This window comes from Nocardia sp. NPDC047038 (genome assembly GCF_040644075.1).
Classification (GTDB): domain Bacteria; phylum Actinomycetota; class Actinomycetes; order Mycobacteriales; family Mycobacteriaceae; genus Nocardia; species Nocardia sichangensis.
The window spans coordinates 1-107787 of the sequence record NZ_JBEYVQ010000002.1; the positions used below are offsets into that span (position 1 = coordinate 1).

General features: G+C 68.5%; 123 protein-coding genes, 4 tRNA genes and 2 pseudogenes (1 of these 129 only partly in view). 50 read left to right on the forward strand and 79 right to left on the reverse strand.

What is annotated here, in order from left to right; translation table 11 throughout:
- From ABZ824_RS08010 to ABZ824_RS08075, 14 genes are all read right to left on the reverse strand, one after another.
- The coding region (locus ABZ824_RS08010) for an ATP-binding cassette domain-containing protein (RefSeq protein ID WP_356962512.1) at window positions 1-332 on the reverse strand (332 nt) is incomplete at its 3' end.
- Window positions 333-557: 225 nt separating this feature from the next.
- The gene (rplL, locus tag ABZ824_RS08015) at window positions 558-938 is read right to left on the reverse strand and encodes a 50S ribosomal protein L7/L12 (RefSeq protein WP_043698929.1); all 381 of its coding nucleotides are present in this window, start codon (window positions 936-938) and stop codon (window positions 558-560) included.
- Window positions 939-996: 58 nt separating this feature from the next.
- Window positions 997-1536 (reverse strand): 50S ribosomal protein L10, encoded by a 540-nt coding sequence (gene rplJ, locus ABZ824_RS08020; RefSeq protein WP_355072042.1) that lies wholly within the window; start codon window positions 1534-1536, stop codon window positions 997-999.
- A gap of 434 nt (window positions 1537-1970) precedes the next feature.
- Complete coding sequence (locus ABZ824_RS08025; protein ID WP_356962514.1) at window positions 1971-2510, reverse strand: NAD(P)H-dependent oxidoreductase; 540 nt, start codon at window positions 2508-2510, stop codon at window positions 1971-1973.
- 96 nt (window positions 2511-2606) lie between these two features.
- Window positions 2607-3320, reverse strand: a complete 714-nt coding sequence (gene rplA, locus ABZ824_RS08030) for a 50S ribosomal protein L1 (protein ID WP_067810457.1) — start codon at window positions 3318-3320, stop codon at window positions 2607-2609.
- A 79-nt stretch (window positions 3321-3399) separates the two neighbouring features.
- A complete protein-coding gene (gene rplK / locus ABZ824_RS08035) occupies window positions 3400-3834 on the reverse strand; it encodes a 50S ribosomal protein L11 (RefSeq protein WP_043733097.1) in 435 nt (144 codons plus the stop codon).
- Window positions 3835-3931: 97 nt separating this feature from the next.
- Complete coding sequence (gene nusG / locus ABZ824_RS08040; RefSeq protein ID WP_356963461.1) at window positions 3932-4720, reverse strand: transcription termination/antitermination protein NusG; 789 nt, start codon at window positions 4718-4720, stop codon at window positions 3932-3934.
- Window positions 4721-4837: 117 nt separating this feature from the next.
- Window positions 4838-5236, reverse strand: a complete 399-nt coding sequence (secE, locus tag ABZ824_RS08045; RefSeq protein WP_356962516.1) for a preprotein translocase subunit SecE — start codon at window positions 5234-5236, stop codon at window positions 4838-4840.
- A gap of 108 nt (window positions 5237-5344) precedes the next feature.
- Window positions 5345-5417 (reverse strand) — tRNA-Trp (locus tag ABZ824_RS08050).
- A 222-nt stretch (window positions 5418-5639) separates the two neighbouring features.
- The gene (locus tag ABZ824_RS08055; RefSeq protein WP_356963462.1) at window positions 5640-6704 is read right to left on the reverse strand and encodes a fused (3R)-hydroxyacyl-ACP dehydratase subunits HadA/HadB; all 1065 of its coding nucleotides are present in this window, start codon (window positions 6702-6704) and stop codon (window positions 5640-5642) included.
- 181 nt (window positions 6705-6885) lie between these two features.
- Entirely contained in the window at window positions 6886-7056 is a 171-nt protein-coding gene (gene rpmG / locus ABZ824_RS08060; RefSeq protein WP_011211653.1) for a 50S ribosomal protein L33, read from the reverse strand.
- Window positions 7057-7097: 41 nt separating this feature from the next.
- Window positions 7098-7173: transfer RNA gene (locus ABZ824_RS08065), tRNA-Met, on the reverse strand.
- 77 nt (window positions 7174-7250) lie between these two features.
- Window positions 7251-7323 (reverse strand) — tRNA-Thr (locus tag ABZ824_RS08070).
- Window positions 7324-7692: 369 nt separating this feature from the next.
- Window positions 7693-7775: transfer RNA gene (locus ABZ824_RS08075), tRNA-Tyr, on the reverse strand.
- 174 nt (window positions 7776-7949) lie between these two features.
- On the opposite strand from ABZ824_RS08075, the gene ABZ824_RS08080 reads away from it, so the two are divergent.
- Complete coding sequence (locus ABZ824_RS08080; protein ID WP_039802015.1) at window positions 7950-8441, forward strand: YajQ family cyclic di-GMP-binding protein; 492 nt, start codon at window positions 7950-7952, stop codon at window positions 8439-8441.
- A 69-nt stretch (window positions 8442-8510) separates the two neighbouring features.
- Window positions 8511-8975: a MarR family winged helix-turn-helix transcriptional regulator gene (locus tag ABZ824_RS08085; protein WP_356962518.1), complete on the forward strand. Its 465-nt coding sequence runs from the start codon at window positions 8511-8513 to the stop codon at window positions 8973-8975.
- Window positions 8976-8986: 11 nt separating this feature from the next.
- Here ABZ824_RS08085 and htpX read toward each other — a convergent pair whose 3' ends face one another.
- Window positions 8987-9868, reverse strand: a complete 882-nt coding sequence (htpX, locus tag ABZ824_RS08090; RefSeq protein ID WP_355072031.1) for a zinc metalloprotease HtpX — start codon at window positions 9866-9868, stop codon at window positions 8987-8989.
- Window positions 9869-10026: 158 nt separating this feature from the next.
- The gene (locus tag ABZ824_RS08095) at window positions 10027-11067 is read right to left on the reverse strand and encodes a polyprenyl synthetase family protein (RefSeq protein WP_355072144.1); all 1041 of its coding nucleotides are present in this window, start codon (window positions 11065-11067) and stop codon (window positions 10027-10029) included.
- 223 nt (window positions 11068-11290) lie between these two features.
- Here ABZ824_RS08095 and ABZ824_RS08100 point away from each other — a divergent pair, with 223 nt between their 5' ends.
- From ABZ824_RS08100 to ABZ824_RS08110, 3 genes are read left to right on the forward strand one after another with little or no spacing between them, the layout of a single operon-like run.
- Window positions 11291-12559: a geranylgeranyl reductase family protein gene (locus ABZ824_RS08100; RefSeq protein ID WP_356962520.1), complete on the forward strand. Its 1269-nt coding sequence runs from the start codon at window positions 11291-11293 to the stop codon at window positions 12557-12559.
- Window positions 12560-12575: 16 nt separating this feature from the next.
- On the forward strand, window positions 12576-13004 hold the full coding sequence (locus ABZ824_RS08105; RefSeq protein WP_355072027.1) for an AraC family transcriptional regulator: 429 nt from the start codon (window positions 12576-12578) through the stop codon (window positions 13002-13004).
- A 58-nt stretch (window positions 13005-13062) separates the two neighbouring features.
- Window positions 13063-13500 carry a VOC family protein gene (locus ABZ824_RS08110; protein WP_067810448.1) on the forward strand — a complete coding sequence of 146 codons (438 nt, stop codon included), beginning with the start codon at window positions 13063-13065 and terminating at the stop codon, window positions 13498-13500.
- A gap of 43 nt (window positions 13501-13543) precedes the next feature.
- On the opposite strand, the gene ABZ824_RS08115 is transcribed toward ABZ824_RS08110, so the two are convergent.
- The gene (locus tag ABZ824_RS08115; protein ID WP_355072025.1) at window positions 13544-14050 is read right to left on the reverse strand and encodes a DUF2505 domain-containing protein; all 507 of its coding nucleotides are present in this window, start codon (window positions 14048-14050) and stop codon (window positions 13544-13546) included.
- Window positions 14051-14089: 39 nt separating this feature from the next.
- Between ABZ824_RS08115 and ABZ824_RS08120 the strand changes: the two genes are divergently transcribed.
- From ABZ824_RS08120 to ABZ824_RS08140, 5 genes are all read left to right on the forward strand, one after another.
- On the forward strand, window positions 14090-14563 hold the full coding sequence (locus tag ABZ824_RS08120; RefSeq protein WP_356962523.1) for a DUF3592 domain-containing protein: 474 nt from the start codon (window positions 14090-14092) through the stop codon (window positions 14561-14563).
- A 109-nt stretch (window positions 14564-14672) separates the two neighbouring features.
- Window positions 14673-15815, forward strand: coding sequence for a glycosyltransferase family 1 protein (locus ABZ824_RS08125; RefSeq protein WP_356962525.1), 1143 nt, complete (start codon window positions 14673-14675; stop codon window positions 15813-15815).
- A 74-nt stretch (window positions 15816-15889) separates the two neighbouring features.
- Complete coding sequence (locus tag ABZ824_RS08130; protein WP_356962527.1) at window positions 15890-16594, forward strand: demethylmenaquinone methyltransferase; 705 nt, start codon at window positions 15890-15892, stop codon at window positions 16592-16594.
- Between the two features lie 114 nt (window positions 16595-16708).
- On the forward strand, window positions 16709-20878 hold the full coding sequence (locus ABZ824_RS08135) for a bifunctional nitrate reductase/sulfite reductase flavoprotein subunit alpha (RefSeq protein ID WP_356962529.1): 4170 nt from the start codon (window positions 16709-16711) through the stop codon (window positions 20876-20878).
- Between the two features lie 136 nt (window positions 20879-21014).
- The gene (locus tag ABZ824_RS08140) at window positions 21015-21365 is read left to right on the forward strand and encodes a hypothetical protein (protein ID WP_356962531.1); all 351 of its coding nucleotides are present in this window, start codon (window positions 21015-21017) and stop codon (window positions 21363-21365) included.
- A gap of 22 nt (window positions 21366-21387) precedes the next feature.
- Here the strand turns inward: ABZ824_RS08140 and ABZ824_RS08145 are convergent, their stop codons facing one another.
- Window positions 21388-22422 carry an aldo/keto reductase gene (locus tag ABZ824_RS08145; protein ID WP_356963463.1) on the reverse strand — a complete coding sequence of 345 codons (1035 nt, stop codon included), beginning with the start codon at window positions 22420-22422 and terminating at the stop codon, window positions 21388-21390.
- 113 nt (window positions 22423-22535) lie between these two features.
- On the opposite strand from ABZ824_RS08145, the gene ABZ824_RS08150 reads away from it, so the two are divergent.
- Window positions 22536-23156 (forward strand): TetR/AcrR family transcriptional regulator, encoded by a 621-nt coding sequence (locus tag ABZ824_RS08150; RefSeq protein ID WP_356962533.1) that lies wholly within the window; start codon window positions 22536-22538, stop codon window positions 23154-23156.
- On the opposite strand, the gene ABZ824_RS08155 is transcribed toward ABZ824_RS08150, so the two are convergent.
- A complete protein-coding gene (locus ABZ824_RS08155; protein WP_356962535.1) occupies window positions 23153-23755 on the reverse strand; it encodes a TIGR03086 family metal-binding protein in 603 nt (200 codons plus the stop codon). The two genes, ABZ824_RS08150 and ABZ824_RS08155, sit on opposite strands and share 4 nt — an antisense overlap.
- A gap of 125 nt (window positions 23756-23880) precedes the next feature.
- On the opposite strand from ABZ824_RS08155, the gene ABZ824_RS08160 reads away from it, so the two are divergent.
- A complete protein-coding gene (locus ABZ824_RS08160; protein ID WP_356962536.1) occupies window positions 23881-24129 on the forward strand; it encodes a hypothetical protein in 249 nt (82 codons plus the stop codon).
- A gap of 129 nt (window positions 24130-24258) precedes the next feature.
- Complete coding sequence (locus ABZ824_RS08165) at window positions 24259-24483, forward strand: hypothetical protein (RefSeq protein WP_355072009.1); 225 nt, start codon at window positions 24259-24261, stop codon at window positions 24481-24483.
- Between the two features lie 5 nt (window positions 24484-24488).
- Here the strand turns inward: ABZ824_RS08165 and menD are convergent, their stop codons facing one another.
- The 3 genes from menD to ABZ824_RS08180 form a co-directional block, all read right to left on the reverse strand.
- The gene (gene menD, locus ABZ824_RS08170; RefSeq protein WP_356962537.1) at window positions 24489-26132 is read right to left on the reverse strand and encodes a 2-succinyl-5-enolpyruvyl-6-hydroxy-3-cyclohexene-1-carboxylic-acid synthase; all 1644 of its coding nucleotides are present in this window, start codon (window positions 26130-26132) and stop codon (window positions 24489-24491) included.
- Window positions 26133-26294: 162 nt separating this feature from the next.
- On the reverse strand, window positions 26295-26741 hold the full coding sequence (locus tag ABZ824_RS08175) for a hypothetical protein (protein WP_355072006.1): 447 nt from the start codon (window positions 26739-26741) through the stop codon (window positions 26295-26297).
- 74 nt (window positions 26742-26815) lie between these two features.
- Window positions 26816-27472 carry a PaaI family thioesterase gene (locus tag ABZ824_RS08180; protein ID WP_355072005.1) on the reverse strand — a complete coding sequence of 219 codons (657 nt, stop codon included), beginning with the start codon at window positions 27470-27472 and terminating at the stop codon, window positions 26816-26818.
- A gap of 188 nt (window positions 27473-27660) precedes the next feature.
- Here ABZ824_RS08180 and ABZ824_RS08185 point away from each other — a divergent pair, with 188 nt between their 5' ends.
- From ABZ824_RS08185 to menE, 3 genes are all read left to right on the forward strand, one after another.
- Complete coding sequence (locus ABZ824_RS08185; RefSeq protein ID WP_159841692.1) at window positions 27661-28554, forward strand: 1,4-dihydroxy-2-naphthoyl-CoA synthase; 894 nt, start codon at window positions 27661-27663, stop codon at window positions 28552-28554.
- 1 nt (window position 28555) lies between these two features.
- The gene (locus ABZ824_RS08190) at window positions 28556-28948 is read left to right on the forward strand and encodes a VOC family protein (protein ID WP_355072004.1); all 393 of its coding nucleotides are present in this window, start codon (window positions 28556-28558) and stop codon (window positions 28946-28948) included.
- A 337-nt stretch (window positions 28949-29285) separates the two neighbouring features.
- On the forward strand, window positions 29286-30446 hold the full coding sequence (gene menE, locus ABZ824_RS08195; protein WP_356962540.1) for an o-succinylbenzoate--CoA ligase: 1161 nt from the start codon (window positions 29286-29288) through the stop codon (window positions 30444-30446).
- Here menE and ABZ824_RS08200 read toward each other — a convergent pair.
- A complete protein-coding gene (locus ABZ824_RS08200) occupies window positions 30443-30634 on the reverse strand; it encodes a nuclear transport factor 2 family protein (RefSeq protein WP_356962541.1) in 192 nt (63 codons plus the stop codon). The genes menE and ABZ824_RS08200 overlap by 4 nt on opposite strands.
- A gap of 77 nt (window positions 30635-30711) precedes the next feature.
- Here ABZ824_RS08200 and ABZ824_RS08205 point away from each other — a divergent pair, with 77 nt between their 5' ends.
- Both ABZ824_RS08205 and ABZ824_RS08210 read left to right on the forward strand, forming a co-directional pair.
- Complete coding sequence (locus tag ABZ824_RS08205; protein ID WP_356962543.1) at window positions 30712-31704, forward strand: ATP-binding cassette domain-containing protein; 993 nt, start codon at window positions 30712-30714, stop codon at window positions 31702-31704.
- 70 nt (window positions 31705-31774) lie between these two features.
- Window positions 31775-32608: an ABC transporter permease gene (locus ABZ824_RS08210; RefSeq protein ID WP_355071999.1), complete on the forward strand. Its 834-nt coding sequence runs from the start codon at window positions 31775-31777 to the stop codon at window positions 32606-32608.
- Between the two features lie 115 nt (window positions 32609-32723).
- Here the strand turns inward: ABZ824_RS08210 and ABZ824_RS08215 are convergent, their stop codons facing one another.
- Complete coding sequence (locus ABZ824_RS08215) at window positions 32724-36062, reverse strand: BTAD domain-containing putative transcriptional regulator (protein ID WP_356962545.1); 3339 nt, start codon at window positions 36060-36062, stop codon at window positions 32724-32726.
- A gap of 132 nt (window positions 36063-36194) precedes the next feature.
- Between ABZ824_RS08215 and ABZ824_RS08220 the strand changes: the two genes are divergently transcribed.
- Both ABZ824_RS08220 and ABZ824_RS08225 read left to right on the forward strand, forming a co-directional pair.
- Window positions 36195-36659, forward strand: coding sequence for an SRPBCC family protein (locus ABZ824_RS08220; RefSeq protein ID WP_355071996.1), 465 nt, complete (start codon window positions 36195-36197; stop codon window positions 36657-36659).
- A 125-nt stretch (window positions 36660-36784) separates the two neighbouring features.
- Complete coding sequence (locus tag ABZ824_RS08225; protein ID WP_356962547.1) at window positions 36785-37654, forward strand: 1,4-dihydroxy-2-naphthoate polyprenyltransferase; 870 nt, start codon at window positions 36785-36787, stop codon at window positions 37652-37654.
- 89 nt (window positions 37655-37743) lie between these two features.
- Here the strand turns inward: ABZ824_RS08225 and ABZ824_RS08230 are convergent, their stop codons facing one another.
- The 5 genes from ABZ824_RS08230 to ABZ824_RS08250 all read right to left on the reverse strand — a co-directional run bounded on the left by ABZ824_RS08230 (window position 37744) and on the right by ABZ824_RS08250 (window position 40502).
- Window positions 37744-38127: a phage holin family protein gene (locus tag ABZ824_RS08230; protein ID WP_356962549.1), complete on the reverse strand. Its 384-nt coding sequence runs from the start codon at window positions 38125-38127 to the stop codon at window positions 37744-37746.
- A 74-nt stretch (window positions 38128-38201) separates the two neighbouring features.
- Window positions 38202-38783 (reverse strand): Clp protease N-terminal domain-containing protein, encoded by a 582-nt coding sequence (locus ABZ824_RS08235; protein WP_356962551.1) that lies wholly within the window; start codon window positions 38781-38783, stop codon window positions 38202-38204.
- The gene (locus ABZ824_RS08240; RefSeq protein ID WP_039802098.1) at window positions 38783-39004 is read right to left on the reverse strand and encodes a helix-turn-helix domain-containing protein; all 222 of its coding nucleotides are present in this window, start codon (window positions 39002-39004) and stop codon (window positions 38783-38785) included. The genes ABZ824_RS08235 and ABZ824_RS08240 overlap by 1 nt, the downstream gene beginning before the upstream one ends.
- Window positions 39005-39120: 116 nt before the next feature.
- Complete coding sequence (locus tag ABZ824_RS08245; RefSeq protein ID WP_356962554.1) at window positions 39121-40206, reverse strand: PLP-dependent cysteine synthase family protein; 1086 nt, start codon at window positions 40204-40206, stop codon at window positions 39121-39123.
- The gene (locus ABZ824_RS08250) at window positions 40203-40502 is read right to left on the reverse strand and encodes a DUF4229 domain-containing protein (RefSeq protein WP_356963464.1); all 300 of its coding nucleotides are present in this window, start codon (window positions 40500-40502) and stop codon (window positions 40203-40205) included. The genes ABZ824_RS08245 and ABZ824_RS08250 overlap by 4 nt, the downstream gene beginning before the upstream one ends.
- A 248-nt stretch (window positions 40503-40750) precedes the next feature.
- Between ABZ824_RS08250 and ABZ824_RS08255 the strand changes: the two genes are divergently transcribed.
- The gene (locus ABZ824_RS08255) at window positions 40751-40963 is read left to right on the forward strand and encodes a BldC family transcriptional regulator (RefSeq protein WP_039802103.1); all 213 of its coding nucleotides are present in this window, start codon (window positions 40751-40753) and stop codon (window positions 40961-40963) included.
- 117 nt (window positions 40964-41080) lie between these two features.
- Entirely contained in the window at window positions 41081-41287 is a 207-nt protein-coding gene (locus tag ABZ824_RS08260; RefSeq protein WP_355071985.1) for a hypothetical protein, read from the forward strand.
- A gap of 192 nt (window positions 41288-41479) precedes the next feature.
- Here ABZ824_RS08260 and ABZ824_RS08265 read toward each other — a convergent pair whose 3' ends face one another.
- Complete coding sequence (locus ABZ824_RS08265) at window positions 41480-42088, reverse strand: hypothetical protein (RefSeq protein WP_356962556.1); 609 nt, start codon at window positions 42086-42088, stop codon at window positions 41480-41482.
- 309 nt (window positions 42089-42397) lie between these two features.
- On the opposite strand from ABZ824_RS08265, the gene ABZ824_RS08270 reads away from it, so the two are divergent.
- Window positions 42398-43048: a hypothetical protein gene (locus ABZ824_RS08270; RefSeq protein WP_355071981.1), complete on the forward strand. Its 651-nt coding sequence runs from the start codon at window positions 42398-42400 to the stop codon at window positions 43046-43048.
- Between the two features lie 291 nt (window positions 43049-43339).
- On the opposite strand, the gene ABZ824_RS08275 is transcribed toward ABZ824_RS08270, so the two are convergent.
- Window positions 43340-44410, reverse strand: coding sequence for a GNAT family N-acetyltransferase (locus ABZ824_RS08275; RefSeq protein ID WP_356963465.1), 1071 nt, complete (start codon window positions 44408-44410; stop codon window positions 43340-43342).
- Window positions 44411-44538: 128 nt separating this feature from the next.
- Here ABZ824_RS08275 and ABZ824_RS08280 point away from each other — a divergent pair.
- From ABZ824_RS08280 to ABZ824_RS08315, 8 genes and pseudogenes are all read left to right on the forward strand, one after another.
- A pseudogene (locus ABZ824_RS08280) lies at window positions 44539-44730 on the forward strand (helix-turn-helix transcriptional regulator); the annotation flags it as partial.
- A gap of 117 nt (window positions 44731-44847) precedes the next feature.
- Entirely contained in the window at window positions 44848-45699 is an 852-nt protein-coding gene (locus tag ABZ824_RS08285) for a hypothetical protein (RefSeq protein ID WP_356963515.1), read from the forward strand.
- 214 nt (window positions 45700-45913) lie between these two features.
- Complete coding sequence (locus ABZ824_RS08290) at window positions 45914-46375, forward strand: hypothetical protein (protein WP_356962558.1); 462 nt, start codon at window positions 45914-45916, stop codon at window positions 46373-46375.
- Window positions 46372-46860 carry a DNA-directed RNA polymerase subunit beta gene (locus ABZ824_RS08295; protein ID WP_356962560.1) on the forward strand — a complete coding sequence of 163 codons (489 nt, stop codon included), beginning with the start codon at window positions 46372-46374 and terminating at the stop codon, window positions 46858-46860. Before ABZ824_RS08290 ends, ABZ824_RS08295 begins: the two co-directional genes overlap by 4 nt.
- A complete protein-coding gene (locus ABZ824_RS08300; RefSeq protein ID WP_356962562.1) occupies window positions 46857-47123 on the forward strand; it encodes a hypothetical protein in 267 nt (88 codons plus the stop codon). Before ABZ824_RS08295 ends, ABZ824_RS08300 begins: the two co-directional genes overlap by 4 nt.
- Window positions 47124-47234: 111 nt before the next feature.
- Entirely contained in the window at window positions 47235-47840 is a 606-nt protein-coding gene (locus tag ABZ824_RS08305; RefSeq protein WP_356962563.1) for a hypothetical protein, read from the forward strand.
- On the forward strand, window positions 47827-48180 hold the full coding sequence (locus ABZ824_RS08310) for a hypothetical protein (protein ID WP_356962565.1): 354 nt from the start codon (window positions 47827-47829) through the stop codon (window positions 48178-48180). The genes ABZ824_RS08305 and ABZ824_RS08310 overlap by 14 nt, the downstream gene beginning before the upstream one ends.
- A gap of 141 nt (window positions 48181-48321) precedes the next feature.
- Entirely contained in the window at window positions 48322-48942 is a 621-nt protein-coding gene (locus ABZ824_RS08315) for a hypothetical protein (RefSeq protein ID WP_356962567.1), read from the forward strand.
- A gap of 133 nt (window positions 48943-49075) precedes the next feature.
- Here the strand turns inward: ABZ824_RS08315 and ABZ824_RS08320 are convergent, their stop codons facing one another.
- The 8 genes from ABZ824_RS08320 to hemL all read right to left on the reverse strand — a co-directional run bounded on the left by ABZ824_RS08320 (window position 49076) and on the right by hemL (window position 56595).
- Window positions 49076-49750 carry a Uma2 family endonuclease gene (locus tag ABZ824_RS08320; RefSeq protein ID WP_356962569.1) on the reverse strand — a complete coding sequence of 225 codons (675 nt, stop codon included), beginning with the start codon at window positions 49748-49750 and terminating at the stop codon, window positions 49076-49078.
- Window positions 49751-49879: 129 nt separating this feature from the next.
- Entirely contained in the window at window positions 49880-50845 is a 966-nt protein-coding gene (gene ccsB / locus ABZ824_RS08325; RefSeq protein ID WP_356962571.1) for a c-type cytochrome biogenesis protein CcsB, read from the reverse strand.
- A 2-nt stretch (window positions 50846-50847) separates the two neighbouring features.
- Complete coding sequence (locus tag ABZ824_RS08330) at window positions 50848-52488, reverse strand: cytochrome c biogenesis protein ResB (RefSeq protein ID WP_356963466.1); 1641 nt, start codon at window positions 52486-52488, stop codon at window positions 50848-50850.
- Between the two features lie 2 nt (window positions 52489-52490).
- Window positions 52491-53318 (reverse strand): cytochrome c biogenesis CcdA family protein, encoded by an 828-nt coding sequence (locus ABZ824_RS08335; protein ID WP_355071962.1) that lies wholly within the window; start codon window positions 53316-53318, stop codon window positions 52491-52493.
- Window positions 53319-53358: 40 nt separating this feature from the next.
- Window positions 53359-53613, reverse strand: a complete 255-nt coding sequence (locus tag ABZ824_RS08340) for a hypothetical protein (protein WP_356962573.1) — start codon at window positions 53611-53613, stop codon at window positions 53359-53361.
- Entirely contained in the window at window positions 53610-54251 is a 642-nt protein-coding gene (locus ABZ824_RS08345) for a TlpA disulfide reductase family protein (RefSeq protein WP_356962575.1), read from the reverse strand. Before ABZ824_RS08345 ends, ABZ824_RS08340 begins: the two co-directional genes overlap by 4 nt.
- Window positions 54248-54898, reverse strand: a complete 651-nt coding sequence (locus tag ABZ824_RS08350; RefSeq protein ID WP_356963467.1) for a histidine phosphatase family protein — start codon at window positions 54896-54898, stop codon at window positions 54248-54250. The genes ABZ824_RS08345 and ABZ824_RS08350 overlap by 4 nt, the downstream gene beginning before the upstream one ends.
- Before the next feature lie 359 nt (window positions 54899-55257).
- Window positions 55258-56595 carry a glutamate-1-semialdehyde 2,1-aminomutase gene (gene hemL / locus ABZ824_RS08355; RefSeq protein ID WP_355071957.1) on the reverse strand — a complete coding sequence of 446 codons (1338 nt, stop codon included), beginning with the start codon at window positions 56593-56595 and terminating at the stop codon, window positions 55258-55260.
- 174 nt (window positions 56596-56769) lie between these two features.
- Here hemL and ABZ824_RS08360 point away from each other — a divergent pair, with 174 nt between their 5' ends.
- Window positions 56770-57156 (forward strand): hypothetical protein, encoded by a 387-nt coding sequence (locus ABZ824_RS08360; protein WP_356962576.1) that lies wholly within the window; start codon window positions 56770-56772, stop codon window positions 57154-57156.
- Window positions 57157-57177: 21 nt separating this feature from the next.
- On the opposite strand, the gene ABZ824_RS08365 is transcribed toward ABZ824_RS08360, so the two are convergent.
- From ABZ824_RS08365 to hemB, 6 genes are all read right to left on the reverse strand, one after another.
- Window positions 57178-57399 (reverse strand): hypothetical protein, encoded by a 222-nt coding sequence (locus ABZ824_RS08365; protein WP_039802132.1) that lies wholly within the window; start codon window positions 57397-57399, stop codon window positions 57178-57180.
- A 169-nt stretch (window positions 57400-57568) separates the two neighbouring features.
- Window positions 57569-57799 (reverse strand): hypothetical protein, encoded by a 231-nt coding sequence (locus ABZ824_RS08370; protein WP_356962577.1) that lies wholly within the window; start codon window positions 57797-57799, stop codon window positions 57569-57571.
- Between the two features lie 57 nt (window positions 57800-57856).
- A complete protein-coding gene (locus ABZ824_RS08375; protein WP_356962579.1) occupies window positions 57857-58117 on the reverse strand; it encodes a hypothetical protein in 261 nt (86 codons plus the stop codon).
- Window positions 58114-58596 carry a hypothetical protein gene (locus tag ABZ824_RS08380; protein WP_356962580.1) on the reverse strand — a complete coding sequence of 161 codons (483 nt, stop codon included), beginning with the start codon at window positions 58594-58596 and terminating at the stop codon, window positions 58114-58116. Before ABZ824_RS08380 ends, ABZ824_RS08375 begins: the two co-directional genes overlap by 4 nt.
- Before the next feature lie 321 nt (window positions 58597-58917).
- A complete protein-coding gene (locus tag ABZ824_RS08385; protein WP_355071947.1) occupies window positions 58918-59433 on the reverse strand; it encodes a hypothetical protein in 516 nt (171 codons plus the stop codon).
- A gap of 5 nt (window positions 59434-59438) precedes the next feature.
- Complete coding sequence (gene hemB / locus ABZ824_RS08390; protein WP_356962582.1) at window positions 59439-60416, reverse strand: porphobilinogen synthase; 978 nt, start codon at window positions 60414-60416, stop codon at window positions 59439-59441.
- 206 nt (window positions 60417-60622) lie between these two features.
- Here hemB and ABZ824_RS08395 point away from each other — a divergent pair, with 206 nt between their 5' ends.
- The 3 genes from ABZ824_RS08395 to ABZ824_RS08405 all read left to right on the forward strand — a co-directional run bounded on the left by ABZ824_RS08395 (window position 60623) and on the right by ABZ824_RS08405 (window position 62643).
- Window positions 60623-61408, forward strand: coding sequence for a hypothetical protein (locus tag ABZ824_RS08395; protein WP_356962583.1), 786 nt, complete (start codon window positions 60623-60625; stop codon window positions 61406-61408).
- A gap of 36 nt (window positions 61409-61444) precedes the next feature.
- Window positions 61445-62254 (forward strand): tetratricopeptide repeat protein, encoded by an 810-nt coding sequence (locus ABZ824_RS08400; protein WP_356962585.1) that lies wholly within the window; start codon window positions 61445-61447, stop codon window positions 62252-62254.
- Window positions 62255-62370: 116 nt separating this feature from the next.
- Window positions 62371-62643, forward strand: coding sequence for a hypothetical protein (locus ABZ824_RS08405; protein WP_355071939.1), 273 nt, complete (start codon window positions 62371-62373; stop codon window positions 62641-62643).
- Between the two features lie 262 nt (window positions 62644-62905).
- Here the strand turns inward: ABZ824_RS08405 and ABZ824_RS08410 are convergent, their stop codons facing one another.
- The 5 genes from ABZ824_RS08410 to ABZ824_RS08430 form a co-directional block, all read right to left on the reverse strand.
- Complete coding sequence (locus ABZ824_RS08410; RefSeq protein WP_355071937.1) at window positions 62906-64468, reverse strand: bifunctional uroporphyrinogen-III C-methyltransferase/uroporphyrinogen-III synthase; 1563 nt, start codon at window positions 64466-64468, stop codon at window positions 62906-62908.
- Window positions 64469-64529: 61 nt separating this feature from the next.
- Window positions 64530-65585 (reverse strand): hydroxymethylbilane synthase, encoded by a 1056-nt coding sequence (hemC, locus tag ABZ824_RS08415; RefSeq protein WP_356962587.1) that lies wholly within the window; start codon window positions 65583-65585, stop codon window positions 64530-64532.
- Entirely contained in the window at window positions 65582-67024 is a 1443-nt protein-coding gene (locus ABZ824_RS08420; protein ID WP_355071933.1) for a glutamyl-tRNA reductase, read from the reverse strand. The genes hemC and ABZ824_RS08420 overlap by 4 nt, the downstream gene beginning before the upstream one ends.
- Window positions 67025-67094: 70 nt before the next feature.
- Window positions 67095-67922: a redox-sensing transcriptional repressor Rex gene (locus ABZ824_RS08425; protein WP_355071931.1), complete on the reverse strand. Its 828-nt coding sequence runs from the start codon at window positions 67920-67922 to the stop codon at window positions 67095-67097.
- A 240-nt stretch (window positions 67923-68162) separates the two neighbouring features.
- The gene (locus ABZ824_RS08430) at window positions 68163-68423 is read right to left on the reverse strand and encodes a glutaredoxin family protein (protein WP_355071929.1); all 261 of its coding nucleotides are present in this window, start codon (window positions 68421-68423) and stop codon (window positions 68163-68165) included.
- Between the two features lie 222 nt (window positions 68424-68645).
- Between ABZ824_RS08430 and ABZ824_RS08435 the strand changes: the two genes are divergently transcribed.
- Window positions 68646-69593, forward strand: coding sequence for an HAD-IB family hydrolase (locus tag ABZ824_RS08435; protein WP_356963468.1), 948 nt, complete (start codon window positions 68646-68648; stop codon window positions 69591-69593).
- Between the two features lie 8 nt (window positions 69594-69601).
- Here ABZ824_RS08435 and ABZ824_RS08440 read toward each other — a convergent pair whose 3' ends face one another.
- The 9 genes from ABZ824_RS08440 to ABZ824_RS08480 all read right to left on the reverse strand — a co-directional run bounded on the left by ABZ824_RS08440 (window position 69602) and on the right by ABZ824_RS08480 (window position 78164).
- Window positions 69602-70609: a lysophospholipid acyltransferase family protein gene (locus ABZ824_RS08440; RefSeq protein WP_355071927.1), complete on the reverse strand. Its 1008-nt coding sequence runs from the start codon at window positions 70607-70609 to the stop codon at window positions 69602-69604.
- Window positions 70606-71679, reverse strand: a complete 1074-nt coding sequence (locus tag ABZ824_RS08445; protein ID WP_355071925.1) for an NAD-dependent epimerase/dehydratase family protein — start codon at window positions 71677-71679, stop codon at window positions 70606-70608. Before ABZ824_RS08445 ends, ABZ824_RS08440 begins: the two co-directional genes overlap by 4 nt.
- A 209-nt stretch (window positions 71680-71888) precedes the next feature.
- Entirely contained in the window at window positions 71889-71990 is a 102-nt protein-coding gene (locus ABZ824_RS08450; RefSeq protein WP_003402602.1) for an AURKAIP1/COX24 domain-containing protein, read from the reverse strand.
- Between the two features lie 226 nt (window positions 71991-72216).
- Window positions 72217-72501: a helix-turn-helix domain-containing protein gene (locus ABZ824_RS08455; protein WP_356962590.1), complete on the reverse strand. Its 285-nt coding sequence runs from the start codon at window positions 72499-72501 to the stop codon at window positions 72217-72219.
- 163 nt (window positions 72502-72664) lie between these two features.
- The gene (gene proC, locus ABZ824_RS08460) at window positions 72665-73483 is read right to left on the reverse strand and encodes a pyrroline-5-carboxylate reductase (protein WP_355071923.1); all 819 of its coding nucleotides are present in this window, start codon (window positions 73481-73483) and stop codon (window positions 72665-72667) included.
- A gap of 32 nt (window positions 73484-73515) precedes the next feature.
- Window positions 73516-74403 carry a thioesterase family protein gene (locus tag ABZ824_RS08465; protein ID WP_356962591.1) on the reverse strand — a complete coding sequence of 296 codons (888 nt, stop codon included), beginning with the start codon at window positions 74401-74403 and terminating at the stop codon, window positions 73516-73518.
- Between the two features lie 139 nt (window positions 74404-74542).
- Window positions 74543-75421: a sugar phosphate isomerase/epimerase gene (locus tag ABZ824_RS08470; protein WP_355071920.1), complete on the reverse strand. Its 879-nt coding sequence runs from the start codon at window positions 75419-75421 to the stop codon at window positions 74543-74545.
- Between the two features lie 110 nt (window positions 75422-75531).
- Entirely contained in the window at window positions 75532-77136 is a 1605-nt protein-coding gene (locus tag ABZ824_RS08475) for a hypothetical protein (protein ID WP_356962592.1), read from the reverse strand.
- Window positions 77133-78164: a Ppx/GppA phosphatase family protein gene (locus ABZ824_RS08480; RefSeq protein ID WP_355071917.1), complete on the reverse strand. Its 1032-nt coding sequence runs from the start codon at window positions 78162-78164 to the stop codon at window positions 77133-77135. Before ABZ824_RS08480 ends, ABZ824_RS08475 begins: the two co-directional genes overlap by 4 nt.
- A gap of 65 nt (window positions 78165-78229) precedes the next feature.
- Between ABZ824_RS08480 and ABZ824_RS08485 the strand changes: the two genes are divergently transcribed.
- Both ABZ824_RS08485 and ABZ824_RS08490 read left to right on the forward strand, forming a co-directional pair.
- A complete protein-coding gene (locus ABZ824_RS08485) occupies window positions 78230-79102 on the forward strand; it encodes a hypothetical protein (protein ID WP_356962593.1) in 873 nt (290 codons plus the stop codon).
- Between the two features lie 109 nt (window positions 79103-79211).
- Window positions 79212-79541: a hypothetical protein gene (locus ABZ824_RS08490; RefSeq protein WP_355071913.1), complete on the forward strand. Its 330-nt coding sequence runs from the start codon at window positions 79212-79214 to the stop codon at window positions 79539-79541.
- 73 nt (window positions 79542-79614) lie between these two features.
- Here ABZ824_RS08490 and ABZ824_RS08495 read toward each other — a convergent pair whose 3' ends face one another.
- The 3 genes from ABZ824_RS08495 to ABZ824_RS08505 all read right to left on the reverse strand — a co-directional run bounded on the left by ABZ824_RS08495 (window position 79615) and on the right by ABZ824_RS08505 (window position 82085).
- Complete coding sequence (locus ABZ824_RS08495; RefSeq protein ID WP_355071912.1) at window positions 79615-80304, reverse strand: response regulator transcription factor; 690 nt, start codon at window positions 80302-80304, stop codon at window positions 79615-79617.
- A complete protein-coding gene (locus ABZ824_RS08500) occupies window positions 80301-81485 on the reverse strand; it encodes an ATP-binding protein (RefSeq protein WP_356963469.1) in 1185 nt (394 codons plus the stop codon). Before ABZ824_RS08500 ends, ABZ824_RS08495 begins: the two co-directional genes overlap by 4 nt.
- 162 nt (window positions 81486-81647) lie before the next feature.
- The gene (locus tag ABZ824_RS08505) at window positions 81648-82085 is read right to left on the reverse strand and encodes a helix-turn-helix domain-containing protein (RefSeq protein ID WP_356962595.1); all 438 of its coding nucleotides are present in this window, start codon (window positions 82083-82085) and stop codon (window positions 81648-81650) included.
- 91 nt (window positions 82086-82176) lie between these two features.
- Between ABZ824_RS08505 and ABZ824_RS08510 the strand changes: the two genes are divergently transcribed.
- The gene (locus ABZ824_RS08510; protein ID WP_356962596.1) at window positions 82177-82836 is read left to right on the forward strand and encodes an NAD(P)-binding domain-containing protein; all 660 of its coding nucleotides are present in this window, start codon (window positions 82177-82179) and stop codon (window positions 82834-82836) included.
- Window positions 82837-82923: 87 nt separating this feature from the next.
- Here ABZ824_RS08510 and ABZ824_RS08515 read toward each other — a convergent pair whose 3' ends face one another.
- The 6 genes and pseudogenes from ABZ824_RS08515 to ABZ824_RS08540 form a co-directional block, all read right to left on the reverse strand.
- Complete coding sequence (locus ABZ824_RS08515; protein WP_356962598.1) at window positions 82924-84981, reverse strand: CocE/NonD family hydrolase; 2058 nt, start codon at window positions 84979-84981, stop codon at window positions 82924-82926.
- Between the two features lie 207 nt (window positions 84982-85188).
- Window positions 85189-85926 (reverse strand): phosphoglyceromutase, encoded by a 738-nt coding sequence (locus ABZ824_RS08520; RefSeq protein WP_355071904.1) that lies wholly within the window; start codon window positions 85924-85926, stop codon window positions 85189-85191.
- An 82-nt stretch (window positions 85927-86008) separates the two neighbouring features.
- Window positions 86009-86911 carry an ROK family protein gene (locus ABZ824_RS08525; RefSeq protein WP_356962600.1) on the reverse strand — a complete coding sequence of 301 codons (903 nt, stop codon included), beginning with the start codon at window positions 86909-86911 and terminating at the stop codon, window positions 86009-86011.
- A gap of 67 nt (window positions 86912-86978) precedes the next feature.
- Window positions 86979-87482: a YbjN domain-containing protein gene (locus ABZ824_RS08530; protein WP_355071902.1), complete on the reverse strand. Its 504-nt coding sequence runs from the start codon at window positions 87480-87482 to the stop codon at window positions 86979-86981.
- Between the two features lie 203 nt (window positions 87483-87685).
- Window positions 87686-88924 (reverse strand): annotated as a pseudogene (gene mshA / locus ABZ824_RS08535) (D-inositol-3-phosphate glycosyltransferase); the annotation flags it as partial.
- 77 nt (window positions 88925-89001) lie between these two features.
- Complete coding sequence (locus tag ABZ824_RS08540) at window positions 89002-89823, reverse strand: alpha/beta hydrolase (RefSeq protein WP_356962602.1); 822 nt, start codon at window positions 89821-89823, stop codon at window positions 89002-89004.
- A gap of 70 nt (window positions 89824-89893) precedes the next feature.
- Here ABZ824_RS08540 and ABZ824_RS08545 point away from each other — a divergent pair, with 70 nt between their 5' ends.
- Window positions 89894-90631 carry an SDR family NAD(P)-dependent oxidoreductase gene (locus ABZ824_RS08545; protein WP_356962604.1) on the forward strand — a complete coding sequence of 246 codons (738 nt, stop codon included), beginning with the start codon at window positions 89894-89896 and terminating at the stop codon, window positions 90629-90631.
- 110 nt (window positions 90632-90741) lie between these two features.
- Window positions 90742-91230 carry a large conductance mechanosensitive channel protein MscL gene (gene mscL, locus ABZ824_RS08550; RefSeq protein ID WP_356962605.1) on the forward strand — a complete coding sequence of 163 codons (489 nt, stop codon included), beginning with the start codon at window positions 90742-90744 and terminating at the stop codon, window positions 91228-91230.
- 6 nt (window positions 91231-91236) lie between these two features.
- Here the strand turns inward: mscL and ABZ824_RS08555 are convergent, their stop codons facing one another.
- Together ABZ824_RS08555 and ABZ824_RS08560 are read right to left on the reverse strand one after the other, a co-directional pair.
- The gene (locus ABZ824_RS08555) at window positions 91237-92460 is read right to left on the reverse strand and encodes an Ig-like domain-containing protein (protein WP_356963470.1); all 1224 of its coding nucleotides are present in this window, start codon (window positions 92458-92460) and stop codon (window positions 91237-91239) included.
- 83 nt (window positions 92461-92543) lie between these two features.
- Window positions 92544-93641, reverse strand: a complete 1098-nt coding sequence (locus ABZ824_RS08560) for a UDP-N-acetylmuramate dehydrogenase (RefSeq protein WP_356963471.1) — start codon at window positions 93639-93641, stop codon at window positions 92544-92546.
- Window positions 93642-93838: 197 nt separating this feature from the next.
- Here ABZ824_RS08560 and ABZ824_RS08565 point away from each other — a divergent pair, with 197 nt between their 5' ends.
- From ABZ824_RS08565 to ABZ824_RS08575, 3 genes are all read left to right on the forward strand, one after another.
- On the forward strand, window positions 93839-94324 hold the full coding sequence (locus ABZ824_RS08565; RefSeq protein ID WP_356962606.1) for a DUF2505 domain-containing protein: 486 nt from the start codon (window positions 93839-93841) through the stop codon (window positions 94322-94324).
- Between the two features lie 121 nt (window positions 94325-94445).
- Complete coding sequence (locus ABZ824_RS08570; RefSeq protein ID WP_355071895.1) at window positions 94446-94967, forward strand: DUF2505 domain-containing protein; 522 nt, start codon at window positions 94446-94448, stop codon at window positions 94965-94967.
- Window positions 94937-95743, forward strand: a complete 807-nt coding sequence (locus ABZ824_RS08575) for a class I SAM-dependent methyltransferase (protein WP_356962608.1) — start codon at window positions 94937-94939, stop codon at window positions 95741-95743. The genes ABZ824_RS08570 and ABZ824_RS08575 overlap by 31 nt, the downstream gene beginning before the upstream one ends.
- A 10-nt stretch (window positions 95744-95753) precedes the next feature.
- Here ABZ824_RS08575 and ABZ824_RS08580 read toward each other — a convergent pair whose 3' ends face one another.
- The gene (locus ABZ824_RS08580) at window positions 95754-96362 is read right to left on the reverse strand and encodes a hypothetical protein (RefSeq protein ID WP_355071891.1); all 609 of its coding nucleotides are present in this window, start codon (window positions 96360-96362) and stop codon (window positions 95754-95756) included.
- Between the two features lie 99 nt (window positions 96363-96461).
- On the opposite strand from ABZ824_RS08580, the gene ABZ824_RS08585 reads away from it, so the two are divergent.
- On the forward strand, window positions 96462-97184 hold the full coding sequence (locus ABZ824_RS08585) for a DUF2993 domain-containing protein (RefSeq protein ID WP_356962609.1): 723 nt from the start codon (window positions 96462-96464) through the stop codon (window positions 97182-97184).
- Between the two features lie 42 nt (window positions 97185-97226).
- Here the strand turns inward: ABZ824_RS08585 and deoC are convergent, their stop codons facing one another.
- Window positions 97227-97895, reverse strand: a complete 669-nt coding sequence (gene deoC, locus ABZ824_RS08590; protein WP_356962610.1) for a deoxyribose-phosphate aldolase — start codon at window positions 97893-97895, stop codon at window positions 97227-97229.
- A gap of 154 nt (window positions 97896-98049) precedes the next feature.
- Here deoC and ABZ824_RS08595 point away from each other — a divergent pair, with 154 nt between their 5' ends.
- Complete coding sequence (locus ABZ824_RS08595; protein ID WP_356962611.1) at window positions 98050-98592, forward strand: N-acetyltransferase; 543 nt, start codon at window positions 98050-98052, stop codon at window positions 98590-98592.
- A 92-nt stretch (window positions 98593-98684) separates the two neighbouring features.
- On the opposite strand, the gene ABZ824_RS08600 is transcribed toward ABZ824_RS08595, so the two are convergent.
- Together ABZ824_RS08600 and ABZ824_RS08605 are read right to left on the reverse strand one after the other, a co-directional pair.
- Window positions 98685-99101, reverse strand: a complete 417-nt coding sequence (locus ABZ824_RS08600; RefSeq protein ID WP_356962613.1) for a type II toxin-antitoxin system VapC family toxin — start codon at window positions 99099-99101, stop codon at window positions 98685-98687.
- On the reverse strand, window positions 99098-99349 hold the full coding sequence (locus ABZ824_RS08605) for an Arc family DNA-binding protein (protein WP_356962615.1): 252 nt from the start codon (window positions 99347-99349) through the stop codon (window positions 99098-99100). Before ABZ824_RS08605 ends, ABZ824_RS08600 begins: the two co-directional genes overlap by 4 nt.
- Window positions 99350-99498: 149 nt before the next feature.
- On the opposite strand from ABZ824_RS08605, the gene purU reads away from it, so the two are divergent.
- The gene (gene purU, locus ABZ824_RS08610) at window positions 99499-100389 is read left to right on the forward strand and encodes a formyltetrahydrofolate deformylase (protein WP_355071886.1); all 891 of its coding nucleotides are present in this window, start codon (window positions 99499-99501) and stop codon (window positions 100387-100389) included.
- A gap of 22 nt (window positions 100390-100411) precedes the next feature.
- Here the strand turns inward: purU and ABZ824_RS08615 are convergent, their stop codons facing one another.
- The 5 genes from ABZ824_RS08615 to ABZ824_RS08635 form a co-directional block, all read right to left on the reverse strand.
- Window positions 100412-101455: an alpha/beta hydrolase gene (locus ABZ824_RS08615; RefSeq protein WP_356962616.1), complete on the reverse strand. Its 1044-nt coding sequence runs from the start codon at window positions 101453-101455 to the stop codon at window positions 100412-100414.
- A 92-nt stretch (window positions 101456-101547) separates the two neighbouring features.
- On the reverse strand, window positions 101548-101853 hold the full coding sequence (locus ABZ824_RS08620) for a DUF2516 family protein (protein ID WP_039802199.1): 306 nt from the start codon (window positions 101851-101853) through the stop codon (window positions 101548-101550).
- 67 nt (window positions 101854-101920) lie between these two features.
- On the reverse strand, window positions 101921-102595 hold the full coding sequence (locus tag ABZ824_RS08625; protein ID WP_355071883.1) for a heparin-binding hemagglutinin: 675 nt from the start codon (window positions 102593-102595) through the stop codon (window positions 101921-101923).
- Entirely contained in the window at window positions 102592-103098 is a 507-nt protein-coding gene (locus tag ABZ824_RS08630; RefSeq protein WP_355071881.1) for a helix-turn-helix transcriptional regulator, read from the reverse strand. Before ABZ824_RS08630 ends, ABZ824_RS08625 begins: the two co-directional genes overlap by 4 nt.
- A gap of 104 nt (window positions 103099-103202) precedes the next feature.
- Entirely contained in the window at window positions 103203-104546 is a 1344-nt protein-coding gene (locus ABZ824_RS08635; protein ID WP_355071879.1) for a DUF445 family protein, read from the reverse strand.
- Window positions 104547-104795: 249 nt separating this feature from the next.
- Between ABZ824_RS08635 and ABZ824_RS08640 the strand changes: the two genes are divergently transcribed.
- The 3 genes from ABZ824_RS08640 to ABZ824_RS08650 all read left to right on the forward strand — a co-directional run.
- Window positions 104796-105464 (forward strand): TetR/AcrR family transcriptional regulator, encoded by a 669-nt coding sequence (locus ABZ824_RS08640; protein WP_355071877.1) that lies wholly within the window; start codon window positions 104796-104798, stop codon window positions 105462-105464.
- 213 nt (window positions 105465-105677) lie between these two features.
- Window positions 105678-107090 carry an AarF/ABC1/UbiB kinase family protein gene (locus ABZ824_RS08645; protein WP_355071875.1) on the forward strand — a complete coding sequence of 471 codons (1413 nt, stop codon included), beginning with the start codon at window positions 105678-105680 and terminating at the stop codon, window positions 107088-107090.
- Between the two features lie 36 nt (window positions 107091-107126).
- Window positions 107127-107787: the 5' portion of a saccharopine dehydrogenase NADP-binding domain-containing protein gene (locus ABZ824_RS08650; protein ID WP_356962619.1), read on the forward strand. It continues 590 nt past the right edge of the window; only the first 661 of its 1251 coding nucleotides appear in the window; it begins with the start codon at window positions 107127-107129; its stop codon lies off the right edge, out of view.

The window sequence follows — 107787 nt, forward strand, 5'->3', positions numbered from 1 at the left end:
CGCAACGGGAACGCCACGTTGTCGAACAGGTTCATCGACCCGAACAACGCACCGTCCTGGAACAACACGCCGAACAACTTCCGGATCTCGTACAGCTCCTTGTTCGAACACGTCGTGATATCCGTGCCATCGATGAAGATCGAACCACGTTCCGGGCGCAGCAGACCGATCAGCGACTTCAAGAACACCGACTTACCGGTACCCGACGGCCCCAGCAACGCACTGACCTCACCCGAAGGCAACGTCAACGACACGTCCTGCCAAATGCGCTGGGAACCGAAAGACTTGGTCACACTCTCGGTCCTGACCTCGACGCCCACGCCAACCTCCACAAATTCTCAGCGAGCTGCCCACCGGCGAACCGCGCGCTCGGTCATCGCGGTCCGTCACGTGTGGGTTCGGTCACTGTAACTCATGGGACAGATCGGGCACACCCCAACCTGACTGCGTAGTAACTCCGCAATCCTTTCGGTATCGGCGATAGCGGCGGGATTGCCGAACACGCCGAACGGGCGATCCCCAAAGGGGACCGCCCGTTCGGCGTGTTCGGTCGTGAATTACTTGACCGAGACCTTGGCGCCGGCCTCTTCCAGCTTCGCCTTGGCGGCCTCGGCGGCATCCTTGGCGACCTTCTCCAGGATCGGCTTCGGGGCGCTCTCGACCAGGTCCTTGGCTTCCTTCAGGCCCAGGCCGGAGACGATCTCGCGGACCACCTTGATGACCTGGATCTTCTTGTCGCCCGCACCCTCGAGGACGACGTCGAACTCGTCCTGCTCCTCAGCGGCCTCGGCCGGAGCGGCGGCACCGCCGACGGCGGCGACGGCGACCGGAGCAGCCGCGGTGACCTCGAACTTCTCCTCGAACTTCTTCACGAAGTCCGACAGCTCGAGCAGGGTCATGTTGCCGAAGGTCTCGAGCAGTTCGTCAACGTTGGCCATTGTTGTGTTCCTTTCGGTAGTTGATGTCTATATGCGGGCGAGTCGTGCCGCACGGGTCTTACTCGGCGGCCGGTGCGCCTTCTTCGGCCTGCTTCTTCTCCTGCAGCGCGGCGGCCAGGCGGGCCACCTGCGAGGCGGGAGCGTTGAACAGACCGGCGGCCTTGGTGAGGTTGCCCTTGAGCGCGCCCGCCAGCTTGGCCAGCAGCACCTCGCGGGTTTCCAGGTCGGCGATCCGCTCGACCTCGGACACGGACAGCGGAGCGCCGTCCATGTAGCCGCCCTTGATGATGAGCGCCTTGTTGTCCTTCGCGAAGGTCTTCAGGGCCTTGGCCGCGTTGACCGGCTCACCCGTGATGAAGGTGATCGCGGTCGGCCCGACGAACAGTTCGTCGAGACCTTCCACGCCCGCCTCAGCGGCGGCACGCTTGACCAGGGTGTTCTTGGCGACGGAGTACGTGGCGTCGGCGCCGAGCGCGCGCCGCAGCTCGGTGAGCTTGCCGACCGACAGGCCACGGTATTCCGTGACGACGGTGGCCGTCGAGCTCTTGAACTGCTCCGCGATCTCCTCGACCGCGGTGACCTTCTCGGGTTTTGCCATACTTCGCCTCCTCTCTGATTGGTCGGTTCGTATACGCGAACTACCGATCAGGGGCCGGCGACAAAACAAACGCCCCGAACGCAGAGCGTTCCGGGGCGCAACAGAAAACCGATCCGGTGCGTATCCGGATCAATTCCCAGCCTCGGCTCTCCCTGCGTGGGCCGCCGGCAATGTCGCCGGACCTTCGACCGAACCCATACGGGATCGGCGACCAACGGTCTTCGGTAGAACGGATTGGGTAGCGATCGAACTCGTCGATAACTGACTTCCAATGTACCTGCATGGGTTCCCATCTGCCAAAACGGGCCCCGGCATACGTCTGATCGCAACCACTCGGCCGTCGAATCGTTGTGCCGCGACTCACTTTTCCGCGGTGCACACCCGTGCACCACCTGGAATGCGATGCCGCGGTCCGCGTCGGCGAGTGGTGTTTCTCACGAAGTCGCGGTCGCGGCATGCCGCGCGAGACCGCGCAACACGGCCGTGGCGCCGGACCGGAATTCAGGGTCGGCGACCAGTCCGTCCGGGCCGACGCCCTCGCGCGGCACAGGGAGTCGTCGGCAGGCATCCGGATCGATGTCGGCTCCGACGTAACCCAGCACGCTGCGCAGTGTGGCGGTCGCGCCGTCACCGCGACCCTCCGGCGCGACCGTGATCCAAGCGACCGGCTTGCCGTAGAGATCACCGGCGCCAACCGTCCAGTCCAGCAGGTTCTTCAAACTGCCCGGCAAAGTGCCCGCGTATTCGGGCGTGGAGAACAGCACGGCGTCGGCGCGCGAAAGTTGTTCGCGGAGCGCGACTACCGCGGGATGAGCGGTGCCGTCGTCGTCCGGAGCGAAAGCGGGCAGATCCGCGAGCCCGTCGTACCAGACGGTTTCGACACCGTCCGGGGCGATCGCCGAGGCGGTTCGTAGTGCGGCGGAATTGGTGGAGGCGGCGCGAGTACTACCGGAGATCAACAGAACGACGGTCACATCCACCCCAACCACGCCGCCGAGCGGATTAGTCCTCGAACGCGCAACGGCGGGAACGCACAATGCGTTCCCGCCGTTGCCGCGGCTAGCTGCTGCTTACGCGTCCTCTTCCAAGAGGTTGCGGGTGCGGTTCGGGTCCACCGGGATGCCCGGTCCGGTGTTCGTCGAGACCGTCACCTTCTTGACGTAGCGGCCCTTGGCGGTCGACGGCTTGGCCCGCAGGATCTCGTCCAGCGCGGCGCCGTAGTTCTCCACCAGCTTGCTGTCGTCGAAGGACGCCTTGCCGATGACGAAGTGCAGGTTGGCCTGCTTGTCGACACGGAAGTTGATCTTGCCGCCCTTGATGTCGTTGACGGCCTTGGTCACATCGGTGGTGACCGTGCCCGTCTTCGGGTTCGGCATCAGGCCACGCGGGCCGAGGACACGCGCGATCCGGCCGACCTTGGCCATCTGGTCCGGGGTGGCGATCGCGGCGTCGAAGTCCAGCCAGCCGCCCTGGATCCGCTCGATCAGGTCCTCGGCGCCGACGGCATCGGCGCCCGCGGCCTCGGCCTCGGCGGCCTTCTCGCCCGCGGCGAACACGATGACGCGGGCGGTCTTACCGGTGCCGTGCGGCAGGTTGACCGTGCCGCGGACCATCTGGTCCGCCTTGCGGGGATCCACACCGAGACGCACGGCGACCTCGACGGTCGCGTCGGTCTTGGTGGTGGCGGTCTCCTTCGCCAGGCGCGCGGCGGCCAGCGGGGAGTAGAGCTTGGTGCGATCGACCTTCTCGGCCGCGGCGAGGTACGCCTTGCTTCGTTTTGCCATGATTCTCTGTCCTGTTCGATCGGTAGTTCAGACGTGGTTATCGGGCCTGGCCGGCCCTCCCACCGGGGAGCGGTTCCGCTCAGCCCTCGACGGTGATGCCCATCGAACGGGCGGTACCCGCGATGATCTTGGCCGCCTGCTCGAGGTCGTTGGCGTTCAGATCTTCCTGCTTCGTCTTGGCGATCTCGCGCACCTGGTCCATGGTCACCTTGGCGACCTTGTTGCGGTGCGGCTCCGCCGAGCCCTTCTGCACGCCGGCGGCCTTGAGCAGCAGCTTGGCGGCGGGAGGGGTCTTCAGCTTGAAGTCGAACGACCGGTCCTCGTACACCGAGATCTCGACCGGGATGACGTTGCCACGCTGCGACTCGGTCGCGGCGTTGTACGCCTTGCAGAACTCCATGATGTTGACGCCGTGCTGACCGAGCGCGGGGCCGACCGGAGGGGCCGGGTTCGCCTGGCCGGCCTGGATCTGAAGCTTGATGATCCCGGCGAGCTTCTTCTTCTTGGGGGGCATCTTTCTTTCCTAGGTGTTGGTGTCCCTTGCTCTTTGCAAGTCTGGTGTTGCGATCCTCGCCCGGGGCCGGATTCACCCGGCCGCCGACAGAGCTGGTCTAGATCTTCGCGACCTGGGTGAACGCCAGCTCGACCGGGGTCTCGCGGCCGAAGATCGACACGAGCACCTTCAGCTTCTGCTGCTCGGCGTTCACCTCGGAGATGCTGGCGGGCAGCGTCGCGAACGGGCCGTCCATGACGGTCACCGACTCGCCGACCTCGAAGTCGACCTCGATGACCGGCTTCGGCGCGATCTCGCCGCCCGCGGTCTCGGGAGTCGCCGCAGCGGCTGCCGCGGCGGGCTTCTTCTGCTGCTGTGCGGCCGGAACGAGGAACTTCACCACGTCATCGATGGACAGCGGCGACGGGCGCGAAGTGGCGCCGACGAAACCCGTGACGCCGGGGGTGTTGCGCACCGCGCCCCACGACTCGTCGTTCAGCTCCATCCGGACCAGGATGTAACCGGGCAGCACCTTGCGGTTGACGTGCTTGCGCTGCCCGTTCTTGATCTCGGTGACCTCTTCGGTGGGCACCTCCACCTGGAAGATGTAGTCCTCCAGGTCCAGGTTCTGCACGCGGGTCTCGAGGTTGGCCTTCACCTTGTTCTCGTAACCGGCGTAGGAGTGGATGACGTACCACTCGCCGGGAGCGCGCCGCAGCGCCGCCTTCATCTCGGCGACCGGGTCGGCGGGCTCGGCATCGACGGCGGCGGCAGGGGCGGACTCAGCGGGCTCCGATTCCTCGACCGCGGGCTCGTCGGTCGCGAACTCCTCGACGGAGTCGGTGGACTCGGCCACCGTGTCGTCGGCCGGGAACTTGTCGTGTATGTCGTTCTCCGGGGTGCTCACTGGGGCACTCGCTTCCTGTGTCGTCACGTACATCCTCTGCGTGCCGGGCCGGGCGCGCGGCGAAATCACTCCACCCGTCTCCGCCCGGGATCGGCTACCGGCGTCGGCGTCGTTCAGCTAGCCGAACAGCCAGTTGACACCCTTGATGAACGCCAGATCCAACCCGCTGATGAACGCGACCATGAAAATCACGAACACCAGAACAACGCTCGTATAGGTGACCATCTGCTTCCGGTTGGGCCAGATCACCTTGCGCAGTTCCGCGATGACCTCACGCAGGAACTTGAGCAAACGCTTGAACGGATTACCCGACTTCTTGCGTTCGGCCCGATCGGTCGCCTTGGCTGCCTTCCGCGACGGACGGTCGAGCGTGGCGATAGCGCCCGTGTCGACCTCCGAAGACCCGGCACGGGTCCGCCGCGCGGACCGCTTTCCGCTCGGCCGTGTCGCTGCGGCGGTGTCGTCGCCTTCGTCGGCGGCATGTGCGCCGCGGCGAGTGTCCCGCTCGTCGCTCACGCCTTCTCCTCGCTGAGCTCGGTGCCGTCGTGCGCGATGCGCGCTGTGCCAATGGCTCGCTCGCTACGCTCGCTCACGTCGATCCTCTCTCGTCGCTGGCATCCAGGGCAGGGGCGACAGGACTTGAACCTGCAACCTGCGGTTTTGGAGACCGCTGCTCTGCCAGTTGAGCTACGCCCCTTTGGTCGGACGATGTTTACTGTCCAACCACTGTTCGATATTCAGTTGTGCCCTGGTGTCACACAACACGCGCGCCGCTCCGGCAGTTGCCGGCCCCGTCGGCGAATCCTCGCGGATCGCCTGGAACCAGCCCCTCAGAGCAGCGCGCAGCGGCTGGCGACCCCAGAAACCTGAGTGTACGTTACCGTCCGCGCCATTAGCCAATCCGGGTCGCTGTCCCTGGTCAGGCCAGCTGCACCGTCGCGGTCGCGCGGCCGAAGATCTTCTTCCCCGCCGCCTTCGCGACGATGGCCACGACCGCGGTCTTGGTCTCCGGATCGACCGACTTCACCTTACCGGTGTACTCGACTTCGGCGGCCTCGTCGGACCCGACGTAGACCGGGCTGGTGAAGCGGACGTTGTACTCCTTGATCGCGCCCGGGTCGCCCAGCCACGAGGTGACGAAACCGCCACCGAGGCCCATGGTCAGCATGCCGTGCGCGACCACGTTCTCCAGGCCGACCAGCTTCACGACCTCGTCGCTCCAGTGGATCGGGTTGGCGTCACCGGAGACGCCCGCGTAGTTCACCAGATCGCCGCGGGTGAGCCGGACGACGCGGGTGGGCAGCTCGTCACCCACCGAGACGTCCTCGAACCCGATGGCGTGCTTGGTGCGCACACCGTCCACGGGCGGCACGACCGGCGCGGGCGCCTGGGTCACCGCGAGCGAGCGCGGACGATGCCCCGGCGCGTCCTCGCCGATGCCGTGCATGAGCACGTTCCGGACGGCGGCGTTGAGGTTCGGGTCGATATCGCCGCCGCTGCGGCCGACGAGGGTGGTGTAAGTGGTGAGCACCAGTTCGTCGTTCTGCGCGGTGACGATGTTTTTGGTCACGATGATGTCGCCGCCGAATGCCTGCCGGAACGAGTGCAGGTGGACATCGCAGGTGAGCTGGTCGCCGACCTTGATCGGGCGATGGAACTCGAGGATCTGGTCGGTCTGCATGATCTGGCTGAGGTCGTAGCCGGTGACGACCTCTTCGAACAGTTTGCGCTGGGCGAGAATTCCGACCAGGGAGATGAAGGTAACCGGCGCGAGCAGGTTGTCGTACCCGTACTCCTGCGCCGCGTCCTCGTCCCAGTGCACCGGGTGGTAGTCCTGCACGGCGCGGGCGTATTCACGCACCTTCTCGCGGCCGACCTCGTAGTAGTCGTCGACGCGGTAGTGGTGACCGACCATCGCCGCGGCGTTCGCCGCGGGGTCGAGCGCCTCGCTCGTCTGGACCGCTTCGTCTGTACCGGTGTTGATTGTCACGGGAGGACTGTACCTATCTGACCCCGTCACCCGGAGTCTGTGGAGCGCTCACCACCGCACCCACACCGTGAAATGCGTCAGGGCCGGACAATTGTCCGGCCCTCGCGGTGCCACGGCCCGAGATACCGGGAGCGACTCCCGGCGCTACACCACGCGGTAGTTCACGCGTGGATGACTAGCGGGATTCGCGGTGCGCCCGGTGCGTGCCGCAGTTCGGGCAGAACTTCTTCAGCTCCAGGCGGTCCGGATCGTTGCGCCGGTTCTTCTTGGTGATGTAGTTGCGGTGCTTGCACTGCTCGCAGGCCAAGGTGATCTTTGGCCGGACATCGGTGGACTTCGCGGCCACGATATGCCTTCTTTCCGGTACCTGATGGGCTTGATCGGTTGTGGTAGCGATGGCCGGACTTGAACCGGCGACACAACGATTATGAGTCGTTTGCTCTACCGACTGAGCTACACCGCCACGGCGTCGCATTGCCATGGTGCCGAGCCCGCACTATCGGGAGCGATGCCGAGTCGGTCACCACCGGCAATCCGGCGAGCCCCCTAACGGAATCGAACCGTTGACCTTTTCCTTACCATGGAAACGCTCTGCCGACTGAGCTAAGGGGGCATGACTACTTCCGCACCGAGCCCCAAATACTCGACCTCAGCGCGGTGAAGTCTTGAACGAGGTTACACACTCACCGCTCCCACCACCAAACCGTGTGGTCAGAGACGTATTTTTCGCCCGCGCGGATACGGGATTCCACGCGTCGCCGGGGCTCGCACACACGCCGACACCGCTCGCGACCGCATCGAGCGCGCAAACCGACCTCGCAGGGCTGTCGGGTTCAGAATCAAACGAAACGCATGTGACCAACGCAACCGCTGGAAGGTGGGTCCGGGGGGCGAAGCCCCGCCGGGCGGGACGTGGGTCGCACCCCACAAGACATACAAGTGAGCCCTGTACGCGCTTTTTGCGTACAGGGCTCACTCGCGGTGGCAGGTGTAGGATTCGAACCTACGTAGGCTTTCACCGACAGATTTACAGTCTGCTCCCATTGGCCGCTCGGGCAACCTGCCTTTCGCGCATTGTTTCGCGCGCTGAGCAGAATACATCGAACCCGCACCCTGAATGCAAACCGGCTGGCTATCGGCCGTGCGACGCGACTACCCTCGGGTCTCCGGGTAGAACTGACGGGGGCTGGAAGCGTCCGGTTCAACTCGCCCGTCGGACCATCAGAACAGGAGCGCAGCGTGGCTGATTCGTCTTTCGATGTTGTGAGCAAGGTCGACCGGCAGGAGGTCGACAACGCCCTGCATCAGGCGGAGAAGGAGCTCAACACCCGCTACGACTTCCGCGGCACCGGCGCGTCGATCGAATGGTCCGGCGAGGACAAGATCGTCCTCACCGCGGAGGCGGAGGAGCGCGTCAAGGCCGCGCTGGAGGTGTTCAAGGAGAAGCTGATCCGCCGCGACATCTCGCTGAAGGCGTTCGACGCGGGTGAGCCGGTCTCCTCCGGCAAGGTCTACAAGATCACCGGTTCGCTGGTGCAGGGCATCGACTCCGAGCACGCGAAGAAGATCTCCAAGAAGATCAGGGACGAGGGCCCCAAGGGCGTGAAGGCGCAGATCCAGGGCGACGAGCTGCGCGTGAGCAGCAAGAAGCGCGACGATCTGCAGGCCGTCATCGCCCTGCTGAAGGGCGAGGATTTCGGGATCGCGCTGCAGTTCGTCAACTACCGCTGAGCGCCGGGTCCGCAGCGCGGCCGGGTCGGTCGCGTTCAGCGTGTCCACGAGGGTGCTAGAGGGGACTGCATGTCGACCGAGGAGCGGGCCGGACTCGGCGTGGACGAGGGCATCCGCACGTTGTTGCTGCTCATGCCGCGCGTGGTCGGACGGGCCAAGAAGTTGGGCGTTCCCCCGGAGCTGGAATCCTTCTCGCTGGCGCCGCGGCACCTGTCGTTGCTGGCCAACCTGGTGTTCGACGGCCCGACCACGGTGACGGACCTGGCCGCCCGGCTGGAGGTGGCGCCGACGACGGTGAGTCTCATGGTCGGCGAACTCAGCAAGCAGGGTGTGCTCGAACGCGGCACCGACCCGGACGACCGCAGACGCACCATCGTCGCCATCGCATCGGCGCACGAGCGATCCGTGCACAAATGGCTGGGACGCAGCGCTCGCGCCTGGCGTACGGTGCTCGAGCCGCTCACGGCGGAGCAGCGGAAGTTGTTCGTCGATACGTTCCGCGCTTACGAAGACCAACTGGCCTCGGACGACTGAGGCCGCCGGGCTCAGTACCGGCGGGGACCGCCCGCCATCTCCTCCAGCCGGGCGATGCGCTCGTTCATCGGCGGGTGCGTGGTGAACCAGCGGGCGACCCGCTCACCCGGACGGAACGGGTTGGCGATCATCAGATGCGACTGCGACGCCAGCCGCGGTTCGGGCGGAAGTGGGGCGGTGTGGACGCCGCGTTCGATCTTCCGCAGTGCGGAGGCGAGGGCCAGCGGGTCGCCGGTCAGTTCGGCGCCGGATTGGTCGGCCTGGAATTCGCGCGAGCGAGAGACGGCCAGCTTGATCAGCGTGGCCGCGATCGGGCCGAGCAACGACACCAGCAGCACGGCCAGCACGTTCGGTCCCTCGCCGTTGCGGTTGCCGCCGAACATGGACGCGTAGACGGCCAGGTTGGCCAGGCCGGAGATGACGGCGGCGAGCGCACCCGCGATCGAGGAGATGAGGATGTCGCGGTTGTAGACGTGCGACAGTTCGTGGCCGAGCACGGCCCGCAATTCCCGCTCGTCGAGAAGTTGCAGGATGCCGCTGGTGCAACACACCGCGGCATGGCGCGGATTGCGTCCGGTGGCGAAGGCGTTGGGCGCGTTCGTGGGGCTGATGTACAGCCGCGGCATCGGCTGGCGCGCGATGGTGGCCAGCTCGCGCACGATCCGGTACATGACCGGCGCCTCCAGCTCGCTGACCGGCTGCGCGTGCATGGCCCGCAACGCGATCTTGTCGCTGTTGAAGTACGCGTAGGCGTTCATGCCCACCGCGAGCAGGATCGCGACGACGAGGATCGTCGGGTTGCGGAACAGCGCGCCGATGAACACGATCAGGGCCGACAGGCCCACCATCAGCCCGAAGGTCTTCAGCCCGTTCGCAAACCCGTGCCCGTGCATACGTCTCCCTTGCCGCTCCCCCGTTCACCGAGTCGCCTTACAGCAGATAAACGATAGAAGCTCCAGGCAAAGTTCCGATGAATCCGCGCCCAGCCGAAATCAGCCGGCGGAAATCAATCCTCGCCGACATGCGCCCCTGCTCATGAGCGGCGGACCACTCAACCCACGCGTTCGATGGTGTAGCGGACCAGCCGCTCCAGCGCGTCGTTCGCGGGGCCGCCGGGCAGGGCGGACAGCTCGGCGTAGGCGAGGTCGGCGTAGCCCTGGAGCTTCTCCTTGGCCAGCGCCATGCCGCGGGAGTCGGCGAGCAGGTCGAGCGCCTCTTTCACCTCGTCGTCGGTCTCCAGCGGACGCGCGAGCAGCTTGCGCAGCCGGTCGCCGTCGACGCCCTCCTCGCGCAGCGCGTACAGCACCGGCAGCGTGTGCACACCTTCACGCAGGTCGGTGCCAGGGGTCTTGCCGGACTGCTCGGAGGCGGAGGAGATGTCGATGATGTCGTCGGAGATCTGGAAGGCGGTGCCGACCGCGTCGCCGAGGCGGGCCAGTCGCTCGACGTGCTCGGCATCCGCACCCGAGAAGGTGCCGCCGAAGCGGCCTGCGGCGGCGATGAGCGAACCGGTCTTCTCCCACACCACGCGGAGATAGTGCTCGACGGGGTCCTGGGATTCGCGGGCGCCCATGGTCTCGCGCATCTGACCGGTGACGAGTTCGGCGAAGGTCTCGGCGATGATGCGCACCGCGTCGGGACCGAGGGTGGAGGTGAGCCGGGACGCGTGCGCGAACAAGTAGTCGCCCGCGAGGATCGCGATGTTGTTCCCCCACCGCGAGTTGACGCTCGGCGCGCCGCGGCGCATCGGGGCCTCGTCCATCACGTCGTCGTGGTACAGCGTCGCCAGGTGCACGAGTTCGACGACGGTGCCCGCGGTGACCAGAGCGGGATCGGCGGGGCGCGGGCCGAGCTGTCCGGTGAGGATGGTGAAGAGCGGACGGAATCGCTTGCCGCCGGCCTTGGCCAGGTGCAGCGCCGCCTCCTGGAGGAATTCCGCGCCGTCGGACAGCTCGTCGACGAGGAGTCTCTCCACGTCCGCCAAGCCGTTGCGCACGGTATCGGCCAGCCCGACGTCACCGAGATCGACCCCGGCCACGACCGTGCCCGCGTCGCTCCCGGCTTCGCTGTGCCCGCCGTGCGCCGTGTCCATGATTCGCTCGCTGCGCTCGCTCATGGCCGATGTGCTCATTCCTTCTCCCAGCGATGCGTCCGACCCCACGGTAGAGAACCTAGCGTGTCCCCGCCGGATGGCCCATGAACACCGTCACTCTGTGGCGGATCGTCCACTGCCGCACCGCCTCGATGGTGACCGTCCACGACGCGAGCGCGACCGCCGTCGACATCGGCGAGACGGCCCTGCGAGTATGGACCGCATGGGTTCACCGGAAGCGAGTCCCGCGCCCGACGAGGACGCGTTGCCCAGCCGGGCCGAGGTGCTGGTCGTCGGCGCGGGCCCGGCCGGATCGGCGTCGGCGGCCTGGGCGGCGCGGGCCGGACGCGACGTAGTGCTCGTCGATTCCGCCGTTTTTCCCAGGGACAAGACCTGCGGTGACGGGCTCACCCCGCGTGCGACCGCCGAATTGGAGCAGCTGGGGCTCGGCGAGTGGGTGCGCGCGCACGTCGTCAACCACGGCCTCCGGATGACCGGCTTCGGCCGCGAAGCGCTGCTGAACTGGCCGGGCGGTTCCTTCCCCACGTACGGAAGCGCGGTTCCCCGAACCGAACTCGACGACAAGTTGCGCGAGACGGCGGTGAAGTCGGGCGCGCGCATGGTGGACGGGACGAAGGTAATGGATGTCACCCGGGAGGGTGACCGGGTCACGGGTGTGACGGTGCGTACGGCGGGCGGCACGCGCACCATCGCCTGCCGGACGCTGGTGGTCGCCGACGGGGTGCGTTCGCCGATCGGGCGGCTGCTCGGCCGCGTCTGGCATCGGCAGTACGCCTACGGCACCGCCGCGCGGGCCTACATCAAGTCCGGCCGCAGCGACGACCAGTGGATCACCTCGCATCTGGAGTTGCGCGACGCCTCCGGCGAACTGGTTCCCGGCTACGGCTGGGTGTTCCCGCTCGGCAATGGCGAGGTCAACATCGGTGTGGGGTCGCTGGCCACGGAACGTCGCCCCTCGCACATCGCGTTGAAGCCGCTCTTGGCGCACTACACCGCGCTGCGCACCGAGGAATGGCAATTCGAGGGCTCGCTGCGCGCGGTCGCCTCGGCCCTGCTGCCGATGGGCGGGGCGGTCTCGAACGTCGCGGGGCGCAACTGGGTGCTGATCGGCGACGCGGCGGGATGTGTGAACCCGCTGAACGGCGAAGGCATCGATTACGGCTTGGAGGGCGGCCACATGCTGGCCGGCCTGCTGGACGAGCCCGACTTCACCGCGATCTGGCCGCAGACCCTGCGCGCCCGCTACGGACGCACGTTCTCGGTCGCCCGGCGGATCGCGGGCCTGGCCACACACCCGCGCATGGTGCCGCTGGGCGGTCCTCCGGTGATGCGGTCGAAGTACTTGCAGCGCACCGCGGTCCGGGTGATGGGCAATCTGGTGACCGACGAGGACGTCGACCTGACCGCGCGGGCGTGGCGGATGGCGGGCCGGGCATCGCTGCGCTTCGACGAGCGTCCGCCGTTCGCTTAGGGACGAGGGCGGCGCGATGGGCGGACAACGAGCGCGCGGCTTGCCCGCGCTGTATCTGCTCCCGCATCTGCGCCGGGCCAGGGACCTCGCGGACCGCCATTACGCCGACCCGCTGCATCTGGAGGAACTGGCGGCGGCCGCCGGGGTGTCGAAATACCACTTCCTGCGCGCGTTCGCCGCGGTCTACGGCCGCACCCCCGCCGTGTACCTGGCCGAGCGGCGCATCGAACGCGCCCAGGACCTGCTGCGCTCGACCAATCTGACGGTCACCGAGGTGTGCATGCTGGTCGGCTACAGCAGCCTCGGCTCGTTCAGCAGCAAGTTCCGGCAGTTGGTCGGGGTCACGCCGTCGGAATACCAGGCGAAGTTCGCCGACGGCGCTCCGCGTATCCCCGGCTGTTTCGTGTTCATGCACGGGCTCTCCGACCGCAAGCCGCCAGGCTGACCGAACGGCGCAATTTCGGAGAAGCCGGTGGCCTCGTGCCCGCCATAGCGTGGACCGCATGACGACGATTACGAACGTTTCCCTGGTGACGGTGTACGTGACGGACCAAACCGCCGCGAAAGAGTGGTACGTCGACAAGCTCGGCTTCGTCGAGACCAGCGATGTCACGATGGGCGACAACGGTTTCCGCTGGGTCACCGTCGCGCATCCCGCGCACCCCGAGCTGGAGATCACGCTGATGCTTCCCGGCCCGCCGCTGGACGAGAACTACGCCGACGCCGTCCGGCGGGCGCTGGCCAACGGCACGCACGGCTCGCTCGGCCTGCGGACCGAGAACTGCCAGAAGACCTTCGAGGAACTCACCGCCAAAGGGGTGGAGTTCGTGCAGCCGCCCGCCGAACGGCCCTACGGGACCGAGGCGATCATCCGGGACAATTCGGGAAACTGGCTGGTCCTGGTGGAGCCGAAGGAGTTCTCGCCGCAGGACTTCGCCTAGGCCGCGACGGCGTTGCCCCGGCGCGCTGGGGCAACGCGCGCGCTCACGCGGTCGACTCGGCGGACAGCCAGTCCTCGATGCTTTTGCGCTCGCCCTTCAGCACTCGGTGGAGCAACTGCTCGGCGAGTGGCTCGATCGCGCCGCCGACCACGAGAACCTTCACCCGCACGGTGCCGACGACCTCGATCTCGGAACCTTCCGCGGTGGAACGGATCTCGTAGGACCCCGACATCGCGGTGTTGATGCCGCCGGTGGAGACCTCGAAGGTGCCTTTGGCGACCTCGCCGACCAGCGGCTGCCAGTTGTCGGTGCGGGAGAAGGTGAGTTCGCTCCTGAGCACCTTGCGGACCAGCGCTGGCACCTTGTCCTCGGGAGCCTTCTCGGTCATATGGATGCGAATGGTGCCCGCGCCGTCGGGATGCGACAGGTCGACTGTCGCCGTCTCCGCCTCGGCGAAGCGGGACCGCCAGACGTCGTCGGTGATGAGTGCCCGGTGGAGATCTTCGACCGGGACTGTGTACGGCACGGTGAAGCTGAATTTTCGGGACATGGCCGCCACCGTAGCCGAGCCGATCGGTAGCCTGTGGCGGTGTCGGAAACCAGCCAGTTCACCAGGCGGCCGATCCGCCTGCGACGGGCCAGGATCGGCGTGTTGATCGCCGCGACGGCGGTGAGCGTGCTCGTCGGGCTGCTGGTGCTGGCCGCGTGGCGCAACGATTATCTGATCAGCTCGGACAAGGGCAGCACCACGGCCGAGGTGCTCTCGGCGGGACGGCTGCGCTCGGCGGTCATGTACGTCACACCGGACGGCGAGACGCACAATCCGAAGGTCGGCGTGCTCTATCCGACCAACTTGACCGCGGGCGAGCGGATTCGTGTGGAGTACCGCCGCAGCGACCCGGACCTGGTGCGGGTGGAGGGCCGTGACGTGCGCGTCGCCATTCCGCCCGCGTTGTCGGTGATCGTCGTGGTGTGGCTGCTCGCGCTGCCCGCGCTGTGGTTGCTTTTCCGCGCGGGTAGGCGCGGTCCCGCGCCGGTGGTCAGGCCCGCCCCGCAGGCCTGAGATCCGCGTCACCGGGAAAGCGGTCGGGGTTCCGATAGTTCGCCGGATCTTTCCGTGCGCTTCACTTCGGCGTGGCGGCGTGGCGCGGTGTAGCGGTCACGCTGGGAGCGTGCGTGTAGCGATCGTCGCGGAGTCGTTCCTGCCGAACATGAACGGTGTCGTCAACTCGGTGCTGCGGGTGCTCGACCACCTGGACCGGAACGGGCACGAAGCGCTGATCATCGCGCCGGACACCCCCCGCGGACAGCCCGCCGCACCGCGCCACTACGAGCGTTTCCCGGTCCACCGGGTACCCGCGGTCATGGTCCCGAAGGTCAGTTCGCTGCCGGTCGGGCTGCCCCAGCCGGGCATCGTCTCGGCCATCGAGGACTTCGACGCCGAGGTGGTTCACCTGGCCTCTCCGTTCCTGCTCGGCGCCGGCGGCCTCGGCGCGGCATTGCGGCTGGATCTGCCCACTGTCGCGGTGTATCAGACCGACGTGGCCGGCTTCGCCAAGAGTTACGGGCTCGGGCTGGCGAGCCGTGCCGCCTGGGGCTGGACCCGGCGCATCCACGAGGGCGCCACCCGCACGCTCGCCCCGTCCCGGGCCGCCGCGGAGGACCTGGCCAGGCACGGCATCCCGCGCGTGCACCGGTGGGGGCGCGGCGTCGACATCGCGCGGTTCACGCCGAGCGCCCGCTCCGCCGAACTACGGGACGCCTGGCTCGCGGGCCGGGACCGCCTGCTGGTGGGCTTCGTGGGGCGACTCGCGCCGGAGAAGCACGTCGAGCGGCTCGCGGTGCTGGCCGCCGACCCGGACATCCAGCTGGTGATCGTCGGCGACGGGCCGGAGCGTCAGCGGCTGGCCCGGCTGATGCCGACCGCGGTGTTCACCGGCGAACTCGGCGGCGGCGAGCTGACGCGGGCGTACGCCAGTCTGGACGTCATGGTGCACGCGGGCGAACACGAGACGTTCTGCCAGGGCGTGCAGGAGGCGCTGGCCTCCGGTGTCCCCGTGATCGGTCCCGACGCGGGCGGTCCCCGCGACCTGATCGCCCACTGCCGCAACGGCTATCTGCTTCCGGTGGACCGGTTCGGCGAGTTGCTGCCCAGCGCTGTCGGGGCGCTGCACGATCCGGAGCTGCGGACCCGGTTCGCCGGGGCGGCGCGGAAGTCGGTGCTGTCGCGGACTTGGCCCGCCATCTGCACCGAGTTGATGGGCCACTACACGGAAGTGACCGGCGCGCGGATTCGGTTGCCGCATACGGCATGAACCCGGCCGAAGCGTGACGGAGGTATCCACGCGCCGCGCTCGGTTCGTAACAGACCGCGAGTTAGGGTCTTCCCGTGCCGAAAACGCAATCGAACCGGGCCTCGTTGGACAAGCAGCCGCGCGAAGTCGCGGCGATGTTCGATGGCGTCGCCCGGCGCTACGACCTGACCAACACGGTGATCTCCGCCGGCCAGGATCGCTATTGGCGCTGGGCGACCCGCAAGGCGCTGGCGGCACGGCCGGGCGAGCGGCTGCTCGATCTCGCGGCGGGCACCGGTGTATCCACCCTGCAATTGCAGAAATCCGGCGCGTGGTGCCTCGCAGCCGACTTCTCCAAGGGCATGCTCAGCGCGGGCCGGTTCCGCGACGTGCCGATGGTGGCGGCCGACGCGATGGCGCTGCCGTTCGCCGACGACTCCTTCGACGCGGTGACCATCTCCTTCGGGCTGCGCAACGTGGCCGACACCGACCTCGCCCTGCGCGAGATGCTGCGGGTCACCAAGCCCGGCGGCAGGCTGGTGGTGTGCGAGTTCTCCGCGCCGGTGCTGCCGGTGTTCCGCACGGTGTACCTGGAGTACCTGATGAAAGCGCTGCCCAAGGTGGCGCGCGTGGTCAGCAGTAATCCCGAAGCCTACGTCTACCTGGCCGAATCGATCACGGAGTGGCCCAATCAGCGCAGGCTGGCGATGCGGATCGCGGCGAACGGGTGGTCGTCGGTGAAGTGGCGCAACCTCACCGGGGGCGTGGTTGCCCTGCACCGCGCCTACAAGCTGGACTGAGCCGGAGATCTGGATCACACCTCACCGACCGATCCGGGAGCGGTGAGGAGGAATGTCACCTGGCGATAACGCGAGGTAAATCCGGCGCAATCGGCGGTCCGCATGATCGGAGACATGACCGATCCAGTGACCGGCCGCGGCGACGGCACCGCCCGAACGGCGTGCTCGTACTGCGGCGTCGGCTGCGGGATAACGGTGTCGACCGCCGCCGACGGCGCGGGCAAGCCGGTGATCGCCAAGGTCAGCGGTGACAAACTGCATCCGGCGAACGCCGGCAGGCTGTGCACCAAAGGGGCGACCCACGCGGAGTTGATGCGCACTCCCGGACGGATGGAGACCGCCTACCGGCGCTTCGAGCGCGGCCAGGTTCCGGTGCCGTTCCCCGTCGACGAGGCCGTCCACGAGGCGGCCGTTCGGTTGCGCGCGATTCTCGACGAACACGGTCCGGACGCGATCGCGCTGTATGTCTCCGGGCAGATGTCGCTGGAGGCGCAGTACCTCGCGACCAAACTCGCCAAGGGTTATCTGCGCACGGTGCACATCGAGGCGAACTCGCGGCTGTGCATGGCCAGCGCGGGCACCGGGTACAAGCAGTCGCTCGGCGCGGACGGGCCGCCCGGCTCCTACGACGACTTCGAGCACGCGGACCTGTTCTTCGTCATCGGGGCGAACATGGCCGACTGCCACCCCATCCTTTTTCTGCGGATGGCCGATCGCCTGAAGACGGGCGCGAAGCTCATCGTGGTCGACCCGCGCCGCACCGAGACCGCCGCGCGCGCCGACCTGTTCCTGCAGATCGCGCCCGGCACGGATCTCGCGCTGCTCAACGGGTTGCTGCACCTGCTGGTCGCAGGCGGCCACATCGACGCGGAGTTCATCGCCGAGCACACCGAGGGCTGGGACGCGATGCCGGAGTTCCTGGCCGACTATCCGCCGGAGCGCGTGGCGGAGATCACCGGACTGGCCGAGGCCGACATCCGGACCGCGGCCGAATGGATCGGCGCGGCGGGCGAGTGGATGTCGCTGTGGACGATGGGACTCAACCAGTCCACACACGGCACCTGGAACACCAACGCGCTGTGCAACCTGCACCTGGCCACCGGCGCGATCTGCCGTCCCGGCAGCGGGCCGTTCTCGCTCACCGGGCAGCCGAACGCGATGGGCGGGCGCGAGATGGGGTACATGGGCCCCGGCCTGCCCGGCCAGCGCAGCCTGCTCTCCGCCGAGGACCGCGCGTTCGTGGAGACCGCGTGGGAACTGGCGCCCGGCACCCTGCGCACCGAAGCCGGGCCCGGCACGGTGGAGATGTTCCGTGAACTGGCCGAAGGAACGATCAAAGCGGCCTGGATCATCTGCACCAATCCCGTCGCCACGGTGTCGAACCGGAAGACCGTGATCGCGGGGCTGGAGGCGGCCGAACTGGTGATCGCCCAGGACGCCTACACCGAGACCGCGACCAACGCCTACGCCGACCTGCTGCTCCCCGCCACGCTGTGGGCGGAAGCCGACGCGGTGATGGTGAATTCCGAACGCAACCTCACCCTGCTGCAGCAGTCGGTCCCGCCCATCGGCGACGCGCGGCCGGACTGGCGGATCATCGCCGACGTCGCCACCGCCATGGGATTCCCCGGCTTCGACTTCGCCTCCAGCGCCGAGGTGTTCGACGAGATCAAGCGGTTCGCGAATCCCGCTACCGGCTACGACCTGCGCGGCGTGAGCTATGCGGCGCTGCGCGAAGGGCCGATGCAGTGGCCGTGCGCGGAGCCGGACCGCAGGCGCAACCCGATCCGTTACGTCAACGACGGCGTCAGCCAGACGCTGTTCGTCGACGAGAACGGCCACCGGCCCCGGCTGGCCTTCGCCACGCCGAGCCGCCGCGCGGTGTTCTGGCCCCGGCCGCACCTGCTGCCGGAGGAGATGCCCGACGACGACTACCCGTTCCTGCTGAACACCGGTCGCCTGCAACATCAGTGGCACACGATGACCAAGACCGGCAAGATCGACAAACTGACCAAGCTGAACGGCACGCCGTTCGTCGAGGTGCATCCGGCCGACGCCGAGCGGCTCGGTCTGCGCACGGGCGACCAGCTCGAGATCGCCTCCCGCCGTGGCCGTGCGGTGCTGCCGGTGCAGGTCAGCGACCGGGTGCGGCAGGGCGACTGCTTCGTGCCGTTCCATTGGAACGACGAGCAAGGCGAATACCTGACCATCAACGCGGTCACCAACGACGCGGTCGATCCGGCCTCGCTGCAACCGGAGTTCAAGGCCTGCGCGGTGGCGCTACGCCGGGTGGCTTCCGTGCCGCGGCCGCAGGCTCCCGCCGCGCTGCCCGCGGCTCAGGCGGCGCACCCGCTGGCCGCCGTGCTCGGCCTCGACAGCGGCACCGCCCCCACGCTCAGCGAGACCGAGCGGATCTACCTCAGCGGCTATCTGGCGGCGCTGCAAGCGCTTCCGGTGACCGGTCAGCCGGTGCTTCCGGAGACGGCGCCGATGTCCGCGCACACCAGGCTGTGGGTCGACGGGCTGCTGGCCGGGATGTATTCGCGTAGTGCGGCGCCCACGACGGACACGGGCGCCGCCGCCCGCACGGTCACCGTGCTGTGGGCCTCGCAGACCGGCAACGCCGAAGAGTTCGCCGCCGCCGTCGCGGCACATCTCGCCGAGCACGAATTCACACCGCGCCTATCGGACCTGGACTCCTGCGATCCAGGTGCGCTCCAGGGCGACGTGCTGGTGGTCAGCAGCACGTTCGGCGACGGAGGGCCGCCGGACAACGGAGCCGATTTCTGGGATCGGCTGGCCGACAGCGTCGTGCGGCTGACCGGTGTGCGTTACGCCGTGTTCGCACTCGGCGACTCCTCCTATGACGACTTCTGCGGTTACGGTCGCAAACTCGACCAGAAATTCGCCGAACTGGGCGCGACCCGATTGCTCCCGCGCGTCGACAGTGAACCCGACTACCACGACGCGGCACAGCGCTGGCTCGATGACGTGCTCGCCGCCTTGGGCGACGGCCCGGCCGAGGACCCCGCCGATTCGCCGGTGACCGGTGCGGCCGCGCCGAGCCGACCCACGCCCCGTGGCGGCGGGGTGGCCACGGTGGAGTCGCCGAGCATGGCCCCGGCACTCGGTCGCACCCGCACCGCACCGTTCACCCGGGCCGCGCCGCTGCGTGCCGCACTGGTGCGCAACGAGTTGCTCTCCGCCGCGGGATCACCGAAGGAGGTGCGCCGCTTCGCGTTCGATCTGCGCGGCTTGGACGCCGCGTACGAAGTGGGCGATTCGCTGGGCGTCTGGCCGGTCAACGGCACCGCTCTGGTCAGCGAATGGCTATCCGCCACCGGGCTGGACGGTCGCCGCGTCGTGGAAGTCGACGAGCGCGAAGTTCCCCTGGCCGATGCGCTGCGCACGCACTTCGACATCACCAAGGTCGGTCAGGATCTGCTCGGCTTTCTCGCCGAGCGCAACGCCAGCGGCAAACTCGCCAAACTGCTGCGCCGAGACAATCGCAACGAGCTGGCGAACTACCTGTGGGATCGGCAGGCCGTCGACGTGCTGCGGGATTTCCCTGTGCGGGCCGATCTGGTGGAGTGGCTCGGCACTCTGAAAAAGCTGCAGCCGCGCCAGTATTCGATCTCGTCGAGTCCGCGGGTCAGCCCGGATGAAGTGGAGCTGACCGTCGGCATCGTGCGCTACGGCGACCCGGCGGCCACCGGCTCGGCGGCGCGGCGCGGCGGCGTTTGCTCGACCTTCCTCGCCGATCGCGCCGACCTCACCGACACGGCGGTGCCGATCTTCCTGCAGCGCGCACCGCATTTCCGTCCTCCGGCCGACCCGACCGCGCCGATGATCATGGTGGGCCCCGGCACCGGCATCGCCCCCTTCCGCGGATTTCTTCAGGAGCGCAGGGCCCTCGGCTGCACCGGACGCAACTGGCTGTTCTTCGGCGATCAGCACGCGGCGCACAATTTCTACTACCGCACCGAGCTGGAGGACATGTTCCGTTCCGGCTTCCTGACCCGGCTCGACCTGGCCTTCTCCCGAGACCAGCGCGAACGGATCTACGTGCAGCACCGCATGATCGAGCACGGCGCCGAGCTGTGGTCCTGGCTGCGCGACGGCGCCCACTTCTACGTCTGCGGCGACGCCAGCCGCATGGCCAAGGACGTCGACGAGGCGCTCCTGCGAATCGCCCGCATCCACGGCAAACTCGACGAGGACGGCGCACTGGCCTTCAAGAAGCAACTCATCGCCGAGAAGCGCTACATCCGCGACGTGTACTGACCGACCGTATCGCCGGGCCCACAGCGCCCGATTCAGTGATCGACATCACACCATGGAACGCGGTCGCACTCCGCTCCGTCAAGAAACACGACGGGTTCGAAGCGACCGTCACCGACCGCCGGGGGACGAGGCTGCCATGGAAGATCCGACACACGACGAACTGACGGACTCCATCGTTCGAGCCGGGACGTGGGAAGGCTTGAAAATCCAGGTATTGCATGGCGTCCCACACATTGTCGAACGCAACGAGGCGGCGCTGACTCCGCCGATCGCCATGCGGTTCTCGCCCGGCACGCTGCTCGCGTACTACCGGCGTATCGCGCAGGACGGTTCACGAGGCAGCGCCACAACTTCGTGGGACTGGTGGATGGTCCTGATGTCCACCCACCTCGGCGAGGCGATATACGACCTGGACCGCATCGACGGTCCGGCCGTGATCACGATCGGCGAGTTCGGCTTCACCGCGACGCCGATCAGAGGGGGCTGACCGCCCGCCGTCGAATACTTGCTCACACCGCGGGCGGGTTGAGCCGGGTGAAGTCCGGGAGGCGGTAGTACGGGTAGTAGGGGTAGGGCGGGGTGGTGGCGCTGGCTTTGTCCAGGCGGGCGATCTGGTCGGCGTCGAGTTCCCAGCCGATCGCGCCGAGGTTCTGGCGCAGTTGCTCCTCGTTGCGGGCGCCGACGATGACCGTCGCGACGGTGGGGCGGCGCAGCAGCCAATTGAGCGCGATCTGCGGGACCGTCTTGCCGGTCTCGGCGGCCAGCTCGTCGAGGACGTCGACCACGTCGTAGAGCTTCTCGTCGTCCACCGGAGGGCCTGCCTCGGCGGTCCGGTGCAGGCGGCTATCTTTCGGAAGCGGTTGTCCGCGGCGGATCTTGCCGGTGAGCCTGCCCCAGCCGAGCGGACTCCAGACCACCGCGCCTACGCCCTGGTCGCGGCCGAGCGGCATGAGCTCCCATTCGTAGTCCCGCCCGACCAGCGAGTAGTAGACCTGGTGCGCGACGTACCTGGTCAGCCCGTTGCGATCCGCCGCGGCAAGGGATTTCATCAACTGCCACCCCGCGAAGTTGGACGCGCCGACATAGCGGATCTTGCCCGCGCGCACCAGATCGTCCAGCGCGGCGACGACTTCCTCGACCGGCGTGCCCGCGTCGAAGGCGTGCAGCTGGAACAGATCGATGTAGTCGGTCCCCAGCCTGCGCAGCGATCCCTCCACCGCACCGATCAACCTGGCCCGGCCGGAACCGGCGTCCCGCGGCCCCGGTCCGGTCGGCAGCGTCGCCTTGGTGGACAGCAGCACCCGATCGCGTCTGCCCTTCACGGCGGCGCCGAGCACTTCTTCGGAGGCACCGTCGGAATAGACATCGGCGGTGTCGAACATGGTCACGCCTGCGTCCAAACTGATGTCGACCAGCCGTCGCGCCTGTTGGGCATCGGTATCGCCCCATGCTCCGAACAGCTCGCCGCGACCGCCGAAGGTGCCCGCGCCGAAGCTCAATGCCGGGACGTGCAGACCCGACGCGCCGAGCCGCCGGTACTCCATTTGCGTCTCAACCGTCCGAACGTTCACTGGACCACCCTCCTAAAGGGTCTGTAGTTCCATTAACACTTCGGACGGTACACCCCTTCGCGTGTAAATGAAACTGGAGTACCGTTATGGTCATGGATGACGCGACCCCCGGCTCCGTCCGGCCCGGCGGACGGACCGCCCGGGTCCGCGCGGCCGTACTGCGAGCCGCGGGCGACCTGCTGACCGAACGCGGCTTCGCCAACTTGGACCTCGCCGAAGTCGCCACGCGCGCCGAAGTCGGCAAGACCACCGTCTACCGCCGCTGGCGCACACCCACCGGCCTGATCGCGGACCTGTTGGTCGACATGGCCGAGCAGTCGCTGCCGCACGCCGACACCGGCTCGCTCCTCGGCGATCTCACCGCCAATGCCCGCCTGGTCGCGAAAACCCTGTCCGATCCCCGCCAAGGCAGGCTCTTCCGCGCCGTGATCGCGGCCGCCACCTGCGACGAGTCCACCGCAGCCGCCCTGCGCCGCTTCTACGACGTGCGTCTCACCGAATGGTCGGTCTGCGTGGCGGCCGCCATCGCGCGCGGCGAAGCGCCCGAGCGCACCGACGCACGCGCGGTGCTGTCCTCAGTGTCGGCACCGCTGTACTACCGGCTGCTCGCCAGCGGGGATCCGATCGATGACATCGTGGCGGACCGAGCCGCCCGCGCCGCCGTCGATGCCGTACGGGCGGGCACGTTCGTGTCCGCCGCCGACTAGCCCAGCACCGCTCCCCGGTCACCCGCGGTCCAGTCGGCGCGGCGACCGGTGAAAGCGAGGACTCGCTCCAATGCGGTGGCATCGGGCGCGACCGGCACCACCGGCCCGAACAGACCCGGCACCCCTTCGGCGGGTGTGCCGCGCAGCATGTCCAGCAAGGTCGCCAGATCTTCGGCGGCACACGAAAACGGCTGACCGGTGGCCTTCGCGAGATCCCAGCCGTGCACGACGACCTCGTCCAGCGCGATCCTGGCCATCACCGGGGCGGGCTCGTTCACCCCGCCCGCCTCCGTGTTGCCGTCCCAGGCCGCCGGCTCCCGCCACGCCGCCACCAAGGCATCGAGCTGAGCCGGAATGCGCTCGCGCCAGTCCTCCGCCAAGGCGCGCTCGGCAGGGGCGCCGGGCGCGACGGATCCGCCGACGGCCTCCTTGGTCGCCGACTGACGGAATGCCTCGGTCAGATCGACTACGTGGGCGAGCAGATCGCGGACCGTGGTGTCGGCGCACGGTGTCGGCGCCGTGAGCTGGTCGTCGGCGATGCCGCCGACGACGGTCGCCAGAGTGGCGGCCGCGGGCTCGAAATCGAACTCGGGATTCATCGGGCCTCCTCAGGTGTGGGACGTCTCCGAAATAGAGACGGAGCGAGACGCCGAAATTGAGCGGCGAGTCGTTCCGCAATCAACCCGTAGCGGCGAAAAGCCCTGGAAAAGCGGATAATTGAAAGATGAAGGGTGATCGGGTGGAGATCGTCGTCGACGTCGGCGACGGGTCCCGCAGTTACGAGATCGCGGCTACCCGAGCTGGTAGGCGGGTCGAGGTGAGGATCGCGCGAGGCGTGGTCGAAGTCAGCGAAGTGACGCGATCGGGGACGGCCGTGCGGACCGCGCGGTTCATGGCCGGGCGCATGCTCGCGCTGGTCGAACACCCCGCGGACGCGACGGCGGCGCGGGTGGGCGAAGCGCGACAACACTGAGCGCCGGGTGCTTGCCGTACGCCCGGACCGCGGGCATCCTCGATGCAGTCCGAGTTGATCGTCCGCCTCGATTGCGGCGTGCCACGACGGGTATGCCGATGGAGAGGCCTACGCGGAGAGGAGCGCACGATGTCAGATCCCCTTGCCGACGCGATCCCGGAGGCCGATCTCGCCGAGCAGTCCGTTCCGGCGTATCCGGAGGAGCCAGTGCTCGCCGACGAGCCCGAGCAGGACGAAGCCGTCGGACGGGCGACTCCGGAGCGCGACACCTTCGAGGCGAACCCGGCGGACGTGATCGAACAGTCCATCGCGGTCCCGATCGATGACGAACCCGAGGACGAATCCGGCTACTGACCCCGTCAGGGCTGGATCTTGGCCCGCACCGTCGCGTGCAGTTCCCGCAGGCTGGACCGCTCGGTGGCCACCTCGAGCACCCGTATGCCATGGGCGTGCCCGGTCAGCTCGACGGCCAGCTGCTGCGGATCGACCTGCCGGTGCGGAATGCGATAGGCGGCGCACAAGGCGGCGAGATCCATGCCGTGCGGGGTGCCGAAGACCCGCTCGAACACGCCCGCGTATTGCGGATCGCCCTGCTCGAGCAGTTCGAAGATGCCGCCGCCGTCGTCGTTGGCGACGACGATGGTCAGATCGGCGGGCCGCGGTTCGCCCGGCCCGATCAGCAGGCCGGACGCGTCGTGCAGGAAGGTCAGGTCACCGATCAGGGCGATGGTGCGCCCGTCGTGGTGCAGAGCGGCGCCGACCGCGGTGGACACCGTGCCGTCGATACCCGCTACGCCGCGATTCGACAGCACCCTGATCCCCGGACGCGGATGCGACACCAGCGCCGCGTCTCGCACCGGGTTCGAGGCGCCGAGCAGGAGTTGGTCACCGTCGCGCAGCGCGTCCATCACGACCGCGGCGACGTGCAGCCCCGTCGGCTTGGGGTGCCGCGCGAGTGCGCCACGCACCACTTGGTCGGCTTTCGCGTTCAGTTCGCGGCAGTGCTCGAGCCATTGCGCGCTGGGTGCGCCGACGGTGACGGCGCGGGTACCGGTGCCGACCACGTTGCCGGACACGTCGGGCCAACGCGGACCGGTGGTCAGCGCGTAGACCCGGACGTCCGGGTCGGCGAGCACCTTCGATACCTGCCGGTGCAGGGTCGGGCGGCCGGTGATGATCGCCTGCGTCGGCCGCAACAGCGGCAGCACGAGGGGATGCAGCGCGGGACCGTGCATGGGGGCGGTGGGTTCGGCGACGGTGGGCAGATTCGCCAGCTCCGGCCGCAAGCCTGCGCCGTGTCCGGAGATCACGACCGTGTCGGGCGTGAGGTCGAGATCGAGCGGCACGTCCAAGGTGGCGTATTGGGTGTCGGTCCAGGCGCACTCCCCCGCGCGGCCCGCCGGAGCCGTCTCACCCGGTTTCAAGTCGGGGACCAAGGGCTCGCGCAGCGGGACATCGAAGTGCACCGGGCCCGCGTTGCCGGAGCGGGTACCGCGCGCCGCCGCAAGCACTCGGCAGACCGCCGAGCGCCACTGGCTGTTCTGCCGGCCGTAGGGCGGATGCTCGGCGTCGCCCGGCTCCTCCTCCGCGAGACCGAGCGAGATGGTGGCGCGAACCTGGCTGCCGAACAGGCCGAACTGTTCGACGGTCTGGTTGGCGCCGGAGCCGAGCAGCTCGTATGGCCGGTTCGCGCTGAGCACCACCAGCGGGACCCGAGCGTAGTTCGCCTCCAGCACGGCAGGCCCGAGATTGGCCACCGCGGTACCCGAGGTCATCACGACCGGGACCGGGAGCCGGCTCGCGATCGCGAGCCCGACGGCGAGGAAGCCCGCCGTTCGCTCGTCGATCCGCATGTGCAGGCGCAGTCGCCCGGCCGAATCGGCGGCTTGCAGGGCGAATGCCAGCGGAGCGTTCCGGGAGCCGGGGCACAGGACGACATCCCGCACGCCCCCGCGCACGAGTTCGTCGACGACGACCTGCGCTTGTGCTGTAGACGGGTTCACGCCTCCAGACTGGCAGACAGTCAACTAGAAGTCCGCGCCGGGAGGTTCGCAATCACACTGTGTCGTCGCACACGGGCCCATTCGCGGCCCGGCTCGCGTCCGAGTGCCGCCGCGTACGCGACGAAGTCGCCGGCGGCGGTCGCTCGGACGCGAGTCACAAAATCATCCAGCGTGCTTCTGGATCAGGTCGCCGACCCGCGGCAGCGCCTCGATGACGTTCTTCTTCGCCGAGGAACGCATCGAGGAGTAGACCTTCTGCAGGGCGGGGCGGCTGGAGGACTCGGCCCGGGCGTCGGTGACGGCGAGCAACGCCTCGGCGACCTCATCGGACTTGGCGACGAGCAGATCGGCGAACTTGCCGGAGCCCGACGCCGTGTACTCCTGCCAGAACGGCTCCAGCTGCGCGACCAGTTTGGGCGCCAACGACTCCAGCGCATCGGGCACGATGGACGGGCTGATCTTCTTGACCGCCGCGTAGCCACCCTTCACAGCCAGGCCGGACGCACCACCCTTGTCCGACACCTCGGCGTCGAGAACCTCGACGGCATCGGCAAGGAAAGCCGGGCGCTTCGCGTCGTCGAGCAGGGATTCAGACAGTGCTGCAACCACTTTCAGGTTCCTCCGGATCGGTATCGATGAACGAGCGAGGGCAACTATACGTGCCCGCGCCAGCATTCACCCGGCTACGGCTGCCACGGTAGCAACTCGACCATCAGACCTTCGCAGTCCGCGAGGAGATCGCCCTGCTCATCGAGCAATTCGGCGGTGATAAAAGTTTTTCGCCCTTCGATCCGATCGACCCGTCCGCGAACCGTCAGTTCCGTCTCGAGCGGAGTGATCTTGCGGTAGTTGACGTGAAGATACGCGGTGCGGCTGATCGGCCGTCCGGCGTAATGCACGATCATGCCGAGCAGATCGTCGAACAGCAGCGGCAGCACACCGCCGTGCGCGGCGCCGTTGCCGCCGAGATGGAAGCGGCGGAACACACCCGTCATCTCGATGCCGTCCGGCCCCGCCTCGACCACCCGCCACGGCAACAGCAGAAGGCTTCCCCGCCCGGGCAATTCGACCGCGCGGCCCGCCGGCCCATGCAACTCGGGGGCGCGGTAGGGCTCGAGCAGGTCGATCAGCTCGCGGGCTTTGGCCTGCGCGGCCCCGAAGACATCGTCCGGCGCGTTCGCGCTCACCGCGAGATCCTGCAACGTCCGCATGGCTTCGATGAACCCGCCGAAGTTCGGCCCGACCTTCGCGGGTGTGACCTTCGGAAACCCGCCGTGCTTCTCGTACCGGGATCCGTCCACCGCGCTCCGGTCTATAACCGGTTTCACTCGCTCGCTCATACTTGCACGGTAACGCGTAGTTTTACACCGTCAAATCGAAGTCCGGCCAACCCCGCGCGAATGCCCGGGTTCGCAGGGCCTCGACCGCACCGCTCGCCTCCGCCGCCGCCGGCTCGCAAGTCCCGGGTCGTCGCCGCTTCCCGGGCCCGACCACGACTTTCAGGCGAAGCGAGACCTAGCATTGCCCGGTGACGTTCAATCCGAAGCTGTGGCGCCCCGTTCCGGGATTCGAGAACCTGACCGACATCACCTATCACCGGCACATCGAGCAGGGCACCGTGCGTGTCGCGTTCGACCGGCCGGAGGTGCGCAACGCGTTCCGCCCGCACACGGTCGACGAACTCTACCGGGCACTCGACCACGCGCGGATGACTCCGGACGTCGGCGCGGTGCTGCTCACCGGCAACGGGCCCAGCCCCAAGGACGGCGGTTGGGCCTTCTGCTCCGGGGGTGACCAGCGCATCCGCGGTCGCAGCGGATACCAGTACGCCAGCGGCGAGACGGCCGACACGGTCGACCAGGCCCGCGCGGGCCGCCTGCACATCCTGGAGGTGCAGCGGTTGATCCGTTTCATGCCGAAGGTGGTGATCGCGCTGGTGAACGGCTGGGCCGCGGGCGGAGGTCACAGCCTGCACGTGGTCTGCGATCTGACCTTGGCCAGTCGCGAGCACGCCCGGTTCAAGCAGACCGACGCCGACGTGGGCAGCTTCGACGGCGGCTACGGCAGCGCGTACCTGGCCAAGATGGTCGGCCAGAAGTTCGCCCGCGAGATCTTCTTCCTGGGCCGCCCCTACACCGCCGAGGAAATGCACCAGATGGGCGCGGTGAACAAGGTCGTCGACCACGCGGAGCTGGAGGACGTCGCGCTGGAGTGGACCGCCGACATCAACGGCAAGTCCCCGCAGGCGCAGCGCATGCTGAAGTACGCGTTCAATTTGCTGGACGACGGACTGGTGGGCCAGCAACTTTTCGCGGGCGAGGCGACCAGGATGGCCTACATGACCGACGAAGCCGTCGAGGGCCGCGACGCGTTCCTGCAGAAACGCAAGCCGGACTGGACCCCCTACCCCTGGTACTTCTGACATGGACATCCTCAGCAGCCGGATCATCCTGCGGCCCGCCGACTACCAGGCCACGCTCGCGTTCTACCGGGACGGGCTGGAACTGGCCATCGCGCGGGAGTATCCGGGCGGCACGGTCTTCTTCGCGGGACAGTCGCTGATCGAGGTGGCCGCGCACGGCGGGTCCGGAGAATCGTCGTCGTTCGAGGGCGCGATCTGGCTCCAGGTGCGCGACGTCTCCGCCGCCGCCGTGGAACTGGCGCTGAAGGGCATCGCGATCGATCGCGCCCCCGTCGAGGAACCGTGGGGTCTGCACGAGATGTGGATACGCGATCCGGACGGTGTGCCGATCGTTCTGGTGGAGGTTCCGCCTGCCCATCCGATCCGGCGGGATTCCCGCTGGCAGGCGTCGTAGCAACGGTTCCATTCGGTAGTTCGGCGGGCCGCACCGAGTTGCCAACGCGTCGACCGGCGAGGACGATAACGCTCGGATGGCCACCCGACCGCCGACGTCCGGGCCGGCTGTGTCCGTGTCCCGTCCGACGAGTGAATCGCAGTCTCGATGCCTGTCCCACTTGAGTCCCGATCCGACCGGATGGCCGCGCTACGGGCGCGCCACTCCGGCATACCGACCCGTTCCGCACGCGGCGGCGCGGGCATGACACGATCCCTACCGTGAGGGAGTGCAGCAAGCGAGCCATGGGCACAGCGGCTCTGGGCACCACCGAGCCGGGCGAGCGGCGAGGCATGGCATGACCAAGAAACTGCGTACCTTGCCGATGCCGACCGGGTCCGGTCTCGGCGACGTCATGCCCCACCTACGGGAGGCGCTGGAAGGTAACGGGGCCGCCTGGCTCCCCATTCCCACCAGCGATCGGCGCGAGGCGAGGCGCCTGAGCGACGCTTTGTCGCCGGGCGAGCCGATCGACGAGGACATCGCTCTGGTGGTGACCACCTCGGGCACCACGGGCATACCGAAGGGCGCGATGCTCAGCTCGTCGGCCCTGCGCGCAAGCGGCACCGCTACCCACGAGCGGCTCGGCGGCCCCGGCAACTGGTTGCTGGCCCTGCCGACCCATCACATCGCCGGTATCCAGGTGCTGTTGCGCAGCATCCTGGCGGGGACCGAACCCACCGTGCTCGACGTGTCCGGCGGATTCCTGCCCGAGGCCTTGGCGGGCGCCATCTCGGGTATGCGCGGGGAGCGGCGCTACACGGCCCTGGTGCCGACCCAGCTGATCAAAGCGTTGGAGTCGCCGGTCGCCGCCACCGCGCTGGCCGAGCTCGACGGTGTGCTGGTGGGCGGCGCGGCCACTCCGCTGCCGGTCTACGAGCGCGCGCGAGCCGCGGGCATCACCGTGGTGCGCACCTACGGCATGAGCGAGACCTGCGGCGGCTGCGTGTACGACGGCGTGCCGCTGGAGGGCACGAAGGTCCGCATCGAAGAGGGCCGGGTGGTGCTGGGCGGCGCGATGATCGCCTCCGGCTACCGCAATCAGCCCGACCATCCCGCCTTCGCCGAGCCGGGCTGGTTCCGCACCGAGGACGCGGGCACCTTCGACAACGGCGTCTTGAGCATCACCGGGCGGCTGGACGAGGCGATCACGACCGGCGGCCTGCTGGTGATCCCACAGGTGGTCGAGGCCGTGCTGATCAACCACCCGGCCATCAGCGAGGTGGTCGTCCTCGGCTTGCCCGACGAACGGCTCGGCCAGCGCGTCGCGGTCGCGGTGATCCCCGCCCCAGGCGCCACCCCCAGCCTCCCCGAGCTGCGCGAATACGTCTCCGCCGAACTGGACTCCATCGCGGCCCCCCGCGAACTGGCCGTCCTCGACGAATTCCCGCTCCGCGGCCCCGGCAAGCCCGACCGCGCCAAACTGCGCGAATACCTCTTGGCCGAGTCGACCCGCTAGCGGATCGCCGGGCAGCGCACGCGTCCGATTTTCTCGACGCCTTCCCGGCCCCTGATCGTCGTACCGCTGCCGACGAAGACGCCGTCGGCGAACAGCGCGCCGACACCGGCGAAATCCCCGGCGTCGACCAGTTCCGCGTACTTCATGATCAGGTTCGTCACGGCAGTCGTATCACCGGCTGTGCTCACATTCGTGAGGGTAGCGCCGGAAATCAAGCCAGCGCCGTGCAAGAGCCGTGCAAGTCGAGGCATCCACAGTTGTCCACATGACTTCTTTCGCACCAACTTCAGCGCTCGCCGTCGAGGCGGACGGCCTGGTCAAGGTGTTCGGGGAACAGCGGGCCGTCGACGGCGTGAGCCTGGCGGTGCCGCAGGGCTCGGTGTACGGCGTGCTCGGACCGAACGGCGCAGGCAAGACCACGACCATCCGGATGCTCGCGACCCTGTTGCGACCGGACGGCGGCAGCGGACGCATCTTCGGCCACGACGTGGTCGCCGAGCCGACGGCCGTCCGCTCGCTCATCGGCGTCACGGGACAGTACGCCTCGGTCGACGAGGACCTGAGCGCCACCGAGAACCTGATCGTCTTCTCCCGACTGCTCGGCCTGAGTCGCGTCGACGCCCGGCGCAAGGCGGCCGAGCTGCTGGAGGAATTCGACCTCACCGAGGCGGCGAACAAGCCGCTGCGGCACTTCTCCGGCGGTATGCGACGCCGCCTCGACCTGGCGGCCAGTCTCATCGCGACGCCGCCGCTGCTGTTCCTCGACGAACCGACCACCGGGCTCGACCCGCGCACCCGCGCCCAGATGTGGGAGACCATCCGCCGCCTCGTCCGCGAAGGCGCGACGGTGCTGCTCACCACCCAATACCTGGACGAGGCCGACCAACTGGCCGATCGCATCGCGGTGATCGACCGCGGCAAGGTGATCGCCGACGGCACGGCCGACGAACTGAAGGCCTCCGTGGGCGGTTCGTCGCTGCATCTGACGCTGGTCGATCGCGGCCAGCTCGACGAGGCGCGCCGCATCATCGGCGATTTCCTCGGCGTCGAAGCGCAGATCACCCCAGAGGCCGGGCGGCTCACCGCGCCGTTGACCGACGCCGGAGTCACCGCCGATCTGCTGATCCGCCTGCGCGAGTGGGAGATCGGCATCGATGAGATCACCGTGACCAAGCCGAGCCTGGACGAGGTCTTCCTCACCATCACCGGCCACCCGGCCGAGGACACCACCGACGATTCCGCGAAAAGCGCGGCATGAGCGTCCGGACCGCGGGCAGCAGCCTGCGTGACCACGCCGGATCCCGCGCACGCAGAGAAGGAGCACGACCATGACCACCATCACCGCGACCGAGACGCGCCGAACGGCGCCGACGAAGATCCCCGAAGTGAGCAACCACGTTCCGCTCGTCCAAGCGGCGGCGAACTCGTTCACCATGGCCTACCGCGGCCTGCTGAAGATCAAGCACAAGCCCGAGCAGCTGTTCGACGTGACGATCCAGCCGATCCTGTTCACCGCCCTGTTCGCCTACATCTTCGGCGGCGCCATCGGCGGCAGCGTGCAGGACTACCTGCCGGTCCTGATTCCCGGCATCCTGGTGCAGACCGTGGTGCTCACCTCGGTCGTCACCGGCACCCAGTTGCGCGAGGACATGGACAAGGGCGTCTTCGACCGGTTCAAATCCCTCCCGATCGCCCGCGTCTCGGCGCTGGCCGGCGCTCTGCTGGCGGATATGGTGCGCTACGCCCTCGCCACCGTGCTCACCATCGTCGTCGGCGTCGCCATCGGTTATCGCCCGGAGGGCGGTGTGCTCGGGGTCGTCGCGGCGGGTCTGGTCATCGTCTTCTGCTCGTTCGCGATCAGCTGGATCTGGGCGCTGGTCGGGGTCACCGGCAAGAGCGCGGCGGGCGTGCAGGGCATCTCGATGATGATCATGTTCCCGCTTACCTTCATGTCCGGCGCCTTCGCGCTGGTGAGCACGATGCCGGGCTGGATGCAGGGCCTCAATCACGTGAACCCGGTGTATTACATGGTGAACACGTGCCGCGGGTTGATGAACGGCGCCGCCTTCGGCAGCGATCTGGCTTGGTCGCTGATCGGCTCGCTGGTCGTCATCGCGATCTTCGCCCCGCTCACGGTCAAGGCGTACATGCGCCGGGCGTGACCGATCACCGCGCCACAGCGGGCCGGGTGACCATCGTCACCCGGCCCGCTTTCGCTGTGCTGCCGCGCACGACGGTTCGATTCCTCGCGCAAACCAGATCACCGCCGTCGACTGATCAACGAGCGTCGACCAGTCCTTGCAGCAATTCCATGATGCGATCCGCGGACCTGTTCCGGCGCAGGTGGCCGAGGCGGCTGCGGGCTTCGGCGACCGGGCCGGGACCGAGCTTCGCGGTCGCCGCGTCCAAGTGCCGTTGCCACCGCATCGAGGGAAAGTCCTGTCGGCAGACGACGTTCGGGGCCAGGATGAGCAAGTCGAGCCCCACCGTGACCTCGCGGTCGACGGCGATGAGATACGAGCCGATCGCGCAGGCGACGCCGCCGATCTGCGGCAGGTCGCGGTACTGGGTCATCGTCGGCACAGCCGTCTCGGCAAGCTGCGTGGGCAGAGTCGCGTCCGGGTCGGCAGCGCCGTTTATCACCTGCGCGGCGAGCGCCGCCGCGGCCAGCATCAGGGCGCCGGGCCCGGGGCCGAGCGCGTTGTCCGGCCAGCCGAACAGTTCCAGCGCGCGTTCGTAGCGAGTGAACCCGCCCGCGGTGTCACCTTCCGCGAACGCCAACTCCGCCGAACTCTGCATCACGGTGGACAGCAGCCGGTTCTGTCCGAGGGACGAGTTGTCCAAGTCCGGCGTGCCGAACGCGAGATCGAGTTCCCGCCGCGCCTGCTCCAGCTCGCCGATTCCGACCAGTGAAGCCACCAGCAGGCTGCGGATCTCCACCGTGTCCTCGTAGGCGCCGAGCCGCTGCAACACCTCGAGCGCGCGGCGGTAATAGGTCACCGACTGGTCGTAGCGGGCGATCTGTCCACAGACCTGTCCGAGGTGCCTGCTCACCATCGCCACGCTCCAGACGTTCTCGCGCCCGAGCACCTCCAGCGCCTTGATCGCATCGATGGTGGAGCCGCGCACATCGCCGAGGTTCTCCCGGATGTTGGCTCGCAACAACAGCGCCGAACCCCTGGTCTCCGGATCTGCCGAACGCGCCGCCTCGGCGAGGAGCCTGCTGAAGCCGCGTCCGTCGGCCCTGGTGAGCACGACCCGGGCGATGAATCGGCTGTTCTCGGTGAGTTCGACGGGAAGATGAAGCAATCGGCGCACGCGCCTGCGGAGCACGGCGATCTCCCTGGCGCTGCCGTTGGTGTAAGCGAGATGCAGGAACGTCATCTGGTAGGTGACGAGCACCAGATCCGGACGCGGACCTTCCGGCCCGAAGTCGGCCGGCTCCAATTCGATGACCCGCTGAGCCCAGGCGATCACTTCCAAGTGCGATCCCCGGATGATCCACAGCGTGGCGACGACCGGGAACACCGTGTAGGCCGTCGCGGCATCCCGCCTTTCGATCGCGCAACGCAGCGCGGCGAGCAAGTTGTCCACCTCCGCCGCCACAGAGAGCGCGAGGTGGAACTGATCGCCGGTCATATACCGGCTCGCCACGTCATCGGCGTAGTCCTTGGCCCACCGCATCATCCGGGTATCGACCGATTCCGGCTCTCCCGACGCGGCGGCCAGCTGCTCTTCACCGTATTCCCGCACCGTCTCCAACATCCGGTAGCGGGTGCCGAGCACTTCGTCGTCCAGCACGGTGAGCAGCGATTGGTTGACCAGGCCGTCGACGGCCGCGGCGACATCGACCACGTCGGCTCCGCCCGCGACCGCCTCGGCCGCCGACAGCGTGAAACCGGCGGGAAATCGGCACAACCGGCGCAACGTGGCTTGCTGTTCGGTGTCGAGCAGGTTCCAGCTCCAGTCGATCACCGCGTGCAGCGTGCGATGCCGTGCGGGCGAACTGCGATCGCCGTGGCGCAGCAGCGCGAACCGGTCGGCCAGCCGCTCGTTGATCTCCTCGACGCTCATCACGCGCACGCGGGCCGCCGCCAGTTCGATGGCCAGCGGCAGCCCGTCGAGGGTGTGGCACAGCTGGGCGACCACGTCCGGATCCAGCCGGACGCCGGGCCGCACCGCCCTGGCGCGCGCGGCGAACAGCTCGGTGGCGGGCGAGCCCGCCGGATCGATGGTCAGCGGCGGCAAAGGATACACCGTCTCGGCGGTGATGGTCAGCGGCGAACGGCTCGTGGTGAGCACGGTCAGCCGCGGTGCGACGCCGATCAGATCGGCGACCACCACGGCGACGGCGTCGATCAGATGCTCGCAGTTGTCCAGGATCAGCAGCATCGAGCGCGCCGACACCGCGTCGTGCAGCCGCCCGCGCAGATCGACGATCTGCCCGGAACGCAGCGTGGCCGCGTCGAAGGTGACCTCGCTGAGCCCGAGTACCGCGGCGATCGCCGCCTCGATCTCGACCCTGGCTTCGTCGCCTTCGGCGCGCACCGAGGCCAGCTCGACCAGCGCCACCGGACAGGTGGCGGCCGCCTGCCAACCGATCTCGTTGGCGACCCTGGTCTTGCCCGCACCGCCGGGGCCGAGCACGGTCACCACCCGGGCATCGCGGAGCAGCTCGATCAGCTCGGTGATGTCGGCGGCCCGGCCGAGCAGTGCGTTGGGCGCGGCACGCAGGCCGATCGCGGCGAGGTGCGGTGTCGGTACGTCAGCGGCCGAGGGCGTCGCCTCGGCCGCGAGCCCGCTTCGGGAACCGCCGTCTTCGCTCGCCGCGCTGCCCGAGCGCGGCGGCGCGACGCGGCCTATCCGCTCCCCACGCAGGATCGCCGTATGCATCTCGGTGAGCGCGGGCCCCGGGTCCGTGCCGAGTTCCTCGGCCAGCCGGGAGCGGAAAGCGGCGAACGATTCCACCGCCTCGTTGGGCCGCCCCGCCGCCGCCAACAGGCGCATCAGGGTCTGCTGCGCGGGCTCGTCCAGCGGTTCCGCGGCGGCGCGCAGCCGAGCGAGACGCAAGGCTCCATCGACGTCGCCGCCGTCCTCGCGTGCGGCGAGTTCGAGTTCGTCCAGTTCGGCCAGACGCCGCCCGGCCGCTGCGCGAAGCTCGTCGGCGAGGTCGCCCGGCGGCAGATCCGCACCGGGATCCCCGCGCCACAGCCCCCGCGCCCGGGTGATTTCCGCCAGGCACCCCGGAAGGTCTCCCGCCGCGCGCAGCCCGTACGCCCGCGCCACGCGCTCGCCCACCGAGGACAAGTCGACCTGATCGGCGCCGAGGGTCAACCGATAGCCCGCAGGGCCGATTTCCAGCGCGCCCTCCGGCAGCGCCGACCGCAACCGGGAAACCTGGGTGTGTAGCGCGTTCATCGGCGAGCGCGGCGGCTGCTCGCCCCAGACCTCCTCGATCAGGGCCTGCGCGCCGCGGCTGCGACCCGGCCGCAGGGCCAGGGCGGTGAGCAGCAGCCGGGAGCGTGCACCGGGCAGCGGCGTCAGCGTGCCGTCGCGGCGCAGCGCGACCTCGCCCAGCAAGGCCACCACGACCGATTCGCCTGCGGGCGTCGTCACTGCTCGACTGTGGCCGTGCGGGCCGCTGTGCTCCGGAAACATCCCGCGGTCATCGTAGGCGAGCAGACCCGAGAAGCTCGACACGAATTCTTTGCCGCGACTGCGAGCGGTCGGTCGCATAGTGTGACCCCCATGGCTGAGTTCGAGGTGGTCCGATCGGCCGTGATCACGGCCGACCCCGCGCGCGTGCACGGGCTGATCAACGATTTCCACAAGTGGGTCGAGTGGTCGCCGTGGGAGGACCTCGACCCGCAGCTCCAGCGCAGTTACTCCGGCGCGGAATCCGGTGTCGGCGCGCGCTACGCCTGGAGCGGCAACCGCAAGGCGGGAGCGGGCAGCATGGAGATCGTCGGCAGCGCCGAGCGCGAGATCGGCGTGCGCCTGGAGTTCATGAAGCCCATGAAGGCCACCAACATGGTGACCTTCATCCTGGACCCGGTCGAGACCGGCACCGAAGTGACCTGGCGGATGACCGGCCGTCAGACCGGGCTGATGGCCGTCATCGGCAAGCTCATCCCGATGGACAAGTTCGTCGGCCGGGATTTCGAGAAGGGACTCGCGCGGATGCAGGAGGCGGTGACGGCCGAAACGGCCTGATCGCCGCGCGCGGGCCGAGGACGGACCACGTCCGACTCTGCCGATTATGCGTACCTCCGCCTTCGCTCCGGCCATGCGCGAGCTGAGGACGGACTCCGTCCGACTCTGCCCATTATGCTGCGAACATGGCTACTGCAGCGCAATGGATCGAGGGCGCGCGACCCCGTACCCTGCCGAACGCGATCGCCCCGGTGCTCGCCGGGACCGGCGCCGCCGCGTCGATCGATGGTGCGGTGTGGTGGAAAGCGATTCTCGCGCTGTTCGTTTCGCTGGCGCTGATCATCGGCGTGAACTTCGCCAACGACTACTCCGACGGCATCCGCGGCACCGATGACGTCCGGGTCGGCCCGCTGCGCCTGGTCGGGCAGAAATTGGCCTCGCCCACCGCGGTGAAGACCGCCGCGATCGTCAGCTTGGTCGTCGGGGCCGTCTTCGGCCTGGTGCTGGTGCTCACCAGCGCCTGGTGGCTGCTGCTCGTCGGCGCGGCCTGCCTGGCCGGCGCCTGGTACTACACCGGCGGCAGCAAGCCCTACGGCTACAGCGGATTCGGTGAAGTGGCGGTGTTCGTCTTCTTCGGCCTGATCGCCGTGCTCGGCACCCAGTTCGTGCAGGCGGGCCGGATCGACTGGGTCGGTGCGCTGCTCGCGATCGCGGTGGGCGCGTTCTCCAGCGCCGTGCTCGTCGCGAACAACCTGCGTGACATCCCCACCGACACCGGGTCCGGAAAGGTCACACTCGCGGTCAAACTCGGCGATCCGCGCACCCGCACGCTGCACCTGGCCCTGCTCACCGTCCCGTTCCTCGTGACGTTGGCGCTGGTGGCCCGCACGCCATGGGCACTGGCCGGGTTGCTCGCGATACCGCTCGCCGTCCGCGCCAACGCGCCGGTGCGCGGCGGCAAGGGCGGGCTGGAACTGATTCCCGCGCTGCGGGATTCCGGCCTGGCGCTGCTGGTCTGGTCGGCGGTCACCGCGCTGGCGGTCGGGCTGGGTTAGCGCGGCCCTCGCGGTCGCGGATCGCGCCGACCAGGTGGACTCGATGGCGCGATGCGCGATCGAGCGTCGTCCGTTCGCGGCGGCGCGGACTAATCCTCGTCCGGAACCAGGATGCCGAGCACCCAGTTCACCAGCGAGACGATGACGCCGCCGAACACCGCGGCCCAGAAGCCCTCGACGCGCAGGCCGTAATGGCTGAATGCTCCGGTGATCTCGGCGGTCAGCCACAGCATGAGCGCGTTGATCAGAAGCAGGAACAGGCCGAGCGTCACGATCACCAACGGTAGCGACAGCAGTTTCACTATCGGCTTGACCAGGGCGTTCACCGCCGTGAACACCGCGGCCACCGCGAGGACCACACCGATCTTGGCGCCGTTGCCGCCTTCCGGAGCGAGAATGTCGATCTTGTCGACCCAGACGGCGGCCAGCCAGATGGCCACCGCGTTGATGATCAACCGAATCACGAGCTGCATGGCCCAATGCTAGGCGTCGGAGGCGGACACACGCCGCTGGAAAACACGAACTCCCGCAGCGCATGTCCGCCTGCTCAAGCCGCACGGTCGAGCAGGGCATGCACCTTGGGCCGCAATTCACCGATCGCGTCGGAGCCGCCGAACAGGCGCACCGTCGTCTGGTTCGGGGCGCGCAGGATGCCGAGCAGCATGTGCCCCGACTCGATGGTCTTGTCCTTGCGACCGAGCGCCTCACGCAGGGAGAGCTCGAGCACCTTCTTCGCTTCCTTCGTGAACGGAATGTGCCCGTAGTACCCACCGCGGCTCCACGGGAACGGCCCACGGCGCGGGTCCGGCGCGGCGCGGTCGAGCGCGTCCTCGCCGAAATGCGTGTCCAGCGACTCCCGGACGGCGTCCAGATCAATGCCGATGGAGCGCAAGGCCTCGGCGTCCTCGGGGCCGAGCGGTATCCCGTTGCCCTGCTCGGCCAGCGCGCTGCGCACGCCGTCGCGAGTGAGTCCCGCGTCCGCGAGCAACGCCGCCAATTCCGGCTCGGCATGCGCGAGCACACCGAGCAATACGTGCTCCACCTCGATATTCGACGCGTGGAGTTCGCGCGCGTCCTCCTGGGCGACGATGATCGCCGTGCGCGCAGACCTGCTGAACCGCTCGAACATCAGCGGATCCTGCCTTTCCGGTTGTACTTCTGGTGGACTGCTTGCCTGCTGACCTCGAGCGCCTCCGCGATCGCCTGCCACGACCAGCCCTGAGCACGGGCGTTGGCCACCTGGATCGCCTCGAGACGTTCGAGCAGCCTGCGTAGCGCGAGCACCGCGCGCAGCCCGACCTTCGGATCGGGGCTGCCCGCGGCCGCCGCGAGTGTGGTTGCTTCCGTCATGATGTCAATTTTGATTGACACATGCTCGCGATGTCAACAAAAATTGACAACCGAGGGCGCGATTCAACCCCGTTCCGCCTCAGGCGAACAAAACCCCTGGCCGGGGCACGAACCGATCAGGCGTCCCAGATTCCGGTCGCCACGAACTTCTCCAGGACAGCGGTGGGCTCCGCGAGCTCCAGCCCCTGGGACGCCACCCACGCGTCGTCGAAATACGTTCCGGCATAGCGATCCCCGCCGTCACACAGCAGGGTGACGACACTGCCGCCGCGCCCTTCGGAGAGCATCTCGGCGATCAAGGCGAAAACGCCCCACAGGTTGGTGCCGGTGGAGCCGCCGACCCGGCGGCCGAGCCGCACACTCGCGAACCGGGCCGCGGCGATGGATGCCGCGTCGGGCACCTCGAACATGCGGTCCACCACTTGGCCGACGAACGAGGGTTCCACACGGGGGCGGCCGATGCCTTCGATCCGGGAGGGCATTCCGGTCTGGTAACCCGCATCGCCCGTCTCGTAGCCGCCGTAGAAGGCGGAGTTCTCCGGATCGACCACGGCCAGCTTGGTCGCATGCCTGCGATACCGGATGTAGCGGCCGATCGTGGCGCTGGTGCCGCCCGTGCCCGCGCCGACCACGATCCACTCCGGCACCGGATTGGTCTCCAACGCCATCTGCTGGAAGATCGACTCGGCGATGTTGTTGTTGCCGCGCCAGTCGGTGGCGCGCTCGGCGTGGGTGAACTGGTCCATGTAGTGACCGCCGCACTCGGCCGCCAGCCGCGCCGCCTCGGTGTACATGTCCGGCGGGCGTTGCACGAAATGACAGCGGCCGCCCTGCGCCTCGATGAGCGCGATCTTCTGCGGAGAGGTGCTCGCGGGCATCACCGCGACGAAGTCCAAGCCGAGCAGTTTCGCGAAATAGGCCTCGCTGACCGCCGTCGAACCCGAGGACGCCTCCACCACGGTCGTCCCCTCGCCGACCCAGCCGTTGCAGATCGCGTACAGGAACAGCGAGCGAGCCAGGCGGTGCTTGAGGCTGCCGGTGATGTGGGTGGACTCGTCCTTGAGATAGAGCTGGATGTTCCACTCGGCGGGCAGCGGGTAGCGCAGCAAGTGGGTGTCCGCGCTGCGCTGGGTGTCGGCGTCGATCAACCGCACCGCGTTGTCGACCCAGTCGCGCGGAGCGGTGTGATCGCAGGACTTCACGAAGAAGTCCCCGACTCCGGCGGAGCGGGCGGCTCGTCGCCGCGCAACCGCGCCCGTAGCTCGGCCTTGTCGCGGCGCCTGCGCTCGTCGACCAGGGCGATGTCCTCGTTCACCTTGGCCCGCAGCCGCTTGAACAGCACCAGCGACAGCGGCATCGCGATGATGAGCGCGAACAAGGCTGCGACCACGATGGGGATGTCCACCGACACCAGTCGCGCGGCCAGCACGATCAGCGCGGCGAGCACTACCACGAGACCCAACCTGGCGACGGTGTAAAGGGTCAGATTGCGGGCCAGACGACGACCAGCGCCAGCCGTTTGCTGTCCGGAAGCACCTTTTGGTGGATTCGCGTCACGCACATCCCTCAGCCTATGCGAAGCTGTTGCCCGCCCCCGGTGCACGCCCAACAGCCGGGGGTGGGGCGCGCATCCGTTTTGTCTATTACCTCCCCTTTACCAACTGTAGGTGGTTCGAGTACCTAGGGGTTTCAGTGCGACGATGGCGCCATCTGATGAGGGAACTGTCGAGAACGGAGAGGTTTGCTATGACTGCGATCACCGTCGGCGGCCAGGACACCCTGCTGACTCCGGGCCAGGTTGCTGCCCTGTTCCACGTCGACCCCAAGACCGTGACGCGCTGGGCTCACGCCGGGCGCCTCGGGTCGCTTCGCACACCGGGCGGACATCGCCGGTTCCGCGAATCGGAAGTACTCCAGCTGCTCAAGTCGCTGACCACCGAAGCGACCGCAGCACGCTGATCGCAGGGCGCGCGGACCTGTCGTGCTCGGGTCCGCGCTCGCCCGCAGACCATTTTCGCGTCTGCGGTGTGCTGGAGCCACGTCCGCGGCTACCCTCGTAACCAGGAGGTGAGCGACGTGACGTACCTGTTGGCACTCATCGCGGTGGTGGCAATAGCGGTGTTGTGCTGGAAGGCGTTCGGCCCCGAGCGGACTGGACCCACTGCCCCGCAATCGCGTTCACCACGGCGCAAGCGCGTCATCGGACCCGACGACGACCCGGAGTTCCTCTGGCGACTATCTCGCCAGCACCGTGACGGCGAGTCCGGTTCCGCCGAGCGTTGATCTTCGCAGTACTCGCGCGATAGCACGCGTCCAGCGGTATCCGGCGTTCGCGCGATTTCATCGCTCTGCCGTGGCGCCGTCCCGGCGGGGGCCGAACCTCCACCCTCGACGAACGCCACGACGATCGACAACCCGGTCCGGGTGCGGCAGGCGCGCTGCGGTGCGCCTGCCGCATCCGATCCGCGCCATCGATCAGGGTTCGCCGTTGACGACCGCCATCAGCGCGTCGGTGAACGGCTGTCCACCCTGAATGGCTCCGCCCGCGATCGCGCCGACGACCAGGCCGATCGGGCCGGTGATGATGCTGAAGAAGCCCAGGCCGATCAGGGCCCCGAGCAGTCCGCCGAGCAGCGCGCCGCCGACCACGCCGACCACGTTCTGGTTCAACTCGGCGATGAGACGGTTCATCGAGCTGATCGGCTGCATCTCGCCGATCTCCTTGGCGCCTGCCACCGGGGTGAGCGCGAGACGCCGTCCGCTGTCGCTGATTTCGTGCGCGACCGAGAGCTTGCTGCCGGAAACCTGGAAGGTGAGCGGCACTTCGGCCACCACGGCCCCGGTATCGGAGGTCAGCTTGATCTTGGTGCCGTCGTCGGCCACCGCGAAGGTGCCGTGCTCGACGGCGGTCGAGATGGCTCCGGTCTCGCGCGAGACCGTGGTGTGGTAGTCGACCCCCTGCTCTACCCCGGTTGTCGTGATCTCACGCTCCGGTTCTACGGGTTTCGCGTTCGCGGCCCCCGCTGTGATGCCCACTGCGGCAACCGCGCCGAGCGTAATGGCGGCAATAGTGCCGAACTTCATTCTGGAATTCCTTCTCACCGAGACACCGGCTCCGGAGGCCGGATGGCGTGTGACTGTACAGCGCCCGTGACTAGTTTCCAGACTTGGCGACCGGCACACCTGATCGCGAAGTTCGTTATCCGATCGTGATCACACCTGGCCCGGATACCGACACGTACGTGAATTCCCAGCGCGGATCGCTACGCCTGGGAAGGAAAACTCGACGCGGACGTGCCGCGTAGTGTAAGCATGGCGTGGTCTTCAATCCGCAAGATTCACAACTTCGGGTCGCTAGGTGGGTCGAAGGGTTCACAGCTCTGGAGGACGTACGTGTCGCGCCAACGTGTCCGCGCCGGTATCACCCTGGCCGCCTTCATGGTCGGGACCGGACTGGCGGCCACCATCGTGGTCGTCGCCGCGCTATCGATGTCCGGCCCCGCCGATGAGCCGGCCAAGGCCGCCGCTCAGAACGCCGCCGCGGCAACAACCTCGGCTCCCCCGCCCACCACCGAGGAGCCGCTGCCGACCACCACGGAAGCGCTGCCGACCACGTCGGCGATGCGCGGCGCGTCCAACAAGAGCGCCACCAGCATGCAGGTGAACATCGGCGACTGCGTACAACTCGGCGGAGCAGGCGCGATCGACAAAACCGCTTGTGGCAGCCAGAACTCCGTCTACAAAGTCGTCGATAAGGCACCGGCGAACGCCACCTGCCCCACCGACGCCGACCACACCTACAACGAAACTTTGCACGGGGCGACACAGGCCGCGCTGTGCCTGGACATCGACTGGGTCGTCGGCGGCTGCATGGAACTGACACCCGGCAGCCCCAAGCGTCTCGACTGCGCCGCCCACACCCCTGGCGCGGTCCGGGTCATCGACATCAAGCAGAACACCGTCGACGTCAACGCGTGCGGGTCGGCCGACAGCGGAATCGTCTACCAGCAAAGGCATTTCGTGGTTTGCGTGGCGCGGCTGTAGGTGCCGTTACACCTCCGCGAACGGTCTTTCCGCCCACGAGGGAGCCGCGACTTTGCGGCCGATTAACAGACATGCGAAGTCTTATGTCCCTTAAGGCGAGGCTCGGAACGTTATTTGTTCTGCCGGTCGGGAATTCGCGTGCTGCCACTCGCGCGTTACACGCGTCGTAAACCAGCGGCGATCTCACACAATTCGGGCCACACAGTCTGAAACGTGCGCATTCAAATATTTTCACGCAATCGCACCAATAAAAACCCTAGTCTTCCGCGAAATACTCCAGGCGTGCGCTCGTCAGCCCACACCGTCGAGTGACAGGCCCATGAGTACCGCGTCCCACAGCTCGCCGCTGCGACGTCGGTAATGCCCGCGCAAGACGCCCTCGACCTCGAAACCGGCTCGGTCGTAGAGCGTCATCGCGCGCTGATTGTGCGGCCATACTTGCAGACTCACCTTGTGGGCGCCTCGATCCCGCGACCAACTGATGACTCGCTCGAGCAGCGCCGACCCGATGCCACCTCCCCGCCGGTCCGCCGCGACCATCATGCCGAAGGCCGTGACGCCAGGTGTGCCGAAGTAGACCGTCGCCGTGCCCACGACGCATCCGTCGATCTCCGTCACGAAGACACCGCGCTTCTCGTCGCCGAGATTCGCTCGGATCTGCCGTGCGGCGTCTTCCTCGTCCAACGGCGCTTCGGCCCCGATCCATTTGCCCTCCGCTGCCACCGCGACGCGCAGTTGGACGATCCCGTCGACATCGGCTTCCTCGGCGACACGAGCCGTGGGGCCGGTCAACGACCGCGGTCTCGCCGACGGGCGGCTCGGGGCGAGCCGCGCGTACACGAACATGTCGCGACGACTTTCGCCGACTTGCCGCCACCCGCGCAGCAGCCCCTCACGCCGGAATCCCGCCCGCTCGGCAGTCCGGATGGAGGCGGTATTCCACGGTTCCACGTAGAGCTGCAGCCGGGCAACGGCCAGTTGCTCGAACGCCCAGTCCGCGACCGCCCGCAGCGCGTGGGCGGCCACCCCCTGCCCACGAGCGGACCGCACCAGCCAATACCCGACCGATGCCCGGCCCTCTCCGAGATCCTTGGTCCAGATTCCGATACTGCCGAGCGGCTTACCGTCCGTCGCTCGCGCGATCACGAAGGGGTACCCGCTTCCGCTCCCGGGTCGTTTCCACTGCCGCTCGACGAACTCCTTCGCCGCTTCCTCGGTGTACCTCGATGGCACAGTGGTGATCAACGGGATCGTGTCGTCGTCCGACGCTTCCCGAACCAGGTCGAGATCCGCAGACGACATCGACCAAGGTCGAAGAACCAATTCACCTGCCACTGCGATCAATTCCGGCACGCGGCGCATCCGGGCCGTTTCCGAGTTCTTCCCCACCAGACGATGATCACCGTCCGCGGCCCCGGGCGCTAGCGGGTTCGACCGTGCTGGTTCGAGATGAGCCTGACGAGAATCCCAAGGTCCCGTAGCCTCGGGCCATGAGCACAGATCTCGGGGAACGCTTGCGATCTGTTCGCAAGCGGAGCGGTCTGACGCAACGTGAACTCGCACAGAGTTCAGGAGTATCGCTATCTCTGATTCGCAAGATCGAACAGGGCGAGCGCGATGACACTCGCATACAGACACTTCGACGGCTGGCCGTGGCGATGAGCTGCCCGCTCTCGACTCTTCTCGGGCCCACCCCCCGCCGACCCGAGACCGAAAGCGGCGAACTCTGGCTTCCAACTCGGCGGGCTCTCGTGTCGAGCGCAGACGGACACACGGTCGAAATGCCTACTGAGCGGAGCATGAACGAGTCGCTTGTCGAAGCGGTGAAGCTCTACCACCACAACGAGTACGACGAATTGAGTCGGCAACTTCCCCGCTTGATACTCGATGGACGCGCCGCGTCGCCGCTCATGCGGTCCCGGATCCTGCAACTGGTCGGGTCGGTGCTGGTCCAGACTCGGCAACTCCAGCCAGCGAGAACCGCCCTCGAGCAGTCACTCCGGGATGCCGAATCGACCGGAAACCTGCTCGATTCCGCGTCGGCAGTGATCACTTTGTGTTGGCTGCTCCTTGTAGAACGGCAGTTCGAGCAGGTCCGCACCTTGGCCGTGTCGTGGGCTGACCGTGTCGAGCCGCGTCTGTCGGTCGCCACCACACGGGAACTGTCGACCTGGGGGTGGTTGCTGTTGCGTGGCTCGGCCGCAGCGATACGCGACAACCGGCCAGACGAGGCGGACGAAATGATGCGCCTCGCGAACGCGGCAGCGGCAGCGGTCAAACGGGATTCGGGTAATTATCACCAGTACTGGACGACGTTCGGACCTGCCACGGTCGCCATGAAGCGGGTCGAGAATGCCATCGTGGACGACCGTCCCGACCTCGCGTTACGCCTGGCCCGCGACGTGCCATCAGGGTTGCGCCCGACCTCCGACAACCGGAACAGGCATCTGCTCGATGTCGCCGCAGCACACAGCGAACTTCGAAGCTATGACACCGCGTTCGATGTTCTGGTTCAGCTGTCCCGCGAGGCCCGCCCGTGGCTGATCGAACAACGGTCCGCCAAGGATTTGCTCGGCCGGATCATCACCAGACGGCGCACTCTGACACCTGAGATGCGAGATCTCGCTGATCTTCTGCGACTGGAGTACTGAAGTTTCAGCTCTCGATGGCACTTTCGCCGGTCGGTCTGCCGAGAGTGCCATTGTTGACAACGTTCTCGGCCTGTGACGCTTTCTCCGGCCCCGACGCCGGGGTGAGCCGGCCGCTTCGAAATCCCGGCCGCACCAGTACAGCTATCACCGCTGCCCTGGTGCTGTGCCCTCGGCGTCGGGTGCTTTCCAATCGGATTGCAGGGAGGCGCAGGGGATGGATGCGAGCAGTCGGCAGGGGTTGTATCGGGCGGGCGTGCCTGAGCTGGAGCGGATCGCGGCGTATCTGAAAGACGAGTCGACGCCGTTGCGTGGCTCGCTGACAGATACGCACGGCGCACTGGCCATCGGGATGCGGTGCGCGGCGGTCGCGGGGGCAGACGCCGTGAACGATCGAGCGACGATCGAGGCGCTCGCACGGCGGCACGGTTACACACTGGCCGCGATCTATGTGGTTGCGCCGCAGACGGTATCGCCGGTGGTGGCGGCGCGTGTGTTGGAAATGGTGCACGTCGCCCGCGCGAGTGCGGTGATAGTTCCGGGGATGACGCATCTGGGCGGCTCGGTTCCGGCCGACTTCACGCGAGTGTGCAGCGTGATCATGCCGGGACACGTGATGCTCGGCCGCGCCCTGTACCCGACTCCGGCGCCGTCGGGGGACGCGGAGGCTCAGGCATGAGCGCGCCGGGCATCGAAGGCTTCGATCTGGCAACCCCATCCGGGCGGTGCGCGTACTACAAGATGATCTGTCAACTGCCTGCCGAGGTAGAACCCGAAGCACTCGGCCGAATCGTGGTGCGAGCAGGTTCGCTGGTGTGGGGCGTCTCGGTGCCCGAGCCGTTGGGGCGGGCAGTGACGGACCGGTTGCGCAGCGGCGGATACGGTCTCGGTCCGATCATCACGCACCCGCATTCCCTGACCTGGACATTTCTGGTGCGGCCTGATCTGGCCGACGAACCTCGAATCTTCCCGGGCCTGTTCCGGGATCGCGTGAAGGTGATCCGCGACGGCGGATTGATCGCCCTCCCTTCCCCGGCCGACAGCAGCACCGCATACCGCGCATGGCTCGAGGTTCCCTGCGACACCTACCGGCCCTCAGGACGGCTGGTGGTGGAAGCAGTGCAAGCATCCCTGCTCACACGCGCGGTCAGGACAGGCCGATGAACTCGCACGGCGAATCGATCGCGCCCCCGATTCGCAGTCTCATGACCGACCGCGCCCAGTCCCCGCACCCAGAGGAACCCGACGTACACCTTTCGGTCTACCTGCACGACCAACGAATGGACTTCGCCGCATGCCTGACCGCCGCATTGGTATTCGTCCAGGACTGGAACGCCCGCCACCGCCCCGGCGCGGTAACCGTCCTCCCCGGCGACCCCACCGGCCTCCCCCGTCTCCCGAACGAGCGGCTCTACCTCGAATGCTGACCAAGCCAGCCGGTGCCCGCCGACTGGGCCAGGGAACCGGCCGAGTCACTCGAGGGAACCGACCGAGGGAACCGAAACCGTGGCTGGTGCGTCAAAGGATGTTGAACAGCAATGAAGTTGGCCGTCAGGACGTTGCGCTACCTCCGCCCGCTGGAGCGCTGGAGCCGCATCGGGGCTGACGCGCCAGCACCGAGGAAGCAACGAGATCTCGGACTGGCACCGATCCGGTGCGACTACGCGGGGGTTGAGATGAAGATACGTGCATTGATAGTCGCCGCAGCAGCGGTGTTCAGCCTGATCGTCGGGGTGGTCCAAAGCCCGCTGTCCCATGCGTCATTCCCTTGGGGGGCGTGCGGAAACAGCTCGCCTGCGGACAAGGTCGTCACAACCTTCGGCGACTGGAAACTGCTGTGTGGAGACGAGGAATCAGGTTATCGGCACATCCAGCAGAGGCACATGAGCGAGTGGGAAGGCCTTGCGGGAATCGAAGGCCGCAATTGGAGGGACATCGCCGACATGGCGATCGCCAAAGCTCACGACGCACCCGACTGGCACGGCTCGGTCGGGAGCGGCAAGTACTGTTACACGGGGCAGATCTATCTCGTCAACCGCACCACGGGAGCTATAGCCAAGACGGTTCAGCCCACCGTGATCGTGAACGAAAAAGGCAAGATCATCACCGCCTACCCGGGAGGAGCCTGTGGTGGAAAAGTCTGATCCCGGTCTGGATGAACTCACCGCTTCGGTGATCCGCGCCGGTAACGAGTGGGGATACCAGATCGACCGCGACAGCGCAGGTCGGCTGCTACTCACGGCTGTAGGCGAATCGCCGGTGGCTCCCCCCGTCGAGTTCCGGTTCAACGACCAGGAACTCCGCGACTACTACGCGCGCCTCGCAGCGAAAGCTGGAACACCGACCGGCGAGAGCACGCCGTGGAAGACGTGGATGGTTCTGATGTCGACCCACCTCAGCGAGGCCGTTTACAAGGCGGGGGTGCTCAACCAGCCATGCGTCATCGTGATCGATAGCGCTGGATTCTGGGCCGAACCGGTGTAGCCAGCGGCCGAGGTTCCTCAGAGGAATGCTTGCGGCAAGCCCATACCCTGCGACAACCCGAGAATCGCCGCGACAGCAGGCTCTATTCGAGCGCACGAATATGTTCCAGGATGGGCATCCGCTGACCAAGGAGGTAACTCGGTGCCCGACGCAGACGCGGATGGCCGGTTCGATCTGCTGCTGTGCCGCGCGATTCCGCTGGTCCTCGCTCCGGCGGGTACTGCAGTCGCTCCGCGGGTGTGGGGAGTCGTACGCGCGGACTCCGGACATGCCCGCATCGTGCTATCGCCGGACGCGGCGATGGTCTCGGGAATTGCGGTGGACTACGAATTGGCCTCCGGCACACTGTTCGATGTCACCGGCGCTATCGACCACGCGCGGTTCACCATCGCGCCCGCTGTCACACAGCTATTGGTTGACCACGAGGACCAACCGCGTGACAGCCACGGCAACACCGTCCTCGCCGCGGCCGATACCGGGTTCGACTACACCGCCGGAGCCGATTCGGGTGACCAACGCCTGTTCAGTCTGTTCAGCCTCTTGGTCGGCGGCGGCCTGCCCTGGTTCGCGGACGACTACACCTTCGCGGGCTTCCTGTACACCGACGCCGACACCTGCCGCATCTACATCCATGTCACCCGCACGGACCGCACCTACGGCATCGACCTGGCCGTCAGCGGCGACGACGGCCGCCCGACCGGCTATGCCTACCTCGCCCAAGAGTTGGCACCGCTGGCCCGTACCGGCGACCTCGCTCGATAGCCGGTCCTCGACGACACTGACGACTACTGCGACAGCGTCGTGGATCTGCGCGCCTGGATGGGACCGGCGGGGTCCGGAGCCTCCAGCACTGTCTGACCACCGGGTCTGAGCAGCCGCTACTGTTCCACTTGACTCACCGAGTCTCACCGAATGAGTCGAGTTGGAGTTCGGTCCACGGGATGGCGATCGCGAACGGGCGGCTGAATTCGAGACCGTCCGAGTTCTCGTGGGTCCACTCTGCCGCGACGATGTAGTTGGCGGAATGGAGCGGCTGTGCGCCGTTCGGGAGTTGCGCATGGCCGATGTCGAGGCCGTAGACACGGACGACAGCGATCGCGCTGACCTCACGGTCCAGCGTCACCTCCCAGAGCCAGGGGATGCCAGCGCTGGCGTAGCGAATCTTCTTGGCTTCGATGTCCGTCTGTGTGATGGCCGGGGACAAGAGCTCACCGGCCAAGAGAACATCACTTCCCCGTACGTCCTGAGAGGGCGATTCGAGACAGCGGTGGACGAGGAAGTCCGGCTTCAGGAAGTCGGATTTTCCCGTGCGGCCGAGGAACACATTGGTTTCGGAGTTGACGCGCCAGCCACGTTCCGACTCGTCCGACATCGACATTCGTGCACAGCGCTCAAGGGAGTTGGCGAACCGGCCTGCGAAGACCCGCCAGTCGCCGGGCTCGCGCCCGACCCAAACCACGCGACCGTTCCACAACTCGATTTGCTGCGCAAGCTCGTCGGGTAGCCGCTGCAATTCCTCCCACGTCATCGATTCGGGAAGGTCCGACCGTTCGATGCGTGGGAGCAGCATGCAGCGATCGTATTGAGCGATGCTGCCCGACGCACTCTCGTTCTTCCGGACGGATGCGAGTGGAGCTGTCTGCTGCGGTCCGACGATCTGTGGAACCTGAACGAGCGCGAGCACTCGGACCAGCGCGAGTCAGTTCAGGCCCGCATACGAATGCAACCCGCTGATCACCATGTTGATGATGAACAGGTTGAACAGCATCGCCACGAAGGCCGCGATGTTGATCCAGGCGGCCTTGGTGTCGCGCCAGCCGGAGGTGGCGCGGGCGTGGAGGTAGGCGGCGTAGAGGACCCAGGCGATGAAGGAGCAGGTTTCCTTCGGGTCCCAGCCCCAGAAGCGGCCCCAGGCGGCTTCGGCCCAGATGGCGCCGAGGATGACGCCCGCGCCGAACAGCGGGAAGCCGATGATGGTGGCCTTGTAGGCGAGCCGGTCGAGGGTGCGGGCGTCGGGCAGGCGGCGGGCGATGGCGCCCAGCACATTGGCCGACTCCTGGCCGTCCGGCTGACGCAGGCGGTAGAGGAAGAGCATGCTCGCCACGCCCGCGAACAGGAAGACGCCGCTGCCCACGCTGACGATGGTGACGTGCACCGGCAGCCAGAACGACTTCAACGCGGGCACCACGGGTGCGGCGTCGGCGTAGAGCACCGTGCCTGCGAGGAACAGCAGGATCAGCACCGGCACCAGCAGGAACACCCACATGGCGCGGTAGCGCTGCTCGCGCAGGAGCGCGATCCCGACCAGCACGGCGGCCGCCGTCGCCATGGTGACGAACTCGTACATGTTGCCCAGCGGGAAACGGTGCGTCGCGAAGCCGCGCAGCACGATCGCGCCCACGTGCAGCGCGATGGCCACCATGAGCACCGAGAACGCCATGTTGCCCAGCCGCTCCGACAGCGGCCGCCCCGCGGGCTCGCTGACACGGCCGGGTCCCTGCGGTGTCGACCCGCCGCCCACCGTCACCAGTTCCCGCTCGGAGACCTGGCGGCTGCGCGCCGTCGCGTACTGCCAGATCAGCAGCACCAGCACCAGCGCGTACACCACGATCGCCGTCTTGAAGGCGAAATCGCTGTACCTGGCGATGGTCTCGTCGATCGGCATCGTCACTCTCCCGTGGTCTCGGCGTGCTCATCGAGCAGGCGCGCGCGCAGCCGGTCGAACTCGCCGCCCCAGCCCGCCTGGTCGGTCCTGGCGAGCCCGCCCATCTCTACTACAGTGCGTCGTTGGTCCACGGTACCGGCTGTGTCCTCGGCCGGGTAGACCCGCACCCAGATCCGCCTGCGCTTGATCAGCAGCGAGACCAGCAGGCCCGCCATCATCAGCAGCGCGCTCACCAGCACCCACTGCTGGGCCGGGTCGTGCGAGACCTGAAGATTCACGAACTCCTGCGCGCCGTCGAAGGTGACCTTGGTGCCGTTCGGCAGCGTGGTCGACTCGCCGGGACGGAGATTGACCCTGGCCTCCTTGGCGAGCCTGCCCTGCTTGACCTGCTCAGGATCGAGGGCGAACAACGATTGCGGCTTACCGGTGTCCAAGCCGGTGTCGCCGCGATAGATGTCGACCGCGACGGCGGGATCGTTCATCGCGGGGTACGCGGAGGACAGCAACGATCCGTGGAACATCGCCGTGGGCGCGAACAAGCCCTCGATCGCGATCTGGTTCTTGCGGCGCTCCTCGTCGGTGGCGTACATGCCACCGGGCGGGTCGATCCGCAGCACGCCGCTGGACAGGAACGTCGAGGCGTCGTCGGGCCGCCACTGAATGGACTCGGTGCGGGTCTGGCCGTTGGGGAAGGTCACCGTGAAGGTGGGCGCGTAGCCGTGTCCTTGCAGGTAGAGCCGGTCACCCGCGACGCGGAGCGGATGGTTGACCTGCACCCTGGTGTCGCGCCAGGTATTCGTCCGCAGATCGTCGCCCGCCTGGTAGGAGAGGTTCGCGGTGAACATCTCCGCTTGCCCGTTGGTCAGGTAGTCGGCCTGGAAATCCTTCACCCGCACACACACCGGGGTCATGCCGGTGCCGTCGTTGACGTTGCCCGCCTTGAACGAGTCGAACACCGCGGGCGAGGTGGTGCAGAAGCCGGGGCCGTTGTTCGCCAGCACGATGACGCTGCCCTCGTAGCCGAACAGCTTGCCCATCGCGATGGCGACCAGCAGCCCGACGAGCGCGAGGTGGAACACCAGATTGCCGAGTTCGCGGGTGTAGCCCTTCTCCGCGGACAGCGCCAGTTCACCCTCGCGGGGGCCGGGGCGGACCTCGGTGCGCCAGCCGCGCAGCTGGGCGCGGGCGTGGTCGATCAGCTCCTGCGGCGACCGCTCGACCCGGCCCGCGTAGTGGTGCGGAAGCCTCGTCAGATTGCGCGGCGCGCGCACCGGCGGTGTGCGCAGAGCGCGGTAGTGGTCGAGCGTGCGCGGCAGGATGCAACCGACCAGTGAGATGAACAGCAGCACGTAGACGGCCGTGAACCAGAAACTGGAGAACACGTCGAACAGCTCGAAGCGGTCCATCCACGGGCCGAGCGTTGGCCGGCTCGCGATGTACTGCTCGACCTTCTGCTCGTTGAGGTTCCGCTGTGGCAGCAGCGCGCCGGGAATCGCGGCCAGGGCGAGCAGGAACAGCAGCACCAGGGCGGTGCGCATGCTGGTGAGCCCGCGCCAGGTGTTGCGCAGGAACGCCCAGGCCCGCCCGATCAGCGATTGACGCGGCGGACGCTCGGGACTTTCGATCGTGAGGTGGTCGGTCACGGTCATATCGGCAGGGTCACCTCGGAGACGAACGCGTCGCGCACCCAGGCGACGAACTGGTCCCACGCCCCGGTGACCAGCGCGGCGCCGACCGCGACGAGCAACATACCCCCGATGATCTGAATGGTGCGGGAATTGCGGCGCAGCCACCCGACCCCACGCAGCGCGCTCGCCGACCCGAACGCCAGCACCACGAACGGCAGACCGAGGCCGAGACAGTAAGCGACGATCAGCGCGACCCCGCGCACCGCCGTGGTCCCGTCGGTGCCCGCGGCCACGGCCATGACACCCGACAACGTAGGGCCGAGGCACGGCGTCCATCCCAGCGCGAACACCCCGCCCAGCAGCGGAGCGCCCATGAGGCTGGTGAGCCTGCGCGGTTCCATCCGGGTGTCGCGCTGCAACGCGGGCACCAGGCCGATGAAGACCAGGCCCATCAGGATCGTCACCACACCGCCGATGCGTTGCAGCAGTTCGCGATTCACGTTGAGGGTCTGGATGACGCCGAACACGGTCGCGGTGGCGAGCACGAAGACCACGGTGAAACCGGCGACGAACAAACCGGCCGCACCCGCGACCCGCATCCGTCCCGACCGAAGCGGCCGCGCGGCAGTCGCGACGCGTCCGCCGGTGGCCTCCGCCACCGTGGCAGGCGGCGCCTCCGCGCCGACGAGTCCGGCCAGATAGGACAGGTACCCCGGCACCAGGGGCACCACACACGGCGAGGCGAACGACACCAGACCCGCGAGCAGGCACGCGCCGAGCGCCAGCAGCAGCGGCCCGGAGGCCGCCGTCTGCTGGAACGAATCACCGACTGCGGCGAGCACCATCACAGGTCCTCCCCGGTACGCGGCGCGGTGCGCGCGAGGGTCACACCGAGTCCTCCCGCGTTTCCTCCGGCGATCGTCCGGCGCCGCGGCGCGGCGCTACCGTGCGCTCGGTGGCCGCGGGTTCCTCGGCCGCGTCGAACGCCGGGAAGTCCAGCAACGACTCGGCCGCGACGCTGCGCGGCACGGTGGCGATGCCCGCCCACCGGTCGTCGACGGCCCATCCGCCGCCGATTCGTCGGGCGCCCTGCCGTGGCCGACAGGCACGCAGGTGGCGGGTACGACGGTCGCGATTCACTGTGATTCCTCCGCGGCGATACTTTCGACCACTGACTGCAGATCTTCGGCCAGCAGGGACCGCAGGAATACCGCGGCGACCCGGTGTTGCCGGTCGAGGACGAGCGTGGTGGGGATGACACTGGTAGGGAAATTCCCGCCGAGCGCCAAGAGCGTGCGCATCGACGGGTCGTAGACGGACGGGTAGCCGACCTTGTTGTCGACCACGAAATCTTGGGCCTTGTCCTGTTGCGGGTCGCGGACGTTGATGCCGAGGAAGGCGACGCCTTTGTCCTTGGTCGCTTCGTAGACCTTTTCCAGGGCGGGCGCCTCGGCGCGGCACGGACCGCACCACTGGCCCCACAGGTTGAGTACCACGACCTTGCCCGCGTAGTCCTCCACCGAGGTGGTCTTGCCCGCGGTCATCAGGTCCGGACCGGCGAGTTTGCCGATGGTGCCGCGCGCGGCGGGCGGGTCGTAGCGGATGTCGGTCTTGCCGCCGGGCGAGACGAATTCGAAGGTGCCGCCCGAGGCCACCGCGTCCGAACCGGTCGAACAACCCGCGAGCGCGGCGATCAGCGCCACGCACGCGAGCAGAGCCGGCAGCACCCGCCCGGCGCGCGCCGAGGGCGGGATGGGGAACGCGGTGCGGTGCGTCATGCGCCGTGTACCGAGGGGTCCGAGCCGCCCGCGGGCTCGGAGTAGACGATGTCGACCAGCGTGTCGCCGTGATAGACGAGCGAGGTCAGCGAGGCGAGCGAGCACTGCCGTTGCCGGGGGTCGTGCCATAGGCGCTGGCCTTGGAGGAACCGCCGAAGCGTCCACACGGGTAGCTGGTGGGAGACGAGCACGGCCTCCCGCCCGGCCGCTTCGACCCGGGCTTTGTTCACGGCCGCCAGCATGCGGTGCGCGATCTGGAGGTACGGCTCGCCCCAGGACGGGGTGAAGGGGTCGCGCAGCTTCCACCAGTGCCGCGGCTTGCGCAGCGCGCCGTCGCCGACCGAGACGCGCAGGCCTTCGAAGGTGTTGCCCGCCTCGATGAGGTTCTCGTCGGTGCGCACGATGACGTCGTGCTGCGCGGCGATCGGCTCGGCGGTCTCCTGAGCACGCTGCAGCGGCGACGCGATGACCACGGCGATGTCGTGATCGGCCAGGGTCCGCGCGACAGCGGCGGCCTGCGCACGGCCCGCCACCGAAAGGCTGAAGCCGGGCAGGCGGCCGTAGAGGATGCCGTTCGGGTTGTGCACCTCGCCGTGGCGCAGGACGTGCACGATCGTCTCGATCGCGGCGCCGCCGCCGTCGTGCACCCGGTCGGTGGCGCTGGTCCGCGCGTCGGCGTGCTCCGCCGCCTCGGTTCCATTGGTCTCGGTCTCGGCCGGAGCCGGCTTGTCCCCTTTACGCGCCGCGACGACCTGCGCGTCCGACGACGCGGCAGCCGCCGCGAACTGGGCGCCCGCGTCGACCAGGCTGAATTCCTCCGATCCTGGCTCGGCGGTCTGCGTCCCGGCGCTCGCGGCGGCGAACTGCTCACCAGCGTCGATCACGGTCGCGTCCGCGGCCGGATCGACCGCAACGGCGGTCGCGCCGTGCGTCGCGGTCACGTCCGGCGCGGCGGACGGCTTGGCCGGCTCGCGCCGGGCGGCATCGGGCTGATCGAGGTCGGAGGTCACGCGCGGGATCCTTCGGGGGTGGCGGCCGCCGCCGCGTGCGCGGCGGCGGGCAGGGCGGCAGCGATACGGTCGAACGCGTCCTCGTCGAGCGCCGCGGAGACGAACCACGCTTCGAACGCGCTCGGCGGCGCGTACACGCCACCGTCGAGCAGGGCGTGGAAGAACGCTGGATAGCGCCAGGTCTCGCTCGCCTTGGCGGCGGCGTAGTCGGTGACCGGGCGTTCGGCGAAGAACACGCTCACCATATTGCCTGCGAACTGGACCTGATGCCCGACCCCCGCGGCGGTCAGCGCCGAGGTGAACAGCTCGCCGAGCCGCCGCGCGTTGCGGTCCAGCGCGGCGTACACCGCCTCGTCGGCCGCGCGCAGTGTGGCGAGGCCCGCGGCCACCGCGACCGGGTTACCGGACAGCGTCCCGGCCTGGTAGACCGGCCCGAGCGGCGCGAGGTGGTTCATGATCTCGGCGCGACCGCCGAACGCGGCCGCGGGCAGACCGCCGCTCATCACCTTGCCGAAGGTGTAGAGGTCGCCCGCGACGCCTTCCCGGCCGAACCAACCCGCGGCGCTGACCCGGAATCCGGTCATCACCTCGTCCATGACGAGCAGCGCCCCGTGCTCGGCGGTGAGCGCGCGCAGTCCCGCGTTGAATCCGGGCAGCGGCGCCACCGCGCCCATGTTACCCGCCGCCGCCTCGGTGATCACGCAGGCGATCTGACCCGGGTTCGCGGCGAACGCGGCGGCGACGGCGTCGATGTCGTTGTAGGGCAGCACGATGGTGTCGGCGGCCTGCGCGCCCGTCACGCCGGGCGAGGTGGGCAGCCCGAGCGTGGCGACGCCGGAGCCCGCGTCGGCGAGCAGCGCGTCGACGTGGCCGTGATAACAACCGGCGAACTTGATGATCTTGGTGCGTCCGGTGTAGCCGCGGGCCAGCCGGACCGCGCTCATCGTCGCCTCGGTGCCCGAGTTCACCAGCCGTACCCGCTCCACCGGCGTGACCCGCCGCACGATCTCCTCGGCGAGTTCGATCTCGGCTTCGGTCGGCGCGCCGAAGGACAGGCCCCCGCTCGCCGCGCCGCGCACCGCCTCGACGACCGCCGGATGCGCGTGGCCGAGGATCATCGGCCCCCAGGAGCAGACCAGGTCGACGTACTCGTTGCCGTCCGCGTCGACCAGCCTCCAGCCGTCGGCCGAGGCGATGAATCGCGGTGTGCCGCCGACGGATCGAAATGCCCGCACCGGAGAGTTGACGCCACCCGGAATCACCGAACTCGCCCGGTCGAAGAGCTGAGCGGAAACCGGCACAGCTGCACTGGTCACGCGCGGAGAAGAACTCACGAGTTCCAGTCTCTCAGCACCGGAAAATCGGCTTGACGACAGGGTGTAGTGCAGTGATGCAGGCCGCAGCCGCCCGGCAACACGCCGAGGTGGGGTTCGCGCGGATTTCGATCGCTGAACGGTTGCCGGTGCGTAGTCTCAGCTCACATTCGTCCATCGTTCGGGAGGGTCTGCATGCGGATTGCCATCGTCAGCGTGGGTGTGCTCGCCGTCGTCGCGGGGGCCGCAATGGCACTCGGCGCCGGATCCGCCGCCGCGCAGCCGCTCGATCAAATCGACGACGTGCGGGTGGCCATCCCCTTGGACCACACGGCGACCGCAGCGCTGGCGGGCGGGCCGATTCCCGCCGTGGTCACCATGTTCGTCCCGCCCAGCCGGATCGGCGCCGGACTGAAGAACGACTCCGCGATCTACCGCGACGACCGCGGTGCGGTGCACGCCACACTGCGCCAGGTGGTGCTGGAAGCGGCGGGCCATCCGGACGGCACGGTCACCGTCTACCTGAACGCCCCCGGCACCCGCGACGGCCGTGTGCTGGACATCTACCAGCACTGGAACTGAACGGGCGCCGGGCCGCCGCCGTCAGGCGTACATGCAGGGGACCTGCGCCGACATCGTGTGCAGGAAGCACATGAACCCGTTGTAAGGGCCCGCGGATCCGGAATCCGGCACGAAGATCGGCGCATCGACCGGGTTCGCGTCCTCCAGTGGCAGTCCCGGGGTCGCGCCTGCGGGCGCGGCCCCGAATCCAAGGGCGGCGGCCACGGCAAACGCGGCACAAATCTTCACGGCGAACCGGTTCATCGAACACTTTCCTTCATCGACGCACGTACCAAATACGGCCGAAATACTAACGGCCGCAGGGCCATTCCAACCAAAGCGCACGGTCGGCGGGCGTCGGGCGCCGAAACGGGGGCGGTAGCACGGTAACCCGAAGGCGCGCGGTGCGCAGCGGTTAGCAGGCAATCCGTGGCTACGTGATGCCCAGACAGAACGCGGCGAAGCCGGTCGTCACCAGGCACGCCAACGGCGTCGGCAGCGCGTGCAGCAGCGGTGCCGGCGGCGTGGCCGCGAAGGCGGGTGTCACCGGAACAGGCTCTTGCGGAACGGTTTCGGCGGACGCGGTGGCTGGTACGGCCGCGGCCGCGCCGATCACACCGGCCGCCACCGCACCGAAAAGTGCTCGCTGGACAGTTGGTTTCATGTGATCGGCGTTCCCGCTGCGCGCAGCATGAAACAACCGCAGACGAATTCGCGTCGATCAGCGCACGGCTCCGGCGCCACGCAGTCCACGCGCGAGCCGGGCCGCGGCGTCGATGGCGAGCACACCGGCCACCGCGACGAGCAGGGCGGCCAATAGCCACCAAGGCGCGGAATAGCGGATCGCGGTGAAACCCGGGGCGTCGCCGGACGGCGGGAAATCGGTGGTGCGCATGCCCGCGCGTGCGCTCAACGCCGCCCCGATCAGCGCGAGCACGAACAGATCCACTTCCACCAGCACCGCGACCAGCCAGCGCCTCATCGGTCCACTCCGTCCGAACTGCGTTGAACGGCCTCGGTCAACGCCGCGCGCAGCGCCTTGTGGTCTCTGGCCCAGGCCTGCACCAGGCTGCCGTCGGCCAGCCGCAGCCCGATGCCGGTACGGCGGCGCGGCACGCCGCTCAGCTCACCGAGCGCCCTGGCCGACTCCCACTCTTCGTCGTCCCAGGAGTTCTCGTCCCGTTCCGGCATGACCTCCGCGATCGAGCTCAGCGGGAGCGACTCGGTGCCCGAACGCAGCGTCTCCGCGGTGAGTTCGACGCCGACGTGCCGTTTGCCCGCGACCACTTGCAGTGCGACGAAACCGGCGATCAGCGCGGCACAGAACAGCAGGGCGAACCAGTGCACGTCACCACCGGTGACGAGTTCCAGAACGAGAACGGCCAGGCACAGGGTCGGCCCGTAGGCTACGGCGCGCCAGCGGGCGCCCGGCTCGGTGAACAAGACGGCTTCGGCGGTCACGCCGGAGCCCCCGCGGCAGCGTGGACCAAGGCGGAGAGCGGAATCAGCGACTCAAGCCGGGCAGCAACAGCACGGCGACGGTCAGCACGGCGAACAGAATCAGCAGACTCAAGACGGCCAGATCCCGCCGAATGCTGTGCGGCTGCTGGATCACCACTCGCATCGATGCCTCCGATCCTCCGGAGCCATTTGCCGAGTTCGCGCGCGTAATAAGCGCCAACGAACGGCAGACGACTACCGGTTTCCACGTCCACTGTGACAACCCTCACCATACATGCCGGACTGTCTCGGACAAATTGGAAACCTGTTCCATTCAGAGCCTCAACGCCTGCCCGGCTGGAAGTAAGCGGTGGCTTCGGGCCGGTGGGACAGATAGATGGCGCCGACCGCGAGCACGCCCTGCACGATGGAAGCACCGCCCGCGACGAGCGAGGCCGTCCCGGTCACCGCGTCGATGGCCAGCAACGCGCCGACGCCGATCACCACGGACCAAGCGCCGAGGACCGTCAGCACGGTGCGCGCCCACGGTTTGCCACGCCCGAACTGGTGCACGATCACCAGAGCGAGCGCGGACAGACCGAGCCCGATCAGCACCACGACTACGTAGACCAGCGACACCATCAGCTCGGCGCTTGCCATCGTGACCTGCGGATCTTGCGTCCTGGCCTGCTCGAAGACCTGCTCGGCGAACGTGCGCCGCTGATCCAGGGCAGCGACGATCGAGGCGATCAACTGCACCACGCCGAATCCGACGACACCCCACCACAGCTGCCGCGCGGTACCCACGTCCTCCGGCATCGGGGGCCGGGCCGAGCCCGCGGCGAACGGTCCCGCCATATTCGTCACGACAGCCAGTTCGCGGCCTCGGTCGCCCAGTAGGTGAGCACGAAGTCCGCGCCGGCCCGGCGAATGCTCAGCAGCGACTCGAGGACGGCGCCGCGGCGGTCGATCCAGCCGCGCTCGGCGGCGGCGGTGATCATCGCGTACTCGCCGGAGATCTGGTAGGCGGCGACCGGGACCGTCGAGTGATCGGCGACCTCGCGGAGAATGTCCAGATACGACATGGCCGGCTTGACCATGACGATGTCCGCGCCCTCGGCCAGGTCCAGTTCGAGCTCGCGGATCGCCTCGCGCCGATTTGCCGGGTTCTGCTGATAGGTGCGCCGGTCGCCTTCCAGCGAGGAAGCGACCGCTTCCCGGAACGGTCCGTAGAACGCCGAAGCGTATTTGGCGGAGTAGGCCAGGATGCCGGTATCGATGCGCCCGGCCGCGTCCAGACCGCGCCGGATCGCGCCTACCTGGCCGTCCATCATGCCGCTGGTGCCGAGCAGGTCGGCGCCCGCCTCGGCCTGGGCGAGCGCCATCTCGACGTAGCGGTCCAGCGTCGCGTCGTTGTCGACCGCGCCATCGGCCGCGAGCACACCGCAGTGCCCGTGATCGGTGAACTCGTCCAGGCAGGTGTCGGCCATGACCACGGTCGAGTCGCCCACCTCGTCGGCGAGGGCGCGCAGGCCGCGGTTGAGGATGCCGCGCGGATCGCTGGCCGCGCTGCCGACCGCGTCCTTGTCCTCCGGACGCGGCACGCCGAACAGCATGATGCCGCCGACACCCGCCGCGACCGCCTCGACCGCCGTCTTGCGCAGCGAGTCGAGCGAGTGCTGCACCACGCCCGGCATGGAGCCGATCGGACGCGGCTCCGCCAAGCCGTCGGCCACGAACATCGGCAGCACCAATTGCCGTGGTTCCAGTGTGGTTTCGGCCACGAGACGGCGCAGAGCGGGAGTACGGCGCAACCGCCGTGGGCGGTCCATTCCGGTCATGAATCGCACGATACGCCCGGCGCGATCCGCTGTCGCGAGCGCCCGTGGCCCGCTCCGCGACGCCGGGCCCGACCCTCTGGGACAGCTGCCGCGCGTTACCCGGCGATCACTCATGCCATCCGAGTGATAACAGTGTGCGAAATCACACATTACCCCCCTGACGAAGGCGCATACTCCGACTAGGCGAGACCCGCTGGGGGACAAGCATGACCGATCCGCACATCGACATCTCGCTGGCCAGAGCCGCCGACTTCGAGTCGTGGGCGGCGGTGTTGCTGGCCGACTGGTGGCCCGTGCTCACCGACGGTCTGCCTCCGCCCGCGTTCATGCTGCGAGTCTGGCGTGCCACCGACGCCACCGGGCAGAACTTCGCCGTGGAGTTCGTCGCACGCCAATCGGCCGCGCCCGAGGTGATGCCGGGCGCGCACGTCGCCTTCCGGATGCTCGGCATCCGGCCCGACGAGCCCGAGTGGATACGCAGCCGGGGGACGCACCTGGCCGGCGGCACCGAGGACGCCATCGTCCAGTTGCGCTTCTCCGACACCGCCCGCTGCGTCTTCCTCCGCCTGCAGAGCAGGCCGTGCCAGGTGACGGAGGCGGCGGGCCGACGACTGTGCGCAGGGGCGGAGACCAGCCTCCGGTTTCCGGACACCACTTCGGGGCCGCTGGACGTGCGCGTGGCCCGCAACAGCGCACGGCATCTGCTCGCCCAGCACAGCGCACGGCATGCCACCCCGGCCGATCCCTTACAGCTCGGGCCGCCGCAGCGGGTCGCCGACATCGGCTGGGCCTTCATCTTCCCGTGGTCGACCACGTCCTGGTACCTCGACGGCTCGGTACCCACGCTTCCGCCGGGCAGCCGGGGGCCGATCGTGGTCGTCAAGGACACCGGACACACCTGGCTGCTGGACAGCCTCCGCAACTACGACGCGCAGCTGACCGCTTACGCGCACGCGAACGGGTACCGCGTCCCGATGGAACAGGCGCGATGATGGACGGCGTGGTGTTCCGCGAGACGGGCTGTTGAGATGACCGAGCCGCCGAGCGAGGTCGAGTTGGTCGCCATGCAACGGCGCGCCGAAGCGCTGTGGTACGCGGGCGACGCGGCGGGCGCCGAACGCTGGCTGCGCCGGGCCGCCGCGGGTGGCAGCGCGCCGGCGATGGGCATGCTCGGCGCGCTGCTGGGAGCCGACGGGCGGATCGGCGAGGGGATCCACTGGCTGGAGACCGCCGCCGGCCGCGGCAACGAAGCGGCGGGGATGCAGCTGGGCCTGCTGCACACCGAGCGCGGGAATATCGATGAGGCGGAGCGCTGGTTGCGGCCGGCCGCCGAGCGCGGGTTGCCGGAAGCCCTCTGCAATATGGGCGTCATCGCCAACCGGCGTGGACGCGACGAAGAGGCCGAGCAGTGGTACGAACGAGCTGTCCGCGCCGGAAACCCCACGGCCATGCGCAGTCTCGGCTTGCGCTTGGCGCGCCGCGGCGAATTCGACCGCGCGATCGACCTGCTCACCGAGGCCGCGCGGCGGGGAAGGACCGATGCGATGGCGGTGCTCGGCGCCTTGCATCTGGACCGCGGCGAGCCGATCGAGGGTGAGCGGTGGTTGCGCAAGGGCGCCGAAGCGGGCGACCCGGACTCGATGTTCCACCTCGCGCTATTGCTGCGCGCCGCGAACACCCCCTACCTCGCAGGCGATTTCGCCGACCCCGAGGTGCTGCGGACCGCCGCCGCCATCGCGACCGGCCGCACTCCGGCGCAGCGGGAAGCCAGGCAGTGGCTGGAACGCGCGGCCGCGCTCGGCCATCCGCAGTCGATGCGACTGTTGCATGATCTGTGAGCCACTGGACGCTCGAAAACCCTTCTGGCCAGCCAAGTTTGTCGGTCCCCCCGGGTACAATCGAAGGTACGTTCGAGGGGGCTCGCCCGCCCCCGATCGCCACGGGAGGGATGCCAATGCGCACACCACAAACCGTTCTCATCGATCGCCCCTACACCCCTTTGCAGAAGCGCCCGCTGCCTCCGGGCCGCCCCAAGGCGTGGTACGTCCTGCACAACCGGCGGCTCAAGGCGATGCGCCTGGCGATCGCACTGCTCGACTCCGGCGTCTACGCACCGAGTTACGCCACAAACAAGCGAATCAGGCACACCGCCGAGGTGATCGGCATCCGCCCACCCTCCGACGCCACCTGCTCCATGGTCCGCACCTTGATGCGCAGACGGTACTGAGATCCGATCGCCGGTTCGGGTCGCGGTCGCGAAGCCGCATAAGCGAGCCTTCGCGACCGCGAATCACCCCTGACGCGCCCAGCGCACCGCAACCACGTCTTTCGAGCGAAGCGAGACCGAGCCTGGTCCGTTCGCGGCCCGGCTCGCGTTTGCACGGCCGTCGCGTACGCGACGAAGGAGCAAGCGGCGGTCGTGCAAACGCGAGCCATAAGGGGCCGCGAACACCCAGCGCCGCAGGCGCTGGAAGACCGACACAGCAAAACTACCTACTGCGGCGGCTCTTCTTGCGCGGCGGCGGCAGGAGTCCTTCGGCGCGCAGCCGGGCCGCGTGCTCGGCCAGCGCTTCGACCAGGGGACCGACCTGGGCCACATCGGGCTGCACGTCGACGCGCAGGCCGAATTCGATGGCGGTTTCGGCGGTCTTGGGGCCGATGCAGGCCACGATGGTGCGGGCGTGCGGCTTGCCCGCGATGCCGACCAGGTTGCGCACCGTGGAGGACGAGGTGAACAGGACCGCGTCGAAACCGCCGGTCTTGATCATCTCGCGGGTCTCCGCGGGCGGCGGCGAAGCGCGCACCGTGCGGTAGGCCGTGACGTCGTCGATCTCCCAGCCGCGATCGCGCAGGCCCTCGGCCAGCGTCTCGGTGGCGATGTCGGCGCGCGGCAGCAGCACCCGGTTCACCGGGTCGAACACGTCGTCGTAAGGCGGGAAGTCGGCCAGCAGGCCCTCGGAGGACTGCTCGCCGCTGGGCACCAGCTCGGGGTTGATGCCGAACGACCGCACCTTGTCGGCGGTGGCCTCCCCCACGCAGGCGATCTTCACACCGGAGAACGCCCGCGCGTCCAGACCGAATTCGGCGAACTTTTCCCACACCGCGCGGACCGCGTTGGTGGAGGTGAACACCACCCACTGGTAGCGACCGTCGACCAAACCCTTGACCGCGCGCTCCATCTGGGCGGGGCTGCGCGGCGGCTCGACCGCGATGGTCGGCACCTCCATCGGGATGGCGCCGTGCGTGACGAGCCGTTCGCTCATCTCCGCGGCCTGGTCCTTGGTGCGCGGCACCAGCACGGTCCAGCCGTACAGCGCGCGCGACTCCCACCAGGACATCTTCGAGCGCTGCGCGACCACCTTGCCGATGGTCACCACCAGCGGGCCGACCAGTTCGGAGGCGGCGCTGTTCAGCGTGGCCAGAGTGGCCTCGATGGTGCGCTGCTGGCGGGTGGTGCCCCGTACCGTCACCGCGACCGGGGTCTGCGGCGCCATGCCGTGCTCGACCAGGGCGCTCGCGGTCTCCGCGAGATGACCCGAGGTCGAGTGCAGGACCAGCGGGCCGGGCGCGGCCGCGAGCGCGGCCCAGTCGACCTCGCCGCGCACGTCCGCCTCGGTGTGCCCCGAACCGAGCGCGATGCCGGCGTAGCTGGGCACCGCGGAGCCGTTGGGCAGGCCGGGCAGCACCTCGAAGACCATGTGCGAGCGGGTGACGGCGTTGACCTCGGCGATCACCGAATCGGTGGTCAGCGGGTCGCCCGCGACCACGCGCACCACGTCGTGCCCGGCACGCGCTTCGGCGATGAGCGTCTTGGCCACCTCGGCCGGCTCGCCGAGCGCGGGCCGCACGTCGACGGGACGTTCGCCGTCGGGCCCCGGCTCGACCGAGGTGCCGATCAAGGCGAGCACACCCTTGTCGACATCCGGGTCGGTGAACGCCAGCGTCGCCCGCCCGATGACCTCACGGGCCCGCACCGTGAGCAGCGCCGGGTCACCCGGACCCGATCCGACGAAAAGGATGCGACCGGGGTGCTTCTTCGTGGCTCGGCTCATGCCTGCACCTCGCTTGCGCTCGGCTCCGGCATACCCGAAGGCACGGTGCCTATGCTTCCGCTCATCGGCTGTTCTCCATTGGGCTGGGGTTGGGCAAGTCTGTGGCGGGCGAACTCACCGCCCGGGTGGGGGAACCGTCGTCCGGTTCGGTCGCGAGCAACTCGCGCGCACCCATGTCGAGCAACTCGCGGGCAAGTGCGCGGCCGAGCTCGGCGGCGTCGTCCGGGGCGCCGACCACCGATGCGCGCAGCACGTCGGATCCGTCGACGGCCGCCGCGCACGCGCGCAGCGACAGCTCGTCCACGATCCGCCCTTCGTCGTCGAGCGATTCGACCACCTCGGCGAGCGCACCGATCGGTGCGGTGCAGCCCGCCTCGAGTTCGGCCAGCAGCGACCGCTCGGCGACGACCGACGCGCGGGTGGCCGCGTCGTCGAGGCCGGAAAGGATATCCACCAGCGCGGTGTGGTCGCTGCGGCATTCGACCGCGAGCGCGCCCTGCGCGGGAGCGGAGAGCATCTGCACCGGCTCCAGCGACTCGGTGACCGCGTCCAGCCGATCGATGCGAGCCAGTCCGGCTCTGGCCACCACCACGGCGTCCAACTCGCCCTCGCGGACCTTGCGCAGCCGGGTGTCCAGGTTGCCGCGCAGCGGGACGATGTCCAGACCCAGCCCGAGCGCCCGCAACTGGGCGGCGCGACGCGGCGCGGAGGTGCCGACCTTCGCGCCCGCGGGCAGCTCGCCGAGGACCAGTCCGTCGCGCGCGACCAGCGCGTCACGCGGGTCCTCCCTGGGCGGGATGGCGGCGATGGTGAAGCGCGGGTCCTGCGCGGTCGGCAAATCCTTGTAGGAGTGCACGGCGATGTCGATCGCGCCCGCCGCCAGCTCGTCGCGTAGCGCGGAGGTGAACACGCCGACGCCGATCTTCTGCACCGGGTCCGACGACAGGTCACCGGCGGTCTTGATGACGACCAGCTCGGCGGGCTGACCGGCCGCGATCAGCGCGTCGCGCACCGTGCCCGCCTGGGTCAGCGCGAGCAGGCTCCCGCGGGTGCCGATCCGCCACGGGGCACGAGTGCCTTCCGCGGTGGCATTGCCTTCTCGGTGAACCATGGTCATGCCGTCTGCCCCTGTTCCTCGCCGCGATGGCCCGCGGTGAAGTCGTCGGCCAGCGCGATCTCCCCGTCGGCCAATGTGATCTCGGCGCGGTCGTCCGCGAGCGCGGTGATCTCCATCGGCGCGGCGACCGCCTGGGCCGCGCCCGGCTTCAGTTCGAACAATTCGCGCAGCGCCTCGGCGTAGCTGTCGCCGCCCGGCGTGGAGGCGAGCTGCTTGACCCGCACCGTCGGCGCGTGCAGCAGCTTGTCGACCACCCGGCGCACCGTGCGCGCGACCTCGTCGCGTTCCGGGTCGGCGAGGCCGGGCAGCCGCGAATCCAGACGCAGCAGTTCGGCCTCGACCACCTCCGCCGCACGCTGGCGCAGCGCCGCCACCGTCGGGGTGACCTCGGCCATCCGCTGTCCGGCGAGATACTTCGCGAGCTCGTCGGCGACGATCGATCGGGCGGCCGCCGTGTCGTCGGCGGCGGCGCCCGCGGCCGGATCGCGCTGCAAGGTCTCGATGTCGATGAGTGTGACGCCGGGCAGTCCGGCCACGGCGTGCTCCACATCGCGCGGCAAGCCGAGATCGCAGAACACCAACGGCCGGTCCACCGTGGCGAATTCCTCGCCGCGCTCGCGGTCGGTGAGCGCGCGGTGGGTGTCGGCGAGCGTCACGACCGCGCCGACCGCGCCGGTGCAGGTGACCACCACGTCGGTCGCGGACATCGCCTCGGTGAGCCGCGACAGCTCCATGGCCTCGGCCTCGACGCCGTGCGTCCGCGCGGTCTCGGCGAGCCTGCGCGCCCGCGCGATGGTGCGGTTCACCACGATGATCCGGCCGATCCCGGCTCGGGAGAGATGCGCGACCGCGAGACCGCCCATGGCCCCCGCTCCGACCACCGCGGCGGTCCGGCCGGCCAAGGGGCCGAGCACCTGCTGCGCGCGATCGAGCGCGACCGACACCACCGACGCGCCAGCGCGGTCGATGCCGGTTTCGGCGTGCACCCGCTTGCCGACCCGCAGCGCGTGCTGCGCCAGCTCGTGCAGGGTCCGCCCGACCGCGCGCTGCGCGTCGGCGGAGGCGTAGGCCCCGCGAATCTGGCTGAGCACCTGCTGCTCGCCGACCACCATCGAGTCCAGGCCACTGGCGACCGCGAACAGATGCTCGGCGGCGGCCTCGGAGTATCGGACGTAGGCGTGCTTGGTCAGATCCGGCATCGGCAGGCCGGAGTGCTTGGTCAGTAGATCGCCGATCTCGGCGAGACCGCCGTGGAAGGCGTCGACCACCGCGTAGACCTCGACCCGGTTGCAAGTGGAGACGATCATCGCCTCGGACACATGACTCGAGGAGATCAGGCGGTCGATCAGCTTCGGCCGGTCGGTGTCGGTGACGGCCACCTTCTCCAGCACGGGAACCGGCGCGCTGCGGTGCGAGATGCCGACGAGGAGAACGCTCATGCCGTCACCGTCCCGGCACGAACGGAATCCTCCGCCGTGCTGTACTGCATGATTCGCTCGCTGCGCTCACTCATGGTGTGACCACCGATCCCTTGCTGCTTGGCTCCGTTGCCGTATGCGAGGTTGCCGTATGCGGGGTTGCCGAGTGCTGGAGTGCCGGATGCGAAGTCGGCAGGCGGTGCGCGATGCGACCCGACCCGGCGTGCGCGACCGGCAGCGGAGCCTGCTCCGCGTTGCGCACCCGTTCGAACGACAGCATCTGCATCTCGACGGCCAGGTCGACGCGACGGACCTCGACCGTGGCCGGTGCGACCAGCTCGCAGGGGGCGAAACTCAGAATCGACTGCAGTCCGAACGCGACGAGCCGATCGCACACGTCCTGGGCCGCGTCGTCGGGAACGGTGATCACCGCGATGGTCGGCTCCAGCTCGGCGACCGCGGCGGCCAGCTCCGCGACGTCGCGCACCACGAGTCCGGCGACCGGCATGCCGATCACCGCGGGGTCGCTGTCGAGAATGCCGACCACGGTGAAACCGCGCCGCTGGAACCCGCCGTAGCCCACCAGTGCCCGGCCCAGGTTTCCCGCGCCGACCAGCACGACACGGTGGCCCTGCGACAGACCGAGCACATCCTCGATCCGGGAGCGGAGCTTGGCCACGTCGTAGCCGACGCCGCGAACGCCGTTGGGGCCGAGGAAGGATAGATCCTTGCGCAATTTGGCCGAATTGACACCCGCCGCGACAGCCAGTTCCTCACTCGATACGATGGCAACACCGTCGTCGGCCAACATGGCGAGGACCCGAAGATAGGTAGCCAGCCGCGCGACGGTGGCCTGCGGGATGTCCTTCTGCAGAGCCCTGCCGGAGACGCCGCCTGGCGCCTCATGCTGCTCTGTCACGTCGTCGGCTCCTCGTCCCGGGCCTCGGGCTCCGGTTCGTCGCTCGACCCTTCTGACCCGGGGGCGGTCCGGTGCCATGGTGTCGAAGTTTCGGATTTCGGGGCGGCTCCGCAGCCTCGGCATGCGGGTCGCGTTGCCACCACCGTAACTGCTTGTGAAGCCCTGCACAAAGTCGGTGAAATTGGCCTCATTTTCCGCCGCGACCAGCACAGTGGCCGAATCGGACGGAAAACGGCGCGCTCAGCGCTCCAGGTCGGCCCGCAATCGAGTCTCGTCGACATCGAAATAGCTGTGTTCGCGGCCGTCGAGCAGGACGACGGGAAGCCGGTCGCCGTACTCCGCGCGCAGGCCAGGGTCGGTAGCGGCGGCTTCGTCGACGTCGACGGTCGCCGGTTCGAAACCGAATTCGGCGCAGATCACGCGCAGCTGTTCCAGTGCCGTCGCACACAGTCCACAGCCCGCGCGAGTCAGCAATGTCACCGAATGTGTGTGATTGGTCATGACGGAATTCAATCAGCGGCCGGAACGCCATGCGGGCTCGGTGCGCGCCACGCGATTGTGTCGCGCGCCGCCTTCTGCCGTGACTGTCGGCCGATCCGGCTACTGTTGACATGGTTCGCGCGACGGGCGGAGGTACTGGTGCCGGAACGATCGAAGGTGGCGAGGGCCGGATTCATCGCGGGACGATTCGGTGAGTTTCCGGCGCGGTGGAATCTGAGCCAGATGGGCCAGGGTCTGCAGGACCAGCTCGCCCGCATCTCGCGCAGCCCCTTCGGCCCGAGTGAAGAGGAACTGCGGGCCAATCTGGCCGGTGAGGCGAGCGCGGACGCGGCGCTGACCCTGCACGACGCCGAGCTCGCCGCGGGCGAGGTGGAGGCCGCTGGTCCCGAGGCGCCGCGCGACTTGACCGCGGCGGCGTTCTTCGACGTCGACAACACGATGGTGCAGGGCGCCTCGATCGTGCATTTCGCTCGCGGTCTGGCGGCGCGCAAGTACTTCAAGACCTCCGATCTGGTGGATGTCGCCTGGAAACAGGTGAAGTTCCGGGTCACCGGCAAGGAGAACAGCACCGACATGGCCAGCGGCAAGGAGAAGGCGCTGGCGTTCATCGCCGGGCGCTCGACCGCCGAACTGGCCGCGCTGGGCGAGGAGATCTACGACGAGATCATCGCCGACAAGATCTGGCCCGGCACCCGCGCGCTCGCGCAGATGCACCTGGACGCGGGCCAGCAGGTGTGGCTGGTGACCGCGACCCCGGTGGAGCTGGCGCAGGTGATCGCGAAGCGGCTCGGGCTCACCGGAGCGCTGGGCACCGTGGCCGAGAGTGTCGACGGGAAGTTCACCGGCCGCCTGGTTGGCGACATCCTGCACGGACTCGGCAAAGCGCATGCGGTGCGCACCCTGGCGATCCGCGAGGGCCTGAACCTCAAGCGGTGCACCGCGTACTCCGACAGCCACAACGACGTGCCGATGCTCTCGCTGGTCGGCACCGCCGTCGCGATCAACCCGGACTCGGATCTACGCGAGGTCGCCAAGAACCGCGGCTGGGAGATCCGCGACTTCCGAACCGGCCGCAAGGCGGCAAAGATCGGCGTACCCACCGCCCTGGCCCTCGGCGCAGCGGGCGGTGCCGTAGCGGCGGCGGTAACCCGCCGCCGCGACGGTCACTAGCGCATCCGCTACCCCGTGAAAACGTTGCGGCGTTTGGTGAGCAGTTTGTAGAGCGTCTGCTGGATGGTCTCGCGCACTTGGTCGGTGACCTCGAACATGGTCATCGGGTCGTCGGCGGCCTCGGGCTCGTACGGCGCGGTCGGGATGGGGGCGCCGAATTCGATGTACCACTTCGACGGCAGCGGCACCGCGCCCAGCGGGCCGAGGTGCGGGAAAAGCGGCGTCACGGGGAAATACGGGAGACCCAGGAGCCGGGCCAGCGGCTTGAGGTCGGCCAGCTTCGGGTAGATCTCCTCGGAGCCGACGATGGAGCACGGGATGATCGGCACGCCGGTGCGCACCGCGGCGGCGACGAAGCCGCCGCGACCGAAGCGCTGCAGCTTGTAGCGATCGGTGTACTGCTTGCCGACGCCCTTGAACCCTTCGGGGAACACGCCGGTCAGCTCGCCGGAGCGCAGCAGCCGTTCGGCGTCCTCCCGGCAGGCCAGCGTGTGGCCCGCCCGGCGAGCCAGCACCCCGAGCACGGGCGTCTCGAAGATCAGGTCGGCCGCCAGCAAGCGCAACGCGCGCTGCTTGGGATGCCGATCGTGCACGGCCAGCTGCAGCATCAGACCGTCGATCGGCACGGTGCCCGCGTGGTTGGCCACGATCAGCGCGCCGCCGGCTTCCGGGAGATTGTCCATGCCGCTGACCTCCACCCGGAACCACAGGTCCGACAGCGGACGCAGGGCGGGCAGGATGACCGACTCGAGCAGATGCTCGTCGAAACCGAACTCGTCGACCTGGTAGTCGCCGGTGAGCCTGCGGCGCGCGAAATCCGCGGTCTTGGAGATCTGCTTGCCGAGCGCGCCGCGCAGCATTCCCGACAGCGACTGGGGCGCGGCGGGCGCGACCGCCGCGCGCCGCTCCACCAGCGACGTCACCGGACTCGGAGCGGCCAGCCTGCGTGGCGCCGGCCGCTGGCGCGCCTCGGTCTGGAGGTCGTGGAGTCGGATGACTTTCGCTACGTCGTTCATTGGTGTGCTCCCGTACCGGCCCCGAGCAGGCCGAGCAGTTTGTGTTCTGCGGCGTCGATCCACGCTGGATCGACCACGGGCCGCAACGCTGCGCCCCCGATGAAGTCGTCGAATGCCTGCACCGTCGTCCAGCGCGGCACGAACCCGAATTCGGTGCGCATGCGCGTGGTGTCCAGGCCACAACCGAAGTGGAAATAGTCGAGCTGTTCGGCGGAGAACTCCCGCAGCACCGGGCCCATGAGCAGGCGACCCGCGGTGCGGAACACCGTGAAGGGAACGGGCAACTCGATCCGGCCCGCCCGCCGGACCGCCTGCGACAGCGACAGCGCACCGTCGCCCGCGATGTTGTACGTGCCACCTGCCGCGCCGCGCGCCGCGTGGGTCAACGCGGCCACCGCGTCCTCCTCGTGCAGCAGCTGCATTCTGGCGTCCCGGCCGAATACGGTTGGGGTCACCGGCGAACGCAGATATTGCGCACCGCGGGCGGCCAGCCGCGGGCCGACGATGGGGGCGAATCGCAGAATTGACGTGGCGATATCGGGGCGCCGCCGGGCCAGCCCGCGAACATAACCCTCTATATCGATCATGTCCCGCGCGAAGCCACCGCGCGGCGGTGTGCGCGCGCTCATTTCCTCGGTGAATTTCGCGGGATCCTTGGCGCTGCAACCGTAAACCGCCGACGAGGAGCGCAGCACCACCCGGCGCACCGAAGCCACCTTCTGGCACACCGCGAACAGCTGCATCGCGCCGAGGACGTTGTAATCCTTCATCACCGCGCGACCGCCGCCCGCGGGCGGGCGCGTCAGCAGCGCGGTGTGCACCACGGTATCCACCTCGCCACCATCGATCACCTTACGGATCAACGGATTTCGAATGTCCGCCCGCACGAATTCCGCGCGGCCCATGCGCCGCTGCAACTCTCGGCTCGGCGTCATCGTGTCGACGGCGAGGATCCGCTCGATCGCGGGTTGCTGAGCGAGGCGGGCGACGACCGTGCCGCCGAAGAACCGGCTGGCCCCGGTGACCAGCACGACCTTCGGCGCGTACACTTCCCGACCCTCAGAACTCACCGGCACCCGCTTTCCCTTGCCAGCCGCCCTTGTGATTATTCCCAGTGCCCAGCGTAGCGGTTACCTACCCGCGCACCGAGAGTATTAACCAGGATCTAACGATGACTTCAGTCACGTGATACAAACGGTGATTCCAAAATTTCAAGTTTCAAATAAAAGAGCCCGTCACCTATTGGTGACGGGCTCGCGCAGCTACCACGCAGCGATGCCTACTTGCCGAGTTTGCGCCGCTGAACACGCGTGCGGCGAAGCAGCTTGCGGTGCTTCTTCTTCGACATGCGCTTGCGGCGCTTCTTGATCACAGAACCCATAGGGTTGTCCTCGCGTTCTCTCTACTCGGCGCGCACGCTGCCCGTGCGCGATTGCCGGACGCCCGTCTGCCGCGCCCCGGCCGACGGGCCGGGGTCACTCGGCAAGCCTCACGCCCCGTGTTCGCGCCGCCGGATACCACGGGGCAACGAACAACGATGCCACCGGCGGGCGAACACGAACCGAGGAGCTATCGTACCGTCACGCCCCAGCGGTACCGAAACCGCCTCATCCGGCATCGAAATAGGACGTTTCCAGATAGTCGTGCACCGCCTTGGCGTGCACCCGGAACGATCGTCCGACGCGCACAGCGGGCAACTCGCCCGAGTGCACGAGCCGGTAGACCGTCATCTTGGACACCCGCATCAGACTCGCCACTTCGGCGACGGTGAGAAACTGGGTGCCGCCGCCGAGTACAGGTTGCCCCTGTGTCGCGGCCTCACGCTGTGCGCGGGAATTCCCCCGACCTGCTGCGGGACCGGAGCCGCCGGACGCTCCGGAATTCGCAGACATCTTGTTCGCAGACATCATTGCACCATTGACCTCCGGCACGTCCGCGCCGCCGGCTTCCCCACCGGCGGAACAGACACGCACGTGCTCCTTGAAGCTTAGCGGGACCAGTGGTGTTACTGCGACGGGTGTGAGAAATCGGGTTTTCCGATTTTAAACAGACCGGTCACTCCGCTGATGCGCCCTGTTCGACCGACCGTTCCTTCGATGCGAAGAGGGCTTCCCAGAATGCCGAGCGTAGTCCTCCGCGCTCGAGTTCGCGGATCGCGGCCGCGGTGGTGCCCGCGGGCGAGGTCACCGCGGCGCGCAATTCCGCCGCGGTCTGGGTGGAACTGTCCAGCAGGGCGGCCGAGCCGACCATGGTCTGCACGACGAGCTGGGTGGCCACATCCCTGGTGAGCCCGAGCCCGACGCCCGCGTCCACCAAGGCCTCGACGACCAGGAAGAAGTAGGCGGGCCCGGATCCGGACACCGCGGTGACGGCGTCCATCTGGCTCTCCGCCACGGTGACCACCTTGCCGACCGCGCCGAGCACCTCGGTCACCAGTTCCAGATGCCGCTCGCGCGCATAGCGCCCCGGCGCGATGACGCTCATCCCCTGCCCCACCAGCATCGGCGTATTCGCCATCACCCGCACCACGGGGAACCCGGCGGGCATTTTGCCCTCCAGTCGAGCGGTCGGCACACCGGCGGCAAGCGACACCAGCACCTGATCGCGGTCGCTGCCGATCTCCGCCTTGCCCAGCGGCGCGAGCACGGCGTCCACATCGCCCGGTTTCACCGCGATCACCAGCAGATCCGCGCCGACCGCGGCATCGGCGAGGTCGTCGGTGACCCGGACGCCGAAGCGGTCGGCGAGCTGATGGGCCCGTTCCCGATGCGTCTCCACGACGACCAAATCCTTGGTCAGCCGCCCGGACTCCAGCAACCCGGCGACCAACGCCTCCCCGATGCGCCCGCCACCGATCACCGCAATTCTCGTCATGGGCCTCAAGGCTAGACGGCGCGCGCGGCGGCTCAGCGCTGGGGAACGAGCGCCAGCTGACGACTCTGCGCCACGACCGCGCCAGTCGAGTCCAGCACCAGCTGATCTTCGTCGAACATGCGCTCACCCACCTCGTGCGCGGTGGCGACGATCCGCAGCCAGCCCGGCGCGGGCCTACGACGCAGGTAGGTGGTCATCTGCACGGTGGGCGCCCAGCCGAAGTGGCCGAGGTTCATCGGGACCGGCGGGCTCATGTCGGCGCTCATCATGGCGAAGTACATCGCGACGTCCGGGTCCTGTTCGTCGCCCGGTCGCGGACGAATCCACAGCCGCAGGCGCGGCTCGCCCTTCGCGCCCGCGAGGAAGCGGGCCCAGTCGCGGTCGAGATAGATGTCGGCGCCTCGGCCGACGTGCACGATGTCGCCCATCTGGGAGCCGGGCTCGTAGCCGATGGCATCGGCGGGCGGCTCCGTGGGCATGTCGGAGTGCTCGGGCGCGTAGATCGGGTTCGCGTCGTCCAGGCGGCTGAAGGTCAGCGCCGTGCGCACCAGGACGCGGCCGTTCTGGACGAGGTCGGCGTCGGCCAGGCAGATCTGGCGACCGATCTTCCGCAGGCGCACCTCGTATTCGACCTCGCCGGGGTTCGGCGCGCCGAGGAAATCGGAACTCGCGGCGACCGGCGCCATCCCGACCAGCGCGGGATCGGCGGCGCGCAGCCAATTCGTCGCCGCGGCCGCGCTGCCCGCGACCATCGTCCCGCCGTGCACCTTCGGGCCGATGGTCCAGATGTCGTCGATGAAGCCCAGGTAGCGGCCGGTGTCCGGGGTTCGCGGCGGCGCCGGTTCCAGCGCACACACCTGGCTGAACGGTGCGTCGGTCGTGGCCGCCGGGCCGAATTCGGCCGTCAGCTCCGTCGTCATCCTCACTCCTGTCCTGCGTCGACCGCACCCGATGGCGTCGTTCGCGGCCTCGCGACCACACTGTCGGCAACGGGTTCGTACAACGTACAACGCAACCGGCGACCGACCCCATGGCCGCATACCGGAGTAGCGACGAGCGTCACATCGGCGGTTCGGGCGAGCTGTGCCGCGCGCCGGCGGGAGTGGGCGCGGCGGCCTCGGTCAGATGCTTGCGGGCGAAGGCCAGCGTGCGATGCAACATCTCGGCCCGCTCCTTGGTCGTGCGCGCGTTCTGCGTGTTGATCTCGGCGACGACCTGGCCGGTGAAACCGCTGCGGACCATGCTCGCGCACACTTCCACGCACGGCTGGGTGCCATCGCCCGGAACGAGGTGTTCGTCGTGCGCGGCGCCTCGGCCGTCGGCAAGGTGCAGATGGACCAGACCCGCGCCCATGCGGGCCGCCAGCGCCAACGGGTCGGCTCCTGCGGTGGCGGTATGGGACAGGTCCAGGGTGTAGTGGCGGAACCCGGTGTCGGTCGGGTCGTAGGAGGGGCTGAAGGCGGTGAGCGCCGGACCCGGGCCACCACGGCGCTCCAGTCGGCGCACCGCGCCTTCGCGTCGGCCGAACAGCGTGTCCGCCCGCATCGGGAACATGTTCTCCACCGCCACGATCACCGGGCTGCTCTCCTCGAGCTCGGCCACCTGCGCCGCGAACCCGGCCGCATAGCGGCGCTGCCAGCGGAACGGCGGGTGCACGACGACAGTGCCCGCGCCGAGCGCCTGGGCGGTGTGCACGCTGCGCTCGAGCTTGGCCACCGGATCCGAACCCCATACCCGCTGCGAGATCAGCAGGCACGGAGCGTGCAACGCGAGCACCGGAACGCCGTATCTGCGCGAGTACGCCTGCACGGTGGCGATGCTCTGGCTGGCGGGCTCGGCCCAGACCATCAGCTCGACGCCGTCGTAGCCGAGTTCGGCGGCGTAACGGAACGCGGCCTCCGTGTTCTGCGGGTACACCGAGGCGGTCGAGAGCCCCACCCGGATCTCCTTCGGCCGGGATGCGCCCCCGGTGTCTTCTGGCGATCCCTCGCCCGTACGCGACCCGGTCTCGTTCGCCTGCCCGATATTCGCCACGACTTGCTCCATGCTCAGTTCGTGCTGAGAAGAAAGGCCAGTGGCCCCAGGGTGACGAAGATGCCCACGACGACGGCGATCACCGTGCTGAGGATGTCGTCGGTCCTGCGCAGGATCCGCACGAGGGCCACCAGGCCGAGAATCACGATCATCGCCAGGGCCAGCGCGACCCAGGGCAGCATCTCCCACATCCGCTCGAAGCCCTTGAACAGCAGCATGCCCGCGACGGCGGCGCCGGTGCTCTGGCCGCCGAGGATCATCCACTGGCGCCGGTTCTCGTCGTCCTCCGCCTTCTTGACGGCCCGGGACCGGCGCGAGGTGGCCCGGCTGGTGACGCGAGGTTCGTCGACGATGTCGTCCTCGTCGTCTTCGTCCTCGTCCAGCGCGATCGGCTCGTAGACGTCGGTGACGCCGTCCAGTTCCGCGGCCTCGGCCGCGGCGCGCCTACCGCGACCGCCTCTGCCGTTGCGCGCCGCCGCGCCGCGTTCGGCCCGGTCGACGCCGTCGCGCAGCAGGTCGCCCGCGACCGTCTGGCCGGAGAGCAACTGCTGATCCTGGCTGGCCAGCGACCACGCGGCGGTCGGGATGCCGACGGATTCCGGCGCGGAATCGGCCTGCGGCTTGTGCCGGCGGGCCGACCAGGCCGGTAGTCCGTTCTCGCCGACGCCCTCGCGGCGGGCTGATCTTCGATGTGCCTCCTGCTGCGGCTCGGGCGGAGCGGGCCTGGTCGGCTTCGGTCTCGGATCAGGCGGCGGCGGAAGGGGCAGCGGTCCAGATTCCGGGGCGAAACCGCCGGTGGACGGGGACCAGGCCGCGGTGGACGGACCGAGATCCTCGGCGGCTTCCGCGGCCTCCGCCGCTCTGCGCCTGGCCGCGCGCCCTCCCCTGGCGCCGTTGCGTTCGGGCAGCGGCGAACGGCCGAAGCCGGGTGCGTCCCGCTCTCCGTGGCCGTTGCGGCCCGGTTCACCGACCCCGCGTTCGGACAGCGCGTCCCGGCCGAACGGCTCGTGCGGGGCCTCGTGCCAGGACCGTACCTGGGTGGCCTCTTCTTCGGGTTCCTCCCGCCTGCGCCTGCGCCCCGAGCGCGGGGGCGTCTCGGGCACACCCGCCAGTGGGTCGGGGGCGTACGGACCGGGCGCGACCGAGAACAGATCGGACACCGGAGTATCCGGCGACAGCGGATCGAAGGACGTGCCGTGCCGCGAAGAGGGCATCTCGCGGCCGGGCATGACCCGGTTGGATCGCCCGGGCGGCGGATCGGCCTGCGGCGGGTCCGGCTGCGCGTAACCGGCCAGCGGGTCGTACATCGAAATCGGGCCCGACATGGGCGAATACGACGACGGATCGGGCTGCGGCTCGGGTGAGTAGGAAACCGGTTCCGGCGCGGGCGGATCGAACGAGGGGGCCGCGTAGGCGGGCTCCTCCGCGTCGGAATCCGGCGCCGCGTGCGCGGAGTGGCCACCGCCGTCCCGGATGACCGGCAGGTCGCCGGTCAGTTCGGCGACGGAGATGCCACGGCCACTGCGGCGACGTCTGCCACCGCCGGACGAGCCTCCGCTCTGCTGGCCGTTACGCGCCAGCAGTTCCGCGACCGACAGCTGTTTGGAATCCTCGCTCATGACGACACCGTCCCGATCGAGCCCGGCGAAGGCGCGCCGCCGGGCGCGGGCCGACCGTCACCGGTCGCCGTGCCCGCTGAGTACGTTGCTTCGGGTCCACCATTCATATCGGTATCCAGTTTGCGCAGGATCAGCCCTTCACGCAGCGCCCACGGGCAAATCTCCAAAGTATCGAGCGAAAGTGCCCGCATACTCGCCTCCGCGACCAGTGCGCCGGCCACCAATTGCTGTGACCGATCGGAACTTACGCCTTCCAATTCTGCACGGTCCGCCGCCGTCATCCGCGAGATGAACGCAATCAGTTGGCGCAGACCCGAGCTCGTGAGTGTACGACGCACCCGCGGACCCGCCGCGGAGGGTGCCGCTCCGGTGAGCCGTGCCAGCGACCGGAAGGTCTTCGAGGTGCCAACGGCGAGATCGGGCTTGCCCGGCTCGAGCAGCTTCTTCGCCGGTACCACCAGCTCGGCGTCGAGCCAGTCCCGCAGCACGGCGACCCGGCGCTTGCCCGGCGGGTCCTCGCGCAGCCACTCCCTGGTCAACCGGCCCGCGCCCAGCTGCAAGGACAGCGCGACGTCGGGTTCCTCGTCGCCGCCGTTGGTCATCTCGAGCGATCCGCCGCCGATGTCCAGGTTGAGAATGCGCCCGGCGCTCCAGCCGTACCAGCGGCGCACCGCGAGGAAGGTCAGCCGCGCCTCGTCGACGCCGGACAGCACCCGCAGGTCGACTCCGGTCGACTCGCGCACGCGACCGAGTACCTCCTCGGAATTGGCCGCCTCCCGCAGCGCCGAGGTGGCGAACGGCATCAGTTCGACGCATCTGGACGTCTCGGCGATGCTGGCGAATTCGGCCACGGTGTCGATCAGCCGCTGCGCGCCCGCCTCGGTGATTCGACCGGCGACGTCGATGTTCTCCGCGAGCCGCAAGGTGGCTTTCGTCGAGCTCATCGGCAGGGGGTGACCGCCACGATGCGCGTCCACCACGAGCAGGTGAACGGTATTGCTTCCGACATCGAGTACCCCAAGCCGCACATGAACACGGTACTGGGTGGTGTGGCACTTCAGCCCAGGCGACTGAACTGTTAGCGTCCTATTTCGTGACGGTAGGCGCATCACCGAGCAGCCCGACCCGGCCCCGACCAGCGGGGAAGATCGACCCGGCCCCGGAAGTCGATCCGGACTTTCCCCGTGAGTGGATCGAGTTCGTAGATCCGGCAAATGACGAGCATCTGATCGTCGCGGATCTGACTTGGTTGCTGTCGCGGTGGACGTGCGTGTTCGGCACCCCGGCCTGTCAGGGCATCCTGGCCGACCGGCCGGACGACGGCTGCTGCTCGCACGGCGCGTTCCTCTCCGACGAGGACGACCGCAAACGACTGAGCCGCGCTGTGAAGATGCTCACACCCGAGGACTGGCAGCTGCGGGACGAGGCGACCAACGCGCAGGGCAAAGTCACCAAGAGCGGCTACCTGGAACTCGACGAACTGGACGACGAGCCCGCGCTGCGCACGCGCCGGTTCGACGGCGCGTGCATCTTCCTCAACCGTCCCGGCTTCGCGGGAGGAATCGGCTGCGCCCTGCACTCCATGGCGCTGCGGCGCGGCATCGAGCCGCTGGAGGTGAAGCCGGACGTGTGCTGGCAGCTGCCGATCCGCCGCACCCAGGACTGGGTGGACCGGCCCGACGGCGTGCAGATCCTGCGCACCGTGATCACCGAATACGACCGCCGCGGCTGGGGGCCGGGCGGCGCCGATCTGGACTGGTACTGCTCCGGCTCTCCCGACGCCCATGTCGGCAGCAAGCCGGTGTGGCAGTCCTACGCACCGGAGCTGACCGAACTGATCGGCGCGCCCGCCTACGCGGAGCTGGCCAGGCACTGCAAGCGCCGCGAGGGACTCGGCCTGATCGCCGTCCACCCGGCGACGGTGCACGCCGAGCGGATGCGCGAATCCACGGATCCGTTCGCCTGACCAGTTTGCCGGTCGGGCGCTCGGTCGGCCGCGGTCGGCGGACCGATTCGCCGGGCGGTTCACCCCGTCGCCATGCGAGCTTTACCCGGATCGGGTTTGATGTGCCGTTATGTCCAAGAAAGTTCTCACCGCGGCCACCATCGCCCTGGGCGCCGCCCTCTCGCTGACCGGAGTAGCCCACGCCGAGCCGAACGGCGACCCGCACAAGTTCTTCGACTTCACCACGGAGTTCGTGTCGGCCACCGATCCGGCCGCGGTCAACGCCAAGGCCGCGGGCAAGCTCCTGATCGCGAGCCCGTACGGCACCTCCCACACCATCGCCTGCCGCGGTACCAACACCGTCGATCTCTACGACTGCATGCAGGAAGACGATCTGGGCTGGATCACCCTGCAGAAGACCGAGACCCCCCTCGGCACCACGTGGATCTACGTCCCCTGACACACCGCTGAACGCAACGGCCGAGAGCACCGCAGTGCTCTCGGCCGTTGCGGGTTCTCGCCGCGCGGAGCGCTCACGCCTCCAGTTTGTAGCCCAAGCCGCGCACGGTGACCAGGTGTTCCGGCTTGGCCGGATCCGTCTCGATCTTCGAGCGCAGCCGCTTGACGTGCACGTCGAGGGTCTTGGTGTCGCCGACGTAGTCGGCGCCCCACACGCGGTCGATCAGCTGGCCGCGGGTGAGCACCCGCCCGGAGTTGCGCAGCAGGTATTCGAGCAGGTCGAACTCCTTGAGCGGCAAGGTGACCGGCTTGCCGTTCACCATCACGGTGTGCCGGTCGACGTCCATCCGGACCGGACCCGCTTCCAGCACGCCGCTCTCGTTGGAGCCCTCCAGCTCGTCGCCGGCGCCTCGGCGCAGTACGGCGCGGATGCGCGCGATGAGCTCGCGGGCGGAATACGGTTTGGTGACATAGTCGTCGGCGCCCAGCTCCAAGCCGACCACCTTGTCGATCTCGCTGTCGCGCGCGGTGACCATGATCACCGGGACGCCGCTGCGGGTGCGCAACTGCTTGCACACGTCGGTGCCGCTCATGCCGGGCAGCATCAGGTCGAGCAGGACGATGTCCGCACCGGACCGGTCGAACTCGGCGAGCGCGGACGGCCCGTCACCGACGACGGTGACCTCGAAACCCTCCTTGCGCAGCAGGAACGCGAGCGGATCGGCCAGCGACTCCTCATCCTCGACGATCAGAACACTCGTCATCTGCGTGCCTCCACACCATTCGGTCGGCCCGGTCCCGGAGGACGCGGGCTTGTTTCATTCGTGCCAACCACGGCGCCGTCGTGGTCGTCGTCGGCGCCTGCTTCGTGATGGGCGGGTATGCGCAAGGTGAACGTCGATCCGGTGCCCAACTTGCTCCACAGGGTGATTTCCCCGTTGTGGTTGGCGGCCACGTGTTTGACGATAGCCAGGCCTAGACCGGTGCCGCCCGTCTGGCGCGAACGCGCCTTGTCGGACCGGAAGAATCGCTCGAACACCCGCTCCTGGTCCTCTTTGGCGATGCCGATGCCGCGGTCGGTGACCGCCATCGCCACGTGATCGCCGCGCAGTGAGCGGCTCACCGACACGTGGGAACCGGCCGGCGAGTAGGCGATCGCGTTCTCCACCAGGTTGGACAGGGCGGTGACCAACAGGGTTTCGTCGCCGAGCACCTCGAGCCCGCTCGGGCGGTCGGTGCTGACCGTGATCCCGGCGGCTTCGGCGGCGGTGCGGGAACGGTCGACCGCCTGCATCACCACGGTGTCCACGTCCACCACCTCGAGTTCGGGCAGTTTCTCCGCGCCTTGCAGGCGGGAGAGCGCGATGAGCTCGGTCACCATCTTGCCGAGGCGGCGGGATTCACCGAGCACGCGCTGACCGAAGTGTCGCACGGCGTCGGGGTCTTCGGCGGATTCCAGCAAAGCTTCGGCCAGCAGGCTCATGGCGCCGACCGGGGTCTTGAGTTCATGACTGACGTTGGCCACGAAGTCGCGCCGGGTGGCCTCCATGCGCGCCTGTTCGGAATCGTCGTCGGCGAACAGCACGGTGAAGGTGGTCTCCTCGCGCGACAGTTGCCTGGCGACGCCGCGCACCGCGATGCGGCCGCGGCCGGGGACCGGATTCTTGGCGGTGAGGTCGAACTCCGCGGATTCGCCGGTGGCCAGCACCTTCTCCACCGCGGCCCAGGCCCGCTCGTCGAGCAGGCGATTGCGGACCAGGCCGAGTTCCTCCGCGCGCGGATTGACCAGCACTACGTCGCGGTACTCGTCGACGACCGCGATCCCGCTCTCGGAGGCGAGCACGATCAGGTCGAGAACCTGCGACATGGTGAGACCGGAGTCGGCCTGCCTGCGCGCGGCCTGCCTGGCATTCACATACGGGATCAGTAGCCCGCCGACTGCCAGGCCGACGACAGCCGCCAAGATGGCCAGCAGCACGGCCTGGGGAACACTCACACTTGAATCGTACGGTCGCCGACCGGTCGGCCAACGCGGGGTACACGAAGTTTCGCGCAGGTCATAGGCCCTTCCGGCCCCGTTAGCCGCATGTTTACGCGCTGTTCGACGTCACGTATCCGCCTCGTATTCACCGAGCGGTCGGTTTTCTTCGTCGTCGGCCTCGGCCTGGGCCGCGTTCACCGACGCACCGTGCTTGTCCACCCACTCGCCCAGGGCGTAGATCGGGGTCAACAGGTCCACGCCCGCCTCGGTCAGCTCGTATTCGACCCGCGGCGGGGCCTCGGCGTAGCGGTGCCGGCGCACCAGCGTCATCTGTTCCATCCGGCGCAGCGTCTGCGTCAGCATCTTCTGACTGATCCCGCCGACGGCCGCGCGCAGCTCGCCCGGACGCATCGGCCCCTCGCGCAGCAGGTAGACGAGCACCGGTAGCCAGGAGTTGCCGAAGATGTCCACACCCATCCGGGCCGGGCAGTCGGATTCGAAGTCGCCGTAGGGCGCGAATTCCACCCGCTCGGCGCTGACCGGGTCGATCGGTGCTGCGTTCACGGCTCCAGCTTGCCAGCGCCGTTGCGCACCTCCGGGTGCCTTTCGGATTTCCTAGCGTCGTCGTCGAACACATTTCGAGTCAGGAGTTCGAATGCGAATCGGAATCATCGGCGCGGGCGCGATGGCGCGGGCGCTCGGCGGCGGCTGGAGCGCGGCGGGGCACGAAGTACTCATCGGCGCCCGCACCGCCGCCGCCGCGGCGGAATCGGCGGCCTCGATCGGCGGGCGCGCCGGGAGCATCACCGACGCGGCGACGTTCGGCGACGTCGTGCTGCTCGCGTTACCGGTGCCCGCGCTGTCGGAGGTGCTGCACGCGACCGGAGAGCTGCTGGCCGGACGCACGGTGGTCGACTGCACCAACGCCTTCGCCCCGGATGCGGCGGCGCCGGAAGGAGCCACCGCCTTCGTCCTGGCGGAAGACGCCGTCGCGGAACGGGTCGCTGCGCTGGCGCCGGGAGCGCACGTGGTGAAGGCCTTCAACCTATGCGCCGCCGAGGTGTGGCAGGCGAAGGCGCGCGTCTTCGACGAGCGCCGCTTGGCGGTGCCGCTGTGCGGTGACGACGAGGCCGCGCTGCGGGTGGTCGCGGGGCTGGCGGAAGACCTGGGATCGCGGGCGCTCCCGGCGGGCGGGCTGCACCGGGCCCGGTACCTGGAGGCGATGTCGGTGTTCACCGTCGGTCTCTGGTTCGCCGGGCACGACGCCCGCGCGATGTTCCCGCCCTTGGAGGCCGCGTTCGCCGTCGTAGACTGACCGCACGACGATGAGGCCGGAGCGTGCACCCTCGCCCATACCCCGCGACGTCGATGCGCGGGGTGCACGCCCGGACCCGCCCCGGATCTACCAGCCCGGATTGCCGCTGACCGGGATGTTGACGAAGCTCGGACGGCCGGGGTCCAGCTCCAGATGCTGAGGCCGCAAGCCGGTGTCGATCAGCATCGGCAGGATCGGCAAGCCCTTGGGGAAGTTGCCCGCGTAGACGTCGACGCGCAGGCGGTGACCGGGTTGCAGGATCGCCTCGGTGGCGGGCAGCGCGATGTCCAGCGTGGTCACCTCGCCGGGGACCGTGGGCTGCCGCTGCTCCAGCGAGGTGTACGGCCGCGGATCGGTGTAGTCGCCGTTGGCCGACTTGCTGCTGTTCGCCTCATCGATCGCCCGCAGCGAAGCCATGAGCTGACCGGACGACAGCACGCTGGACTGCCCGTCCGGCGCGACATCGTTCACCGTGACCACCCAGTACCCGTCGGCGGCATCTTGAACGGTGTTGAGCCGCACCGCGATCCGCCCCGAAATCGTGGTCGGCTCGCCGACCGGGGCGCTGGTGAAGGTCAGCCCGTTGAGTTCCTCGACCCTGGAGTCCTTCGCACAGCCGTCGATGACCGAAAGCACACCGGCACTGCCCTGGGCGGCGTCGTTGGAACACAGGCTGGTCAGGCCGGGCGCCGCGGTCAGACGCGCGGGCTCGCCGGTGCCCGTGGCATCGAGCGAACCGTCGTAGCGGCTGTTCGCGGTGCCGCTGGCGGCGGCGGACAGGTACATCCTGCGATGCACCGCCTGCCCCGGATTCGCGGCGGCGGTCGACGCGGCGAACGAGTCGGTGGTGATCCAGCCACCGCCCTGCTGACGCAGGGTGATCGGGCCGTACTGCTCGATGCCGTTGTCGATGTCTTTGAGCCACCGGTCGAACCACGCGCGCTGCAACACATCCAGCCGCGGCGGCAGGCCCGGCTTGCCGTACTCGTTGCCCGAGTTGAGGTGGTAGGTGTTGCCCATCAGCAACTGCTTCCGGCCCGGCGGCAGCGGAATCTCGTCGTAGATCTTGGATTCCGAGTAGGTGAACAGGTCGTGCCAGCCGCCGGTGACGAAGGTCGGCGTCCGGATACCGCTGGGATCACCGAGCCAGTCCTGGCGCGGGCCGGAGCCGTCGGTCAGCAGTTCCTTGGCGCGCGGGTCGAGATCCTCGATGCGCGCGGTGGTGTAGACGTTGAGCAGGACGTCCATGAAGGTCAACGGATCGCGGGCGCGGTCGGCCAGCCACGTGGTGTCCAGTTGCCCGTTGAGCACCGAGGCGAGATCGGGAATCAGCTTGAGCCCGTTGACCGCGGTGAGCCACAGCGGGATGAAGTTGAAGCCGAAGCCGCCGCCGGGTGCGAGCACGTCGTTGACCAGGTCGCTTCCCGGCACGACCGGGAAGATCGCCTGCAAGGCGGGCGGGCGCTTCTGCGCGACCTGCACCTGATTGATCCCGGAGTAGGAGATGCCGTTCATGCCGACGCGTCCGTTGGACCACGGCTGCCGGGACGCCCAGTCGATCACCTCGAGCGTGTCCTGTTGTTCGCGTCCGCGCAGCATGTCCCAGACGCCCTGAGAGAAACCGGTGCCGCGCACGTCGACGACCACCTGCGAGTAGCCGCTCTTGATCAGCTGCCGGTCGACGGTGAAGTTGCGCAGTTCGCCCCCGCCGAACGCCTTTGTCAGGTCGGTGACGCCGGACAGCGGCGTGCCGCTCATGTCGATCTGCCGGAAGAATTCGATCAGCGCGTCGGACAGGCCGGGGATCGACTGCGCGTGATCGGCCAGATTCGACACCAGCTTGGTGTACGGCGTGAGATTGACGATCGTCGGCGTAGGGGTGTCGACAGGGCGGCCGGAGGCGTCCGCGGGCCGGTAGACGTTGCCCTTCAGGACCGTTCCGTCACTCATCGTGATGGGAACGTCCCACTGGATGTTGATGTTCGGGTACTGCTGCGGATCATCTTGGGTGGCAGTCCAAGCCGCTCCGGCAGCGCCGCCGTCCGGGCCGGTAGGCGGCGCGACGGCATCGGCGCCGGCGGCGAGCAAGGGGACGAGCATCGTGACGGCAACCGCCGCCACTGTGGCCCGCAGCGCGTTCTTCATCGGACGTGATCCACCTCTCGGCTGGTCGAACGACCAGAGTGTACCTACTTACTTCCCGGTAGAAATAGTGGGTAACTTAAATCGCCGACATCGCGCCGCGGATCGACCGGCATCCCTCCGGCGTGTCGCACGGCAACACCTCATCGAAACGACGACGCGCTGCCACCCGGGCGGGTGACAGCGCGTCGAGAGTGCTCGGTATGCGGGTTACTTGCCGCCCTGACCGGCGACGGCGGCGGCGCCCGCGGCGGCCGCCTCCGGGTCGAGGTACTCGTGCGGGCGCACCGGGCGCAGGTTCTCGTCCAGCTCGTACCGCAGCGGGATGCCGGTGGGGATGTTCAGGCCCGCGATGTCCTCGTCGGAGATCTGGTCGAGGTGCTTGACCAGCGCGCGCAGCGAGTTGCCGTGCGCGGCGACCAGCACGGTCTTGCCGGACAGCAGGTCCTTGGAGATGGTCGACTCCCAGTACGGCACCATCCGGTTGACCACGTCGAGCAGGCATTCGGTCTTCGGGACATCTATGCCCGCGTAGCGCGCGTCGCCCTCTTGGCTGTACTCGTTGGCCGGGTCGATCGGCGGCGGCGGGGTGTCGTAGCTGCGGCGCCACAGCATGAACTGCTCGTCGCCGTACTTCTCCCTGACCTGCGCCTTGTTCTTGCCTTGCAGCTCACCGTAGTGGCGCTCGTTGAGCCGCCAGTCCCGGATCACGGGGATCCAGTGCCGGTCGGCGGCGTCCAGCGCGATGTTCGCGGTGGAGATCGCGCGACGCAGCAGCGAGGTGTAGACGACGTCCGGCAGGATGCCGTGCTCGGCCAGCAGTTCCCCGGCACGCTTGCCCTCGGCGATGCCCTTGTCGGTCAGATGCACGTCCACCCAGCCGGTGAACAGGTTCAGGGCGTTCCATTCGCTTTCGCCGTGGCGCAGCAGCACGAGGGTGTACGTCATGCGGCCATCCTCCCATGCGCGCTGCGCCGGGTCGCATCGGTTCCCGCCTCCGCCGCCCCGGTCCTGGCGCGAAAGCGCGATGTCAGACCGGTTCGTCGGCGGTGTGCTCCGCGGCGAGCACGCCCGCGCCCGCCAGGGTGGCCCCGTGGGTGATCTCGGAGAGTTCCACGCGCAGTCCGCGCAGGAATTTCAGTCCGGCGTGCGCGTCCACCGCGGCCCGCAACGGATCCCACAGCGGCGCACCGGATTGCGCGAACCCGCCGCCGATCACCACCCGGTCGACGTCGAGCAGGGCGGCGGCCGAGGCGACCGCCGCGCCGAGCGCGGTGCCAGCCCGGTGCAGCGCGGCGACGGCGATCTCGTCGCCCGCGTGCGCGTCCGCGGCCAGCCGCACCCCCGTGGCGCCGGGCCAACCCTGCTCGCGCGCCCAGCGCACCGACGACATGCCACTCGCGACCGCCTCGACGCAGCCGCGGCCGCCGCAGCCGCAGGGCGTGTCCCACCCGGGCACTACGATGTGACCCACGTGCCCGGCGTTGCCGGTGCGCCCGAGCAGCACCTTGCCGCCCGCGACGATCCCTCCGCCGATGCCCGACGACACCGTCATGGCCAGCGCGTCGGGCACCCCGCGCAGCGCGCCGAGGCGATGTTCGGCCAGCGCGAGACAAGCGCCGTCGATGGCGAAACGAATCGTGGCGGCGGGAAAGAGTTCCCGCACGGCGGCGACGATCGGGAATCCCGTCTTCCACTCCGGGATGTTCAACGGACCCGTGACGCCGGTGCGCACATCCACCGGCCCGGCCGCACCGATACCTACGGCGCTGACGGGTTCCGGCCCCGCGACCGCGCGCAGCAGTTCACGACAGACGTCCCACACGCCCGCGTCCGGCACGTCCACCCGGCGCACGTCGCGCACGTCGGCACCGGGGCCGACCACCCCGGCCGCGAACTTCGTCGCGCCGATGTCGAGAGCGAGAATCGCCAATGCCGTCCCTTCGCCGATCCGAGCCACCTGCGATTGTCACCCGGGAACCGGACGGGGCGACGACCGGCTACGGCTTGTCGGCGGAATCGACCAGATGCTCGAAGGCGCGCAGGTTCTGCAGCGACTCGCCGCGCGAGACGCGCCACTTCCATTCCCGCCGAATGGATTCGGCGAAACCGAGTTCCAGCAGCACGTTGAAGTCGGCGTCGACGGCCTCGAGAATCTGGCCGAACACCCGGTCCAGTTCGTCGGCGGTGACGGCGTGCGCGGACATCCGGCCCACCAGGTAGATGTCGCCGACCCGGTCGAGGGTGTACGCGACGGCGTAGAGCCTGCGGTTTCGGCGCAGCAGGAACTTGTACACGCCTTCGAAGTTCTCGTCGGGCTTACGGCAGACGAACGCTTCGAAGCGGACCCCGTGCTTGCCCACCGTGACCATCACCGTGGTCTTCAGTTTGCGCTCACCGGGCAGGACGACGACGAAGGTCTCCTCCCCCGGCCGGGTGTATTCGATCTCCCTGTCCCGCAGCGTCTCATCGATGAGCCGCGCGGTCGTCTGTACCTCGTTCACCGGCGCACTCCCATCCGGCGCCGCCACAGCGCCCGCGATCTCGCCTGACTGTTCTCGCCGAGCAGGGCGGCCGTCCGCTCCGCGGCGAGACCGGTGTGGTCGTCGGACACCCGGTCGTAGGCATCCTCCCGCACAGCGCTGTGCGCCAGGCCGCGTCCGCCGAAAGCCGCCCGCTCGTCCCGGAAACCGGCCATGGCCGCGGCGTAGCTGGCGAGCAGCCCGTCGGCCGTGTGCGCCCAGGAGAAGTTGGCCGCGTGCGCGACGGCCTGCTCGCCCATCCGGTGCAGCCGGTCCGGGTCGTCCAGCAGGTGGCGCAGCGCGTTCGCCCAGTCCACGGTGCGGTGGCCGGGGACGAGCAGGCCGGACGCCTCGTGCCGTACGGCCGTGCCGAGACCGCCCACGTCGGCGGCGAGCACCGGGGTGCCACTGGCCTGCGCCTCGATCGCGACCAGGCCGAAGGACTCGTTGTAGCTCGGCACCGCGACCAGATCGGCGGCGCGGTAGACCAGCACCAGCCGTTGCGGCGGCTGCGGGGGCAGGAAACTGACCCGCTCGGCGATGCCGAGTTCGGCGGCCAGATCGATCAGCGCGTCCGGCCGCTCCAGCCCGCTGCCGGACGGGCCGCCCACGATCAGCACGCGCAGTTTGCGCTCCGGGTCGGCGCGCAAGACCTCGGCCGCGGCGCGCACCAGCACATCGGGCGCCTTCAGCGGCTGGATCCGGCCGACGAACGCGACGATCCGCTCGTCGGCGGCCAGCCCGAGCGCGGCGCGGGCGGCGGCCTTGTCACCGGGGCGGTAGCAGGTCAAGTCGGCACCCGGCGGGACGACATCGATGCGCTCGGGGTCGGCGCCATAGAGTTCCACCAGCTGGCGGGCTTCCTCAGCGGTGTTGGCGACCAGGCGATCGGATTCGGCGATCACTTGCTTCTCGCCGATCTCGCGAGTCGCCGGTTCGGGACAGTCGCCCTCGGCCAGCGCGGCGTTCTTCACCGCCGCCAGGGTGTGCGCGGTGTGCACCAGCGGCACCCGCCACCGGTCCCTGGTCAGCCAGCCGACCTGGCCGGACAACCAGTAGTGCGAGTGCACCAGGTCGTAGTGGCCGGGCAGGTGCCTGGCCTCCTGACGCAGCACCTCCGCGGTGAAGGGGCACAGCTGGGTGGGCAGATCGTGCTTGTCCAGCCCCTCGAACGGGCCTGCCACCACGGTGCGCACCAGCACGCCGGGCGCGGCCTCCTGGACCGGCGGGACGTTCGACGCGGTGGCCCGGGTGAAGATCTCCACCTCGGTGCCGCGCCGGGCCAGCTCGACGGCCGTTTGCAGGACGTAGACGTTCATGCCGCCCGCGTCGCCGGTGCCCGGCTGAGCGAGTGGTGAGGTGTGCACCGATAACACGGCGATACGGTTCGGCCGTAGGTCCAGGCGCTGACTCACACTATCCATAGTGCACGTTGCGTTCCCCGGCCCAGACACGCTATCCGCGGCAAGTGAGAGCTATCACAGAGCAGACATGAATCCGATCACAGACTCTCGATGAACGCGCGCACCTCGGCGACGAACCGGGAACGGTCCTCGATGAACAGGCCGTGCTGGGCGTCCTCCCAGAACGACACACGCGCGTCCGGCACGGCCTCGGCGATGTAGCGGCCGTTGTCGACGGGAACGACCCGGTCGGCGGTCCCGTGCAGGACGAGCACCGGAACGTCCAGTGTGCGCAGGGTCTCGGTGTTGTCGACGGTCCGGTAGAACAGCGCTTTGCGCACCGCGGGCGGGGTGGCGAGACTGGCCCCGAACAAGCGCTGCGCGTCCGGCCCCTTGTCCGCGCCCGGTCCGGTGTTCGCATTGCCGAACACACCGAAGGCGCGCACCGCCCGCCCCGCGCTCTCCTCGAAGACGCCCGGAATCGCCTCCCGCATCATGCTGCCGGTCGCCGCGCCGGGCACACCGGGGCCGATATTCGCCATCGAGCCGGTGTAGACGACGCCCGCCACGGCGCCGGTGCCATAGGCGGTCAAGTAGTCGGTCAGCACGATCCCGCCGTAGGACCAGCCGAGCAGCACCGCCTCGGACGCGATGCCCTCGGCCGCCAGCACCGCCGCGACGTCGGCCGCCCAGTTCTTCGGATCGTCGTAGCCCGCCGCGGGCGCGTCGGAGTAACCGTGGCCACGCAGGTCGACGGCGACCACCCGCATGTGCGCGGCGAGGTCGTCGGCGGCTCCACCCCAGCAGCGCAGATTCGCCGACCAGCCGTGCAGCAGCACCAGCGGCCTGCCGTGCGCCGGGCCGCTCACCCGGTAGACGATGTTGGTTCCGTCCGCGCTCACCACGTCCCGAATAGCCATGCACCGAGGCTAACCGTGCTCGCGGGACCGCCAGGACCCGGCAAACCTCGCGCACCTAGGATCTGTTCGCATGAGCACTCGCACCGCCGTCGTCACCGGAGCCAGCTCGGGGATCGGGGAGGCCACCGCCCGTGAGCTGGCCAAGCAGGGCTATCACGTCTACGTCGGTGCGCGCAGGCTGGATCGCCTTGGCCGCCTCGCCGACGAGATCGGCGGCACCGCACTGGAACTCGACGTCACCTCGGACGAGTCGGTGCGGGCGTTCACCGAAGCGGTCGAGCGCGTCGACGTGCTGGTCAACAACGCGGGCGGCGCGAAGGGCCTGGCTCCGGTGGCCGAGGCCGACCTGGACGACTGGCGCTGGATGTGGGAGACCAACGTGCTCGGCACACTGCGCGTCACCAAGGCGCTGCTGCCGAAGCTGATCGCCTCCGGTGACGGGCTGATCGTCACCGTCACGTCGGTGGCCGCGTTCACCGCCTACGACAACGGCGCCGGGTACACCTCCGCCAAGCACGCGCAAGCCGTGCTGCACCGCACGCTGCGCGGAGAGCTGCTCGGGCAGCCGGTGCGCCTCACCGAGATCGCGCCCGGCGCGGTGGAGACCGAGTTCTCGCTGGTGCGTTTCGGCGGCGACGCCGAACGCGCGGCCAAGGTGTACGAGGGCATCGATCCGCTGGTCGCCCAGGACATCGCGGAGGTCATCGGGTTCGTCGCGTCGCGACCGGCGCACGTCGATCTGGACCAGATCATCATCAAGCCGCGTGACCAGGCGGACGCGGGCCGGTTCGCCCGGCGTACTTCATAGCGGATGCACATTACCCGTTCGGCTGCGCCAGCCCCGGCCGCGAATTGCTGGGCCTTCGCTGTTCGCCCGTAGCCGTTACCATCCGAGAAGCCGCACGCGTAAGACATCGGATGGGAGTGATTCGGCTCATGTTCAAGGGCTTCAAAGAGTTCCTGATGCGCGGGAACGTCATCGATCTCGCGGTCGCCGTCGTCATGGGCACCGCGTTCACCTCCGTGGTGACCTCGGTGACGAAAGGTGTCGTCAATCCGCTGCTCGCGGTGTTCGGCAGCACCAATCAGCTGGGTCTCGGCGTACAGCTGATCCCCTCCAAGCCCGCCACCTTCATCGCCGTCGGCCCGATCATCACGGCCGCCATCGATTTCTTGATGGTCGCGGCGGTGCTGTACTTCGTGCTGATCCTGCCCATGAAAACGATCAAGAATCGCTTCGGCACACCGAAGGCGGCCGAGCCCACCCAGATCGAACTGCTGACCGAGATTCGCGACCTGCTCGCCGAGCGGCACGAAGCGGTCCGCGCCCAACGCCAGGCCGACCGAGAGGTCGAAGAGGAACACGCCGACGACGCGACCGAAGAACAGAACGTGAAGGTGCGCTAGAACCGGTCAGCGCGCCCCCGCGGGCTGCGGGGGCAGGGGTGTGGCGGAGACCACGGCGGACGGCGCGCCCCGCAACGCCGACATGGTTTTCCAGGTGTCCCAGTCGATGGTCCAGTCGTAGAGGTCGCCGTCGGCGGCCGAGAGCGGGATCGAGGTTCCGGTCACCTCGACCGGATCGCCGTACAGGGACGTGGGGAAATAAGCCTGGGCATCACCGGGCGACAGATTGATGCAGCCGTTGGTGACGTTCGCCGACCCTTGCGCCGACAGCGATTCCGGGTTGGCGTGGATGAATTCGCCGTTGTTGGAGATGCGTACCGCCCAGCGTTCGCGAACATTGGTGTAGAACGGCGGGTTCGACATCATGAAGTCTTCGTACTTCTCGGTGACCACGTGGACACCGGAACGAGTCACGTTGCGCGCCTCGTTGCCCTCGCCGTAACTGACGGCGAAATCGAAGACCGTCCGTCCGTCGCGGACCACCTGCATGCGGTGACTCGGGGCGCTCGCCTTGACGATCTGGCTGCGGCCGATGCGGAAATCGGTGGTCAGGTCGGAATCGCCGTAGTTGCCGCCACCGAGGTCGAGGCCGTAGAGGCGGGCCGAGACGTGCACGGCGGTCCCCGGTGTCCAGTAGTTCTTCGGACGCCAGTGCAGGCGGGAGCCGCCGTCGTCCGGGAACCAGGCCCACGCGCCCTCGGTGGGCGGGTCGGTGGTGATCGTGAGCGCCTTCTCCACCGCCGCCTTGTTCGTGACGGAGGACTTGAACTGCAGGATGATCGGCGCCGCGATGCCGACCTCCTGGTTGTCGCCGATGTTCAGGGTCGCGGGGACGGTGCTCTTGGGCTTCAGGGTGTGGAACGAGCCGTCGATCGGGATCGGCTTGCCGTCGGCGCCGACGGCGGTGCCGGACCAGGCGTAGGTGGCGTCGTAGCCGAGCGGCTCGGTGATGGTGTAAGCGCGCCGGTCCGGCGCGAGTTCGCCGCGGACCTGCTTGCCCGCGGCGTTGGTCAGCGCGACCTGATCGATCGTGCCGTCGCTGATCGTCACCGAGACCGGCGTTGTCGGGTTGACGTTCGTGGCGTCGGCGGCGGGGGTCAACGTCGCTTTGGCGATCGGACCGGCAGCGGCACGCGGCTTTCCGGAGCCGCGGTCTATCGTGCAACCGGCCACCAGAGCGACGACCACGAGCAGGAGGGCCGACACCACGGCAACCGATCGGCGGATCATCGTGCGGTGGTTCACTTCGTCGAATCTACGCGCGGCGCGCGCGCCGACCCGTCGACGCAGCGTGTGGTGTCGGCCTCAACGGGTCAGAGGGTGAGACCCACCGTGACCGGTTCGGGTTCCAGCCGGATCCCGAAACGCTCGGCCACGCCGTCGCGGACCGTCCTCGCCAGCGCCACCACATCGGCCGCACTGGCGCTGCCGCGATTGGTCAGCGCCAGTGTATGTTTCGTCGACAGCCGGGCGGGCGCACCGTCGCCGGGGAAGCCCTTGGCGAAACCGGCCCGCTCGATGAGCCAGCCCGCGGAGAACTTGACTCCGTCCGGCGCCGGATAGGTCGGGACCGCGACGTCGCCCAGATGAGCGGCGATCGCGGCGCGCACCTGGGCCACCCGCTCCGGCGCGACCACCGGATTGGTGAAAAACGAACCCGCGCTCCAGGTGTCGTGGTCGGCCGGATCGAGGACCATGCCCTTGCCCGCACGCAACCGCAGCACCGCTTCCCGCACCTCGGCCGCGGGGCGGGACTCGCCGTCCGCGGCGCCCAGCGCCGAGGCCAGCTCGCCGTAACGCAGCGGCACGCTGGAACCGTCTGCGCGCAGCGCGAAATCGACCGCGAGCACGACGGCGTCGTCACGGTGCTTGAGCACGCTGGTGCGGTAACCGAAACCGAGTTCCGCGGGCTCCACCCACCGGATCTCACCGCTGGCGCGATCCAGCAGGCGTACCCGGCGCAGTAGATTCGCCACCTCCGCGCCGTAGGCGCCGACGTTCTGCACGGGCGTCGCACCCGCCGAACCGGGAATGCCGGACAGACACTCCAATCCTCCGAGACCCGCCTCGACCGTCGCCCGCACCACGGCGTCCCAGTCCGCGCCCGCCTCGGCGACCACGCCACCGTCGCCGATCTCGACGCCGCCGGTGGCGATCCGCACCACGACGCCGTCGAAGCCGTCGTCGCCGATCAGCAGATTCGAGCCACCCGCGAGCAGCAGCACCGGGACACCCGCCGCGTCCAGCACACGGACCGTCGCGACCAACGCTTCGGTCGTCGCGCATTCGGCGACCAGGGCGGGTCCACCCACTCGCAGCGTGGTCAGCTCCGCCAACCGCACGTCGGCGCATAGCCGCGCGCCGGTATCGGCGAGGAGATCCGACGGCACCACTCGTGAAGTTCGCACGATGCTAAACGGTAGCGTGCGCGCTAATGGGGACACGCTGGTGTATTGCTCCCAGCAGTCGCTCAGATGGCACCATCCGGATAGCACGAGTGCTACGCGGTAGCATGCGTGCGATGGCCCCATCCCGGGGTATCCAGCCGCGAGCAGATCGGACAACAGGAGTCGTGGAGCTCGAGCGCCACACGGTAGCGTGTGGACCCATGGCTACACCGCTGGCGTACACGGCCCGCTACACCCATCCGACCGCCGCGGTGCGCGCGGCATTCGCGAACGACCAGTACTGGAAGGATCGCATCGCGGAGGTCGGCGGCCCCAATGCCCGGCTGGAGTCGGTCACCGTCAGCGGTGACGAGGTGCGCGTCGAGATGGTGCAGGCCATCCCCGCCGAACAGCTCCCCGCCGCGATCACCGCGGTGCGGCCCGGCGATCTGATCATCCCGCGCGTCGAGCACTGGACCGGGGACCAGGCCACCTTCGAGGCCCGCGTCGAGGGCGCGCCCGCCGAGGTCCGCGGCGCCATCGCCTTGGCCGCCGACGGCTCCGACGCCGTCACCACGGTCGACGGCACCATCGAGGTGAAGATTCCGCTGTTCGGCAGCAAGATCGAGAAGGCGATCGCCGAGCACCTCACCGAGCTGCTGAAGAACGAGGCGGAGTTCACCGGCAAGTGGCTCACGGCGCACTGACCGGTCTCGAGAGCACGGTCACTGTTCGACGTCACATCGCGCGGTCCCGGCCTTCGTGTCAGTTCCGCACTCCACCCGCCCATCGAGGTCGGCGCCGCCGGACCCAGTAACGTGTGAGCCCATGGCACGCCGATTGGACTACTCCGCCCGCTATCCGCTGCACACCACAAAAGAGCTGTACGCGGCGCTGTCGAACCGCGATTACTGGGACGCGCGGATGGGCGAGATGCGGAAGTACACCCCCGGCAACGAGGTGGTCCGGCTGGAGGCGGGCGACGACGGGATCACGGTCGAGCTGCACCACGTCCTGCCGCGCGACATGCTGCCGGAAATCGCGCAGACGGTGATGCGCAAGGACATGGTGATCACCCGCAAGGAGTTCTACAGCCCGTACGCCGCGGAGGAGACCACCGGCAAGTACTCGGCGTCCATTCCCGCAGGCCCCGGCAGCCTCGGCGGCACCATCCGCCTGTTCCCCACCGACACCGGCTGCACCATGCGCTTCTCGTCGGAGGCGAAAGTTTTCATCCCCATGGTGGGTCCGCGCCTGGAACAGCTGATGCTGGTGAACCTGGTCGACCTGTTCCGCGGCGAGGCCGAGTTCACGGTTCAGTGGCTGGAAGAACAACACCCCACTCGCTGACCAAACCGGTCGGCAATATCACTCGTGGCACCACCGCCGTCAATCGTCTCCGCCGCAGCGACCGCTGGCTGATCAACGACGAATTCGTCGCCGACCGGTTGCGCGGTGCGCCCGATCCGCTGGTCGTCGATCTCGGGTACGGCGCGAGCCCGTGGACCACGTTCGAGCTGGCCGCTCGGCTGCGCACGATCCGCGCCGACGTGCGCGTGGTCGGATTGGAGATCGACCCGCAACGCGTGGTGCCCGGCCGCGACGGCGTCACCTTCGCACGGGGCGGATTCGAATTGGCCGGGCTGCGGCCGGTTCTGGTGCGCGCCTTCAACGTCCTGCGGCAGTACCCGGAAGCGGCGGTCGGCGAGGCATGGTCGACGGTGCTGGCCGGGCTGGCGCCGGACGGGCTGTTGGTCGACGGCACCTGCGACGAATTGGGTAGACGCTGCGCATGGATCCTGCTCGACCGGGACGGACCGCGCTCGCTCACGCTGGCCTGGGATCCTTTCACCGTCGAGCGTCCCTCCGACCTCGCCGAACGCTTGCCGAAAGCGTTGATCCACCGCAACGTTCCCGGTGAGCCGATTCACGCGCTGCTGACCGCCGCCGATCGCGCGTGGGCCCACGCCGCGCCGATGGCACCATATGGCCCCCGGGTCCGCTGGCGCGCGGCGGCGCGGGCGCTGCACGCGGAAGGCTTCCCGATCCGCCACTACCGCCGCCGCCTGCGCGACAGCGTGCTCTCGGTGCCGTGGTCGGCGGTCGCGCCGCTCGGTACGAGCTAGCGCGGTTTCGTCACGCTACGGCAAGCGCCTGATATACCCGTCGCGCGGCGCGCGGCGACAAGCGCGCACCCGCGTCGGTGATCTCCTCGCCCGCGCACCGGTGGATCGCGACCGCGTCGGCCACCACCTCGTTCAAGGCGGACTGCCCGATATCGGCCTCGGCGAGGTCGAGCACCGTGCGGACCGGCGTCGTCACCAGGAACGCACCCGCCGATTCCACGTCGGCGCCTGCCAGCGTTCGGCGCACGACCACCAGCCGCGGCGTCACCGGCGGACGTCCCGCGCGCGCCGACAGGTGCAGGAACCGCGGGCACAGGCTGCCGAGCCCGTGCAACTCCGCCGCACTCTGATGGGAGACCACCGCGGCGCCGTCGAACCAGGCCGCCCACATCGCGTACTCGTCGAGCGGGCCGTCCGGCCACCCGGCCAACCGGAGCATGCCGACTCCGGCCCTCGTCACCGAACCATCGCCAAGGGCTGCTCGCACCCGCGCTCCGCACCCGGTGCGCAGCACCTGGCGAGTCGTGAAGAAACCGGCGTGCCGACCGGCCCAGCGGCGCAGAACACGCCATCCTTGTTCCGCGGATCCGATCGCGCGGCTTGCCTCATCGCCGGCCATGGGCATCAGGCTACGCTCGATTTTTGTGCTTCATGTCACATTCGAACCCCTCACGACCTCCTCAGAGACGGCACAGAAAGGTCGGGAAGAATTTTGGCCATGAGTACGAACGCAACCTCGCCCTCGACGATCAACCGGCGGACCCTGCTGATCGCCCTGACCGTGGTAGCGATTCTGCTCGCCACGGTCTTGGTCGGCGGCGAGGCCTACGCCAGGCACACGGTGTCGAACTGCATCAGCTCGCAGTTCGAGAAGGAGATGGGGTCGAAGATCGACGTGAGCTTCGGGCCCAAGCCGATGCTGCTCACCTGGATCGACGGCAAGGTGCCGACGGTCAAGGTGAACAGTGCCGACACCAAGTTCGGTCCCGCCGTCGGGATGGCGGTGCACGCCGTCTTCCGCGACGTCGACGTCGCCGACCAGAACGGCAGCGAGATCGGCAGTTCCTCGGCCGACGTCACCTGGAGCAACGAGGGGATCAAAGAGACCCTCGGCGGCATGGTCAGCGGGGTGAGTTCCTCGGCGAGTACCGGCATGCTCACCCTGTCGGTGCTCGGCGGCTTCGCCGAACTCCAGTTGAAGCCGCAGATCGTGAACGGCATGGTCAAGGTGGAGACGATGTCGGCGGAGTTGCTCGGCATCGGCCTGCCCTCCGACCTGGTGCAGAGCATCGTCGACCTGTTCACCAAGAGCCTGCAGAGCTACCCGCTCGGCATGGCGGCGACCGACCTGAAGGTCACCGACTCCGGCGTCGACGTCCACCTCTCCGGCGGGCGTACCCAGCTCGAGCAGGCGGGCAACGGCTCCGACACGCGCTGCTGAACGCGCACCGCCGCACGGCCTTCGGGCCTTGCGCTTTGACGGTCAGCTCGGGAAACCATCGAGCACTTCACGCGATTTCGACAGCCCGAGCCGGGTCGCGCCCGCCGCGATCAGCTCCGCGGCCGCCTCGGCGGTCCGGATGCCGCCACTGGCCTTGACGCCGAGCCTGTCGCCGACCGTCTCGGCCATCAACCGCACCGCGTGCGCGCTCGCGCCGCCCGCGGGGTGAAATCCCGTGGAGGTCTTCACGAAATCGGCGCCCGCGCGTTCGGCGACCCGGCACACCTGCACGATCGCTTCGTCCGGCAGCGCGGCGGACTCGATGATCACTTTCAACAGCGCCCGATCCCCGATCGCCTCGCGGACCGTGACGATGTCGGACAGCACCGCCGTGTAATCACCCGCGCGAGCCGCGCCGACATCGATGACCATGTCCACCTCGGCGGCGCCCTGATCCACCGCGAGCCGCGCCTCGGCGCCTTTGACCAGCGAATGATGCTTCCCCGAAGGGAATCCGGCGACCGTCGCGACCACCAGTCCGGGCGCGCGCACCGGCAACATGGACGGCGACACACAGATCGCCAGGACGCCAAGCGCCCGTGCGTCTTCGATCAACGCGTCGACCTGCGCGGGCGTCGCCTCCGGAGCGAGCAGCGTGTGATCGATCATGGCGGCCACTTCGGCCCTGGTCAGCGACGTGGAACTTGCCATGGGGTGAGAGTCTGGCACACCGGAATCGAATTCCGTTGCGCGCCTGGCGGCAGTTCGCGCACACTCGTAGCTGATGGCGCATCGGACAACGTGACGCCACGGTCGCTGACTAACGTGTGCGGATGGGCCCTACTTCGTTCGGGAGGAGACGACCGTGCTGATCCGTCGCGAACGCGTCGACGACGCCGCGGCCACCGCGGCGGTGCATCGCAGCGCATTCGCACCGCGCTATGCCTCCGCCGCCGCGTCCGGTGGCCGCCCCGGCGCCGACCCGCCCGAGGTCGACCTGGTCGCCCAGCTGCGCAGTGACGAGGGTTGGATCCCGACGCTCTCGCTGGTGGCGATCGAGCACGACAGCGTGGTCGGCCACCTGTGCTTGACCAGAGCCGCCGTCGGCCCGTTCCCCGTGCTGGCGCTCGGCCCGATCGGCGTTCTCGCCGACCATCAGGGCGCCGGAGTCGGCTCAGCCCTCATGCACGCGGCGCTCGGCGCCGCGGACGCCCTCGACGAACCACTGATCGGCCTGCTCGGCAGCCTGGAGTTCTACCCGCGCTTCGGTTTCGTCCCCGCCGCCCGCCTCGGCATCACCCCCGACGACCCGTCGTGGATCAGCCACTTCCAGGTCCGCTCCCTCTCGGCCTACGACTCCCAGATCGCCGGCGAATTCCACTACGCCGAACCGTTTTACAACCTCTGAGCACCACCGCTCGACCCGGACGCGTACTGCACAGACAACCCGCGCCGCAGCCGACCCGATGCTCAGCTTCCGGCTCGCCCTGCGGGTGGGCGCTAGGCCCACGGGTCGATGACGGGCACCCCGGCAGCCCGGAACAGCGCGGTATCGCGAGTCGCGACGGCCATCCGAGCGGCGCTGGCCGTCGCGGCGATTAAGCCGTCGGCAGTCCCGATCGCCGCGCCGGTGGCGCGGGCAGCCGCCATGAGTTCGGCATACACCGCGGAGGTGGTCAGGTCGAATGCGAGTATTCGCTCGGCGAACAGAGGCAACACCCGTGTTTCGAACCTGTCGCGCAAGTTGTCTCGCCGCCTGCCCGCCGGCATCGCGGCAATTCCGAACCGCAGTTCGGCCACAGTGACAGCTGACAGGTGCAGAGTGCGCAGAGGTTGAGCATTCATCCAGGCGACTACACGCGAGTCCGGAGCCTTGCGCAGCGGTTCGGAGATGACGTTGGTGTCGAGAACGATCACTCGAACTCCACGGGAGGGATCGGCCGTCGGTCACGGGCGTTCAGGGCGTCGAACTCGTCATCGGTGAGCTCGATCTCACGACCGATCTCCGCCAGCAACGACCCGAGTTCAACCTGCGCCACAGGCGTGACGGCTTCGATGAGGATCGCGCGGACTTCCGCCTCGGTACTGCGTCCATGCTGGGCCGCGCGGACACGCAGTGCCTCGCGTACCTCGTCGGGTAGATCACGAACGGTCAGCCTGGCCATATCCACTCACCCACTCCGAGTTGACGGCAATAGCGTCATTGCCTTCATTGCCTTCAAGCATAGACGGCGATCGCACTAGGGGACACCTTGTCGAGCGCTCGGCGAAGGCGCGGCAAATGCCCGGCGGTGCACCTGGGAAGATGAACCCCATGAGTTCCGCTCCACCCGTCTCGGACGAACGCCGCTACGTGCTGACTCTCGGCTGCCCGGATCGGCCGGGCATCATCGCCCGGATCACGTCGTTCATCGCCGAGTTCGGCGGCTCGATCGTGGAGGCGGGGTATCACTCCGACGCCGATACCGGCTGGTTCTTCACGCGTCAGGCGATCAGGGCCGCGACGGTGCCGTTCGGCATCGCGGAGCTGCGTGACCGGTTCGCCGGAGTGGCGGCGGAACTGGGGCCGGAGAGCGAATGGCAACTGCTGGACTCCGGCGCGCGCCGTCGCGCGGTCCTGCTGGTCAGCAAGGACGGCCATTGTCTGCACGATTTGCTCGGACGCGCCGCCAGCGGTGAACTGCCCGCCACCATCGAGGCGGTGATCGGCAACCATCCGGATCTGGCGGCGATGACCGAGGCGCACGGGGTGAAGTTCCATCACGTGCCGTTCCCGAAGGACCCGGCCGAGCGCGGTCCCGCGTTCGAAGAGGTCCGCGCCCTGGTGGACGCGCACGATCCGCACGCGGTGGTGCTGGCGCGGTTCATGCAGGTGCTGCCGGCCGAGTTGTGCGAACACTGGGCGGGCAAGGCGATCAACATCCATCACAGCTTCCTGCCCTCGTTCGTCGGCGCTCGCCCGTACCACCAGGCTTTCGCCCGTGGCGTGAAGCTGATCGGAGCAACCTGCCACTACGTGACCCCGGAACTGGACGCGGGCCCGATCATCGAGCAGGACGTCATCCGCATCGACCACGCGGACGAAGTGCGCGACATGGTCCGCCAAGGTCGCGACATCGAGCGGGTGGTTCTGGCGCGCGGGCTGCGCTGGCATCTGGAGGGCCGCGTCCTGGTGCACGGCCGCCGGACGGTCGTCTTCTCCTGACCGGCGCGAGCGCCTGGGCGCGTCAGCCCGCGAGGTCGGCGCGGCTGGACTTGCGCGTGGCGGCGAGGACGCGCGCGAGTTCCTCGTTGAACCGCCCGTAGGCCTCGGCATTGCCGAGATGCCCCGTGGGCAGCACCTGATAGCGCGCGAGACTGCCGGTCTGCCGGAGCATTTCGACGATCCGCTCGGAGTGCACCGGCGGCGTCATGTCGTCGAACTGCCCCGAGATCACCGTCGTGGGGACCACCAGATTCCGGGCCGACTCCCCGACATCCATCGTGGCCAGCAGGAAACCGAACTTGGCGCGCACCCGCGCGGGACACGACCGCACGATGGCCATGCTGAAATCCAACAGCTCGCCTTTGGCCGCGGTGCTGAGGATCTGACGCGCGAACAGCCAGCGCACCGGCGCGATGGGCGGGAAGACCATCGGGGCGCCGAGCCCGAGCCTGCCGAACAGGAACGGCAGCGGCACCTTCAACTGCAGCAGCCGCAGCGGACGGTTCAGCAGCGGCACGACCGTCGTCTCCAGGATCAACCGGTCCGCCGCGGTATTGGTCAGCAGCACCGCGAGCGCCTGACGCGCGACCCGCTCGGGATAGCGTCCCGCCCAGGCCTGCAGTGTCATGCCGCCGAGGCTGTGGCCGACGAGCACGGCCCGCTGCCCGGGCGCGAGCGCGGCGTCGAGCACGGCGGCCAAGTCGTCGGCAAGCAGCTCCATGGTCAGCTCGCTCGACCCGTATTCGCTCTCGCCGTGACCGCGCTGGTCGTAAGCGATCACCCGATAGTCACCGGCGAACGCGTTGATCTGCGGATTCCAGTATTCCAGGCAGCAGGTCCACCCGTGGACGAGCACGATGGCGGGGGCATCCGACGGGCCGTAGGCGTGTACGCGCAGCCGGACGCCGTCACCGGTCTGGACCGGAATCACCTCGCGAGGCGCGGTCGGCGGGTTGAACGCGGCGGTCTGGTAGGTACGCGACCGCAAGTCGGCGCTGTGCGCGTCGCGCCAGCTCCGGAGCAGGCCCCGGAAGCTCGTCAACGCGGTCGGCAGCATGGCACGCATCGGACACTCCTTTGTGTTACTGCTAGATACAGTAACCCCGATTCGCGCCGCTTGCTAGTGCAAGCACCCTTACCTGTCGGCGAACTCCGCCCTCACCAGCGCGGACCCCGCTGCACCTCGTCCACCTTGGGCCGGACGTCGGCCAAGTAGACGCCCGTGGCGATGATCGCCGCGAAGGAGAGCAGGCCCAGACCCGCAGGGGAGAGCAGGAGCACGAGCACAGCCGCCCCGAGAATCGCCAGCCAGATCGGCTTGGTCAGTTTGTCCACCGCGGTGAACGCGTCCGGACGCTGACGCACGGCGTGGATCAGCGCGAAAATCGTCGCACCGAGCGCCGCCAGCCACAGCACCAGCAGGATCATCCCGGTCAATCCGTGCACCATATTCACCCCACCCATCATAGAAGCAACGCCCTCGCACACCAGGGGTGCGCGAGGGCGTCGAATCGCTTCAGCCGCGGGCCGTTCAGGGCTTCTTGGGAGCGGCCTTCTTGGCCGGAGCCTTCTTGGCCGCGGGGGCCTTCTTGGCCGGAGCCTTCTTGGCCTCACCGTTCACGACCGGAGCCGGGGTGGCCTCGGTGGTCACCTCGACGACCTCGGCCTCGACGACCGGCGCCGGGTCGATCTCTTCGTCGGCCGCGAGCTCGGCCTCCTTCGCCGGGCGGCCGATCAGTCCGTTGACGCGCCCGAGCACGTCCTCGGCGCGGCTGACCGCGTCGCCGTACAGCGTCTCGACCTTGCCGATCCGCTCGTCGACGACCTGGTTGGCGCGCAGCCGCTCGATCGTCTCCTCACCACGGACGGCGAGGTCGGCGTAGATGTCCAGCGCCTGCCGGTAGTACTTCTCGGCCAGCGCCCGCAGCTCCTCGGCGGTGAACCGCTCGCGCAGTTCGGCGAGGTCGTCCGGCAGCTCCGACGGCAGGCCGGACAGCCGCTCACGCAGCGACTCGAACCGGTCCTGGACGTCGGCGGGAACGTTGGCGAAGCGCTCGCGCGCCTCCTCCACCCGGGCCTGCACCTCGGTGGCGGCCGCACGCTCGCGCACCTGCGCGAAAACGTCGTTGACGGCGGCGTAGAGGGCGTCACCCGCGCCGACGGTGGCGAGCAGGGGCTTGGTGACGGTGGCGTTCTTCTCGGTCATGGTGTTTCGTTCTCCTGGCGTGGCGGAGTTTCGGTTGTCGTGCGCGGAACGTCGCTGTCCCATACGTCCCCCCCTACCTCGTTTCCTCCGTTTTCCCGGCGAAACGATTCATAGATGTCCAGCAGCACCTGCTTCTGCCGCTCACTGATGAACGTGTCGGCGAGCAGTGCGTCCCGGACCGGACTGTGCGGCCGCTGCTCGAGATAGCCAGCCCGTACGTACAAGACCTCCGAGGAGACCCGCAGCGCTTTCGCGATCTGCGTGAGCACTTCGGCGGACGGATTTCGCAGTCCGCGCTCGATCTGGCTGAGATACGGATTGCTCACCCCCGCCAGCTGGGCGAGTTGACGCAACGAGACTTGCGCGGCTTCCCGCTGCGCCCTGATGAAGCCTCCGATGTCGTGCGCCGCACTGACGACGCGACCCCCTCGTTCGCCGATGCCGGACGAATGCTCGTCCGATCTCTCGGTGTACTCGGCGGAAACCTCGGGCTGGTCAGCCATCACTCACCTTCTGGCGGTTGTACGAATTCGATTCTAGGTCAGGGTGCTAGCTATTGCAAGCAGTCTGCTAGCAGCGTTTCGGCAAACGTTCCGCACGCCGCGGATCAACCGCCGAACATCAAGTGGGAAATCGTGTAGATCGTCAGTCCGGCAAGCGAACCGACGACGGTTCCGTTGATGCGGATGAATTGCAGATCCCGGCCGACCTGCAATTCGATCTTCTTGCTGGCTTCCTCGGCATCCCACCGGGCAACCGTGTCGGTGACCAGGGTGCTGATCTCACCGGCATAGTTTTCCACCAAGTAGCGCGCGCCGCGATCGATCCAGTTGTCGACCTTGGCCCGCATGTCCGCGTCGTCCCGCAAGCGCTCGCCGAGCTGCTGCACGTTCTCGGCGACCTTGCGCCGCAGCGTGCTGCTCGGATCGTCGGCGGACTCCAGGATCAGCCGCTTCGCCGCGCGCCAGGTGGCCGAGGCGAGTCCGGTGATCTCCTCCCGGCCCATGATCTGCGCCTTGATCCGCTCCGCCTTTTTGATCATGGCGTCATCGAATTGCAGGTCCTCGGCGAATTCCTCCAGGAACCGGTTCGCGGCGAGACGGACCTCGTGCTCCGGATTGGAGCGGACTTTCCAAGTGAACTCGACCAGTTCCCGGTAGATCCGTTCGGAAAGCAAGATGTTGACGAATTTCGGCGCCCACTGCGGCGCGTCCCGCAACACGATCCGATCGATCGTCTCCTGGGATCCGAGCGCCCACTGGTGCGCGCGCTCGGCGAGCAGATCCAGCAACGCCAACTGCCGGTTGTCGGCGAGCAGTTCCGCCAGCACCCGTCCGATCGGCGGACCCCACAGCGGCTCGGCGATCCGCTTGACGATGGTGTTGTCGATGACCTGCTCCACGTCCTCGTCGCGCAGTACGCCGACGACGGCGCGCAGGATGGTCGAGCTCTCCTGCGCCACGCGCGCGGCATGACCCGGATCGGCCATCCAGCGCCCGACCCGCCAGGAGATCTGCGCCGAGTTCACCTTGGCCGACACCACCTCGGGCGCCAGGAAGTTCGTGCCGACGAACGTACCGAGACTGGCGCCGAGCTGGTCTTTCTTCCGCCGGATGATCGCCGTGTGCGGGATGGGCAGGCCGAGTGGATGACGGAACAGGGCGGTCACCGCGAACCAGTCCGCCAGGGCGCCGACCATGCCCGCCTCCGATGCGGCCCGCAGGTAGCCGACCCAGTCGCCGCCCGCCCCGCGCGATTCGGTCCAGCGGCAGAACAGATAGATCGCGGTGGCCAAGGCGAGCAGCCCGGTGGCGAACGCCTTCATCCGCCAGAGGTCACGACGCTTGGCCGCCTCGTCGAGCACGGCGGCGAAGCCGAGGGGCGCGGCGGCGTCTCCGGCGCGGTCGCCCCGGGCGTTCAGCACCGCGGTGTTGCCGGGAGCTTTCTCCATGCCTCCCATTCTGCTGTGCGCGGCGAAGTGAGCGAGCGGGGTGAGTGCCTGCGCACAAACCGGACGTGCCGGGCGCCGGACACGCCCGGACTGTGGTTCCTACCGCATCCGGGCTCAAAAGCGCATATCACGGGTATCGGGGACCTAAGCTGGTAGCTACCGGAGCACTTACGAACGAGGGAGCCCACGCTGTCCACCGAAGACCTTGTCGATGTCGGCGAGCGACCGTCGGCGGTGCGCGGCGGCCGGATGGACGGCCGCAAGCGCCGGTGGCGGCAACACAAGATCGACCGCCGGGAGGAACTCGTCGACGGCACTCTCGCCGCCGTGCGCGCCCGCGGCAGCAACGCGGGCATGGACGAGATCGCCGCGGAGATCGGCGTCTCCAAGACCGTGCTCTACCGCTACTTCTCCGACAAGAACGACCTCGTCCACGCGACCATGCAGCGGTTCATCGAGACCACGCTGATGCCGCGGGTGTACGGCGCGATCAGCCTGGACGCGGACGAGTACCAGCTGGTGCGCTCGGCCCTGGCCGAGTACGTCGGCACGGTCGACGAGGACCCCGAGGTCTACCGCTTCATCATGGGCAACGGCTCGGCCGACCAGTCCTCGCTCGCGGAGTTCGAGAAGCTCTTCGCCGAGGTGGTGTGCGCGGTGATCACCGATCGCGCCAAGGACCGGGGCGTGGCGACCGAGGGCGCCGCGCTGGCGTCGTACGTGCTGGTCGGTGGCATCCAGCTGGCCACGCACTGGTGGACCACCAACAAGTCGCTGTCCCGCGAGGACGTGATCGATTACCTCACCATGCTCGCCTGGAGCGCCATCGAGGGCATGGCCCGCGCGGGCGGTTCGCCCGCCGCGTTCAACGCGCAGCAGCATGTGCTGCCCGCCCCCGAGACGCCGGCGCAAGACTGAATCGAGCCATCGGCCCTGGTGCTAGCTGGAGCGCTTGCAAAAGTTCACCAGCGCTCTCGACTTTGCCGAATCCTTGGCTAGTCTGAACCCGAGCGGTGCGCCGAGTGCGTTGCGTCACCGCAGGCGCCGTACTCGACGGCGGTCCGTGCGGGTATCCCGCACGCTGCCGCCCGCGTCCGTCGCTCCGACCGCGGCACCAACGGAGGTACCTCGATGGCGAAGCAAGTACCGACCTCTCGGCTTGCTCGTGGCACGAAGCTGGGCGCGGTGGCAGCCAGTTCGGTGCTTCGCACCCAGCGCGCGCGGTTGACCATGCGGGGCAGATCCGAGGCCGTCCGGGCGAAGATGGCCGAGGAATCGATGATCCGCACCACCGAGCAGGTGGTCACGGTGCTGGGCACCATGAAGGGCGTCGCCATGAAGCTCGGCCAGATGATGTCGGTGCTCGATCTGGATCTGGTGCCAGAGGACCATCGGGAGCGGTTCCAGAAACGCCTGGCCGTGCTGCGCAACGCGGCCCCGACGGTCTCCTTCGCGGCCATGCGCCAGGTGATCGAGGACGATTTCGGAAAGCCGCTCGACGCGGTCTTCGCCGAGTTCGACGCCGAGCCCGTCGCCGCCGCCTCGATCGGCCAGGTGTACCGGGCGCGACTACACGACGGCCGCCAGGTCGCGGTGAAGGTGCAGTATCCGGGCATCGACGCCGCGGTGCGCGCGGATCTGAAGAATCTCGCGATGTTCCGGCGCGTGCTCCAGTCCGCGATGCCGTGGGTGACGCCCGCGGTGCTGGACGAGCTGCGGCTGAACATGGAGGCCGAGCTGGACTACCGGGCCGAAGCGGCCACCCAGTTGCAGATCGCCGAGTTGTACGCCGGGCATCCGTTCGTCATCGTCCCGCGCTCGCTGCCGGAGTTCTCCACCACGCGGGTGCTGGTCACCGAATACGTGGAGGGCAAGGGCTTCGAAGAGATCCGGCAGCTGCCCCAAGCGGAGCGCAACCGGATCGGCGAGATCATCTACCGGTTCTACGTAGGATCGCTGTTCACCTTCAACGAATTCTGCGGCGACCCGCATCCGGGCAACGTGCTGCTGGCCGACGACGGCCGGGTCGGCTTCCTGGATTTCGGATTGTTCAACCGCATGGACGCCGAGCACGTGCAGTTCGAGCTGGTCTGTCTGCGTGCCGCGGCAGAAGATCGCGCGGAAGACCTGCGCGAGTTGATGATCCAACGCGGCGTCATCGATTCGCCGCAGGAGATCGGCGCCGAGGAGTGCCTGGAATACGTACTGGCCGCCTCGGAATGGTGTCTGATCGACGAGGAACTGACCATCACTCCCGAGCTCGCCAGCGGCGCCTTCCTGCTCGCGGTCGATCCGAGGGCCAGCGAGTTCACCGGTATGAAGCAGCAGAATCTGCCGCCGGAGCACCTCTTCTCCCGCCGCGCCGACTTCCTGACCTTCGGCATGCTCGGTCACCTCGGCTGCACCGCGAACTGGCATCGCATCTCCAGGGAATGGCTCTACGACGAACCACCGGTCACCGAGCTCGGCCGGGCCCATCACGCCTGGCTCGCCGACCGCCCGCGCGCCGCGCCGCAACGGCCGCGCAAGAAGACCACCAAGTAGCCGCCGAACGGCGGCACGACCGCAGAACGGAAGACCATGGCAGACACACGGGAATTCGACCTAGTGCTCTTCGGCGCGACGGGTTTCGTCGGCAAGCTGACCGCGGAATATCTCACCGAGGCCGCGCCGGAATCCGCGCGAATCGCGCTGGCGGGACGATCGCTGGACAAGTTGACCGCCGTACGCGACGACCTCGGCCCGACGGCCGCGAACTGGGGTCTGGTGGTGGCCGACTCGACAAACCAGAGCGCGCTCGACGAGCTGGCGGCGCGCACCAAAGTCGTGGTCACCACCGTCGGCCCGTACCTGCGCTACGGGATGCCGCTGGTGGCGGCGTGCGCGAAGGCAGGAACCCATTACGCCGACCTCACCGGCGAGCCGCTGTTCATCCGCGACGCCATCGACAACTATCACGAACAGGCCGTCGCCACGGGCGCGAAGATCGTGAATTCCTGCGGCTTCGACTCGATTCCGTCCGATCTGAGCGTGTATCAGCTCTACCGCCGCACGGTCGAGGACAACACCGGTGAGCTCGTCGACACCACGCTGGTGGCTTCGCTCAAGGGCGGCGTCAGCGGCGGCACCATCGATTCCGGCCGCGCCATGATGGAGGCGATCGCCGCCGACCCGGCCAAGGGCAAGGTGATGTCGCACCCGTACTCGCTGAGCCCGGACAGGTCGATGGATCCCGACGTCG

Excerpts from the sequence above, each read along its gene's own strand:
- hemC (WP_356962587.1), bottom strand. The coding sequence starts at position 65,585 with ATGACCATGGTTCACCGAGAAGGCAATGCCACCGCGGAAGGCACTCGT.
- ABZ824_RS08640 (WP_355071877.1), top strand. The coding sequence starts at position 104,796 with ATGGACGGCCGCAAGCGCCGGTGGCGGCAACACAAGATCGACCGCCGG.
- ABZ824_RS08160 (WP_356962536.1), top strand. The coding sequence starts at position 23,881 with ATGAAGGGTGATCGGGTGGAGATCGTCGTCGACGTCGGCGACGGGTCC.
- ABZ824_RS08360 (WP_356962576.1), top strand. The coding sequence starts at position 56,770 with ATGCGGATTGCCATCGTCAGCGTGGGTGTGCTCGCCGTCGTCGCGGGG.
- ABZ824_RS08605 (WP_356962615.1), bottom strand. The coding sequence starts at position 99,349 with ATGGCCAGGCTGACCGTTCGTGATCTACCCGACGAGGTACGCGAGGCA.
- ABZ824_RS08180 (WP_355072005.1), bottom strand. The coding sequence starts at position 27,472 with ATGAGCGAGCGAGTGAAACCGGTTATAGACCGGAGCGCGGTGGACGGA.
- ABZ824_RS08540 (WP_356962602.1), bottom strand. The coding sequence starts at position 89,823 with ATGGCTATTCGGGACGTGGTGAGCGCGGACGGAACCAACATCGTCTAC.
- ABZ824_RS08410 (WP_355071937.1), bottom strand. The coding sequence starts at position 64,468 with ATGAGCCGAGCCACGAAGAAGCACCCCGGTCGCATCCTTTTCGTCGGA.
- ABZ824_RS08420 (WP_355071933.1), bottom strand. The coding sequence starts at position 67,024 with ATGAGCGTTCTCCTCGTCGGCATCTCGCACCGCAGCGCGCCGGTTCCC.
- ABZ824_RS08370 (WP_356962577.1), bottom strand. The coding sequence starts at position 57,799 with ATGAAACCAACTGTCCAGCGAGCACTTTTCGGTGCGGTGGCGGCCGGT.
- ABZ824_RS08375 (WP_356962579.1), bottom strand. The coding sequence starts at position 58,117 with ATGAGGCGCTGGCTGGTCGCGGTGCTGGTGGAAGTGGATCTGTTCGTG.
- ABZ824_RS08100 (WP_356962520.1), top strand. The coding sequence starts at position 11,291 with ATGGGTTCACCGGAAGCGAGTCCCGCGCCCGACGAGGACGCGTTGCCC.
- ABZ824_RS08490 (WP_355071913.1), top strand. The coding sequence starts at position 79,212 with ATGTCCAAGAAAGTTCTCACCGCGGCCACCATCGCCCTGGGCGCCGCC.
- ABZ824_RS08495 (WP_355071912.1), bottom strand. The coding sequence starts at position 80,304 with ATGACGAGTGTTCTGATCGTCGAGGATGAGGAGTCGCTGGCCGATCCG.
- ABZ824_RS08465 (WP_356962591.1), bottom strand. The coding sequence starts at position 74,403 with ATGACGACGGAGCTGACGGCCGAATTCGGCCCGGCGGCCACGACCGAC.
- ABZ824_RS08255 (WP_039802103.1), top strand. The coding sequence starts at position 40,751 with ATGACTGCGATCACCGTCGGCGGCCAGGACACCCTGCTGACTCCGGGC.
- ABZ824_RS08620 (WP_039802199.1), bottom strand. The coding sequence starts at position 101,853 with ATGGGTGGGGTGAATATGGTGCACGGATTGACCGGGATGATCCTGCTG.
- ABZ824_RS08455 (WP_356962590.1), bottom strand. The coding sequence starts at position 72,501 with ATGTCTGCGAATTCCGGAGCGTCCGGCGGCTCCGGTCCCGCAGCAGGT.
- htpX (WP_355072031.1), bottom strand. The coding sequence starts at position 9,868 with ATGCACGGGCACGGGTTTGCGAACGGGCTGAAGACCTTCGGGCTGATG.
- ABZ824_RS08230 (WP_356962549.1), bottom strand. The coding sequence starts at position 38,127 with ATGCAGCTCGTGATTCGGTTGATCATCAACGCGGTGGCCATCTGGCTG.
- ABZ824_RS08635 (WP_355071879.1), bottom strand. The coding sequence starts at position 104,546 with ATGGAGAAAGCTCCCGGCAACACCGCGGTGCTGAACGCCCGGGGCGAC.
- ABZ824_RS08190 (WP_355072004.1), top strand. The coding sequence starts at position 28,556 with ATGGACATCCTCAGCAGCCGGATCATCCTGCGGCCCGCCGACTACCAG.
- ABZ824_RS08585 (WP_356962609.1), top strand. The coding sequence starts at position 96,462 with ATGAGTACGAACGCAACCTCGCCCTCGACGATCAACCGGCGGACCCTG.
- deoC (WP_356962610.1), bottom strand. The coding sequence starts at position 97,895 with ATGGCAAGTTCCACGTCGCTGACCAGGGCCGAAGTGGCCGCCATGATC.
- ABZ824_RS08615 (WP_356962616.1), bottom strand. The coding sequence starts at position 101,455 with ATGCGTGCCATGCTGCCGACCGCGTTGACGAGCTTCCGGGGCCTGCTC.
- ABZ824_RS08095 (WP_355072144.1), bottom strand. The coding sequence starts at position 11,067 with ATGGACACGGCGCACGGCGGGCACAGCGAAGCCGGGAGCGACGCGGGC.
- ABZ824_RS08405 (WP_355071939.1), top strand. The coding sequence starts at position 62,371 with ATGCGCACACCACAAACCGTTCTCATCGATCGCCCCTACACCCCTTTG.
- ABZ824_RS08565 (WP_356962606.1), top strand. The coding sequence starts at position 93,839 with ATGGCTACACCGCTGGCGTACACGGCCCGCTACACCCATCCGACCGCC.
- ccsB (WP_356962571.1), bottom strand. The coding sequence starts at position 50,845 with ATGCCGATCGACGAGACCATCGCCAGGTACAGCGATTTCGCCTTCAAG.
- ABZ824_RS08275 (WP_356963465.1), bottom strand. The coding sequence starts at position 44,410 with ATGCGCCGCGTGCCGGAATTGATCGCAGTGGCAGGTGAATTGGTTCTT.
- ABZ824_RS08515 (WP_356962598.1), bottom strand. The coding sequence starts at position 84,981 with ATGAAGAACGCGCTGCGGGCCACAGTGGCGGCGGTTGCCGTCACGATG.
- ABZ824_RS08570 (WP_355071895.1), top strand. The coding sequence starts at position 94,446 with ATGGCACGCCGATTGGACTACTCCGCCCGCTATCCGCTGCACACCACA.
- ABZ824_RS08145 (WP_356963463.1), bottom strand. The coding sequence starts at position 22,422 with ATGGAGTACCGGCGGCTCGGCGCGTCGGGTCTGCACGTCCCGGCATTG.
- ABZ824_RS08205 (WP_356962543.1), top strand. The coding sequence starts at position 30,712 with ATGACTTCTTTCGCACCAACTTCAGCGCTCGCCGTCGAGGCGGACGGC.
- ABZ824_RS08285 (WP_356963515.1), top strand. The coding sequence starts at position 44,848 with ATGAACGAGTCGCTTGTCGAAGCGGTGAAGCTCTACCACCACAACGAG.
- ABZ824_RS08105 (WP_355072027.1), top strand. The coding sequence starts at position 12,576 with ATGGGCGGACAACGAGCGCGCGGCTTGCCCGCGCTGTATCTGCTCCCG.
- ABZ824_RS08265 (WP_356962556.1), bottom strand. The coding sequence starts at position 42,088 with ATGAAGTTCGGCACTATTGCCGCCATTACGCTCGGCGCGGTTGCCGCA.
- ABZ824_RS08235 (WP_356962551.1), bottom strand. The coding sequence starts at position 38,783 with ATGTTCGAGCGGTTCAGCAGGTCTGCGCGCACGGCGATCATCGTCGCC.
- proC (WP_355071923.1), bottom strand. The coding sequence starts at position 73,483 with ATGACGAGAATTGCGGTGATCGGTGGCGGGCGCATCGGGGAGGCGTTG.
- ABZ824_RS08450 (WP_003402602.1), bottom strand. The coding sequence starts at position 71,990 with ATGGGTTCTGTGATCAAGAAGCGCCGCAAGCGCATGTCGAAGAAGAAG.
- ABZ824_RS08335 (WP_355071962.1), bottom strand. The coding sequence starts at position 53,318 with ATGGTGCTCGCCGCAGTCGGTGATTCGTTCCAGCAGACGGCGGCCTCC.
- ABZ824_RS08115 (WP_355072025.1), bottom strand. The coding sequence starts at position 14,050 with ATGTCCCGAAAATTCAGCTTCACCGTGCCGTACACAGTCCCGGTCGAA.
- ABZ824_RS08630 (WP_355071881.1), bottom strand. The coding sequence starts at position 103,098 with ATGGCTGACCAGCCCGAGGTTTCCGCCGAGTACACCGAGAGATCGGAC.
- ABZ824_RS08210 (WP_355071999.1), top strand. The coding sequence starts at position 31,775 with ATGACCACCATCACCGCGACCGAGACGCGCCGAACGGCGCCGACGAAG.
- purU (WP_355071886.1), top strand. The coding sequence starts at position 99,499 with ATGAGTTCCGCTCCACCCGTCTCGGACGAACGCCGCTACGTGCTGACT.
- mscL (WP_356962605.1), top strand. The coding sequence starts at position 90,742 with ATGGGAGTGATTCGGCTCATGTTCAAGGGCTTCAAAGAGTTCCTGATG.
- ABZ824_RS08645 (WP_355071875.1), top strand. The coding sequence starts at position 105,678 with ATGGCGAAGCAAGTACCGACCTCTCGGCTTGCTCGTGGCACGAAGCTG.
- hemB (WP_356962582.1), bottom strand. The coding sequence starts at position 60,416 with ATGACCGGAATGGACCGCCCACGGCGGTTGCGCCGTACTCCCGCTCTG.
- ABZ824_RS08300 (WP_356962562.1), top strand. The coding sequence starts at position 46,857 with ATGAACTCGCACGGCGAATCGATCGCGCCCCCGATTCGCAGTCTCATG.
- ABZ824_RS08435 (WP_356963468.1), top strand. The coding sequence starts at position 68,646 with ATGGGCCAGGGTCTGCAGGACCAGCTCGCCCGCATCTCGCGCAGCCCC.
- ABZ824_RS08290 (WP_356962558.1), top strand. The coding sequence starts at position 45,914 with ATGGATGCGAGCAGTCGGCAGGGGTTGTATCGGGCGGGCGTGCCTGAG.
- ABZ824_RS08240 (WP_039802098.1), bottom strand. The coding sequence starts at position 39,004 with ATGACGGAAGCAACCACACTCGCGGCGGCCGCGGGCAGCCCCGATCCG.
- ABZ824_RS08400 (WP_356962585.1), top strand. The coding sequence starts at position 61,445 with ATGACCGAGCCGCCGAGCGAGGTCGAGTTGGTCGCCATGCAACGGCGC.
- ABZ824_RS08140 (WP_356962531.1), top strand. The coding sequence starts at position 21,015 with ATGGAAGATCCGACACACGACGAACTGACGGACTCCATCGTTCGAGCC.
- menE (WP_356962540.1), top strand. The coding sequence starts at position 29,286 with ATGACCAAGAAACTGCGTACCTTGCCGATGCCGACCGGGTCCGGTCTC.
- ABZ824_RS08295 (WP_356962560.1), top strand. The coding sequence starts at position 46,372 with ATGAGCGCGCCGGGCATCGAAGGCTTCGATCTGGCAACCCCATCCGGG.
- ABZ824_RS08305 (WP_356962563.1), top strand. The coding sequence starts at position 47,235 with ATGAAGTTGGCCGTCAGGACGTTGCGCTACCTCCGCCCGCTGGAGCGC.
- ABZ824_RS08430 (WP_355071929.1), bottom strand. The coding sequence starts at position 68,423 with ATGACCAATCACACACATTCGGTGACATTGCTGACTCGCGCGGGCTGT.
- ABZ824_RS08545 (WP_356962604.1), top strand. The coding sequence starts at position 89,894 with ATGAGCACTCGCACCGCCGTCGTCACCGGAGCCAGCTCGGGGATCGGG.
- ABZ824_RS08225 (WP_356962547.1), top strand. The coding sequence starts at position 36,785 with ATGGCTACTGCAGCGCAATGGATCGAGGGCGCGCGACCCCGTACCCTG.
- ABZ824_RS08220 (WP_355071996.1), top strand. The coding sequence starts at position 36,195 with ATGGCTGAGTTCGAGGTGGTCCGATCGGCCGTGATCACGGCCGACCCC.
- ABZ824_RS08110 (WP_067810448.1), top strand. The coding sequence starts at position 13,063 with ATGACGACGATTACGAACGTTTCCCTGGTGACGGTGTACGTGACGGAC.
- ABZ824_RS08520 (WP_355071904.1), bottom strand. The coding sequence starts at position 85,926 with ATGACGTACACCCTCGTGCTGCTGCGCCACGGCGAAAGCGAATGGAAC.
- ABZ824_RS08365 (WP_039802132.1), bottom strand. The coding sequence starts at position 57,399 with ATGAACCGGTTCGCCGTGAAGATTTGTGCCGCGTTTGCCGTGGCCGCC.
- ABZ824_RS08625 (WP_355071883.1), bottom strand. The coding sequence starts at position 102,595 with ATGACCGAGAAGAACGCCACCGTCACCAAGCCCCTGCTCGCCACCGTC.
- ABZ824_RS08440 (WP_355071927.1), bottom strand. The coding sequence starts at position 70,609 with ATGAACGACGTAGCGAAAGTCATCCGACTCCACGACCTCCAGACCGAG.
- ABZ824_RS08085 (WP_356962518.1), top strand. The coding sequence starts at position 8,511 with ATGTCGACCGAGGAGCGGGCCGGACTCGGCGTGGACGAGGGCATCCGC.
- rplA (WP_067810457.1), bottom strand. The coding sequence starts at position 3,320 with ATGGCAAAACGAAGCAAGGCGTACCTCGCCGCGGCCGAGAAGGTCGAT.
- rplL (WP_043698929.1), bottom strand. The coding sequence starts at position 938 with ATGGCCAACGTTGACGAACTGCTCGAGACCTTCGGCAACATGACCCTG.
- ABZ824_RS08395 (WP_356962583.1), top strand. The coding sequence starts at position 60,623 with ATGACCGATCCGCACATCGACATCTCGCTGGCCAGAGCCGCCGACTTC.
- ABZ824_RS08165 (WP_355072009.1), top strand. The coding sequence starts at position 24,259 with ATGTCAGATCCCCTTGCCGACGCGATCCCGGAGGCCGATCTCGCCGAG.
- ABZ824_RS08385 (WP_355071947.1), bottom strand. The coding sequence starts at position 59,433 with ATGGCGGGACCGTTCGCCGCGGGCTCGGCCCGGCCCCCGATGCCGGAG.
- ABZ824_RS08555 (WP_356963470.1), bottom strand. The coding sequence starts at position 92,460 with ATGATCCGCCGATCGGTTGCCGTGGTGTCGGCCCTCCTGCTCGTGGTC.
- ABZ824_RS08510 (WP_356962596.1), top strand. The coding sequence starts at position 82,177 with ATGCGAATCGGAATCATCGGCGCGGGCGCGATGGCGCGGGCGCTCGGC.
- ABZ824_RS08135 (WP_356962529.1), top strand. The coding sequence starts at position 16,709 with ATGACCGATCCAGTGACCGGCCGCGGCGACGGCACCGCCCGAACGGCG.
- ABZ824_RS08155 (WP_356962535.1), bottom strand. The coding sequence starts at position 23,755 with ATGAATCCCGAGTTCGATTTCGAGCCCGCGGCCGCCACTCTGGCGACC.
- ABZ824_RS08345 (WP_356962575.1), bottom strand. The coding sequence starts at position 54,251 with ATGACGCACCGCACCGCGTTCCCCATCCCGCCCTCGGCGCGCGCCGGG.
- ABZ824_RS08580 (WP_355071891.1), bottom strand. The coding sequence starts at position 96,362 with ATGGCCGGCGATGAGGCAAGCCGCGCGATCGGATCCGCGGAACAAGGA.
- ABZ824_RS08475 (WP_356962592.1), bottom strand. The coding sequence starts at position 77,136 with ATGAGCGAGGATTCCAAACAGCTGTCGGTCGCGGAACTGCTGGCGCGT.
- rplJ (WP_355072042.1), bottom strand. The coding sequence starts at position 1,536 with ATGGCAAAACCCGAGAAGGTCACCGCGGTCGAGGAGATCGCGGAGCAG.
- rplK (WP_043733097.1), bottom strand. The coding sequence starts at position 3,834 with ATGCCCCCCAAGAAGAAGAAGCTCGCCGGGATCATCAAGCTTCAGATC.
- ABZ824_RS08320 (WP_356962569.1), bottom strand. The coding sequence starts at position 49,750 with ATGCTGCTCCCACGCATCGAACGGTCGGACCTTCCCGAATCGATGACG.
- ABZ824_RS08150 (WP_356962533.1), top strand. The coding sequence starts at position 22,536 with ATGGTCATGGATGACGCGACCCCCGGCTCCGTCCGGCCCGGCGGACGG.